The sequence below is a fragment of the Kitasatospora sp. NPDC059408 genome, from assembly GCF_042751525.1.
GTDB lineage: Bacteria > Actinomycetota > Actinomycetes > Streptomycetales > Streptomycetaceae > Kitasatospora.
In genome coordinates, this window is the sequence record NZ_JBHYWI010000020.1 from 1 (window position 1) to 112,987 (window position 112,987).

At 70.6% G+C, this 112,987-nt stretch carries 111 protein-coding genes, 3 tRNA genes, 1 other RNA gene and 1 pseudogene (1 of these 116 cut by a window edge); 36 read left to right on the forward strand and 80 right to left on the reverse strand.

Going from position 1 to position 112,987, the window contains the following annotated elements; translation table 11 throughout:
- Positions 1–73: 73 nt before the first annotated feature.
- A complete protein-coding gene (locus ACFXDE_RS15520) occupies positions 74–529 on the reverse strand; it encodes a GatB/YqeY domain-containing protein (RefSeq protein WP_380444187.1) in 456 nt (151 codons plus the stop codon).
- Positions 530–632: 103 nt separating this feature from the next.
- On the opposite strand from ACFXDE_RS15520, the gene ACFXDE_RS15525 reads away from it, so the two are divergent.
- From ACFXDE_RS15525 to ACFXDE_RS15535, 3 genes are all read left to right on the forward strand, one after another.
- Positions 633–1,262 carry a CGNR zinc finger domain-containing protein gene (locus ACFXDE_RS15525; protein WP_380494453.1) on the forward strand — a complete coding sequence of 210 codons (630 nt, stop codon included), beginning with the start codon at positions 633–635 and terminating at the stop codon, positions 1,260–1,262.
- A gap of 131 nt (positions 1,263–1,393) precedes the next feature.
- Complete coding sequence (locus ACFXDE_RS15530; protein WP_380494455.1) at positions 1,394–2,338, forward strand: metallophosphoesterase; 945 nt, start codon at positions 1,394–1,396, stop codon at positions 2,336–2,338.
- A gap of 99 nt (positions 2,339–2,437) precedes the next feature.
- A tRNA-Pro gene (locus tag ACFXDE_RS15535) sits at positions 2,438–2,511 on the forward strand.
- A 149-nt stretch (positions 2,512–2,660) separates the two neighbouring features.
- Here the strand turns inward: ACFXDE_RS15535 and ACFXDE_RS15540 are convergent.
- Both ACFXDE_RS15540 and ACFXDE_RS15545 read right to left on the reverse strand, forming a co-directional pair.
- Positions 2,661–5,090, reverse strand: coding sequence for a right-handed parallel beta-helix repeat-containing protein (locus ACFXDE_RS15540; RefSeq protein WP_380494457.1), 2,430 nt, complete (start codon positions 5,088–5,090; stop codon positions 2,661–2,663).
- Between the two features lie 189 nt (positions 5,091–5,279).
- Entirely contained in the window at positions 5,280–7,991 is a 2,712-nt protein-coding gene (locus tag ACFXDE_RS15545; protein ID WP_380494459.1) for an ATP-binding protein, read from the reverse strand.
- Positions 7,992–8,146: 155 nt separating this feature from the next.
- Here ACFXDE_RS15545 and ACFXDE_RS15550 point away from each other — a divergent pair, with 155 nt between their 5' ends.
- The 3 genes from ACFXDE_RS15550 (at position 8,147) to ACFXDE_RS15560 (ending at position 11,423) form a co-directional block, all read left to right on the forward strand.
- Entirely contained in the window at positions 8,147–8,524 is a 378-nt protein-coding gene (locus ACFXDE_RS15550; RefSeq protein ID WP_380444133.1) for a nuclear transport factor 2 family protein, read from the forward strand.
- A 324-nt stretch (positions 8,525–8,848) separates the two neighbouring features.
- Complete coding sequence (locus ACFXDE_RS15555) at positions 8,849–10,696, forward strand: S9 family peptidase (protein WP_380494461.1); 1,848 nt, start codon at positions 8,849–8,851, stop codon at positions 10,694–10,696.
- 505 nt (positions 10,697–11,201) lie between these two features.
- Positions 11,202–11,423, forward strand: coding sequence for a hypothetical protein (locus tag ACFXDE_RS15560; protein WP_380494464.1), 222 nt, complete (start codon positions 11,202–11,204; stop codon positions 11,421–11,423).
- A gap of 10 nt (positions 11,424–11,433) precedes the next feature.
- Here ACFXDE_RS15560 and ACFXDE_RS15565 read toward each other — a convergent pair whose 3' ends face one another.
- The 10 genes from ACFXDE_RS15565 to ffs all read right to left on the reverse strand — a co-directional run bounded on the left by ACFXDE_RS15565 (position 11,434) and on the right by ffs (position 21,750).
- The gene (locus ACFXDE_RS15565; protein ID WP_380494466.1) at positions 11,434–12,225 is read right to left on the reverse strand and encodes an SURF1 family protein; all 792 of its coding nucleotides are present in this window, start codon (positions 12,223–12,225) and stop codon (positions 11,434–11,436) included.
- 107 nt (positions 12,226–12,332) lie between these two features.
- Positions 12,333–13,715 (reverse strand): hypothetical protein, encoded by a 1,383-nt coding sequence (locus tag ACFXDE_RS15570; protein WP_380494469.1) that lies wholly within the window; start codon positions 13,713–13,715, stop codon positions 12,333–12,335.
- Positions 13,708–14,253, reverse strand: a complete 546-nt coding sequence (locus tag ACFXDE_RS15575) for a SigE family RNA polymerase sigma factor (protein ID WP_380494472.1) — start codon at positions 14,251–14,253, stop codon at positions 13,708–13,710. The genes ACFXDE_RS15570 and ACFXDE_RS15575 overlap by 8 nt, the downstream gene beginning before the upstream one ends.
- A gap of 406 nt (positions 14,254–14,659) precedes the next feature.
- A complete protein-coding gene (locus ACFXDE_RS15580; protein WP_380494474.1) occupies positions 14,660–15,730 on the reverse strand; it encodes an aspartate-semialdehyde dehydrogenase in 1,071 nt (356 codons plus the stop codon).
- 28 nt (positions 15,731–15,758) lie between these two features.
- Entirely contained in the window at positions 15,759–17,039 is a 1,281-nt protein-coding gene (locus tag ACFXDE_RS15585) for an aspartate kinase (RefSeq protein ID WP_363654588.1), read from the reverse strand.
- Positions 17,040–17,389: 350 nt separating this feature from the next.
- Positions 17,390–18,139 (reverse strand): DUF5063 domain-containing protein, encoded by a 750-nt coding sequence (locus ACFXDE_RS15590; protein ID WP_380494476.1) that lies wholly within the window; start codon positions 18,137–18,139, stop codon positions 17,390–17,392.
- A complete protein-coding gene (gene recR / locus ACFXDE_RS15595) occupies positions 18,132–18,731 on the reverse strand; it encodes a recombination mediator RecR (RefSeq protein ID WP_380446057.1) in 600 nt (199 codons plus the stop codon). Before recR ends, ACFXDE_RS15590 begins: the two co-directional genes overlap by 8 nt.
- Positions 18,732–18,918: 187 nt before the next feature.
- Positions 18,919–19,257 carry a YbaB/EbfC family nucleoid-associated protein gene (locus ACFXDE_RS15600; protein ID WP_359964018.1) on the reverse strand — a complete coding sequence of 113 codons (339 nt, stop codon included), beginning with the start codon at positions 19,255–19,257 and terminating at the stop codon, positions 18,919–18,921.
- A gap of 114 nt (positions 19,258–19,371) precedes the next feature.
- Entirely contained in the window at positions 19,372–21,576 is a 2,205-nt protein-coding gene (locus ACFXDE_RS15605) for a DNA polymerase III subunit gamma and tau (protein ID WP_380494479.1), read from the reverse strand.
- 83 nt (positions 21,577–21,659) lie between these two features.
- Positions 21,660–21,750: signal recognition particle sRNA small type (ffs, locus tag ACFXDE_RS15610), an RNA gene on the reverse strand.
- Positions 21,751–21,860: 110 nt separating this feature from the next.
- On the opposite strand from ffs, the gene ACFXDE_RS15615 reads away from it, so the two are divergent.
- Positions 21,861–21,945, forward strand: a tRNA-Ser gene (locus tag ACFXDE_RS15615).
- A gap of 100 nt (positions 21,946–22,045) precedes the next feature.
- Here the strand turns inward: ACFXDE_RS15615 and ACFXDE_RS15620 are convergent.
- From ACFXDE_RS15620 to ACFXDE_RS15630, 3 genes are all read right to left on the reverse strand, one after another.
- On the reverse strand, positions 22,046–23,290 hold the full coding sequence (locus ACFXDE_RS15620) for a tyrosine-type recombinase/integrase (protein ID WP_380390160.1): 1,245 nt from the start codon (positions 23,288–23,290) through the stop codon (positions 22,046–22,048).
- 13 nt (positions 23,291–23,303) lie between these two features.
- Positions 23,304–23,609, reverse strand: coding sequence for a helix-turn-helix domain-containing protein (locus ACFXDE_RS15625; RefSeq protein ID WP_380494481.1), 306 nt, complete (start codon positions 23,607–23,609; stop codon positions 23,304–23,306).
- 448 nt (positions 23,610–24,057) lie between these two features.
- A complete protein-coding gene (locus ACFXDE_RS15630; protein ID WP_380494483.1) occupies positions 24,058–24,567 on the reverse strand; it encodes a helix-turn-helix domain-containing protein in 510 nt (169 codons plus the stop codon).
- Between the two features lie 408 nt (positions 24,568–24,975).
- Between ACFXDE_RS15630 and ACFXDE_RS15635 the strand changes: the two genes are divergently transcribed.
- From ACFXDE_RS15635 to ACFXDE_RS15680, 10 genes are all read left to right on the forward strand, one after another.
- A complete protein-coding gene (locus ACFXDE_RS15635; RefSeq protein ID WP_380494484.1) occupies positions 24,976–26,298 on the forward strand; it encodes a DUF3631 domain-containing protein in 1,323 nt (440 codons plus the stop codon).
- Between the two features lie 468 nt (positions 26,299–26,766).
- Positions 26,767–27,555 (forward strand): DUF2637 domain-containing protein, encoded by a 789-nt coding sequence (locus ACFXDE_RS15640; protein WP_380390152.1) that lies wholly within the window; start codon positions 26,767–26,769, stop codon positions 27,553–27,555.
- A 250-nt stretch (positions 27,556–27,805) separates the two neighbouring features.
- Positions 27,806–28,696 carry a hypothetical protein gene (locus ACFXDE_RS15645; RefSeq protein ID WP_380494486.1) on the forward strand — a complete coding sequence of 297 codons (891 nt, stop codon included), beginning with the start codon at positions 27,806–27,808 and terminating at the stop codon, positions 28,694–28,696.
- Entirely contained in the window at positions 28,686–30,434 is a 1,749-nt protein-coding gene (locus ACFXDE_RS15650) for a relaxase/mobilization nuclease domain-containing protein (RefSeq protein WP_380494488.1), read from the forward strand. The genes ACFXDE_RS15645 and ACFXDE_RS15650 overlap by 11 nt, the downstream gene beginning before the upstream one ends.
- Positions 30,435–30,583: 149 nt before the next feature.
- The gene (locus tag ACFXDE_RS15655) at positions 30,584–30,901 is read left to right on the forward strand and encodes a hypothetical protein (protein ID WP_380390146.1); all 318 of its coding nucleotides are present in this window, start codon (positions 30,584–30,586) and stop codon (positions 30,899–30,901) included.
- A 120-nt stretch (positions 30,902–31,021) separates the two neighbouring features.
- Positions 31,022–32,401, forward strand: a complete 1,380-nt coding sequence (locus ACFXDE_RS15660) for a helix-turn-helix domain-containing protein (protein ID WP_380494490.1) — start codon at positions 31,022–31,024, stop codon at positions 32,399–32,401.
- A gap of 377 nt (positions 32,402–32,778) precedes the next feature.
- Positions 32,779–33,519 (forward strand): hypothetical protein, encoded by a 741-nt coding sequence (locus ACFXDE_RS15665; RefSeq protein WP_380390142.1) that lies wholly within the window; start codon positions 32,779–32,781, stop codon positions 33,517–33,519.
- Positions 33,520–33,521: 2 nt separating this feature from the next.
- Entirely contained in the window at positions 33,522–34,826 is a 1,305-nt protein-coding gene (locus tag ACFXDE_RS15670; protein ID WP_380440304.1) for a UDP-N-acetylglucosamine 1-carboxyvinyltransferase, read from the forward strand.
- Positions 34,827–34,828: 2 nt separating this feature from the next.
- The gene (locus ACFXDE_RS15675) at positions 34,829–35,872 is read left to right on the forward strand and encodes a serine hydrolase domain-containing protein (protein WP_380390140.1); all 1,044 of its coding nucleotides are present in this window, start codon (positions 34,829–34,831) and stop codon (positions 35,870–35,872) included.
- Positions 35,873–35,883: 11 nt separating this feature from the next.
- The gene (locus tag ACFXDE_RS15680; RefSeq protein WP_380390137.1) at positions 35,884–36,918 is read left to right on the forward strand and encodes a UDP-N-acetylmuramate dehydrogenase; all 1,035 of its coding nucleotides are present in this window, start codon (positions 35,884–35,886) and stop codon (positions 36,916–36,918) included.
- A gap of 123 nt (positions 36,919–37,041) precedes the next feature.
- On the opposite strand, the gene ACFXDE_RS15685 is transcribed toward ACFXDE_RS15680, so the two are convergent.
- The 5 genes from ACFXDE_RS15685 to ACFXDE_RS15705 all read right to left on the reverse strand — a co-directional run bounded on the left by ACFXDE_RS15685 (position 37,042) and on the right by ACFXDE_RS15705 (position 39,125).
- The gene (locus tag ACFXDE_RS15685) at positions 37,042–37,287 is read right to left on the reverse strand and encodes a DUF6296 family protein (protein WP_380494492.1); all 246 of its coding nucleotides are present in this window, start codon (positions 37,285–37,287) and stop codon (positions 37,042–37,044) included.
- A gap of 69 nt (positions 37,288–37,356) precedes the next feature.
- On the reverse strand, positions 37,357–37,755 hold the full coding sequence (locus ACFXDE_RS15690) for a DUF2267 domain-containing protein (RefSeq protein ID WP_380390135.1): 399 nt from the start codon (positions 37,753–37,755) through the stop codon (positions 37,357–37,359).
- A gap of 64 nt (positions 37,756–37,819) precedes the next feature.
- Positions 37,820–38,224 (reverse strand): DUF2267 domain-containing protein, encoded by a 405-nt coding sequence (locus tag ACFXDE_RS15695; RefSeq protein ID WP_380301031.1) that lies wholly within the window; start codon positions 38,222–38,224, stop codon positions 37,820–37,822.
- A 44-nt stretch (positions 38,225–38,268) separates the two neighbouring features.
- On the reverse strand, positions 38,269–38,562 hold the full coding sequence (locus ACFXDE_RS15700) for an STAS domain-containing protein (RefSeq protein ID WP_380301029.1): 294 nt from the start codon (positions 38,560–38,562) through the stop codon (positions 38,269–38,271).
- A gap of 128 nt (positions 38,563–38,690) precedes the next feature.
- The gene (locus ACFXDE_RS15705) at positions 38,691–39,125 is read right to left on the reverse strand and encodes an Hsp20/alpha crystallin family protein (protein ID WP_049649656.1); all 435 of its coding nucleotides are present in this window, start codon (positions 39,123–39,125) and stop codon (positions 38,691–38,693) included.
- Between the two features lie 113 nt (positions 39,126–39,238).
- On the opposite strand from ACFXDE_RS15705, the gene ACFXDE_RS15710 reads away from it, so the two are divergent.
- A complete protein-coding gene (locus ACFXDE_RS15710) occupies positions 39,239–39,925 on the forward strand; it encodes a hypothetical protein (RefSeq protein WP_380301027.1) in 687 nt (228 codons plus the stop codon).
- A complete protein-coding gene (locus tag ACFXDE_RS15715; protein ID WP_380301025.1) occupies positions 39,900–40,124 on the forward strand; it encodes a hypothetical protein in 225 nt (74 codons plus the stop codon). The genes ACFXDE_RS15710 and ACFXDE_RS15715 overlap by 26 nt, the downstream gene beginning before the upstream one ends.
- Before the next feature lie 382 nt (positions 40,125–40,506).
- On the opposite strand, the gene ACFXDE_RS15720 is transcribed toward ACFXDE_RS15715, so the two are convergent.
- Complete coding sequence (locus ACFXDE_RS15720; protein WP_380494494.1) at positions 40,507–41,706, reverse strand: FAD-dependent monooxygenase; 1,200 nt, start codon at positions 41,704–41,706, stop codon at positions 40,507–40,509.
- Positions 41,707–41,953: 247 nt separating this feature from the next.
- Between ACFXDE_RS15720 and ACFXDE_RS15725 the strand changes: the two genes are divergently transcribed.
- The gene (locus ACFXDE_RS15725) at positions 41,954–43,345 is read left to right on the forward strand and encodes a serine hydrolase domain-containing protein (RefSeq protein WP_380494496.1); all 1,392 of its coding nucleotides are present in this window, start codon (positions 41,954–41,956) and stop codon (positions 43,343–43,345) included.
- Between the two features lie 292 nt (positions 43,346–43,637).
- On the opposite strand, the gene ACFXDE_RS15730 is transcribed toward ACFXDE_RS15725, so the two are convergent.
- From ACFXDE_RS15730 to ACFXDE_RS15750, 5 genes are all read right to left on the reverse strand, one after another.
- Positions 43,638–44,489, reverse strand: coding sequence for an immunity 49 family protein (locus ACFXDE_RS15730; RefSeq protein WP_380494498.1), 852 nt, complete (start codon positions 44,487–44,489; stop codon positions 43,638–43,640).
- A gap of 11 nt (positions 44,490–44,500) precedes the next feature.
- Complete coding sequence (locus ACFXDE_RS15735) at positions 44,501–47,347, reverse strand: hypothetical protein (RefSeq protein WP_380494500.1); 2,847 nt, start codon at positions 47,345–47,347, stop codon at positions 44,501–44,503.
- Positions 47,344–47,712: a hypothetical protein gene (locus ACFXDE_RS15740; RefSeq protein ID WP_380494502.1), complete on the reverse strand. Its 369-nt coding sequence runs from the start codon at positions 47,710–47,712 to the stop codon at positions 47,344–47,346. Before ACFXDE_RS15740 ends, ACFXDE_RS15735 begins: the two co-directional genes overlap by 4 nt.
- Before the next feature lie 730 nt (positions 47,713–48,442).
- Positions 48,443–50,095 carry a hypothetical protein gene (locus ACFXDE_RS15745; protein WP_380494504.1) on the reverse strand — a complete coding sequence of 551 codons (1,653 nt, stop codon included), beginning with the start codon at positions 50,093–50,095 and terminating at the stop codon, positions 48,443–48,445.
- A 441-nt stretch (positions 50,096–50,536) separates the two neighbouring features.
- Complete coding sequence (locus ACFXDE_RS15750; RefSeq protein WP_380494506.1) at positions 50,537–50,965, reverse strand: CBS domain-containing protein; 429 nt, start codon at positions 50,963–50,965, stop codon at positions 50,537–50,539.
- A 264-nt stretch (positions 50,966–51,229) separates the two neighbouring features.
- Here ACFXDE_RS15750 and ACFXDE_RS15755 point away from each other — a divergent pair, with 264 nt between their 5' ends.
- The 4 genes from ACFXDE_RS15755 (at position 51,230) to ACFXDE_RS15770 (ending at position 55,375) form a co-directional block, all read left to right on the forward strand.
- Positions 51,230–51,679 carry a DUF5994 family protein gene (locus ACFXDE_RS15755; RefSeq protein ID WP_380494508.1) on the forward strand — a complete coding sequence of 150 codons (450 nt, stop codon included), beginning with the start codon at positions 51,230–51,232 and terminating at the stop codon, positions 51,677–51,679.
- A gap of 89 nt (positions 51,680–51,768) precedes the next feature.
- Positions 51,769–53,037 carry an ATP-binding protein gene (locus ACFXDE_RS15760; RefSeq protein ID WP_380494510.1) on the forward strand — a complete coding sequence of 423 codons (1,269 nt, stop codon included), beginning with the start codon at positions 51,769–51,771 and terminating at the stop codon, positions 53,035–53,037.
- Between the two features lie 205 nt (positions 53,038–53,242).
- Positions 53,243–53,827: a DUF5994 family protein gene (locus tag ACFXDE_RS15765; protein ID WP_380494512.1), complete on the forward strand. Its 585-nt coding sequence runs from the start codon at positions 53,243–53,245 to the stop codon at positions 53,825–53,827.
- A 423-nt stretch (positions 53,828–54,250) separates the two neighbouring features.
- Positions 54,251–55,375, forward strand: coding sequence for a metallophosphoesterase (locus ACFXDE_RS15770; protein ID WP_380494514.1), 1,125 nt, complete (start codon positions 54,251–54,253; stop codon positions 55,373–55,375).
- A gap of 119 nt (positions 55,376–55,494) precedes the next feature.
- Here the strand turns inward: ACFXDE_RS15770 and ACFXDE_RS15775 are convergent, their stop codons facing one another.
- Positions 55,495–56,226 carry a TetR/AcrR family transcriptional regulator gene (locus ACFXDE_RS15775; protein WP_380494517.1) on the reverse strand — a complete coding sequence of 244 codons (732 nt, stop codon included), beginning with the start codon at positions 56,224–56,226 and terminating at the stop codon, positions 55,495–55,497.
- A gap of 148 nt (positions 56,227–56,374) precedes the next feature.
- On the opposite strand from ACFXDE_RS15775, the gene ACFXDE_RS15780 reads away from it, so the two are divergent.
- Together ACFXDE_RS15780 and ACFXDE_RS15785 are read left to right on the forward strand one after the other, a co-directional pair.
- Complete coding sequence (locus ACFXDE_RS15780; protein WP_380494519.1) at positions 56,375–57,457, forward strand: alpha/beta fold hydrolase; 1,083 nt, start codon at positions 56,375–56,377, stop codon at positions 57,455–57,457.
- A gap of 95 nt (positions 57,458–57,552) precedes the next feature.
- Positions 57,553–58,035, forward strand: a complete 483-nt coding sequence (locus tag ACFXDE_RS15785; protein WP_380494521.1) for a VOC family protein — start codon at positions 57,553–57,555, stop codon at positions 58,033–58,035.
- On the opposite strand, the gene ACFXDE_RS15790 is transcribed toward ACFXDE_RS15785, so the two are convergent.
- Positions 58,032–58,733 carry a helix-turn-helix domain-containing protein gene (locus ACFXDE_RS15790; protein WP_380494523.1) on the reverse strand — a complete coding sequence of 234 codons (702 nt, stop codon included), beginning with the start codon at positions 58,731–58,733 and terminating at the stop codon, positions 58,032–58,034. The genes ACFXDE_RS15785 and ACFXDE_RS15790 overlap by 4 nt on opposite strands.
- A gap of 54 nt (positions 58,734–58,787) precedes the next feature.
- Complete coding sequence (locus ACFXDE_RS15795) at positions 58,788–60,287, reverse strand: alpha/beta hydrolase (RefSeq protein ID WP_380494525.1); 1,500 nt, start codon at positions 60,285–60,287, stop codon at positions 58,788–58,790.
- A gap of 189 nt (positions 60,288–60,476) precedes the next feature.
- Here ACFXDE_RS15795 and ACFXDE_RS15800 point away from each other — a divergent pair, with 189 nt between their 5' ends.
- Both ACFXDE_RS15800 and ACFXDE_RS15805 read left to right on the forward strand, forming a co-directional pair.
- Positions 60,477–61,430: a MerR family transcriptional regulator gene (locus ACFXDE_RS15800; RefSeq protein ID WP_380494527.1), complete on the forward strand. Its 954-nt coding sequence runs from the start codon at positions 60,477–60,479 to the stop codon at positions 61,428–61,430.
- Between the two features lie 59 nt (positions 61,431–61,489).
- On the forward strand, positions 61,490–62,212 hold the full coding sequence (locus ACFXDE_RS15805; RefSeq protein ID WP_380444545.1) for an ArsR/SmtB family transcription factor: 723 nt from the start codon (positions 61,490–61,492) through the stop codon (positions 62,210–62,212).
- On the opposite strand, the gene ACFXDE_RS15810 is transcribed toward ACFXDE_RS15805, so the two are convergent.
- From ACFXDE_RS15810 to ACFXDE_RS15825, 4 genes are all read right to left on the reverse strand, one after another.
- Positions 62,209–62,703 (reverse strand): DinB family protein, encoded by a 495-nt coding sequence (locus ACFXDE_RS15810; RefSeq protein ID WP_380494530.1) that lies wholly within the window; start codon positions 62,701–62,703, stop codon positions 62,209–62,211. The genes ACFXDE_RS15805 and ACFXDE_RS15810 overlap by 4 nt on opposite strands.
- Positions 62,703–63,509 (reverse strand): VOC family protein, encoded by an 807-nt coding sequence (locus tag ACFXDE_RS15815; RefSeq protein ID WP_380494532.1) that lies wholly within the window; start codon positions 63,507–63,509, stop codon positions 62,703–62,705. Before ACFXDE_RS15815 ends, ACFXDE_RS15810 begins: the two co-directional genes overlap by 1 nt.
- A 170-nt stretch (positions 63,510–63,679) precedes the next feature.
- Complete coding sequence (locus tag ACFXDE_RS15820; protein WP_380494534.1) at positions 63,680–66,040, reverse strand: germacradienol/geosmin synthase; 2,361 nt, start codon at positions 66,038–66,040, stop codon at positions 63,680–63,682.
- A 384-nt stretch (positions 66,041–66,424) separates the two neighbouring features.
- Positions 66,425–66,772 (reverse strand): DoxX family protein, encoded by a 348-nt coding sequence (locus tag ACFXDE_RS15825; protein ID WP_380444551.1) that lies wholly within the window; start codon positions 66,770–66,772, stop codon positions 66,425–66,427.
- A gap of 274 nt (positions 66,773–67,046) precedes the next feature.
- Between ACFXDE_RS15825 and ACFXDE_RS15830 the strand changes: the two genes are divergently transcribed.
- A complete protein-coding gene (locus tag ACFXDE_RS15830) occupies positions 67,047–67,646 on the forward strand; it encodes an HhH-GPD-type base excision DNA repair protein (protein ID WP_380494536.1) in 600 nt (199 codons plus the stop codon).
- Positions 67,647–67,672: 26 nt separating this feature from the next.
- Here the strand turns inward: ACFXDE_RS15830 and ACFXDE_RS15835 are convergent, their stop codons facing one another.
- Positions 67,673–68,074: a DUF4345 domain-containing protein gene (locus tag ACFXDE_RS15835; protein ID WP_380494538.1), complete on the reverse strand. Its 402-nt coding sequence runs from the start codon at positions 68,072–68,074 to the stop codon at positions 67,673–67,675.
- Positions 68,075–68,177: 103 nt separating this feature from the next.
- Between ACFXDE_RS15835 and ACFXDE_RS15840 the strand changes: the two genes are divergently transcribed.
- A complete protein-coding gene (locus ACFXDE_RS15840; protein WP_380444556.1) occupies positions 68,178–68,804 on the forward strand; it encodes a TetR/AcrR family transcriptional regulator in 627 nt (208 codons plus the stop codon).
- Here the strand turns inward: ACFXDE_RS15840 and ACFXDE_RS15845 are convergent.
- Positions 68,797–69,009 (reverse strand): KTSC domain-containing protein, encoded by a 213-nt coding sequence (locus tag ACFXDE_RS15845; protein ID WP_380444558.1) that lies wholly within the window; start codon positions 69,007–69,009, stop codon positions 68,797–68,799. The two genes, ACFXDE_RS15840 and ACFXDE_RS15845, sit on opposite strands and share 8 nt — an antisense overlap.
- Before the next feature lie 70 nt (positions 69,010–69,079).
- Positions 69,080–70,561 carry an MFS transporter gene (locus ACFXDE_RS15850; protein WP_380494540.1) on the reverse strand — a complete coding sequence of 494 codons (1,482 nt, stop codon included), beginning with the start codon at positions 70,559–70,561 and terminating at the stop codon, positions 69,080–69,082.
- A 96-nt stretch (positions 70,562–70,657) separates the two neighbouring features.
- Between ACFXDE_RS15850 and ACFXDE_RS15855 the strand changes: the two genes are divergently transcribed.
- Positions 70,658–71,632, forward strand: coding sequence for a helix-turn-helix transcriptional regulator (locus ACFXDE_RS15855; RefSeq protein WP_380444584.1), 975 nt, complete (start codon positions 70,658–70,660; stop codon positions 71,630–71,632).
- Between the two features lie 4 nt (positions 71,633–71,636).
- Here the strand turns inward: ACFXDE_RS15855 and ACFXDE_RS15860 are convergent, their stop codons facing one another.
- On the reverse strand, positions 71,637–72,155 hold the full coding sequence (locus tag ACFXDE_RS15860) for a YbhB/YbcL family Raf kinase inhibitor-like protein (protein ID WP_380444561.1): 519 nt from the start codon (positions 72,153–72,155) through the stop codon (positions 71,637–71,639).
- Positions 72,156–72,238: 83 nt separating this feature from the next.
- Between ACFXDE_RS15860 and ACFXDE_RS15865 the strand changes: the two genes are divergently transcribed.
- Together ACFXDE_RS15865 and ACFXDE_RS15870 are read left to right on the forward strand one after the other, a co-directional pair.
- Positions 72,239–72,898, forward strand: a complete 660-nt coding sequence (locus tag ACFXDE_RS15865; protein WP_380494542.1) for a rhomboid family intramembrane serine protease — start codon at positions 72,239–72,241, stop codon at positions 72,896–72,898.
- Positions 72,899–72,996: 98 nt separating this feature from the next.
- Positions 72,997–74,163, forward strand: coding sequence for a hypothetical protein (locus ACFXDE_RS15870; RefSeq protein ID WP_380494544.1), 1,167 nt, complete (start codon positions 72,997–72,999; stop codon positions 74,161–74,163).
- 28 nt (positions 74,164–74,191) lie between these two features.
- On the opposite strand, the pseudogene ACFXDE_RS15875 reads toward ACFXDE_RS15870, so the two are convergent.
- From ACFXDE_RS15875 to ACFXDE_RS15905, 7 genes and pseudogenes are all read right to left on the reverse strand, one after another.
- Positions 74,192–74,782, reverse strand: a pseudogene (locus ACFXDE_RS15875) (helicase HerA-like domain-containing protein); the annotation flags it as partial.
- A gap of 100 nt (positions 74,783–74,882) precedes the next feature.
- A complete protein-coding gene (locus tag ACFXDE_RS15880; protein ID WP_380494546.1) occupies positions 74,883–76,016 on the reverse strand; it encodes a 50S ribosomal protein L11 methyltransferase in 1,134 nt (377 codons plus the stop codon).
- Positions 76,017–76,030: 14 nt separating this feature from the next.
- A complete protein-coding gene (locus tag ACFXDE_RS15885) occupies positions 76,031–77,062 on the reverse strand; it encodes a radical SAM protein (RefSeq protein ID WP_380494549.1) in 1,032 nt (343 codons plus the stop codon).
- Between the two features lie 128 nt (positions 77,063–77,190).
- Positions 77,191–77,859, reverse strand: a complete 669-nt coding sequence (locus ACFXDE_RS15890) for a hypothetical protein (protein WP_380494552.1) — start codon at positions 77,857–77,859, stop codon at positions 77,191–77,193.
- Entirely contained in the window at positions 77,859–78,377 is a 519-nt protein-coding gene (locus ACFXDE_RS15895; RefSeq protein WP_380494554.1) for an NUDIX domain-containing protein, read from the reverse strand. The genes ACFXDE_RS15890 and ACFXDE_RS15895 overlap by 1 nt, the downstream gene beginning before the upstream one ends.
- A 355-nt stretch (positions 78,378–78,732) precedes the next feature.
- A complete protein-coding gene (locus ACFXDE_RS15900; protein ID WP_380494556.1) occupies positions 78,733–78,969 on the reverse strand; it encodes a hypothetical protein in 237 nt (78 codons plus the stop codon).
- Positions 78,966–79,379 (reverse strand): hypothetical protein, encoded by a 414-nt coding sequence (locus ACFXDE_RS15905; RefSeq protein ID WP_380494558.1) that lies wholly within the window; start codon positions 79,377–79,379, stop codon positions 78,966–78,968. Before ACFXDE_RS15905 ends, ACFXDE_RS15900 begins: the two co-directional genes overlap by 4 nt.
- Positions 79,380–79,504: 125 nt before the next feature.
- Between ACFXDE_RS15905 and ACFXDE_RS15910 the strand changes: the two genes are divergently transcribed.
- Complete coding sequence (locus ACFXDE_RS15910; protein WP_380494560.1) at positions 79,505–80,341, forward strand: helix-turn-helix domain-containing protein; 837 nt, start codon at positions 79,505–79,507, stop codon at positions 80,339–80,341.
- Positions 80,331–80,522 (forward strand): DUF397 domain-containing protein, encoded by a 192-nt coding sequence (locus ACFXDE_RS15915; protein ID WP_380494562.1) that lies wholly within the window; start codon positions 80,331–80,333, stop codon positions 80,520–80,522. The genes ACFXDE_RS15910 and ACFXDE_RS15915 overlap by 11 nt, the downstream gene beginning before the upstream one ends.
- Positions 80,523–80,585: 63 nt before the next feature.
- On the opposite strand, the gene ACFXDE_RS15920 is transcribed toward ACFXDE_RS15915, so the two are convergent.
- The 34 genes from ACFXDE_RS15920 to ACFXDE_RS16085 form a co-directional block, all read right to left on the reverse strand.
- Positions 80,586–81,056: a hypothetical protein gene (locus ACFXDE_RS15920; RefSeq protein WP_380494564.1), complete on the reverse strand. Its 471-nt coding sequence runs from the start codon at positions 81,054–81,056 to the stop codon at positions 80,586–80,588.
- Between the two features lie 428 nt (positions 81,057–81,484).
- Positions 81,485–82,276, reverse strand: a complete 792-nt coding sequence (locus tag ACFXDE_RS15925; protein WP_380494566.1) for a sigma-70 family RNA polymerase sigma factor — start codon at positions 82,274–82,276, stop codon at positions 81,485–81,487.
- Between the two features lie 378 nt (positions 82,277–82,654).
- Complete coding sequence (locus ACFXDE_RS15930) at positions 82,655–84,502, reverse strand: DNA polymerase (RefSeq protein WP_380494568.1); 1,848 nt, start codon at positions 84,500–84,502, stop codon at positions 82,655–82,657.
- A 69-nt stretch (positions 84,503–84,571) separates the two neighbouring features.
- On the reverse strand, positions 84,572–87,004 hold the full coding sequence (locus ACFXDE_RS15935; protein WP_380494570.1) for a phage/plasmid primase, P4 family: 2,433 nt from the start codon (positions 87,002–87,004) through the stop codon (positions 84,572–84,574).
- Positions 86,991–87,521 (reverse strand): hypothetical protein, encoded by a 531-nt coding sequence (locus tag ACFXDE_RS15940; RefSeq protein ID WP_380494572.1) that lies wholly within the window; start codon positions 87,519–87,521, stop codon positions 86,991–86,993. Before ACFXDE_RS15940 ends, ACFXDE_RS15935 begins: the two co-directional genes overlap by 14 nt.
- A 20-nt stretch (positions 87,522–87,541) precedes the next feature.
- Positions 87,542–87,745 carry a hypothetical protein gene (locus tag ACFXDE_RS15945; RefSeq protein ID WP_380494574.1) on the reverse strand — a complete coding sequence of 68 codons (204 nt, stop codon included), beginning with the start codon at positions 87,743–87,745 and terminating at the stop codon, positions 87,542–87,544.
- 101 nt (positions 87,746–87,846) lie between these two features.
- Positions 87,847–88,329: a DNA (cytosine-5-)-methyltransferase gene (locus tag ACFXDE_RS15950; RefSeq protein WP_380494575.1), complete on the reverse strand. Its 483-nt coding sequence runs from the start codon at positions 88,327–88,329 to the stop codon at positions 87,847–87,849.
- 28 nt (positions 88,330–88,357) lie between these two features.
- The gene (locus ACFXDE_RS15955) at positions 88,358–88,894 is read right to left on the reverse strand and encodes a DNA cytosine methyltransferase (protein ID WP_380494577.1); all 537 of its coding nucleotides are present in this window, start codon (positions 88,892–88,894) and stop codon (positions 88,358–88,360) included.
- A gap of 57 nt (positions 88,895–88,951) precedes the next feature.
- Positions 88,952–89,662 carry a hypothetical protein gene (locus ACFXDE_RS15960; RefSeq protein WP_380494579.1) on the reverse strand — a complete coding sequence of 237 codons (711 nt, stop codon included), beginning with the start codon at positions 89,660–89,662 and terminating at the stop codon, positions 88,952–88,954.
- 88 nt (positions 89,663–89,750) lie between these two features.
- Positions 89,751–90,581 carry a hypothetical protein gene (locus ACFXDE_RS15965; protein ID WP_380494582.1) on the reverse strand — a complete coding sequence of 277 codons (831 nt, stop codon included), beginning with the start codon at positions 90,579–90,581 and terminating at the stop codon, positions 89,751–89,753.
- 221 nt (positions 90,582–90,802) lie between these two features.
- Positions 90,803–92,572 carry a hypothetical protein gene (locus ACFXDE_RS15970; RefSeq protein WP_380494585.1) on the reverse strand — a complete coding sequence of 590 codons (1,770 nt, stop codon included), beginning with the start codon at positions 92,570–92,572 and terminating at the stop codon, positions 90,803–90,805.
- A 156-nt stretch (positions 92,573–92,728) separates the two neighbouring features.
- Positions 92,729–93,295: a hypothetical protein gene (locus tag ACFXDE_RS15975; RefSeq protein WP_380494587.1), complete on the reverse strand. Its 567-nt coding sequence runs from the start codon at positions 93,293–93,295 to the stop codon at positions 92,729–92,731.
- Positions 93,296–93,345: 50 nt separating this feature from the next.
- Entirely contained in the window at positions 93,346–93,591 is a 246-nt protein-coding gene (locus ACFXDE_RS15980) for a hypothetical protein (protein ID WP_380494589.1), read from the reverse strand.
- A gap of 27 nt (positions 93,592–93,618) precedes the next feature.
- Positions 93,619–94,383: a peptidoglycan-binding protein gene (locus ACFXDE_RS15985; protein WP_380494590.1), complete on the reverse strand. Its 765-nt coding sequence runs from the start codon at positions 94,381–94,383 to the stop codon at positions 93,619–93,621.
- A gap of 85 nt (positions 94,384–94,468) precedes the next feature.
- Positions 94,469–94,624 (reverse strand): hypothetical protein, encoded by a 156-nt coding sequence (locus ACFXDE_RS15990; protein WP_380494592.1) that lies wholly within the window; start codon positions 94,622–94,624, stop codon positions 94,469–94,471.
- A 79-nt stretch (positions 94,625–94,703) separates the two neighbouring features.
- Positions 94,704–94,982, reverse strand: coding sequence for a hypothetical protein (locus ACFXDE_RS15995; RefSeq protein WP_380494594.1), 279 nt, complete (start codon positions 94,980–94,982; stop codon positions 94,704–94,706).
- Between the two features lie 12 nt (positions 94,983–94,994).
- Entirely contained in the window at positions 94,995–95,405 is a 411-nt protein-coding gene (locus ACFXDE_RS16000) for a hypothetical protein (protein WP_380494596.1), read from the reverse strand.
- A gap of 85 nt (positions 95,406–95,490) precedes the next feature.
- Entirely contained in the window at positions 95,491–96,603 is a 1,113-nt protein-coding gene (locus ACFXDE_RS16005; protein ID WP_380494598.1) for a hypothetical protein, read from the reverse strand.
- A gap of 9 nt (positions 96,604–96,612) precedes the next feature.
- The gene (locus ACFXDE_RS16010) at positions 96,613–97,725 is read right to left on the reverse strand and encodes a hypothetical protein (protein ID WP_380494599.1); all 1,113 of its coding nucleotides are present in this window, start codon (positions 97,723–97,725) and stop codon (positions 96,613–96,615) included.
- A 9-nt stretch (positions 97,726–97,734) separates the two neighbouring features.
- Positions 97,735–98,595: a phage distal tail protein gene (locus tag ACFXDE_RS16015; protein ID WP_380494601.1), complete on the reverse strand. Its 861-nt coding sequence runs from the start codon at positions 98,593–98,595 to the stop codon at positions 97,735–97,737.
- Entirely contained in the window at positions 98,596–101,001 is a 2,406-nt protein-coding gene (locus tag ACFXDE_RS16020) for a phage tail tape measure protein (RefSeq protein ID WP_380494648.1), read from the reverse strand.
- Positions 101,002–101,385: 384 nt separating this feature from the next.
- The gene (locus tag ACFXDE_RS16025; RefSeq protein WP_380494603.1) at positions 101,386–101,697 is read right to left on the reverse strand and encodes a hypothetical protein; all 312 of its coding nucleotides are present in this window, start codon (positions 101,695–101,697) and stop codon (positions 101,386–101,388) included.
- Between the two features lie 81 nt (positions 101,698–101,778).
- Entirely contained in the window at positions 101,779–102,348 is a 570-nt protein-coding gene (locus ACFXDE_RS16030; protein WP_380494605.1) for a hypothetical protein, read from the reverse strand.
- Between the two features lie 415 nt (positions 102,349–102,763).
- Positions 102,764–103,027 carry a hypothetical protein gene (locus ACFXDE_RS16035; RefSeq protein WP_380494607.1) on the reverse strand — a complete coding sequence of 88 codons (264 nt, stop codon included), beginning with the start codon at positions 103,025–103,027 and terminating at the stop codon, positions 102,764–102,766.
- Positions 103,027–103,371, reverse strand: a complete 345-nt coding sequence (locus ACFXDE_RS16040; protein ID WP_380494610.1) for a hypothetical protein — start codon at positions 103,369–103,371, stop codon at positions 103,027–103,029. The genes ACFXDE_RS16035 and ACFXDE_RS16040 overlap by 1 nt, the downstream gene beginning before the upstream one ends.
- Positions 103,368–103,904: a hypothetical protein gene (locus tag ACFXDE_RS16045; RefSeq protein WP_380494612.1), complete on the reverse strand. Its 537-nt coding sequence runs from the start codon at positions 103,902–103,904 to the stop codon at positions 103,368–103,370. Before ACFXDE_RS16045 ends, ACFXDE_RS16040 begins: the two co-directional genes overlap by 4 nt.
- A 183-nt stretch (positions 103,905–104,087) precedes the next feature.
- Positions 104,088–105,029 carry a major capsid protein gene (locus ACFXDE_RS16050; protein WP_380494614.1) on the reverse strand — a complete coding sequence of 314 codons (942 nt, stop codon included), beginning with the start codon at positions 105,027–105,029 and terminating at the stop codon, positions 104,088–104,090.
- A 109-nt stretch (positions 105,030–105,138) separates the two neighbouring features.
- Positions 105,139–105,690: a hypothetical protein gene (locus ACFXDE_RS16055; RefSeq protein ID WP_380494616.1), complete on the reverse strand. Its 552-nt coding sequence runs from the start codon at positions 105,688–105,690 to the stop codon at positions 105,139–105,141.
- 11 nt (positions 105,691–105,701) lie between these two features.
- Positions 105,702–106,682, reverse strand: a complete 981-nt coding sequence (locus ACFXDE_RS16060) for a hypothetical protein (protein ID WP_380494618.1) — start codon at positions 106,680–106,682, stop codon at positions 105,702–105,704.
- Positions 106,682–108,091: a phage portal protein gene (locus ACFXDE_RS16065; RefSeq protein WP_380494620.1), complete on the reverse strand. Its 1,410-nt coding sequence runs from the start codon at positions 108,089–108,091 to the stop codon at positions 106,682–106,684. Before ACFXDE_RS16065 ends, ACFXDE_RS16060 begins: the two co-directional genes overlap by 1 nt.
- 83 nt (positions 108,092–108,174) lie before the next feature.
- Positions 108,175–109,827 (reverse strand): terminase large subunit, encoded by a 1,653-nt coding sequence (locus ACFXDE_RS16070; protein WP_380494622.1) that lies wholly within the window; start codon positions 109,825–109,827, stop codon positions 108,175–108,177.
- Between the two features lie 31 nt (positions 109,828–109,858).
- Positions 109,859–110,344 carry a P27 family phage terminase small subunit gene (locus ACFXDE_RS16075; protein ID WP_380494624.1) on the reverse strand — a complete coding sequence of 162 codons (486 nt, stop codon included), beginning with the start codon at positions 110,342–110,344 and terminating at the stop codon, positions 109,859–109,861.
- Positions 110,345–111,088: 744 nt separating this feature from the next.
- Entirely contained in the window at positions 111,089–111,364 is a 276-nt protein-coding gene (locus tag ACFXDE_RS16080) for an HNH endonuclease (RefSeq protein ID WP_380494626.1), read from the reverse strand.
- 48 nt (positions 111,365–111,412) lie between these two features.
- Positions 111,413–111,505, reverse strand: a tRNA-OTHER gene (locus ACFXDE_RS16085).
- Between the two features lie 501 nt (positions 111,506–112,006).
- On the opposite strand from ACFXDE_RS16085, the gene ACFXDE_RS16090 reads away from it, so the two are divergent.
- Complete coding sequence (locus ACFXDE_RS16090; RefSeq protein ID WP_380494629.1) at positions 112,007–112,330, forward strand: hypothetical protein; 324 nt, start codon at positions 112,007–112,009, stop codon at positions 112,328–112,330.
- A gap of 77 nt (positions 112,331–112,407) precedes the next feature.
- On the opposite strand, the gene ACFXDE_RS16095 is transcribed toward ACFXDE_RS16090, so the two are convergent.
- Positions 112,408–112,987 carry the 3' end of a recombinase family protein gene (locus ACFXDE_RS16095; protein ID WP_380494631.1) on the reverse strand. It continues 1,253 nt past the right edge of the window, so only the last 580 of its 1,833 coding nucleotides appear in the window; the start codon falls outside the window, past its right edge; it ends in the stop codon at positions 112,408–112,410.

A 112,987-nucleotide genomic window follows, 5' to 3' on the forward strand; every position in this document is an offset into this window, starting at 1 on the left:
TCCCGAGATCACTCGGGGGGCGCCCTCCGCGTTCGTTGCTGCGCGGCTCCTGCCGCGGTGCCCGGACCGGGGCTCAGCCGGCCAGCGCGGCCTTCACCGCGGCGGCGACGCGGCCGCCCTCGGCCAGACCGTCCACCTTCGGGCGCACCAGCTTCATCACGGCACCCATGCCCTGCGGACCGGTGGCCCCGCTCTCCGCGACCGCGGCGGCCACGATGGCGGTGAGCTCGTCGTCCGAGAGCTGCTTGGGCAGGTAGGAGGCGAGCAGTTCGCCCTCCTGCCGCTCCCGGGCGGCCTGGTCGGTCCGGCCCGCGGCGTCGAACGCCTCGGCGGCCTCGCGGCGCTTCTTCGCCTCGCGGGTGACCACCTTGAGCACCTCGGCGTCGGACAGCTCGCGCTTCGTCTTGCCCGCCACCTCCTCCGCGGTGACCGCGGAGAGCGTGAGCCGGATGGTGGACGAGCGCAGCTCGTCCCGGTCCTTGATGGCAGCCGTGAGGTCCTCCTGCAGCTGCGCCTTGAGCGTCGTCATGGCCCCGAGTCTCCCACCTGCGGCGTTCGGGTGCCCGGCATTAACGGTCACGGGCCACGGACAGGCCCTGCAGACCAGTCCGGTAACCCATTAGAGTGGTTACATGACCGAAGGTGCCGAGGCCCGGCCGACCGTCGTCCCCGGGCTGCTGCTGACCGCACCGAGCGGCACCGGCTTCCACTTCGACCCCGGCGCGCTCTGCCTCGAACTGCTCACCACCGGCGGCCCCGGCAGCCACGCCCGCTGGGAGGTCCTGCACCGACCCGACGACCTCGCCGCCTGGCTGCCCGCCTCGCGGCTGCGCCTGCCCGCGGACGCCGTCCGGATCACCGACGCCCAGCTCACCGCCGCCCGCACCCTGCGCGACACCCTCTGGCGGCTCACCGCGGCCAGGGCCCGAGGCGAGCGCGGCGCCGCCGCCGACTACGCCGTCCTCAACCGAGCCGCCGAACACCCCCCGCTCGTCCCCAGGATCACCCCCGACGGCACCGCGGCGGCCCCCCTGCCCGCCGACGGCGACCAGCTGGCCTCCACCGTCGCCCGGGACGCGATAGCCCTGCTCACGGGCCCGCACGCGGACCGCATCCGCGAGTGCGGCGCGCACAACTGCTACCTGATCTTCGTCGACACCTCCCGGCCGGGGCGGCGGCGCTGGTGCTCCATGGAACGCTGCGGCAACCGCAACAAGGTCCGGGCGCTGCGGGCCCGGCGGGAACCGGAGCAGCCGGAGTAGCCGGAGTGCCCGCGCCCCGGCCCGCTTCCCCGTCCGCCTCCCACCCCCTTCCCCATCCGCCCCCCCTACCCGCATCCCATCCGGGCGGACGGACGTTCACCAGCTGATCCGCCGTCTGAGAGCATGGAACGATGCGACCGCTGTACTCCGTCCCCCTCGGAATCGCCGCCACCGGCGCCGCCTGCCTCGCCTACTCCGCCGGGTACGAGGTCCGTTCCTTCCGGCTGCGCCGGGTCGAGGTCCCCGTCCTGCCCCGGGGCGCCCGCCCCCTCCGGGTACTGCAGGTCTCCGACATCCACATGGTGAGCGGCCAGGGCAAGAAGCAGCGGTGGCTGAAGAGCCTCGCGGGCCTGCGCCCCGACCTCGTCGTGAACACCGGCGACAACCTCTCCGACCCGCTCGGCGTCCCCGCCACCCTCGACGCGCTCGGGCCGCTGATGGAGTTCCCCGGCGTGTACGTCTTCGGCTCCAACGACTACTACGGCCCGGCCCGCAAGAACCCGGCCCGCTACCTCCAGGCGCTGCGCAGCGGCATCCACGGCATGAACAACCCCGACGGCACCGGCAACCGCGGCATCGTCGGCGCCGTCCACAACCCCTGGGAGAAGCTCCGCGACGGCTTCGACGCGGCCGGCTGGCTCGACCTGACCAACACCCGCGGCCGCCTCACCCTCGGCGGCCTCGACCTCGAGTTCACCGGCCTCGACGACCCGCACATCCGCCGCGACCGCTACAGCGAGGTCACGGGCGGCCCGTCCGCCGACGCCGACCTCTCCCTCGCCGTCGTCCACGCGCCCTACCTGCGCGTCCTGGACGCCTTCACGGCCGACCGCTACCCGCTGATCCTCGCCGGCCACACCCACGGCGGCCAGCTCTGCATCCCCTTCTACGGCGCCCTGGTCACCAACTGCGACCTCGACGCCAAGCGGGTCAAGGGCCTCTCCACCCACACCGCCGGCGGCCGCCGCTCCTACCTCCACGTCTCCGCCGGCTGCGGCACCAACCGCTACACCCCCGTCCGCTTCGCCTGCCCCCCCGAGGCCACCCTCCTCACCCTCACCCCGGCCGCCCGCTGACCCGCCCGGACGCCCGCCGGGAATCGGATTTCGTGTCTCGGCGAGCGTCCGGTAGAGTTCTACTCGTCGCGAAGGAGACGGAGCGACAAACAGAAGGACCGGGGTGTGGCGCAGCTTGGTAGCGCGCTTCGTTCGGGACGAAGAGGCCGTGGGTTCAAATCCCGCCACCCCGACCCAGTCCAGAGGGCCTATCGGAGAAATCCGGTAGGCCCTCTGGCGTTTCCGCGTGACGGCGGCTCAGGTCCGCCCGGGTGGAACGGCGCAGGCCCGGTGTCCCTGAGGGGAGACCGGGCCTGCGTGTGTACTCGGGGGGTATCGCGGGTCAGAACGTGGTGATGATGGCGAACACCGAGTCGGAGACACCCGCGTAGGCGTTGCTCAGGCTGAAGGTCGCCGCCTGCGGGCGGTAGATGCCGAAGGTGGTGCGGCCGCGGCCCTGCCAGTCGCCGGTCACCGGGAAGTCGCCCACCGCGCCGTAGGTGGCGGTGGTGATGGTGCCGTCGTCGTGGCGCAGGGCGAAGGTGTTGGTGCCGCCCCACTGCCGGTCGGGGCGGGCGATGCCGAGCTGGGCGTGGCCGACGCCGTCCCAGTCGCCGACGATCGGGAGGTCGCCCTGCTGGCCGAGGGTCGCCGTGCTGACGCTGCCGTCGTCGTGGCGGACCGCGAAGGTGTTGGTGCTGGGCCGGTAGACGGCCAGCTGGGCGTGGCCGTTGCCGTCCCAGAGCGCGGGGACCGGAACGTCACCCGGCGCGCCGAAGGACACCGTGGTGACGCTGGTGTCGTCGTGGCGCAGCGCGAAGACGCCGTCGCGGTAGATGCCGAGCTGGTCGTGCCCACCGTCCCAGGAGCCGGTCACCGGGACGTCGCCGGACTGGCCGAAGTACACGGTGTTGACCCGGCCGCTGTTGTCGTTGGTGGTGGCCAGCGACCACATGCCGCTGTAGAAGACGCCCACGTGGGTGCTCGCGCGGCCGTCCCAACGGCCCGTCACCGGGGTGCCCGAGCGGGTCCAACCATCGACCCGGACCTGCTGCGAGTAGGTCAGCGAGCGTCCGTGGTCGTCGACGAAGGTGGCGGTGGCGGTGTAGGTCCCGACGTGGGGGTACTCGTGCGGAATACCGTTGGCGCTCCCGTTGCGCACGACCGTGCCGCTGCCGTCCCCGAAGTCGACGGTGGTGCTGACCAGTGGCCAGGGGCTCGTGACGGTGGCGTAGAGCTCGACGTGCGTCGGGCCGTAGTTGCTGTTCTGGACCGCCGAGATCGACGGCGCGGACAGCGGGCCGACCGGGTCGACGGTGATGTTGGTGGTGGAGCTCTTGGTGTTGCCGAGGCCGTCGGTCGCGCTGAGCACGGCGCGGTAGGTGCCGGGGCCGGGGTAGGTGTGGACCACCTGCGAGGGGGTGAAGGGCTGGGGGCCGGTCCCGTCGCCGAAGTCGATCGTCGCGGTGGCCTTGGACCACGGCGAGTAGACGGTGCCGAGGAACGCCTTGTCCAGCGGGTGCCCGGCCGGGATCCGGTTGTTCCAGTCCCAGCTGAGGCCGACCGCGAACGGGTTCTGGCGCTCGATGGCGCCGCGGTCGTAGTACGTCGCCGTGCCGGTGCCGGTGTTGTCGACCAGCGGGTCGTCGACGCGCTGGTTGCCCAGCAGGTCGGTGGTCAGCTCGCCGGGTGCGCCGGCGTCGGCGGAGTCCAGCGCGTTGGTGTCGCGCTGCGGGGTGACGTCGTCGTTGGAGTTGCCGCCGAGGTTGAAGCCCGGGTCGGTGTCGACGTCGTGCGCGCCCTGGCCGGTGGCCGCGGTGAAGGCGGCGGGCGAGGTGTAGACGGTGCCGGCCCAGGAGTAGGCCTGGCTGCCCGCGTTGACACCGGTGCCGGGGTGGACGACGTTGTAGTCGGCCTTGGTGCCGGTGACCGAGCCGGCCGAGACGACGAACTCGACCGGGCCGGCCTGGGGGCAGCGGATGGTCGTCGGGCCGGTGGCGGTGATGATGTTGTTCTCGATCACCGCGCCGCTCGACGCGCCGGCCAGCGAGACGCCGGTGCCGCAGTTCTCCGCGACGGTGTTGCTCGTCACGACGGTGCCGGGGGCGTCGGTGACGACGATGCCGCCGCCGATGTTGCTGGTCAGGGCGTTGGTGGTGACGACCGTGCCGGTGACGCCCGGGTCGACGGCGATGCCCGCGCCGCCGCTGGCGCCGATGCGGTTGCGGCTGACGGTGCTCGCCGTGGTGGCGCCGGTGAGGCGGATGCCCGCGGCCTTGGCCGAGCCGGCTCCGAGCAGCGTGTTCCCGTCGACGACGATCCGGTCCGAGTCGGCGACGAGCACGGCCTCCTGGGCGGTGTTGAACGCCAGGCCCTGGATGGTGACGTCGTGGACCTTGGAGAGCGAGAAGCCGTGCCCCCCGACGACGCCGACCTGGGCGGTGGGGAGCTTGTCGGTGTCCGGCAGGCCCTGGAAGGTGATCGGGTGGCCGGGGGTGCCCGAGTGGGTGACGGTGACCTGCTCGGCGTAGGTGCCGGCGCCCTCGGCGATCTGGACGGTCTGGCCGGGCTGGGCGGCGTCGGCGGCGGCCTGCACGGTGCAGTACGGCTGGGCCTGGGCGCCCGTGCCGGCGTCCGAGCAGTGCGCGGTCGGGCTGTTGTTCACGTAGAGCGTGGTCGCGTCGGCGTGTGCGGCGCCCACCGACAGCGTGGTTCCGGCGATCGCGGAGCTCACCAGAGCCGCGGCGATGCCGATGTGACGTCTTATGGACATGTCCATCCCCCAGGGCGTTCCAGGACTTTCGGGTAACGCGAAACAGCGCCGGCGGGGTCCCGGTCCGGGACCGCGCGGAAGTGATCACAGACCGGCGCGCAGAGCAGTATCCACCCTGCTCGGCCGAGCGTTCCATCGGGATTCCCCCCTGAGCGCGGCAGGGCGGTCCGAACCGTGTCGGGCGGGGGGTCAGAGCAGGTCGGCGAGGGCGGTTCGGGAGGTGATGCCCAGTTTGGGGTAGGCCTTGTAGAGGTGGTGGCCGACCGTGCGGGGACTCAGGAAGAGTTGGGCGGCGATGTCGCGGTTGGTGAGGCCGCGGGCTGCCAGGCGGGCTATCTGGAGTTCCTGCGGGGTGAGGGCCGCCAGGGGGGAGTCGGGGGCCGTCGGGGTGGGGGCGGTGGTGCCGGTGGCGGTGAGTTCGGTGCGGGCGCGGGCGGCCCAGGGGTGGGCGGCGAGGCGTTCGAAGGTTTCGAGGGCGGCGCGCAGGTGGGGGCGGGCGTCGGTGCGGCGGCGGGCGCGGCGCAGCCACTCGCCGTAGAGGAGGGCGGTGCGGGCCTGTTCGAAGGGACGGTGGGTGCCCTCGTGCAGGTCGAGGGCGGCGCGGTAGGCCGATTCGGCGAGTTCGTCGGGGCCGAGGAGGGCCTGGCAGCGCAGGCGCAGGGCCTCGGTCCAGGGACGGCCGGCGGCGGCGCTCCAGCGGGCGAAGCGTTCGTACGGCTCGGCGGCGCGGTCGGGGGTGCCGAGGCGGACGGCGGCCTCGACGAGGTCGGGGACGGCGCGGGTGGCGCTGACGTGGTGCCGGTAGCGGCCGGTGGTGAGGGTGTGCAGGCGGTCGGCGGCGTCGCCGGCCCGGCCGTGGCCGAGGTCGTCGAGGGCGAGCGCCCAGTGGGCCCAGGGTTCGCCGGAGGCGGGGGCGGCGGTCTGCGGTCCGGTGGTGGCGAGGGCTTGGGCGGCGAGGCGGGTGCAGGTGTCGGTGGTGCCGGCGAGGGCGGCCAGGTAGGCGAGCAGGGCGGCGAGTTGGCTGACCCACTGGTGCTGGCCGGTGTCGCGGGCGAGGTCGAGGGCCTCGGTCGCGGTGACCTCGGCGTCGCGGTGGCGGCCGTGGAAGAGTTCGGCCTCGGCGAGGAAGAACCCCAGTGTGGGCAGCACGCCGACGGCGCCCTTGGCGCGGGCTTCGGCGACGAGTTCGGCGGCGAGTTCGGCGGTCTCGTCGTCCCGGCCGAGGACGAGGGTGGCGCCGCACAGCTGGACGAGGTCGGCCGGGGTGTCGGCGCCGGCCGCGCGGGCGGCGTCGGCGGTGGCGCGGGCGGTGGGCAGCGGCCCGGCGGGCCGGCCGAGGGCCGGGAGGACGGCGGCCGTCAGGTGGCGGGCGAGCGGGGTGAGCGGGTCGTCGTCGGCGAGCGGGAGGGCGGCGAGGCGGTCGAGGACGGCGGCCACCGGCTCCTCGCCCGCGTACCAGGCGGCGTGGAAGGCCTGGAGCAGCATCCGGGCGGCGTGCGGCGGTTCGACGGCGGTGCCGGCGGCGTCGAGCAGCAGGCGGTGGGCGGTCGGGTAGGAGCCGCGCCAGAAGTGCGCGGTGGCCCGGACGTGGTCGAGCAGCGCGTGCGCGAGGACGCTGTCGGTGCGGGCGGCCGCCTGGTCGGCGAGTGCCTCCGCGTGCTCCAGCCGGCCTTCCTCGGTGGCGGCTTCGGCGGCGAGGACGAGGCGGCGGGTGGCGGCGTCGCGGTCGGGGGTGAGCCGGGCGGCGCGTTCGTAGGCCGCGGCGGCGCCGCCGTGGGCGCCGCGGGTCCCGGCGCGGACGGCGGTGCGTTCGAGCGCGTCGGCGAGGTCGGCGTCGGGGGCGGTGGCGGCGAGGGCGAGGTGCCAGGTGCGGCGGTCGCCGTCGGGCAGTGCCGCGCCGACGGCCCGGTGCGCGGCCAGGCGCTGGAGGTGCGGCGCGCGTTGGAGGACGGCGGCGCGCAGGAGCGGGTGGCGGAACGCGAGCCGGCGGTCGGGGGCGACCGTCACCAGGCCCGACTCCTCGGCGGGGGCGAGGTGTTCGGCGCAGGCGCCGAGGGTCTCGGCGGCGGGCAGGACGACGTCGAGTTCGCCGCTCTCCTCGACGGCCGCGACGAGGAGCAGCGTCTGGGTGGCGGCGGGCAGGCCGGTGACCTGGCCGTGGAAGGCGATGAGCAGCCGGCTGGTGAGCGGGAGGCTGCCCGGTGCGGCCGTCTCCGGTCCGGTGACGGGGAGTTCGGTGAGGGCGAGGGGGTTTCCGGCGGCCTCGGCGAGCAGCCGGCGGCGGACGGGGGCGGGCAGGTCGGGGCCGGCGCGGTGGGTGAGCAGCCGGGTGGCGTCGTCCTCGGGGAGTGGCGCCAGCGTCACTTCGGGCAGGCCGAGTCGGGCCTCCGCGGTGCTGCCGTCCGACCGGGCGGCGAGCAGGAGCGCGACGCCTTCGGCCTGGAGGCGGCGGGCGGCGAGCAGCAGGGCGTCCCAGGAGGCGCGGTCCAGCCACTGGACGTCGTCGACGACGCACAGCAGCGGCCGGTCGGCGGCGAGTTCGGCGAGCAGCCCGAGCGTGGCGAGCCCGGTGAGCAGGCGGCCGGTGGAGCCCGGAGCGGCGGTGAGGCCGAACACCGTCTCCAGCGCGAGGCGTTGCGGTCCGGGCAGGGCGGACAGCCGGTCGAGGCCGGGCGCGAGCAGCAGGCTCAGCCCGGCGTAGGGCAGTTCGGCCTCGTGCTCGACACCGGCCGCCCGGATCACCCGGAAGCCGTCCCCGGCCGCCGCGACCGCGTGGTCCAGCAGGGCGGTCTTGCCGATCCCGGCCTCCCCGGCCAGCAGCAGCACGCCGCTGCGGCCCTCCCGCGCCCCGTCCAACAGCCCGTCCACGACGGCCTGCTCGCGTTCCCTCCCGTACAGCATGGCTCCGACCCTACCCACCCCCGCCGGACGGTGACCGGCGAACGCACGCACCCCCTTACCCATACGTGACGGATTCGCCCGCGCCCGCCCGTCCCTACCTTTGTGAGCAGCGGGAACGACCCGCCCAACACCCCACCGGGACACGGGAGAAGACGATGACCGAGATCACCACCGCCGCCCTGCAGCAGCTCGCCGAGCGCTACCTCGCGGTCTGGAACGAGACCGACCCGGCCGCCCGCCGCAAGCTGATCGACGAGGTGTGGGCCGAGGACGGCCGCTACACCGACCCGCTGGCCGCGGTGACCGGCCGGGACTCGATCGACGCGCTGATCGGCGCCGCCCAGGCCCAGTTCCCGGGGCTGGAGTTCACCCTCGGGCCGGTGGACGCGCACCACGACATCGCCCGGTTCACCTGGAACCTCGGCCCGGCCGGCGCCGAGCCGATCGTGATCGGCTTCGACGTGCTGACGGCCGGTCCGGACGGGCGGATCGCCTCGGTGGCCGGCTTCCTGGACCGCGTCCCGGGCGCCTGAGCCGCCGTGGCGGCTGCCGGTTCCGTGTCCCCCGCGCGACGTGGGGGACACGGAACCGGGCGTCAGTGCGAAAGGCGTGAGTACGGAACCGGGCGTCGGCACCGAAGGCGTGAGTACGGAACCGGGCGTCGGCACCGAAGGTGTGAGCACGGAACCGGGCGTCGGCACCGAAGGCGTGAGCACGAGAGCCGGAGCGCACGGAACCGGGCGTCGGAACGAGGACCGGCCCCGCGCACGCCCCCGGCGGGGGCGCGCCACCCCCCGGAGGGTCCGAAACCCACCCGCCCGTTCCGCTTCGTCCCCCCGATCGGGTTGGATGGTCGGATGAGCGAGGATAAGAGCGCCGTCCCGGCGTGGGAGCAGCGGTTCCGCGCGGCCCGGGTGTCCCTGCCGGACTGGGCCGAGGACGCCCCCGACCGGGCGCTGTACGTGTCCAACGCGACCGGCACCTACGAGGTCTACGCCTGGGACCGCGCCACCGGCACCCACCGTCGGGTCACCGACCGCCCGAACGGCACCACCGACGCCGAGCTGTCCCCCGACGGCGGTTCGGTGTGGTGGTTCGACGACCACGACGGCGACGAGTTCGGCGTCTGGCGCCGCCAGCCGTTCGCCGGCGGCCCCGACGAGGCGGCCGTGCCCGGCCTGGAGCCCTCCTACTCGGCCGGCCTGGCCCTCGGCCGCGACGGCACCGTGGTCGTCGGCCGCTCGACCGACGAGGACGGCACCACCCTGCACCTGCGCCGCCCCGGCGCCGCCGAGGCCGTCGAGATCTACCGGCACGAGGAGTACGGCGGCGTCGGCGACCTCAGCCACGACGGCACCCTGCTCGCGATCGACCACACCGAGCACGGCGACGCGATGCACTCGGCGATCCGGGTCGTGCGCCTGCTCCCCGGCGGCGCCGGGGGCGCGGACGTCGAGACCGTCGCCGAGCTCGACGAGGTGACCGGCCGGGACGAGCCGCGCGGCGTCGCCTGCCTCGGCTTCGCCCCGGTCGAGGGCGACACCCGGCTGCTCGTCGCCCACCAGCGCACCGGCCGCTGGGAGCCGATGATCTGGGACGTCGCCACCGGCGCCGAGACCGCCCTCCCGCTGCGCGACGAGCAGGGCCGCGAACTGCCCGGCGACGTCTCCGCGCAGTGGCGGCCCGGCGCCGAGGCGCTGCTCGTCGAGCACGAGTACGAGGCCCGCAGCGAGCTGTTCTCGTACGCGCTCGCCGACGGCCGGCTGACCCGCCTCGACACGCCGCGCGGCACCGTCGGCGGCGCCACCGCCCGCCCGGACGGCACCGTCGAGTACCTCTGGTCCTCCGCCGCCGAGCCGTCCGCCGTCCGCTCCACCACGGGGACGGTCGTCCTGCGGGCGCCCGGCCCGGTGCCGCCCGGCTCGATCCCGGTCGAGGACGTGTGGGTGGACGGCCCCGGCGGGCGCGTCCACGCACTCGTGCAGCGGCCCGCCGGGGCCGGCGAGGGCCCGTTCCCGACCGTGTTCGAGATCCACGGCGGCCCGACGCACCACGACAGCGACTCCTTCGCCGCCGGCCCGGCGGCCTGGCTCGACCACGGCTTCGCGGTGGTCCGGGTCAACTACCGCGGCTCCACCGGCTACGGCCAGGCCTGGACGGACGCCCTGCGCGAGCGCGTCGGCCTGATCGAGCTGGAGGACATCGCGGCCGTCCGGGAGTGGGCGGTCACCAGCGGTCTCGCCGACCCGGGGCGGCTGGTGCTCACCGGCGGCAGCTGGGGCGGGTACCTGACCCTGCTCGGCATCGGCGTGCAGCCGGAACTCTGGGCGCTCGGCGTCGCCGCCGTGCCGGTCGCGGACTACCACACCGCGTACGCCGACGAGATGGAGGCGCTCAAGTCGCTCGACCGCACGCTCTTCGGCGGCACGCCGGAGGAGGTCCCGGAGCGCTTCACCGCGTCCTCGCCGCTCACGTACGTCGAGCGGGTGCGGGTGCCGGTCTACATCAGCGCCGGGGTCAACGACCCGCGCTGCCCGATCCGGCAGATCGAGAACTACGTCGAGCGGCTGGCGGAGCTCGGCAAGCCGCACGAGGTCTACCGGTACGACGCCGGGCACGGGTCGCTCGTGGTGGAGGAGCGGATCAGGCAGCTGCGGCTGGAGATCGACTTCGTCCGGCGCCACCTGGGCGGGGGGTCGGTGTGAGGCGTCGGCTGACGCTGGCGGGGGTGGGGGTGGCCGGTGCGCTCGTGCTCACCGGCTGCTCCGGCGGGCACCGCGACCACGCGGGCTGCCCGCCCCCCGGAGGGCCGACCGGGCCCTCGGTCACCGCGACGGCCACGCCGATCGCGACGACCACACCGGTCGCCACGGCCACTCCGGTCGTTACGGGCACACGTGCCGTTACGGGCGCACCTGCCGTTACGGGCACAAAGGTCGTTACGGGAACACCCAAGGCCTCGGCCACCGCCGGGGCCACCCCGGCGAGCGCGCACGTCGGGGCCGCGGTGGTGCAGGCGGCCTATCCGACGACGTCGGGCAACGGGTCGAAGGGCTCCGCCGGGAGCGGGTCCAAGGGGTCCGGCGGCGGATCCGGCGGTGCGAGCGGGTCGAGCGGCTCGAAGGGGCCCAAGGCCCCCAAGGGCGGTCGGTCGGTGCACCACCACATCGACCACCACGAGTCGGAGGCCGTGTACGGCACTCACAGCCGGTGCCACAACGGCCCGACGCCGGCCCCGGCACCGTCCGGCACGTCGACCTTCGCCCCGCGGGCGACCCCGTGGGCGACCCCGTCCGAGGCGCCCTCCCTGCTGCCTCCCGCGCCCCCGGCGGCGCCGTCGCGACCGGTCGCGCCGCCCACCACGCCGCCCACAGCGCCGCCCACAGCGACACCCACCGCGGCGGGCAAGCCGTCGCGCTGACGGCCGCCTGAGGCGGAACCGTCAGTCGAGGACCGGGTCCAGTCCGAGGGCCCGGTCCTGCTCGGCCTCCGCCTCACGGCGCAGCAGGCGGTACCACATGAAGACCACGAAGCCCGCGAAGACGAACCACTCCAGGGTGTAGCCCAGGTTCTGGAACGCGCGGAGCGTCAGCCCGTCGCCGCCCTGCGGCTGGACCGTCGGCACCTCGGTCAGCCCGGCCGGGGCGGTGTCGGCGGCGACCCAGCCGTCGTACCAGCCGTCGTACGACAGCACGTTGAGCAGCGCCGCCCGGTTGATCGTGCCGAGCTGGCCGGCCGGCAGACCGCCCGCGACGGCGCCGTTGCTGCCGATCGCCTCGCCGGCCTGGAGCCGGCCGGTGACGGTCACCTCCCCGCCGGGCGGCGGTGCCGCCGCGGACGACGCGTCGGAGGGCGTCCCGGGGGCCCAGCCGCGCACGACGGCGACGGCGTGGCCGTCGGCGGTGCGGAGCGGGGTGAGCACGTAGTAGCCCTGCTTGCCGTCCACCGTGCGGTTGGGCACGAGGAGTTGGTGCGCGCTGTCGTAACTGCCGCTCACCGTGACGGGCTTGCCGACGGTGTCCGTGGTGACCTGCGGGCTGGCCGGGGTCAGCAGGGCGTCGATCGGCCTGGTCTCGCTCGTGGCGGCGAGCGCCTGGCCGGCCGCCTTGTGCGAGGAGAACCGGTCCTCGAACCGGCCGAGCTGCCAGGAGCCCAGCCAGAGGCACACCGCGATGGCCGCCAGGGCCAGCACGGTGCCGCCGAGCCAGCGCGGAGTGAGGAGGAACCGGTACACACCCCCCACGGTAACCACTCTTCACACGCCGTCCGACCACAGGGGGCCCGACACCGCTGCGGGACACCGGGCGCCGGACCGCTCCCGGCCCCGCTCCCGGTCTTCGGCTACCCGGCCGACGGCGTCCCCGACGGCTGCGACGCCGGCCCGCCCACCGCCTGCAGGCCGCCGCGGTACACCGTCCCCGCGCACGCCCCCGGCAGGAGGACGGCGGCGGCCGACGGGCTGCCCGGTGCCGGGGTGTGCGCGATGGTGGCGGACGGCGGGTTGGAGACGGTCGGGTTCGGGGTCGGGCTGCCCGTGGGAGTGGGCGCGGTGGTCGGGCCCGTGCTGGGCGACGGGCTCGCCTGCGGGTTCGACGAGGGCGCGGCCGACGCGCCGGACACGGGGGCGCCGGAGGCCGCGGGCGCCTGGGTGGTGAGCGAGATCGGGCCGGGACCGGTCGCGCCGGTCGGCGCCGCCGTGGCGCCGCCCTGGCCGGTCGTCGGGCAGACCGGGTCGGGGATCCAGGCGAACGGCACCCGGTAGCCGGCCTGCGGGGCGAGCAGCGGCGGGTCCGTGTCGGCGGGCGGCAGGCCGGTGGCCGGGTCGCCCGCGGTGTGGTCGGTCACCCGGATCCGGCTGCGGTCCGTCCCGGTGACCCCCGTCACGGAGACCGCGCCCGGCCCGCCGAGCCGGCAGGCGTGCCCGGAGACGTTGGTCACGGCGAACCACCCGTAGATCCGCCCGGCGGCGTCGGCGGGCCCGGCCTGGCCCGAGCCCTGGCCGAGGTCGCCGCGGGTGCAGAGCGGGACGATCGGGCCGTCGCCGCTGCTGGTGGCCGCGGCGGGGGCGGTCGTCCCGGCGTCGGCGCGGGTGCTGCTCGCACCGGGGCTGGGCGAACTGCTCGCAGTGCCGGACGGCTGTCCGACGGTGCCGGGGGCCGGGCCGGGGTGCGGGGACGCGCCGAACGGGCCGGAGCCGTCGGCCGTCGTCCCGGCGGGGACGCCGGTGGCGGGGCCGTCGGCGTGCGGCGAGCCGGGGCCGCCGGAGAGGCCGAGGTGGTCGGCGGTGTGCAGGGCGGGCAGGGCGATCGCGACGGCGGCGGCCAGCGCGAGGGCCCCGGTCAGGGCGCCGCGGCGGGCGGCCCGGCGGCGGGGCACGGCGGTGCGGATGCGGGGCAGGCCGCCGGGGCCGGGCTGGATGCCGGCGACCGCCCGGTGCATCAGGTCACGAACGGCCAGTTCGTCGGTCGTGAGGTCCGCGGTCGGGTCCGTCGAGAGATCGGCGGTGAGGTCCGCGGTCGGGTCCGTCGAGAGATCGGTCGTGAGGTCCGCGGTCGGGTCCGTCGAGAGATCGGTCGTGAGGTCCGCGGTCGGGTCCGTCGGGAGACCGGCGGTGAGGTCCGCGGTCGGGTCCGTCGGGAGACCGGGGGTGGGGTCCGACGCGACGTCCGCCGCGGGATCCGGAGTGAGCCCCCCGCCGTGGGCCTTTCCCGCGCCGTCACCCATGGCCGGCCTCCATCTGCGTGCGCAGGGCGGCGAGTCCGCGCGAGCCGTACGCCTTCACCGATCCGAGCGAGATGCCCAGGGTCTCGGCGACCTGCGCCTCCGTCATGTCCACGAAGTAACGCAGCACCAGAACCTCCCGCTGACGGCGTTGCAGGCCTCGGAGCGCGGCTTTCAACTGGTCACGCTCCAGCGCATCGTAGGCGCCTTCTTCTGCACTGGCCATGTCAGGCATCGGTTTCGGCAGCAGCCGCAGGCCGAGGATCCGGCGGCGCAGCGTGGAGCGGGACAGGTTGACGACCGTCTGCCGCAGGTAGGCCAGGGTCTTCTCGGGCTCGCGCACCCGGCGCCGGGCGGCGTGCACCCGGATGAACGCCTCCTGGACGACGTCCTCGCAGGTCGAGAGGTCGTCGAGGAGCAGCGCGGCGAGCCGCAGCAGGGAGCGGTAGTGGGCCTGGTAGGTCTCGGTGAGCAGGTCCTCGCTGGTACCGGCGGCGGCACCGGCGCCGGAGTCCGCCGTACCGGGTGCGACCGCGGTCATCTGGCTTTCTTCCGGCCTACTCGCAGGCCAATGGGCGCGCGGCGGGAAGGTCACCGCGGCACTCGCCGAGATGCCCGCCCCTGCCCCCACCATCACGTTCGCCACGCCCGTTGGACACTCGATCCCCTGTCATGGTTGCCCAGCCCGGGGGACATTCTTCCGCATCCGCGGAAGTGGCCTCCAGGGAATTCGAGAGGGTTTCCGGACAGATTGTGGGGAGGACGATCCCATATCGGACGGTCCCGCCTCACATCGGACACACGGATCGGGCACACGGATCGGGCCGGACCGGCCGTCAGGACGTCCGCTCCTGGGGCCGCAATCGCCCCCAGAGGGTCGTACCGGCCGGGTCGACCACGCAGGTCGGCCACGCAGGTCGGCAACGCGGGCCGACCACGCAGGTCGGCTACGCGGGCAGGAGCTCGCCCGCGACGAGCTCGGCGATCTGGAGCAGGTTGAGCGCCGCCCCCTTGCGCAGGTTGTCGCCGCACAGGAAGAGGTCCAGCGCGGCCGGCTGGTCGAGCGCGCGGCGCACCCGTCCGACCCACACCGGGTCCGTCCCGACCACGTCGTTCGGCGTCGGGAACTCCCCCGCCGCCGGGTCGTCGTAGAGGACGACGCCGGGCGCCCCGCGGAGGATCTCCTGCGCGTGCTCCTGCGTCACCTCCCGCTCGAACAGCGCGTGGACGGCGAGCGCGTGGGTCCGGACGACGGGGATGCGCACGCAGGTCGCGGAGACCCGCAGGGCGGGCAGGTTGAGGATCTTGCGCGACTCGTCGCGGATCCCGACCTCCTCGGAGGACCAGCCGCCGTCCCGCAGACTGCCCGTCCAGGGCACCGCGTTGAACGCGAGCGGCGCGGCGAACGGCCCGTGGTCGGCGATCACCGCGCGCAGGTCGCCGGTCTGCCGGCCGATCTCCTGGCGGCCGGCGTCGAGACCGCCGACGAGCGCGGTCTGCTCGCGCAGGGCGGCCTCGCCGTCGCGGCCCTCGCCGGAGGCGGCCTGGTAGGAGGCGACGACGAGTTCGACGAGCCCGTACTCGGCGTGCAGCGCCCCGATGGCCGCGATCATCGCGAGGGTGGTGCTGGCGGGGCTGGCGACGATGCCGCGCGGGCGGATCCGCAGCGCGGCGGCGTTCACCTCGGGGACGACCAGCGGGACCTCGTCGGCGGTGCGGAACGCGGCGGAGTCGTCGACCACGACGACGCCCTTGGCGGCGGCGATCGGCGCCCAGCGGGCGGATACCTCGTCGGGCACGGCGAACACCGCCACGTCGATCCCGTCGAAGGCCTCCTCCGTCAGCGCGACGACCTCGACGGACTCCCCGCGCACGACCGGCTTGCGGCCGGCCGAGCGCGGGGAGGCGACGAGTCGCACCTCGCCCCAGACGTCCTGACGGAGCGAGAGCAGGCCGAGCAGCACCTCGCCGACCGCGCCGGTGGCGCCGACAACGGCGAGGTTCGGCCGCCGGGTCATCGCCCGGTGCTCCCGCTCGGCTCCCGGCTCATCGCCCGGTGCCTCCGTAGACGACGGCCTCGTCCGTGTCGCTGTCCAGCCCGAAGGCGCTGTGCACGGCGCGGACGGCCTCCGGCACGTCGTCGGCGCGGGTCACGACCGAGATGCGGATCTCCGAGGTGGAGATCAGCTCGATGTTGACGCCGGCGGCGGACAGCGCCTCGAAGAACGTCGCGGTGACGCCCGGGTTGGAGCGCATGCCCGCGCCGACCAGGGAGATCTTGCCGATCGCGTCGTCGTAGCGCAGCGACTCGAAGCCGATGCCCTCCTTGACCCGGCCGAGCGCGTCGATGGCCTTCTGGCCCTCGGTCTTGGGCAGGGTGAAGGAGATGTCGGTCAGCCCGGTCGACGCGGCGGAGACGTTCTGCACCACCATGTCGATGTTGACCTCGGCGTCCGCGATGGCGCGGAAGATGCGCGCGGCCTCGCCTGGCTTGTCGGGCACGCCGACGACCGTGACCTTGGCCTCGGAAGTGTCGTGGGCGACTCCGGAGATGATGGCCTGCTCCATCTCGCCCCCTTCGGGCTTGTTCGGGTTGTCGTTGCTGACGATCGTCCCGGGGAGACCCGAGAAGGACGAGCGTACGTGAATCGGGATGTTGTAGCGCCGGGCGTACTCCACGCAGCGGTCGAGCAGCACCTTGGAACCGGACGAGGCCAGCTCCAGCATGTCCTCGTACGCGATCCAGTCGATCTTGCGGGCCTTCTTCACGACGCGCGGGTCGGCGGTGAACACGCCGTCCACGTCGGTGTAGATCTCGCAGACCTCGGCCTTGAGCGCGGCGGCGAGCGCGACCGCGGTGGTGTCCGAACCGCCCCGGCCCAGCGTGGTGATGTCCTTGCTGGACTGCGAAACGCCCTGGAAGCCGGCCACGATCGCGATGTTGCCCTCGTCGAGGGCGGTGCGGATGCGACCCGGCGTCACGTCGATGATGCGCGCCTTGTTGTGGACGGAGTCCGTGATGACACCGGCCTGGCTGCCCGTGAAGGACTGGGCCTCGTGCCCCAGGGATTTGATCGCCATGGCCAGCAGGGCCATGGAGATGCGCTCTCCAGCGGTCAGCAGCATGTCGAACTCGCGGCCGGCGGGGAGAGGTGACACCTGCTCCGCGAGTTCGATGAGCTCGTCCGTCGTGTCGCCCATCGCGGACACCACGACGACGACCTCATGGCCGGCCTTCTTGGCGTCAACGATTCGACGGGCCACGCGCTTGATGCCCTCGGCATCCGCAACGGATGAGCCGCCGTACTTCTGCACGACAAGGCCCACGTGCGCTCCTCGACTTGTGTCGTTTCCGGGGGCGGGTGGGCCCCCGCACCCCCGGGGAAGGGGGATCTGCGGTCCGCGCCAGTCTACCGAGCAGGGGTGCCGCGACCGGTGCCATCCATATGATGAGACGCACGTTTCAGCACGTGGGCAGCGGTGCGGGGCGGGCACCGGCAGGTCTGCGGGCCATCCGGCGCGGCCCCGAAGATTCGGCGGACGAACGGACGGCGGCACGGCCGGATTTCTTTCCGGGGCCGGGCGGTGAGGCCTTCGTCACACTCGCGGGGCCGATGCCGACCCCGGCCCCACCTGCCGCCCCGGAGCCGCTCCTGGCGCCGCTGCCAGCGCTGCTCCTAGCGCCCGAGGCCGAGCTCGGCCACCATGAGGTCGCCGGCCTGCTGCTCCAGCTGCTCGTCGGTGAGCCCGTCGTCGTCCGTGTCGGCGCCGTCCGGCACCGCACCGATCGGGCTGTCCAGCCGGACGTGGGCGATCAGCGACTGCAGCGCCCGCAGCACCGCCGAGCAGGTCGTGCCCCAGTTCGAGAGGTAGGAGAACTGCCACCACCACAGCGCCTCGCTGACCCGGCCCTCGCGGTAGTGCGTCAGCCCGTGCTGGAGCTCGCCGACCACGCCGGCCAGGTCGTCCGAGATCCGGAACGCGTTCGGCTTCTCCGGCGGACCGTACGGGTCGAAGACCTCGTGGTAGACGTCGATCGGCGCGAGCAGCGCCGCCAGCCGCTCGCGCAGCAGCTCGCCGTCCGGCTCCGGCCCCGCGTCCGGCTCGAAGCGGTCGTCCGGGACGACGTCCTCGATCGCGCCCAGCCGGCCGCCGGCCAGCAGCAGCTGCGAGACCTCCAGGAGGAGCAGGGAGACGGCACTGCCCGGCTCGTCGCCCTTGGCGACCTCGGTGACGGCGAGCACGAAGCTCTCCACCGAATCCGCGATCTGCACCGCGAAGTCGTCCGGCTCCGAACCGTGTCCGTGGGTGTGCGGGGTGTGGTTCCGCCGGTCCCCGTGCGGGTCGCCGTGCGGCTGCCCGTGCGCCTCGCCGTGGGACGGCTGGTGGGGGGCGTGGGGCTGCTGGTTGATCGTCCGGTCAGACATCGAGCAGTCGTCTCCCTTCGAAGGCGCGGCCGAGGGTGACCTCGTCCGCGTACTCCAGATCCCCGCCGACGGGCAGACCGCTCGCCAGACGGGTCACCTTCAGGCCCATCGGCTTGCACAGCCGGGCCAGGTAGGTGGCGGTCGCCTCCCCCTCCAGGTTGGGGTCGGTGGCCAGGATCAGCTCGGTGACCGTGCCGTCCGCGAGGCGCGACAGCAGCTCGCGGATCCGCAGGTCGTCCGGGCCGACGCCCTCGATGGGGCTGATCGCGCCGCCCAGCACGTGGTAGCGGCCGCGGAACTCGCGGGTGCGCTCGATGGCGACGACGTCCTTGGGCTCCTCCACCACGCAGATGACGGCCAAATCGCGGCGCGGGTCCAGGCAGACCCGGCACTGCTCGGCCTCCGCGACGTTCCCGCAGACCGCGCAGAAGCGGACCTTGTCCTTGACCTCCAGCAGCGCGTGCGCGAGGCGGCGGACGTCCACCGGGTCGGCCTGCAGGACGTGGAAGGCGATCCGCTGCGCGCTCTTGGGCCCGACGCCGGGCAGCCTGCCCAGTTCGTCGATCAGGTCCTGAACCACGCCCTCGTACAACGTCGCGCCTTCCCTCGGGTGGTCGGTGGTGCTCCGGCCGGTGGTCGGTCGGTGGTGCTCCGGTGCCATCATCCAACGAATCGGGCGCCGGACACACCGCCCGACGCCCGACTCCCACATAAATCACACGGACCTATCGGCCGGACTCCCACAGTGACCGGCCGGTCCGGAGCCCGCCCGGTACCGCCTAGAACGGCAGACCGGGCATGCCGCCGCCCAGGCCCTGGGTCAGCGGGCCCATGCGCTCGGCCTGCATCTTCTGCGCGGCCTGGTTCGCGTCCCGGACCGCCGCCAGGACCAGGTCGGCCAGGGTCTCGGTGTCCTCCGGGTCGACGGCCGCCGGGGCGATGGTCAGCGCCACCAGCTCACCGGCACCCGTCACCGTGGCCTCGACCAGACCGCCGCCGGCCGAACCGTTCACCTTCGCCTCGGCCAGCTCCTGCTGCGCCTTGGCGAGGTCCTGCTGCATCTTCTGCGCCTGCTTCAGCAGCTGCTGCATGTTGGGCTGGCCTCCACCGGGGAACACGGCTCACTCCTTGCTGTCGCACCTGTGCACGGGCTCGCGCGGCTCGTCCGCCGTCGTCCACGGCGTGGTCCTCGCTCGTCACCCGTCGTCGTCTCCGCCGAGCCTACGTGCTGCTCAGTTGCCGCGGTGGTGGATCTCCTCCAGGACCGTGGCACCCAGTTCGCGGATGATCAGGTCCTGGCCGGAGAAGGCCTCCTCGTTGAGGTCCGGGTCGTCCTCCTCCGGGATGTCGTCCTCCGGGGCCACGTGCGGCGCCGGGGGCCCGGCGGCGGGCGGCGGGCTGTGGACGGGCGCCGCCCGGACCGGCGCCGGGGCCGGAACCTGGGCCTGCGCCTGGGGCTGCGGCCGGACGGGCGCCGGCGCCGGGGCGGCGGGCTGCACCGGGGGCGCGGCCGCGGCCGGACGCGCCGGGGCGCCCCAGCCGCTGGTGGTGGCGCCCGGGGCGGGGGCCCCGCCGCCGAAGCCGCCACCGGTGCCGCCACCGGCTCCCCCGCCCGCTCCGCCGGACGGGTCGACGATGCACTCGATCCGCCAGTCCACGCCCAGCGCGTCGCCGAGCGCCTGGCGCAGGACGTCGTCGCTGTTGCTGCCGACGAAGCTGTCGCGGGCGCCCGCGTTGACGAACGACACCTGGAGCACGCTGCCGTCGAAACCGGCCACCTGGCCGTTCTGGCTGAGCAGGATCCAGGTGAAGCGGCGGCGGTTCTTCACCGCCTCCAGGATCTGCGGCCACAGCTGCCGGACCTGCGCGGCGCCCTGCTGGGCAGCGCCGGACGGCTGCGCGGCGGCCGGCGGCTGCGCGACGGGTGCGGGCGCGGGCATCGGGGCGGGCGGGGCCGCCTGGGGCTCGGGCTGCGCCGCCACGGGCGCGGCCGGGGCCGGCGCGGGGGCCGGGGCTGCGGGGGCGCCGCCGGCGGGCGGGAAGCTGCGCGGGATCGGCCACGCGCCCGGCGCGGGGGCTGCGGGCGCCGAAGGGGCTGCGGGGGCGGGGGCGGGGGCTGCGACCGGGGCCGCCTGGACAGGTGCAGGAGCCGGAGCCGGGACGTCCGCTGCGGGCGGCGCCACCACCGGTGCTGCCACCGCGGGGGCGGCCATCACGGGCGCCGCCATCACGGGCGCGGCCGTGCCCGGCACCGCCATCGGCGCGGCGAAACCGCCCGCCGCCGCCCGCCGCTCCAGCTTGTCGAGCCGTGCCTGGAGCGACAGCTCGTCGCTGTAGGCGCCGGGCAGCATCACGCGGGCGCAGATCAGCTCCAGCTGGAGCCGGGGGGCCGCGTTGCCGCGCATCTCGGTCAGCCCGGTGTTGACGATGTCGGCGGCCCGGCTGAGCTCGGCCGCCCCGAAGGCGTCCGCCTGGGCCTGCATCACGGCGACGCGGTCGGCCGGGGCGTCGATCAGCCCCTTCTCACCCGCCTCCGGCACGGTGGCGAGGATCACGAGGTCGCGCAGTCGCTCCAGCAGGTCCGTGACGAACCGGCGCGGGTCGTGCCCGCCCTCGACCACCCGGTCGATCACCTGGAACACCGTCGCGCCGTCCTGCGCGGCGAACGCGTCCACCACCTCGTCCAGCAGCGCCGAGTCCGTGTACCCGAGCAGCGCCGTGGCCATCTGGTACGTCACGCCGCCCTCGGTGGCGCCGGCCAGCAGCTGGTCCATGACCGACATCGAGTCGCGCACGGACCCGGCGCCGGCCCGGACGACGAGCGGGAACACCGCGTCCTCGACCTGGATGCCCTCCCGGCCGCAGACCTCGGCCAGGTAGTCGCGCAGCGTGCCGGGCGGGACCAGCCGGAACGGGTAGTGGTGCGTCCGGGACCGGATCGTCCCGATGACCTTCTCCGGCTCGGTGGTCGCGAAGATGAACTTGAGGTGCTCCGGCGGCTCCTCCACCACCTTGAGCAGCGCGTTGAACCCGGCCGAGGTCACCATGTGCGCCTCGTCCAGGATGAAGATCTTGTACCGGCTGTGCACCGGTGCGAAGAACGCCCGCTCGCGCAGCTCGCGCGCGTCGTCCACACCACCGTGCGACGCGGCGTCGATCTCGATCACGTCGATCGACCCGGGCCCGCCCGTGGCGAGGTCCCGGCAGGACTGGCACTCCCCGCAGGGCGTCGGCGTGGGCCCCTGCTCACAGTTCAGACAGCGGGCCAGGATGCGTGCGCTCGTCGTCTTCCCACAGCCGCGCGGCCCGCTGAACAGGTACGCGTGGTTGACCCTGTTGTTGCGCAGGGCCTGCTGGAGCGGAGCGGTCACGTGCTCCTGCCCGATGACCTCCGCGAAGGTCTCGGGGCGGTAGCGGCGGTACAGGGCTAGGGACACACCCCCGACGATATCGGGACGGACCGACAAACGCGGCACCCCTCGTCCCACCCGCAGCCCCGTGGAAGGCCCTCCGGGAACGCAAAGACCCCCCGTGCACCCGCCAGAGCCCTCCTACCCTTGCTGCCTTCCGGCCCTGGGGGGGTTCAGAGAGATAACGCCACACGAGGGGCTGCCCCCAACACTACCGGATCCCAGCCCCGACGATCCACAGGCCACCCCCACCTCCCCACCTCGGGATAGCTGGTCGCGAGCACCCCAAAACATGTACTAAGCTCTCCCACGGAGGATTCGCCTAGAGGCCTAGGGCGCACGCTTGGAAAGCGTGTTGGGGGCAACCCCTCACGAGTTCGAATCTCGTATCCTCCGCCTTTGCCTAGCAAGGCAGTTGAAGGCCCCGACCGGGTTTCCGGTCGGGGCCTTCTTCGTGTCGTGGTCTCAGTTTTGGTCTCAGTTGGGGTTCTGGGCCTCAGGCGGCGTCTTCGCCGGGGTCCTCTGGGCCAGATCCGACGTCGCCCCACAGAGCCGCGCCGATCTTCCTGCCGACGTCGTTCAGCATCGGCTCGGTGACGTGCTGGTAGCGCTGGGCCATCGAGGTCGAGGACCAGCCCATGATCGCCATTACGATCCGCTCCGGCACGCCGAGCAGGAGCAGGACGGTCGAGGCGGTGTGGCGGGCGTCGTGGAGGCGGCCGTCACGGATGCCGGCCTCGCGCAGGAGACGCTTCCAGTGGTGGTAGTCGGTGCTGGGGTTGAGCGGCTCGCCGGTCTCCGAGGTGAAGACGTAGCCCTTGTCCGTCCAGAGGTCGCGCGCGAGGGCCCGCTCGCGGTCCTGCTCCTCCTTGTGCTGCCGGAGGATCACGACGAGCGGCTCGGGCAGCGGCACCGCGCGTCGCCCGGCTCGGGACTTGGTGTCCTTGGTCTCGCGCCGGATCGGCTCCTTCTTCGGGCAGAAGCCGGGCTTGCGCCCGCAGCGGTCGCCGCAGCCGTGCCGGTACTTGGGCCGCAGTCGGCCGCGCTTGACCCAGGCGACGCCTCGGGTGAAGTCGATGTCCTTCCACTGGAGCCCGAGCACCTCGCCCTGACGCAGGCCGAGGGCGAGCGCGAAGATCCAGCGGGCGGAGTTGCGGCGCTTGCGCGCCGTGTCCATGAGCGCCTGGACCTCCTCGATCTCGAACGGCTCGACCTCCTCCTCTTCGAGCTTCGGGGCCTTGGCGATCGTGGCCACGTTGCGGGTGAGGTGGTCGCGCCGCAGAGCCTCGCCGAGGGCGACACGGATGGTGCGGTGGGCCTGGTGGGCGGTACCGGCGGCGCTGCCGGCGGCCTGCATCTTCTTGTAGAAGCGCTCCAGGTGCTCGGGCTCCAGCTTCTCCAGGCGGTGCGCGCCGAGGCCGGGGACGAGGTGCACGCGGACAGCGACCTCGTATCCGGCGTATGTGTTCTCGCTGACGGTGCCCGGCACGATCTCCTTGATCCAGTGGGTCAGCCACTTGCCGACCGTCCACTTCTGGCCAGCCTTGGGCACGGTGCCGTTGTCGCGCAGCTTCTCCAGCTTGCGGACCTTGGCCGTGACCTCGGGGCGGGTCTTGGCGCTGACGTGGCGGCGGTCGGGGGTGCCGTCGTCCTTGACCCCGACCGTGACGCGGCCGTGCCAGCGGCCATCGCTGCCCTGGTAGATCGAGGAGTCGCCGTTGGGCTTGCGGGTGTTCGCCATTCGGTTCCCCCGCTCAGGCCGCGAGCGCGACGGTCGAAGGGGCAGCCTGCGTACGGGCGGCCACGTACTCCTTGAGCGCCTCGGCGGGCACTCGGCGGAGACGGCCGATCGTCACGGACGGGACTTCGCCGGAGGCGACCAGGGCGTGCATGGTCGTCCGGCCGACGCCGAGACGACGGGCGGCTTCCTCCACGGTGAGGGCGACGAGCGTCGGGTCCGGCACCTCCGTGCCGCAGCTGGCGACGAGGGCGAGGAGCTGGTGCTCCGTGAGGCCGATTGCGCCGGCAAGGCGCGCGAGGGACAGGGGCGTTTCAGGCATAGGTGTTCCTCCCAGCGGCGCGGGGCAACGCGCCGCCGTGGCGACTGTTGGGATGGGCGGTGGGTTGATGGGCTGCCGGGCGGCCCTCGACGTTCGTAGCGCCGGGGGACGGGCAGCGGGGTAGGTGGTGGGCGGGGCGGGCACACTACGGCGGTCTCGGCTCGGGGCCTAAAACGATCTTGGACGCATGGGCCGGGTCGAGCGTTTTAGGTTGCGAGCCGGGTCGCGGCGATGATGCTCCGCGAGGCCGTCGATCCCGAGCTGGGGCGGCCCTCAGCGTTCGTAGCGCCGAGGGTCGGGCAGCGGGGTGGTGGGCGGGACGGGCACACTACGGCGGCCCCGGCCGGAAACGAAAAAAGATCTTGGGCGCGTGCGCCGGTCTGGCCTTTTTAGGATTCCGGCCGGGTCGCGGCGAGGATGCCCCAGGCGGCGAGCTGGGCGGGCTCGCTTACCGGTCGGCCGAGGGGCCCTTGCGGAGCGGGTCCCACTGGGAGCTGGGGGCCGGGTACCAGGTGGGCTCGGCGCCGGAGGGGCCGAGGTCGACGCCTTGGGCTTCGAGCCGTTCGGCGATCTCCTCGTAGGTGCGCAGGGCCTCGTCGTACCGGGCCTTGGCGGCCTGTTCGAGGTCGTGGGCGGTTCTCCACTCCTGCTCGGCCTTCTCGACGGCGAAGCCTGCTTCCTGCAGCTCGTAGTCCGGTTCGTCCGGGCCGGCCACGGCTTCGGTCATGAAGTTCGCCGGCGGGACACTGAGTGCCTTGGCCAGGCCGATCACCTCGTCGAAGCGGACCGGGCGGGTTCCGTTCTCGATCTTGGCGACCTGGGTCTGGTGGAACTTGAAGCCGAGCCGGGTCATGCGTTCGGCCACGTCCTCCTGGGAGAGGCGGGCGGCCTTGCGCAAGACCTTCAGGTTGTGGGCCACGAGGGCCTCGCCCTCCAGGGCCTTGTACCGATGCACCATGGGGTTGACCATATCAACCTCCTTCCGATTGCGAGCAGGCGCGGCGCGACGACAGGAGTGACTGTAGCAGCATGAAAAGCCCAACCGCCAAGCGGTTGACTGGACCTTCACGAAACCTTCACGAATCAGTCCAGCCAGCAGAAATGCCGAGAGAGGTTGAGATTGCCATGCGTGAATCGCTTGACTGGAGGCCGATATCCCGCTACGTTCGACCATGCCAGCATGAAACGACCAACCGAGAAGAGGTTAAGCCGGGTCGGGCGCCAGCCCGAATGCCCCCAGGAAAACGCGAAGCCCCCGGCGCTACGAACACCGGGGGCTGATCGAAAACCTCGCCACCGCCCATCCCAGGACAGTCGACCTACGGCGGACCGGGTTGCCCCCCGGAGCCGCCGAGTGAGGATCTCCATGACCGAGGTTACTGCCTCCCAGCCCCACGCCACACCCCTCCCAGCGGACAAGCCCACCGTCGCATGGCCGCCCGTGGCCAAGGCCGGCGAGCCCGGCACCTACCTGCCCGCCCAGCAGCCCGTCGTGTCCACAGCCTGTGGACACGACGCCGAGGCGGCGCCTGCCGAGCCCACCGTCCCGGACGGGACCGACCTGATGCCCGACACCGAGGTGACCGAGGGCGCCGACCTGCTCGCGCAGCTGAGGGCCCTGATCGCGAAGTTCGTGATTCTTCCCTCCGAGCAGGCCCTGGACGCCGCCACGCTGTGGGTCGCCGCGACCCACCTGCAGGGCTCGTGGCAGCACGCCCCGCGCCTGGCCGTGGTCGGCCCGGCAAAGCGCTGCGGCAAGTCGCGCCTGCTCGACCTGCTCGCCGAGACGGTCCACCAGGCGATGCTGACGGTGAACTCTTCTCCGGCCGCCATCTTCCGCTCGATCAGCGAGGAGCCGCCCACCCTGCTCGTGGACGAGGCGGACACGATCTTCGGCAGCCCGAAGGCGGCGGAGAAGAACGAGGAGATGCGTGGCCTGCTGAACGCCGGGCACCAGCGCGACCGGTACGTGCTGCGGGTGGTCGGCAACGACCACACCCCTCGCCAGTTCCCCACCTTCGCCATGGCGGCCATCGCCGGCATCGGCGACCTCCCCGACACGATCATGGACCGCTCGATCGTGATCCGCATGCGCCGCCGAGCCGAGGGCGAGCGCGTCGCGCCGTACCGCACCGCGCGAGACCGCCCCGCCCTGCACGCGATCCGCGACAAGATCGCCCGCTGGACCGCACCCCTCGCGGACCAGGCCCTCCACCTGGAGCCGAGCATGCCGGTCGAGGACCGCGCCGCCGACACCTGGGAACCCCTGGTGATCATCGCCGACCTCGCCGGAGGACCATGGCCCCGCCTGGCCCGCCAGGCGTGCAAGCGCATGGTCGACGCCGAGGTCCAGACCGAGGAGGACAACCCCGGCGGCGCGCGGATCCTCGCGGACATCCGGCGGATCTTCCACGCCGCCGGTGAGCCGGACAGCATCGCCACCGACCAACTGCTGTTCAACCTCAACGGCGACCCCGAGGCCCCCTGGGCCGAGACCAGCCGAGGCGGGCTGACCCCGCGCGGCCTCGGCGCGATGCTCCGCGAGTTCGGCATCTCCTCCGGCAACGTCCGCATGCCCGACGGAACCCAGCGCAAGGGCTACCTGCGCAACAAGTTCCTCGACGCCTGGCGGCGCTACTGCCCCGCAGTCCACCCCGTGAACGCCACCGCAGCGGGCAGCAGAGGCTGACCACCCTCCCCGAAATGCCGTCCCTGCCGTCCCTGCCGTAAAACCGCAGGTCACCGCACCTGCCGCCAAGACGGAACGGCACCCCAAGACGGCAACGGCATCCGCACCAAGACGGATCAGGCCCCATGCCAAGACGGCAGCCGTCCACTCCCGCCAGCGCCCGCCGCCGCCCCCGTCCGGGGCGTGAGCGGCGGGCCCGGTGGCGGGACGGGAAACACATCCGTCTTGTGCCGTCCCAGCCGTCCCTGCCGTAAAACCGCAGGTCAAAGGCCATGCCTCCGGGACGGATACAAGCCCCAAGACGGATACCGCACCGGCCTGAACCCGAGCTCCGCCGCGTCCAAGGCACCACCCGGGCAGCCGAATCCGCCCCAGCCCACAGACCGTCCCGCAGCACCAAGACGGCAAGACGGCAAAGACGGCAATCCCACAAACCACCACCGCCCGACCCGCGAGGACCACTTCCGCATGACCTCCACCACCCCACCGCGTCTGCCCCGCCCGGACGCCGTCCTCGTACAGGCCGCCATCGCAGGCGCCCTGTCCTTCGCCCACCTCCACGACATCGCCGAAGCCGCCGGACAACACGGCTGGAAAGCCTGGGCCTACCCCGTCTCGGTCGACCTGCTGCTCGTCGCCGCCTGGCACCGCATGCGAACCCTGCGCACCACCGGCCGCCCCGCCGGCACCGCCTGGACCTGGTTCGCCATCGCCCTGACCGCCTCCCTCGGCGCCAACGTCGCCACCGCCGGCCTCCTCGACCTCGCCCACGTCCCCGCCTGGCTACGGATCCTCGTCGCCGGATGGCCCGCCCTCGCCTTCTTCGGCGGCACCCTCCTCGCCCACAACACCACCGCCACCGACCCGAAGCGCGCCGATGGCGAACTCCCGCTCCGCGAAAACCCCGAGCCTGCACCGGCAACCGAGTCCGCACCGGTGACGGACGCGGAGCAGGGCGACCTGCCCGCCGACGAACCGGTGCTTGAGCCCGACGACGACGTCCGGCCCGACAGCCGGGAACCGGTGGTGGGCACCAAGCGCACCGGCCGCAAGCCCGCCGCCTCGATGGACGAGCTGGCCGAGATCGTCCGGCCTGCCGTCCAGGAGCACGGCCCCACCCAGGCCGTGATCAGGACAGTCCTGCGCGAGGCCGGCATACCCATCGCCAGCGACCGCCTCGGCAAGCTGACCCAGCGCTTCAAGGACGAAGAGGCCAGGCAGCAGGCCGCCGCGCAAGCCAGCGCCTCGGCGGCCTGAGGCCCGCGCCGCTCGCCCGAGCACCGGACCGCTTCCGGACCGGGCGAGCGGCCCCTCACCGAAGCTGACCGACGCTCACCGGAACTCCCCCAGGGTCCATCCGGAGACCCCGGAAGTCCTGAACCGGCGACGTCTACACCGGAACTCCGGCACCGCCAAACCCCTCTTCCGCCGGACCATCACCCCGCATCCGGCGAACGCCCCACCAGCCGACAACCACCTGCCCTCACAGAAGAACCGGAAGATCCCCGTGCCCGACCAGCAGCACCACCTCGCCCCTGCTTCCGCCACGCCCGAACAGGAAGCACAGCCCTGCGGAACCGGTAGCGACAAGCCCGGACGTGGTGGCATATTCGCCCGCGTCAAGCAGGCCCTGCCCTGGACCGGCCACGGTCACGACGACGACGGAGCAAGCTGGGGCAAAGTCCACAACGCCGTTGGCGCCGCGGACTTTGCGCTTGACCCCGCCCCAGGGGTGGCGGGGCAGGACCGGCGCGAGGGCGCGCCGGACCAGGAGGTCATGACCGAGGGCGGCCATGACCAGGACGAACTTCCCCCGTACGACACCGAGCCGCACAACGACATCGACGCCGAGCGTGCCGACGCCGACGACCGCGTCGTGCGTGAAGCGCCGACCGTGACCCCTGCCGAGTTCATCCACGAGCGCGTTCCGGTGCTCGACCGCCCCGCGCTTCCGGTGGACGACAACACCGCTCCGCTTGCCGAACGCATGTACCGGCCGCGTTCCGGAACCAAGCGCGACGACCAGATCACCTGCTCGGTCGAGCCGGCCGAGAAGGAACTGCTCGACTTCGTCGCCACGAAGCTCAAGCGCTCTCGATCCGCGTTCCTCGCGGATTCCGCCATGAGTGTCGCTCAGGCGTACATGCGGACCGGCCGCCTCAATGCGTTCGTCCCCATGCCCGACTACGAGGCCATCGCCCTCCTCACCGAAGCGATCGGCACCCACCAGCGGGCAATCGACCGGGCCGGCAACAACCTCAACCAGCTCATGGTCGAGGTCTACAGCGGCCCGATCCCCGAGCGCGCCATGGAAGTCCTGACCGAGCTGCACGCCTGCGCGACCCAGGCCCGTCACGCTTACCAGCGCGTCCTGCCGGGAGGCCGCCGTGGTGCCTGACATCTCCACCGGCTCGCGCACCCGCGGTCTGCTCTCCTACCTCTTCGGCCCCGGCCGACGCGACGAGCACACCGACCCGCACATCGTCGCCGCGTTCGCCATGCCCGGCCTGCCCGACCCCGGCCGAGCCCCCCTCGACCAGCACCATCAGCTCCTCGACCAACTGGCTGACTACCTTGACCAGCCCGTCCGCGCCCGCGAGAGGCGCCTGGGCGCGACCGTCCCGCAGCACGTGTGGCACTGCCCTGTGCGCACCGCCCCGGGCGACCGCTACCTCACCGACGCCGAGTGGGCCGAGGTCGCCCGCCGGATCGTCCACGCCACTGGCATCGCGCCCGATGGCGACGACAAGGGCTGCCGGTGGATCGCCGTACGCCACGCCGACGACCACATCCACATCATGGCCACCAGCGTCCGCGAGGACGGCCGCCGCCCCCGCAACAAGCGCGACGGCCAACGCGCCCAGGCCGAGTGTCGCAAGATCGAGAAGGAACTCGGCCTGCGCCAGCTCAACTCCGGCGACCACACCGCCGCCCCGATGCCCACCAGCGCCGAGCAGGCCAAGGCCCAGCGCACCGGCCACCAGCAGACCGCCAAGGAGTGGCTGCAGGAACAGGCCCAAGCCGTCGCCGCCGCCGTCCGCGACGAGCAGGAGTACTTCTCCACCCTCACCGCCCTCGGCATCCAGGTCCGCTACCGCATCGGACCCGAGAGCGGCGACGTCATCGGCTACAGCCTCGCCCGCCCTGGCGACGTCAACGCCCAAGGCGAACCCGTCTACTTCGGCGGCTCCAAGCTCTCCCCCGACCTGTCCATCAACCGCCTGCGCGAACGCCTCACCACCCAGCAGCCCACCACACCCGCACAGGGCACGATCGAACCGGACCGCTGGCGACAGGCCGAGACCACCCTGCGGGAGACCGCCCGCTTCGCCTACCAGGACCAACACCACCCCGACGTGCCCGGCATTGACGCGTTCGACAACGTCGTCCAGGCCCAGGCCGCCGCCTTCGGCGAACTCCTCCACACCGCCGCCCTCACCGCACCCGCCCACACCCGCGCCGAACTACGAGCCGCCGCAACCGCGTTCAACCGCGCCACCCGATCCAAGGTCCGTGCCGAACACCAGCAGGCCGCAGCCCTCCGCACCGCCGCCAAGCAACTCCTGCACACCGCCGGCTCCGGCGAGGACGGCGCCACCGCCGCCGCCCTGCTGTCCACCGCCGTCTTCGTCGTGATCGCCATTGCCCGCTGGCACCAGACCCAAGGCCACCAGCAGCAAGCCCACGCCGCCCAGCAGTCCCTCGTCCACCTGCGAACCGCCTACCGGCAGACGGCCGAGCCGGTCATCGCCGACCTCACCCGCCGCACCCCCACCCCCAAGACCACCGACCGCCTCGCCGCCCAGGTCCAGGCCGCCGTCCCCGACCACGCCCAGCGCATCCTCGCCGACCCTTCCTGGCCCGCCCTCGCCACCGCGCTCGCCCAGGCCGAATCCTCCGGCCAACCACCCCGCCGAGCCCTCGCCGAGGCCGTCCAGCAACGGGAACTCACCACCGCCGACCGACCGGCCGAAGTCCTCCTCTGGCGCCTGCGCAACGCCACCGCCGACCGCATCGACAAGCGCGCCCAGGCCGCCCGAGCCCACACCACCAGCACTACCGCGAAGGCCGCGCCCACCACGCCCGCCGTGCCGACCAGCCCCAAGGCCGCCAGCGATCCCACCCGCCGACGCTGATGCTCACGTGCCTGAACCGCGCCCCCAAGTCACACGAACGCCCGTGCCATAGATGTCGGTTCGATGTCTTCTCCGGTGGCCGGGAACCACCCCGGCCGCCGTGCGTCTTGTGTGCTTGCCAGCCGTCACCCGACACCGAAGGGCCCCACTTGACCAACCCCAGCACCGACCACGACGGCCACCACAGAGCCGTCATCCGCGCCGTCCCCCACCCCGGCGAACTCGACGCCCGCGGCATCCCCATCACCTGCCCCGACTGCCGCGCCCGCCGGGACTGGCTCCTCCTCAACGTCCGCCACCAGGTCTTCGTCCGCTGCCGCTGCGCGACCGAGTGGCACGAGCCCGACCTCACCCGCGCCTACTTCGACCTGCACTTCACCGCCCCCGAACACGAGTGGGACGACTACGGAACCGCCATGCGGGCACTTGCCTTCGACGGCCTGCTCGCCGGCACTACCTGGTCGTGACCCGCAGCCTGAGGCTCGCCTACACAGCGGGCCTCAGGCATTCCAGGGCCGGCCCACGAACCAGCAGCACCTTCCCGGACAACGCGGTCACTGCCAGCTCCGGTCCGAAAGCACTACACCGTGGCCCCCAGCATCGGTACGGTAGCGATCCGTAGTGGCTTCAACACGGCACCGGGGGCCAGCGTGGGGGGCAACGGCATCACGTTCGGCAAGTTCATCGCGCTCCGTCGCGCCGAGATGGAGTGGACCCAGCTCCGCCTCGCCACTGAGCTCGACCGCAGCGAGGTCTGGATGTCCCTGGTCGAACGGGACTTGCAGCAGGTGAAAGATCTGACCCTGCTCCGGCGCCTCGCGGAGGTACTGAGCTGCGAGCTCAACGAGCTGATGGCCTTACCGCAACCAGCCGCAGACCGGCCGAGGTCCCGCCCCCGCAAGTCCACCTCGGCTACGCTGACGAGCAGTTCCGCTGCCGAGGAGGACGATGTGCGACGCCGCCCGTTCCTGACCCTGGCGACTGCCGCCCTGTTCACCCCGGTTGCCGGCCAGCAGGCCGCGCACGCCGAGGCAGCCTCACCGCTGGCCGGCCTGGAGGACCTGCTGCTCTACGGGACAGGGCGGGTTCCGGCGCCCCGCAGCGAGCCCACCCACGAGACAGTCGCCGCCTCCCTCCTGACGTCCCGTCGCGAGTTCAAGGCAGCCAAGTACGACGCGCTCGCTGAGGCTCTGCCGAGCCGGATCGCTACCGCCCAGATGGTCGGCAGCACCGAGGAGCGGGCTCGCAACGTCGCCCGGCTCTACAACATCGCAGTTCGGCTGTGCATCAAGATCGGTGACAACAACCTGGTGGCCATCACCGCCGACCGCGCGCTCACCGCCGCCCGGGACGGCGGCGACCCGCTAGTGGTCGCCGAGGCACAGCGGATGGTCTCCAGCGCCTGGCGCCGCCAGGGCAGCCTGGCCCGAGCAACCGACATCGTGGTGGTCGCCGCCGAAGACCTCCTCGCCGACACCGCGGTCCCCGAGTCTGCCCGCCTGGCCGCCCGCGGCGACCTGTACGCCACTGCGGCCTATACCGCCGCGAAGACCGGCGACCGCACCTACGCGCACTCGCTGATCCGTGAGGCTGCCGACAGCGCCGCAGCTGCCGGCCGGGCTTCCGGCCTGGTCGACGGCATCCAGGGCGTCGCCCTGCACGAGTTGTCGGTGCATTACGAGCTTGGTGACGCCGGCCGAGCAATCGAGCTGGCCTCCACGATCGACCCCACCGCGCTGCCGACCGCCGAGCGGCAAGCCCGGTTCTTCACCGATGTGGCCCGTGCGTTCGACCAGTGGAACAAGCCCGAACAGTGCTACCGGGCTCTGCTGGCCGCCGAGGAGGCGGCCCCGCAGGAAATCCGCCGGGGTGCCGTCCGTGACCTTGTCACCCCCTTGCTTCGGCACGAGCGCAAGCTGCCCGGCGTACGGGACTTCGCCGCCCGAGCGGGCGTTCAGATCGTCTGACCCGTAGCCGGACTACGTGCCGTAGTCCGGCTACGGTTCCAGGCTTCCGCCCGGCAGTTCACTGGGGAACGTCCACTCCTCCCCCTGCTGCCGAAGGCCCTCCCATGCCAACGCCCAGCACCTCCCCGCCGCCCGACAACCGGCGGCACGCCGCCCCAACGGATCGTGACCGGCTCGGCGCCTTCCTCACCGCATCCTGGGCCGCCTTGCACCTGCCCGTGCTCGCCCTACTTGGCCTGGCTGTTCATAATCAGCCGGCTGAGGCCAGCCCCCAGGTTTCGGCGACCGCGCCCGATCTGCCTGCCTTCTGAGGCACCCGGAGGCCGTCGCAACGGCCCCTCCCCTTCTTCCTCGCTCGCCCGAGAGGAGATCCAGCCATGCACCGGCTGACCGACGCGCCTGCGCTGAACACTGAGCTGGAGCGCATCGACTACCGCACCACACCCGCGTACTACTTCGATACCGAGCACGTCACCGACCCGGTCGTGCTGCACCTGCTGAACTGCTGCCCGACCGTGTTCGGCCTCAAGAAGGCCATCACCGACCTGCTGGCCGGCAACCTGGACGTCTCGCTGCCGGAGGCGACCGGGACCATCGAGCCCGGCGCCACCGTTCGGGGCCACGTGATCGTGGCTCCCGGAGCCGTCATTGCGGAAGGCGCGTTCGTCACCGGCCCGGTGCTTGTCTGCACCGGCGCGGTGATCGAGGCCGGCGCACGGGTGCGCGACAACACCGTCGTCGGTCCCGGTTGCCAGATCGGCTTCGGCGCCGAGGTCACCCGCTCCCTGCTGACCGGCGGGGTCTTCATGAAGCACACCAGCTTTGTCGGGGACTCCGTGCTCGGCCTCGGCGTCAACATCGGCGCGTTCGTGTCCACCACTGGCCTGCGGGTCACCTCCGGGCCGGTCGTTGAACCGGCCACCGAAGAGGTCTGCGCCCACCTCGACGGCCGCCGCATCGCCACCGGCCAGACGAAGTTCGGCGCGGTGATCGGCGACGGCGTGATCGTTCCCGCCGGCACCGTGCTCCAGCCCGCCACCCTGATCGGCGCGCACACCCTGCTCTACCCGAAGACCCAGGTCGGGGGCTTCTTCCCGGCCGGAAGCCAGGGAAGGTGACCATGCCCACCACCGACACCACCACCATGACCGACCAGCGGGCCGTGCGGATCACCGGGGGCCGCCGCCTGGTCGGCACCGCCGCCGTCCAGGGCAGCAAGAACATCGCCCTGCACCTGTACGCCGCCGCGATCCTCGCCGACGACCCGCTCACCCTGGCCGGTGCACCCGAGATCCTGGACACCCTGGTCGTCGCCGACATCCTGCACCGCACCGGCACCCGCGCCACCGTGGCAGGCGACGAGTTCGCCACCCGACCGGCCGACTCCTACTTCCCGGTTATCCCGGACGACCTCGGACGGCGCATCCGCACCACCGCGGTGATGGGCGGCGCCCTACTGGCCCGCGCCGGCAAGGTCACCTTCCCCACCCCCGGCGGGGACGCCTTCTGCGCCCGCTACATCGACCGGCACCTGGCCGCGATGGAAGCCGCCGGGGCCGAGGTCGAGGTGAACCGGGGCCGGGTGCGGGCCCGCTTCACCGGCAAGCGGCTGCCGTTCATCACCGACGCCGAGACCCGCTCGTGGGGGCCGAGCCTGGGTGCGACGGTCACCGCGATGCTGCTGGCCGCCCGGACCCCGGGCACCTCCGCGATCCTCAACCCCAGTGTGGAACCCGAGGTCACCCACACCGCCGCCCTGCTCTCGCAGGCCGGCGTCGGCATCGAGTGGCGGGGCGGGACGGCTCTGAACGTCACCGGCACCGACCGCATCCGGGGCGGGGTGTTCACCGTGCCGCCGGACCGGCTGGAGGCCGCCACTCTCGCGCTGGCCGCCGCCATCACCGGCGGCACCGTCCACCTGGACGGCTTCCCGCCGGCCGCGTTCCCGGACGGGCTGGTGTCGGTGTTCGCCGACGCCGGAATCCAGCTCGACCCGCTGGACGGCGGAACGGCGGTCAGCACCCCGGCCGGGCCGCGGCCGGTACAGATGGCCACCGGCCCGCACCCCGGCTTCCCGACCGACGTGCAGCCACAGCTGACTGCCTTCCTCACCCAGGCCGAGGGCACCTCCCGCATCGACGAGCGGATCTACACCCAGCGCGACACCCACCTGCCCGCCCTGGCCGCGTTCGGCGCTGCCGTCAACGCGACCGGCTCGGCGATCACCGTCCGGGGCCGGTCCGCCCTCAACGGCGCCAGCGTGGCTGGGGAGGACATCCGGGCTGTGACCGCTCTCGTGATCGCCGCCCTGGCTGCCGAGGGCACCTCTACGATCCGAGGGATGTATCACCTGCGGCGCGGATACGGCAGCCTGCTGCCGAAGTTGGCCGCGCTCGGTGCCCACCTGACGATCGACCAGGAGTAGCCGTGACCAACGCCGTGCCGTGGAAGCCGAACGCGCTCGCCGACCTGCGTGATTGCCTGGACTTGATGACCGCAGACGGCACTGTGCCTGGCGGCGTCATCGCCCATGGCACCTTCGACACCGAGCCCGGCTACCTGGCCTCCGGCGTCGTCGCCCCCGAGTGCGGCGACGCCCGGCCGGGGCCGGACACGGTGTACGACGTGGCCTCACTGACCAAGGTCCTGGCCACCTGGCCGCTGGTCGGCACCTCCCTCATGGACGGCTTCACCCTGGACACCCCGATCCGCGACCTGCTGACCGGCATCCCGGCCGAAGCACCCGGCGGCGAGGTGACGGCCCGCCAGATCCTGGCCCACACCTCCGGCCTGCGGGCCGACACTCGCCTCGACCGATACCGGGGCCGCACCGAGCCGCTGGCCGAGCTGATCTGCGGCGAAGACCTGATCGCTGAGCCCGGAGCCGGTCACCGCTACATCAACCGCGGCTTCATCCTCCTCGGCCTGGCTCTGGCCCACTACCGCTGCCAGCGCCTGGACGAGCTGGCAGCAGAGCTCTGGCAGCACCTCGACCTGACCAGCACGACCTACGGACCGGTGCCCCGCTCCGCCCTGGTCGCCCCGACCGAGCAGCGGCTGGCGGGCGGGCCCCGGCTGTGGGGGATGCCGCACGACGACAACGCCGCCCTGCTCGGCGGAGTCGCAGGCCACGCCGGGGTGTTCACCACCCCGGCCGACCTCGCCGCCTTCGCCACCCACCTGCTGTCCTCGCACGCCACCGATGGGCCCCTGGGCCGCTGGCTCGCCCACAGCATGCAGCCACAGGCCGAGATCGAGGCGGGCCTCGACCGTGGCCTGGCCTGGATCCTCGCCGACGAGGGCAGGGTGGCCTACCACCACGGCTTCACCGGGACCAGCCTCTACCTCGCCCCGGCCACCGGCCGCTACCTGGCCATCTGCACCAACGCCGTCTACCACCACCAGGACAACCGCACCCGTCTCGCCCCGCTGCGGACCCTCGCCCTGAAGGCGATCACCGACGAACCCTAGGAGGGCCACCCGTGCCCAGCACCACGCTCGCGTCCCTCACCACCCTGCGGCTCGGCGGCCCGGCCAGCGACGTCCTGCAGGTCGCCGACCCCGACGACTGGTTCGAACTGGTCCGCACGATCGGCGACCGGCAGGAGGACGCGCCCCTCACCCTCGGCCACGGCAGCAATGTCATCGCCTCCGACACCGGCCACGAGGGCACCGTCGCCCTGATGAACACCCGGGGCATCACCGTGAAGCGGGTGGACGACGACACGGTGGCCGCGACCGTCCAGGCCGGCCACCCGCTCGCCGACCTCGTCCAGTGGGCCGCAGCCGAACACCTCGCCGGGATCGAGTGCCTGGCCGGCATACCCGGCACTGTCGGCGCCGCCCCCGTCCAGAACGCCGGAGCCTACGGCCAGCAGGTCTCCGACACCCTCGACCACCTCACCGCCTGGGACTGGGACATGGGCCGCCTGCGGACCCTACCCACCCAGGCATGCCGCCTCCGCCACCGCGACAGCCGCTTCAAGAACGACCCCGGCCGCTGGACCATCCTCACCGCGACGTTCCACCTCACCCGCTCGCCGGCTGCCCCGATCACCTACCAGCCGCTCGCCGACGAACTCGGCGTCCACGTCGGCGCCCGACCGCCCGTGGCCGAGGTGGCCACCGCCGTCCTCGCCAACCGCCACCGCCGCGGACTCCTCCTCGACCCCCACGGACCCGACGCCCGCCAGGCCGGATCGGTCTTCCTCAACCCACCCGTCACCGCCACCCAGGCCGCCCGCTGGTCGGATGCCGGCTGCCCGGTCCACAGCGACAGCGACGGGCAACTGCGGGCCAGCGCCGGCTGGCTGCTGGAGCACACCGGCTACCGCCCCGGCTACAAGATCGCAGACGGCATCCGCTGCTCGGAACACCGCACCCTCACCCTCACCGCCCACGACGGAGCGACCGCAACTGGCTTCGCCCAGGCCCTCACTGAACTCTCGGCGCAGGTCGAGATCGCAACCGGCATCAAGCTCCGGCCCGAGCCGACGTTGGTCGGCGCCTGGGCATAAGAAGCCTGGTGGGCACCAAGACCTCCATGCGCGGAAACATACCCCTCCGCGCCGCCATCAGCAGCCAAGACGACGGCGAACACTGGCACTTCACTCGGGGCACCGAGAACCGCGAGCATCCGGTCAGGGCAGTGGCACGGCGTGAAGGCAGGCATGGCAGCCGGGCCCCGGCAGCGCGGTGAGCGGCCGGGCCACCTCTCCTTCGATCGCCACCCGGAATGCGCCCGCCTCATCTGTGTACACCGGTTCCCCGGTAGCGGTGTACACGCCGATGAGGTGGACGACGACGACCTCGGGCGGCCCGTGCCGGCCGGGCGGGCCGGGTGACCGCGTAGCGCTGGGGTCTGTCCATCGGTCGCGTCGCCTCATTCGGTGTGCGGTTGGGTGCTTGCCAGGGCAGCGCGGAGCGCTCCCGCGAGGTGGGTCGGGCCCGCTGTTTCAGGCGACGGCGGCCAGGTCCGCGCGGCCGAACAGCAGGGCGTAGCCGCGGGGTAGGTGGGCGAGGAGGCAGTCGGTGAGGTTGTCGTCGGTGAGGGTGGTGAGGGCGGCCAGGACGGAGGAGGCGTCCCAGCGGGCGGCGGTGAGGCTGGTGCCCAGGGTGTGGGCGAGGCTTTCGACGAAAGCGGGGGCGGTGACGGGATGGGGCAGGGGGATCTGGGCGGCGAGGACGGCGCGGGCCCGTTCGGGCAGGGCTGCGGCGAGGTCGCAGCGTTCGTCGCCGGTGAGCTGGGAGCCGAGGAGGGCCAGGACGGCATCGAGGGCGCGTTCGGCTTCCTCGTCGGTGGGGTAGCGACCGAGGTTGCGGACCTGCTGGAGGAGGTGGCGGTAGCGGGTCATGACCGTGGAGCCTTCCAGGGGCTGGCCGCTGGGCGGGCCGGCGGCGTGTGAGGGGTGGTCAGGGTCAGGGTCGCGTCCCTGCGGTCGGGCGGCCGAACAGCAGGTCGTAGCCGGGTGGCAACTGGAGCAGGACCTGGTCCATGAGGTAGTCGCCGGCGGCGTCGGCCACTGTGGACAGGACGGCGCCGATGTCCCACAGGGCCGTGGCCTCGGTGGCGCCCTCGATCCAGGCCGCGGTCGCGCGCACGAACCGCTCGGGGTTGAGTGGCTCGGCGGCGTGCAGCGGGTTGAGCAGGATCAGGGCCATGGTCTCGGGCAGTCGGGCGGCCAGTTCGGCGCGCACGTCGCCGACCAGGTGGGCGCCGAGCAGGGCCAGGATTACCCGGGCGGCCCGCTCGGCCTCCTGCGGGCTGTCGTACTCACCGCGCTCCCGGACCTCTTCCAGGAACGTCTCCCATCGAAGCGTCATCGCGGTTCTTCCTCCGTACCGAGGCCCGGCGCGCCCGGGTGGCCTCAAGGCTCGACAGCCAGGCGCCGGTGCAGACCGGTCAGCTTGAGCAGCCGCATCACGCAGCGGCCGGCCCCGCGCAGGACCAGGCGGGCATCGCACCGGTCGGCCTGGCCCTGGGCCCGGACCAAGGCGCCCAGGCCCGCGCAGTCCATGAACGTCACCTCCGACAGATCCAGCACCACCTCCCGGTGCGACTCGAGCGCGGTGGCCAGAGCACGGTGCAGCGAGGGTGCGGCGTCGAGGTCGATCTCGCCGTGGGCTCGCACGATGAAGGGCTGGTTGCTCTGGCCGTTCATGGCGTTTCCGCGTCGCTGCTGGTAGGCCGGTCCAAGTAGGCCGGCCCGGCGGTCGAGGGATGTTCCGGCCGCCCCATTCGATCGAGGGGGAGAGATCAGGGGCGGCCGGAACGGCATCGGGGAACGGATCAGGCCTGGATCTGCTTGCGGCTTCCGCTGTGGCTGATCTCGATCTTGCGGGGCTTGGCCTTCTCGGCGACCGGGATCTTCAGGGTCAGCACGCCGGCGTCGTAGTCGGCGGTGATCCCGGCGGGGTCGAGGGTGTCGGAGAGCATGACCTGGCGGGAGAACACGCCGAGCGGGCGCTCGGACAGCTCCCACTTGATGCCCTCGCCTTCCTGGCGCGGGCGGCGCTCGGCCTTGACGGTCACCATGTTCCGCTCGACGTCGATGTCGATCGCCTCCGGGTCAACCCCCGGCAGGTCGAAGCAGATCACGTACTCGTCGCCGGCCCGGTAGGCGTCCAACGGCATCGGCGTCGGACGCGACCAGGTGCCGGTCGTGTTGAGGAACTGCTGGGTCAGCCGGTCCAGCTCACGGAACGGGTCAGTGCGCAGCAGCATTGCGAAACACCTCCAGGTGGTTGGGCTGTGGGAGCCAGTGCGCTTCACCTGACTCCTTTCTAGCGCGTCATCCATTCGATGACAAGTCGCCGCGTCGCCTATAGAGTGACTGCATGAGCGAGAAGTCCCGCAGAGCCGCCCCCAACGCCTGCCCGCCGGTCGAGCCCGTCTCGTTCCTGGCAGCCGCGGCGGCGCTGGCCGCCATCGACGACGCCGTCCGCACCGCCCAGAACCCCGCGTCCCGGCCCCCGACCGCCCCCGGTGAGCGGGAAGGCCCCGAGCAGGCCCTGGCCGCACTCGTCCTGCTGCGCGAACTACGCGGCCAGCTCGCCGGCTGGGAGGCCGGCCTGGTGGAGAGCGCCCGGGAAGCCGGCGCCACCTGGGCCGACCTCGCCCACCCGATGGGCGTCGCCAGCCGCCAGGCCGCCGAGAACCGCTACCTGCGCCTCAAGCCCGCCGCCGAAGTTTCGCGGTCCGGTACCGGCGCGGAACGGGTCAAGGCTGTCCGTGACCGGCGAGCCGCCGACCGATCGGTCACCGTCTGGGCCCGCGACAACGCCGCCGAGCTGCGGGTCCTCGCCGCCCAGATCACCACGGCCGCACTCGCTCCCGGCGCCCGTCCCGCCCAGGCCGCCCTGACCGCCGCCCTCGGCGCCACCGACCCCGCCGACCTGATAGAGCCCCTCGCCGCCGTCCGCCCCCACCTCGGAACCGGCCAGGGCCACCTCGCCACCCGCCTCGACGCCCTCACCCACCACACCACCCAGCTCCGCGATGACAGCGACCGACGCCGCGCCTGACCCTGCCACCGCCGCCGAAAGGCGCTGGCAGGACCTCCTGGACCGGATCCACGACCTCGAAGCACGAGTGGCCGCCACCACGAGCACCGTCAACGCCGCCCTCGACCACCACCTCGCCCGCCTCGACGCCCTGCGCCGCCACCTCGCCCACCCCAACTGGCCACTGCCCGCCCCCGATCCGGACAGTCCCCGTGCTTAGGAGCGGGCTCGCCTCATGGCGCGTAGAGGCAGGAGCCAGCTGACCAGAGGCGTCGTGAGCAGGGGCTGTCGGGCCTGGTGAGCGGAGCCAGCTGGTCTCAGTTTTGGTCTCATTCACCCCCGTCCAGCCGGGTTCAGCCGCCGCCCAGCGGTTCACTCCGGCGCAGGTCAGGACGGGTGTGAACCCCGGCGGACGGCGTTCGGGAGAATTGGAAAGCGTGTTGGGGGCAACCCCTCACGAGTTCGAATCTCGTATCCTCCGCCTCTGCCAGCCGTGGCAGCACGAAGGCCCGGACCGCATCACGCGGCCCGGGCCTTCGTCGTTTCCCGGGCTCCGGTCCCGGTCTCAGTTGTCCCGACCGCCGCCGCGGCGGCGGGGCCGCTCAGTACTCGCCGAGGGTGATGGCGGTGGCCGCCTTGTGGATGGGCTCGATGAGCTTGGCCATGATGCGCTCCTTGCCGGGCAGTCGCGCCATCAGCGAGAGCATCGCCATCGAGAACCGGACCTGGCCGCTGGTGCGCATGACCATCCGCTTGACGTTCGCCGGCCCGAGCTTCTGGTTCTGCTCGGCGAAGGGCCGCACCTGCCGTTCGTAGCCCGCGAAACCGGCCTCGTACTCGCCGCCGGCCGCGGCCAGTTCTCCCGCCAGGACGTAGGCGGCCACCAGGGCGAGACCGGTCCCCTGCCCCGACGCGGGGGAGGCGCAGCAGGCCGCGTCTCCGAGCAGGGCCACGCGCCCCTGGGACCAGCGGTCCATGTGGACCTGGCTGAGCGAGTCGAAGTAGAAGTCGGGGGCGCTCGCCATGCCTTCGAGCAGGCCGGGGACCTCCCAGCCCTCTCCGGCGTAGGCGCTCGCCAGCAGGCGCTGCTGCTCGGCGCGGTCGCGGTGGTCGTAGGTCAGCTGCTCGGAGGCGAAGAGGAACATCGCCTTGGCTCCGGTGTCCCGGGCGGTGCTGTAGGTCAGTACCGTGCGGCCGGCGCCGACGTAGGTGAGCTCCTCGCGGTCCAGGTCCAGCCGGTTGGGGACGCTGAAGATCGAGATGTAGTGGCCGAGGTCGCGGACGTACCGGCTCTCCGGGCCGAAGGCCAGGTCACGGGTCCGGGAGTGCAGCCCGTCGGCGCCGAGGACGAGGTCGAAGACCTGGGTGCGGCCGCTGTCGAAGGTGACCTTCACCCCGTCGGGGCCGTCGGTGAGCGAGGCGATGGAGTCGTCGAAGAGGTACTCGACGTCGTTCTCGGTCAGCTCGTACAGGATGCGGTTCAGGTCGCCGCGCAGGATCTCGGCATCTCCGTGGACGCGCCCTCCGAAGGTGTCGCCGTCCATGCTCGCCACCCGCTTGCCGGTGGCGTCGACCACGGACCCTTCTCGCACGTCGGTGCGCAACCGGCGGATCTCGTCCAGCACGCCCATCCGCCGGACCACCTCCAGCGCCGCACCACGGATGTCGACCTTGTAGCCGCCCTCGCGGATCCCGGAAGCCCGCTCCACCACCGTGGGCGTGAAGCCGTGGCGCCGCAGCCAGTAGGCAAGGGCCGTGCCCGCGATGCCGGCACCGGAGATCAGGACGTTCGTGTTCTTCATGGGAAGCCCCCCGAGTCAGGTCTGAACCGGCACTGACAGTACGGCAGTATTAGACGTTTGTGCAAGACACTTGTTCAAAACAGGTTCGGGCGGTAGCTTCGGCGAGCCGCCCGCGGCCCACCTGACGGGCCGGCGGCTTTCCTGACCGTGGACGTCGTGCTGTGGCGCGTACTTGATCACGGCTCAGTTCACAGTGGGGCGCCGCGGCCATCGGGGTGGCGTGCGCGAGGGAGAAGGGGGAAGTGCCATGTCGCAGTCGCAGGAGTCGCTGGCCGCGTTCGTCGAGGCGACGGCCGAGGAGTACGGTCTGCCCGGCGTCGCCGTCGGGGTATGGGCCGGCGGGAAGGAGATCTACGCCTGCCACGGCGTGACGAGCGTCGACAACCCGCTGCCCGTCGACGAGCGGACGCTGTTCGTCCTGGGCTCGGTCTCCAAGACGTTCACGGCGACCGTGCTGATGCGCCTGGTCGCCGAAGGGCGCGTCGAACTGGACGCGCCGGTACGCCGCTACGTCCCCGAGCTGGTGCTCCCGGACGAGCGGGCCGCGGCCGGGATCACCGTCCTCAACCTGCTCAACCACACCGCCGGGCTGGACTGGCGGATGAACGTCGACACCGGCGAGGGAGACGACGCCCTGGCCGCGTACGTGACGAGGATGTCCGAGTCGCAGCCGATCGCGCCGCCCGGCACCCGGGCCTCCTACAGCCAGATGGCGTTCAACCTGGCCGGGCGGATCATCGAGAAGGTCACCGGTCTGACCTACGAACAGGCCGTCTCCTCACTCCTGTTCGAGCCGCTCGGCCTGTCGCACACCTCCTTCGCGGTCAACGAGGTCATGACCCGGCGCTTCGCCGTCGGACACACCGTCGGCGAGGACGGCACACCCACCGTCGCGCGGAAGTGGAAGGACACCCGCGCCAACAACCCCGGCGGGGGCGGCGCGTCCTCGGTGGCGGACCTGCTCCGCTGGGCCCGCTTCCACCTCGGTGACGGCCGCGCCCAGGACGGCACCCCGGTCCTGCCCGCCGAAGCCCTGCGGCGCATGCGGCAGCAGACCGTCGAACTGCACGGCAGCACGCTCGGCGACGCCTTCGGCATCTGCTGGTTCCTGCGCGACGTGGACGGCGTGCGCACCGTGGGCCACGGCGGCTCCACCAACGGCCAGTTCGCCGAACTCCTCATCGTCCCCGAGCACGACTTCGCCGTCGCCGCGCTGTCCAACGCGGGGCCCGACGGCGGCCTCGCCTTCAACCGGGCCGCGCTCCGGTGGGCGCTCGAACACCACCTGGGGGTGGTCGAGCGGGATCCGGAGCCCCTCCCCTTCGACGAGGCCCGGGCCCAGGAGGCCGCCGGGACCTACGAGAACGACGTGATGGCGCTCACCATCGCCGTCGACGGCGCCGGGCTGACGATCTCCTGCGCCATCAAGCCGGAGATCCGCGCGGCCGCCGACACCGAACTGCCCGCGGACCTGCCCCCGGCCACCCTCGGCCTGCTGCCCGGCGACGGAGACGAGTACATCGTCACCAGCGGCGGCCTCACCGGACAGCGCGGCTTCTTCACCCGCGACGACGCCGGCACGATCACCGGAGCCGACCTCGCCGGCCGCCTCTTCACCAGGACCCCGGCGGACCGGTAGCCCGATCGAACGACGTCGTCCCGGCCTCACCGATCCTGCTCGCCAAGACGGCGTGGCCCCGGGTATTCAAAGCCCGGGGCCACGCCGTGAGCGTGGTGTCTCTGCTGTTGCGGCCCGGACTACCGGACGGGGTCTCAGGCGCTTGCGCCGCCGGGGACGGCGGTCCAGTTGTTCCAGGTGCCCGCGTTGTAGTCGGCATCGCGGGTGTACACCGCGCCGTCGGCGGCGACGACCGGCGTCGAGCCCCGCTTCACCACCTACAGCGGCACCGAGCACGTGGTGCCGGATATTCCTAGGTGGGAAACTCGCCGCACCAGTCGCGCTCAAGGAGTGCGATGGGCAGGTACTCGGACTGGACCTCGATGGGGGTGCCCGTGTCATGGGCCAGGCAAGCCATGGCCAGCGGGGCCAGGGCGACGAGGCCCGAGGCCCTAAGGGCCCGATCCCCCTGACTCCAGTACTGCTTGTGCCACTCGAGGGCTTCGGTGAGGGCCCGGTTGAAGCCGGCGTGATCCCTGCGGACGAAGCGGTGGAACAGCTCCATCGACGGGTAGACCAGGTGAGCCACCGTCTCCGGGTCGGAAACGGTGGCCGGGTCGGTGGCGTCGATCGCGACCGTCAGCTTGGCGAAAAGGTCAGAGCCTCCGAGCCAATAGGTCTGGAGCACATCGATCCAGGCGTAATCGAACTCGGCGGAGCGCGACCCGGATTCCCGCAACAGGGAGAGCGGCACCTGGCACAGGGCCGTGATCCTCTTCTTCTCCCGGCAGACCACTGCCAGGTACAGGGCGGTGAGCCAGGACTCCGGGCTCACGTAAGCACGCACACCGGTGGCCTGGAGGGTGCGGTCCTTGTCCGCGATACGGCACTGCACATGCTCGTCAGCCGTGGTCGCGGCGGCGAACACGGCGGAGCCGACCTGCATCGCGTTCACCCACGACTCCCACGTGGGCAGGTGCGATCCCTCCGGGTCCATCAGACAGCGCGACTTGGCCAAGGTGACGGTCAGGCGCAACGCATCGCCCAGGTCGGTGGAGTCCGCTTCCAGCCCGTCGATCAGCTGAAGCGCGTTCGTCTGGAGCATCGCGAGGCCCTCTTCCGCGTTTCCCATGGGGAAGGGATGACGGGAAATGATCGACACCACTGCGATTCTCCTTAACGGATCTTGAAGTATCTGAGCTCAGCTCCAGCATACGTACCGTCGTTCTCCAGGGCCTGGACGAGAACGTAGCGCAGGGTGCCGTCCTTGATCGCGGCCCGGATCTCCTGCGCATATTGGCCATCCTTGGGCATGGCCAGAGCCCGATCGTCCATCTCGGCCAGGACTGCGCGAACGTAATCCGACGGATCGTCCGTCCCGGCCAGGGTCTCGCGGAGACCTTCGGATAGATCATCCATGTTGGCCGTGGCTTCACGGAGTTCCTTGATGGCCCGCTCGTCCATGTCGGCCGAGATCGTCCTGGTGTACTCGAGGGTTCCCTGCTTGACCTTCGTCATCCGGTCCTCGGGACCGTTGCCCCGGCGCCATTCCAGTTCCGCCCTGGGGCCCTTGCACTCGACGATCACCAGGTTACCGTCGCTGTCCCGCCAGAGCTGGTCGAACCGCTTCGAGCCGTTGGCGGTCTCGGGAAGGTCGGTGATCTCCTTGGCGCCCCGGAACTCCGGCTGCTTGAGCATGTGTCGGCGGGCGGCCTCCTCGCCGAGCGCCTCGCCAAGCTTGGAGTTGTTCGGGACGCCCACACCGACCGTGTTGTCGAAGTGCTCCTGTGCATCGGCGAGCTTCTGGGCGAGCTCCTGGGTGAGCGACGCCGTCTTGTTCTCGTCGAGAGCCTTCTGGGCGGCGGTCAGCGCCATGCCGGCCCGACGCTTGGCCGAAACGTCGTCGAGGTGCGCGATGTCATCGGGGTGGACCGTATCCGCGCCTCTCGCCAGGTACTCGAGCTCGAACCTCTCCGAGGACGCGAGCGGCAGATCGTCGGCGTTCATCCAGCCGCCGCCTGGCCTGTCCGTGAGCTGCGGCAGAGTCTGGCCATCGACCAGCTTACGGGTGCGGTGACGGCGGCCGAGCTTGTTGTAGTTCTCCTCACGCCAGGCCGGATTCTCGTTGGCCAGGTGAACGTGCTCGCGGGCGATGGCGGCCTTTTCTTCGGGGGTTCGCTCGTCGGCCGGCTTCTCGCGGGCGGCTTCGTACTCCGCGCGCTGGGCCGCGCGCTCCGCCGCACTGAGGCTGTTGTGGCCGTTGTGGCCATCCGTGGAACCACCGTCATGACCCCCCGTCGAGCCTCCGTCGTGACCGCCCGTGGTCGGGTTGTCGTGCCCGCCGGCCGCCGAGGTGTCATCGCGGCCTCCGTGCGGGGCGTTGAGGTCGTTGCGCGGTCCGTCGGGGGCATGGCCGCCCGGGGTGTGGCCGGCGGGGGTGAGGTCGTGGCCCTTGCCGAGGAGGTCGTCGGGGACGTGGTTCGGGACGTGGGCCGGGTCGGATACGTCGGAGCCGAGCTTGATAGCGCCGGCCCTGCCGCCGACGCCCACCAACTCGGGGGTCTTGGCGTGGGCCGGGACCGGAGGTTTCGGCTTGGCGGGGTTGGGGTTTGCGCCGTCCATCGGGGCTTCGTCTCCGTGCTGACGGAGGTTGCCGGCCTCGTCGTAGACGTTGCCGTGCGGGTCCATGAACTCGGCCTTGCCTCCGTGCTCCAACTTGACGGTGCCGGGCGGGAGTTCGACGGTGCCCTTCGGCAGCTTGATCCCGCCGTCGGCGGTCCTGATCGCGCCCTCGGGGATGGCGGCGCCCTTCGGAAGGCGAATCGTTCCGTCAGGAAGCTTCACCGCGTCCTCGGGCAGGACGAACGCGCCGTCGAGGTTGATCGTCGGGATCTTGCCCTCGCTGATTCCCCTCAGCGCGGCCATCACGTCGCCGGCCTTGGAGATGCCGAAGCCCACGCCCTTGAAGACGTACGTCATCGGGTCGATGACCTTGCCGACCTTGCCCGCGATCGACAGCGCCTTTCCGGCGAAACCTGCCTTCCCCGCGCCCGACGCCGCTGCGCCGCCGCCGGTCATGGCGGTCAGCACGTTGAAGGTGACCGCGCCGCCCGCGCGGCTCGGGTTCGTCTTCCACTCGTCCCAGGCGACCAGCGCCTTGCCGGTCTCCTTCATCGCATTGCGTGAATCCCGCAGCCACGAGGGCAACTTGTCCTCCGGCATGGCCCAGTACGCCATGCCTACGAACGGCACCGCGGTGATGACGAGGCCAGTCGCCAACTTGGCGAGCCCCGTCCAGGACTGCTTGAAGGCGTCCCAGCCGTCGAAACCCACCAGTGTGCCGAGACCCTTGATGGTGCCCCAGACGCCGTCGACGAAGACGCCCTTGCCGAACTCGATCGCCTGGGCCGGCAGGTTCCACCAGGGGATGTCCCGGTCGACCGCGTCGCCCCAGGGCAGGGACTTCGACTCCTTCAGATCCTTGGCGTTGTAGCCGTACATGTCGTCGGCGCCGGAGCCGTCGTTGACACGCAGCGGCTTGCCGCCGACCAGGGCGACGATCTTGGCGTAGGCGTCCCGCTCGACGCCCTGGAACTGCGTCCAGACCTCGGCGATCTCGTCGCGCCGGCGGTTGTTCTCCTTGACCTTGCCCTCGTCCTGGCGCCAGTCGTGGTCGCCGGCGACCTTGGAGTGAAACGATTCTGCTTCGTGCTTGAGGTCGGCGAGCCGCTTGACCAGCGGATGCGCGTCCCGGCTGTAGGTGCCCAGCGCACCCGCGATGACGCACGCGTCGGAACTGAGCTTGGTGCCGAGGTCGTCGACCGGCTTGGTGGTCGCGAACAACTGCTCAGCCTCGGGCGCCTTGTAGTACGACTTCAGCCCGCCGAAACTCGTGTGCACGGCCCCCGCAGCCGAGGCGATCGCCGCCCCGCCCGTCGAGATCGACCTCACCCTGTTGTCCAGCGCGAACAGATCACCCGTAAAGACCGGCACCTCCGCCGGGTTCACCGGATCCTCGCTCACTTCGCGCCCTCCGGCCGGATGCCCAGCGCCTGAGGGTTCACGGCCTTCGCCGCATCCGGCGCAATCTTCGTCGCCGTCAGATCGCTCGCGAGGCGGGCGCGAGTTGCCGTCACCGCGTTAGCCAGGAAAGCCTCGATCCGCTCCGCCATGGATTTCAACTCGGCATGACGACCCTCCAGGCATGGCAACGGCGCCACCGCAGCTGGCCCCAGAGCACGCTGTGACAACACACTCGCTGACACCCGGCCCCGGGTCTGGACCCTTTTCTGCAATCCCGGCACCACAGGCCCCGCCGCTTGCATGACCCCAATCAGCCCGTTCAACACCCTCTTCAACTGCCCTTGCGCACCCTGCGGCTGGACCATCACATCGCGCCCCTCATCCACCACCCCGGCCGACCGAATTCGCCAAGCACAGCCCCACACACGCCGCGCGCCGCGGCCGGCACCGAGACAGCACCAGCGCCCCAGCCTCCGGCCACGTCCCGCGAACCAGCTCTCTTCGCCCCAACCCGAACAATCTTCGACACCGAACGATACTGAAGGCGCCACTCTGGGGCACCATCAAGTCACCGTTCCTGGTGCGACGGTCCCGCCCTGCACGCAAGATGGACGCCTGGATCCCCGTCGTCTTCTACGCGCTCCCCAACGGAACCCGGCACATCAACGTCGGCGTCCGAGCCAGCGCGAAGTCCGCCTGATCCCTCCGCGTCCCCGGACACAGTCAATCGGCCAGCCGGTCTCGGCTCTGGTCTCATTCACCCTCGTCCGGCCGGGTTCGGCAGCTGCCCAGTGATTCGCTCCGCCACCGTCAGAACGAGTACGAACCCCGACGAACGCGGTGCGGGAGAATTGGAGGCATGTTGGGGGTGTCGGCAACCCCTCACGAGTTCGAAGCTCGTATCCTCCGCGTCTGCCCAGCAGGGCAGTTGAAGGCCCCGACTGGTTCGCCGGTCGGGGCCTTCGATGTATCCCGTCTCGGTTTTCGCCTCAGTCGGCCTTTGCCGGGCCCCATGGGGCGCTGCGGTCGGGAGGCCCACGGCCAGCCACCGGGTGCCGCGCCGACGCGCGCCTGGCCACCCGGGAGGTCACGGAGTTACGGGGTGGATGGGCCTCCCGGGACGCTCGGGCACTCCCCCGACATGCTGGTCGCAGGAATCAAGGAAACGTCGTTGCCCGGCACCCGTGTCACCTGGGTCGTACGGGCATTCCAGAGCGCGACATGCGCGGCCCCTGAGTCGAAGGTGAGCATGGGGGTGCGGACAGGCAGCATAGCCCCGTGGACAGGCAAGGAGCCTCCGATCGAATAGACGCACACGACCTCCGGCGTGATTCCGTGATAGTCGCTGGGGAGGCGAAAGGCCGTAGCCTGCCGCAGCGCCTTCTCCCCCGCGTGTTTCCCGTCATCCAGGGCAGCGACGACCACGACCAGGCTGTACATCACCAGGAAGGGAACCAGGAATATCGACCCCACGTCGATATGGAATCGTTTCAACAGGCCAACGACTCCTGCTGTGATGAGGCAGGATCCGATTCCCACCAGAAGAGGCCTCGCTACGGGCTGCATCTGCGCAATGGCCGACAGGTTCACGTCGCTCGGCCCCATTTCGAACTGGTTCAGATAAGTCCAGTTTGACAATCCGCCGATCTGCTGCGCTAGCGGCGGGGCCAAAGAGATCAGGACAGGCGTGGCCCAGAGCAGGATCTTGGTGATAGAGCTGGCACGGACCAGGTGATAGAGGCCGTAGCCGACCATGACTACTCCGACCAGCACCAACGTGTCAATTGGGCCCGCTTGCCGCCGGAACAAACCCAATACCACACCCAGTAGCGCAGCCAGCGCTGATCCACCACATGCGCACCAAAAAGTCTTCCGGCGCGACGAGCTGGCAAAGACGCGGGCGGCGACCAACGTCGTGGGGATGCAGTAGAGGAGGGCGAAGAGTGCCAGTCCAACTACTCCCAGGACGTGGTGGCGCCACCACGGGGTCGCCGTGACTACACACATGACTTCAAATAAGGAGATGAATGTCATCCGAACAACGTCGGACTCGGACTTCCGGATCGAGTAGAGCATCTGGCGGGAATGGGGCAGCGTCTTCGAAGAGACTGCACTACGGCGCACTCCCCAATTCTCGGGCCGCTCAGGCCCGTTACACATAGTTGCTCGGCGACGCGCCTCGTGTTCGGCATGCTGGTCGGAGTAAGCTCGAATCACCTCTTTGGTGTCGCGCAGACCCACCCGGGTCTCCATGCCCGTGACCAGCTGCATCAATCGGGAGAGCCCGGCTGGCGGCTTCTCGTAGACCCGGTACTCAAAAGCACTGACGCCCTTCGGGCTCAACGTCCAGGCTCCACGAATGTCTACCAAGCGTCCCGACGACTTGGCAATCCGACCGACCTTCAACAGTGCATCCGTCTCCGCTCCCGCCCGAGAACCTGCGACGGGTACATCAACCGACCAGTGAGAATCCAGTACCCGTTCCGCCGGCCCCATCACATCGGGCCCGACCATAGTATCCGGCTCGCAGTGCCAACCTCGCTGCGTGAACGCCGTCCGCACCCAGGAGGCGTTCTCCTGATGCGTGGAGAGTGTCACCCGAACGATCAGGTCGAAGCGCTCCTTCGGAAGCGTGACCTCGACGACACCAGCGGCGCTCATCTCCGCACCAGCTGTTTGCCCCGGCGAACCATTCACAGTCCGCTGGGCGCCGAATCCCTGCCGAAGCATCGATCCGATACCAGCCATTCTCCGCTCCGCCCCGTTGCGCGATTATCTCCGTCCAGTGGCTATTGCCCGGAAGACCTGCAACTGACACCTCCAGCCATCCGCTGCTCAGCCCGCTCCGTAAGTTGTCGAGGCCACTGCGGCACGGCAGCGAAAGGTTCGCGTCCAGGGGTGACGGTGGCAGTTTTGGTTGCATCCACCTGCGGCCGACGCCGTCCGCCGCCCTTTCGGCAGGCATATCCGCCGCAGTTCAGGGCCCCCACGACCGCCACCGGACAGCCGGGCGAACATCTGGAAAGTGCGTTGGGGGAAACCGCCCACAAGTTCGAACCACGTATTCTCCGCATTTACCCGCAAGGGCAATTGAAGGCCCCGACCGGGGTTCCGGTCGGGGCCTTCTGCGGGTTGTGGTCTCGGTTGGTCCGGCCGATTCTCGCCGGACGGCGTGGGGCGCCCACGGGTTCAGGCGGCCGGGGCGACGGTCAGGAGGCCGGTGGCGCGGTCCGCGGTGAGCACGCCGAGGATGAAGCCGTCCTCGTCGACGACGGGCCAGACCTCCAGGTGCTTGATCCGCATCGCGATCGCGGCCAGGGCCAGCCCCATGGTCGGCCAGGCGAACGGGCCGCGCTGGTGCGCGGTGGCGCTGATCGCGGTTCGCTCGGTGTACCAGGAACCGGCCAGGAACGCGTGGAGTCCGGTCCGGGTGACCAGGCCCTCGCACCGGCCGTCGTGGTCGCGGACCAGCAGGTACTCGACGCCGGCACCGCGGAGGACGTCGTTGGCCTGGTCGACGGTGTCGTCGTCGGCTATCCGGTAGTCGCAGGGGTCCATGGCGTCGGCGACCGTGAGGCCGCGGTTGCGCCGTGCCGGCTGCGGAGAGTGCGTGGTCACGGTGCTCACCGTTCCCGTCTCCGGCTGCCCGCCGGGGGACTGCCGGGCTGTCCTTCGACCAGAACGAAGCCGGAACGGGTACCGGAATACGGGATGCCCTGGATGTCTACGACCCTACTCCGGTGGCGAGCGGCCCGGACCGGCTCGGAGCGCACCGCCGCGGAGTAGCGTGGGAGACAACCGAGGACATTCCGCACACCGGCATCAGCGCCGACGTCGCCCTGGGTCTGACGGGTCCCTCACGGACCGGACGGGCGGCTTCGCATGATGCCGATTCCATTCCCCGGCTCATCCTCTTCCGAGCCGTGGACGGTGCCCGGCTCCCCGCTGCTGCCGCGGCTGGAACTCGAACCGACGATGTCGCGGGAGGGTGTCTTCGACGGCGCCTGGTGGCCCCGCTCGAACCACGTCCTCGCCGAACTGCCCGACCTGATCACGGCGCTCGGCGCCCACTTCGGGCGCATCGTCCGGGTCGGCCTCGACACCTCGGCCTGGGACGGAGTGCCCCGGTCCGTCCCGGCGAACGGCCTCACCATCCGGATCAACTGGTTCACCGGCAGCGACGCGACGATCAGCGTCACCCGGGGCTTCCAGGACCACTTCCTGCTGCTGGTGGTACCGCCGGGCACCGCCTCGGCCACGGCCGCCTCGGCCATGGCCGGCGCCTCGGCGACCGGGAACCACACCCCGGCGGCGGAGCTCCTGCTCCGCTGAGCGGTCCGGGCAGGCGGCCGCAGCGGGGTCGGCCGATGATGGAAGCCAAGGAGAGCGCGACGTCCGGGAGTGACGTCCGAGAGCGGCGTATGGCTGTATGGCATGTCCGGGACTTCACGCCGGACGACCTCGAAGCGGTGGTCCGCCTCGACGCGGAGAGCACCACGACGGACCGCGCCGCCGTCTTCCGGCTCTCCGACGTGGTCGCCGCCTTGCAGGCGCGGAACCCGAGCGTCGTCGCGGTGGCCGACGGACACCTCGTGGGCGCGGCGGTGGGCCGGGTGGACGGGGACCGCGCCTGGGTGCTGCGCATCGCCCTGCACCCCGCCTGGCGGAACCTGGGCATGGGTTCCGCCCTGCTGTCGGCGTTGGAGCACCGTCTGCGGGACGCCGGCGCCAGGATCGTCGCGGCGCTGCTGCCCGACGAGGAGACCGGGGCCACCGCACTGGTCAACTCCGGATTCCACCCCCACCGGGGCCTCACGTACTTCGAGAAGTCGGAGGCCGTGGGCGCTCAGGGCGCGACGGTCCTGGCGGCGCTCGGCGCGGTCATGCCCGAGGCCGGCCTGTGGAAGCAGCTCACGGGCATGGCCGACGAGAAGCGGCTCATCGAACGGCGTCTGGTCCTGCCGCTGGCGAATCCCGGGCTGGCGGACGCCCACGGGGTGGAACCGCCCCGCGCGGTGGTGCTGTTCGGTCCGCCGGGCACGGGAAAGAGCACGTTCGCCAAGGCCGTGGCCGGCCGGCTCGGCTGGCCGTTCGTCGAGCTCTTCCCCTCCCGGCTCGCGTCCGAGGAGGGGCTGGCCACCGGACTCGGCCGCCGCTTCGAGGAGGTGGCGCAGCTCGACCACGTGCTGCTCTTCATCGACGAGGTCGAGGAGGTCGCCGGCACGCGCAGCCTCGCCGCCCCCGCGTCGGTCGGGGTGGTCAACGAACTCCTCAAGTCGATCGTGCGGTTCCGCGACCGCGACGGCCGGCTGCTCGTCTGCGCGACCAACTCGGTGACCGCCCTGGACCCGGCGTTCCTGCGGCACGGCCGGTTCGACTATGTCCTGCCGGTCGGGCCGCCCGACTCCGTGGCCCGCGACGTGCTGTGGGCCGGCTACACCGCGAAAACGGGTACCGCCGCCGACACCGCGGTCCTCGCCGGGGCCAGCGAGGGCTTCACCCCCGCCGACATCAGGCAGGTCGCCATGGCGGTCGCCCAGAGCGCGTTCGAGCGCACGCTCGACACCGGGGAGCGGACCCAGCCCAGCACCCAGGACTACCTGGACGCCATCCATCGCACCCGCCCCACCGTTTCCGAGGAGATGGCCCGGGAGTTCGCCGACCAGGCGGTCCGCTACGGGCGGGTCTGAGGACGCCCGCGGTTCCGGGGCCCGTCCGACGGCGCCGGGCTGAAACCCCGCCACCGCGACCATGCCCGGTCCGGGCCGGACCGGGAGTAACCTGGGTATCACCGAAGGCACTTCGCATGCCGGCACCGGATACTGGCGTCGTCTCCGGCGAACGGCAATGCCGGGCCCGACCCCGTGAGCCGGACCCGGAGACAGGCCCTCGGTCATGACCACGACACTCGATCGTGCGACGACGCCCGCCGCCCCGGATTCCACCGCACGGCTCTCCCTCGCGCTCGCGCCCCGTGGCGTGCGGCCGGGCCGGCTGGACGGGGCCTGGTGGCCCCGCTCGCGTGATCTCCTGCTCGAACTCCCCGCCCTGGCCGCCGAAATCGACGAGCGGTGGGGCCGGATCACCCGGATCACCGTGAACCCCGCGAAGTGGCCCGTCATCCCCCCGCGCATCCCGGTTGCCGGGCACACCGTCCACGCGGGCTGGTTCACCACCGAGCAGGACGAGCACACGATCGCGGTGTTCTCGTACGCCCCCCGCAGGCTGAACCTGCTGGTCGTCCCGCCGGAGACGGATGCCGTCGATGCCGCCCGGCTGATGGCCGAAGCCGCCCGTCCCGCGGACACCATGGACGCGAGCGCCCTGCTCGCCATGGTGACGGGCAGCGGAGTGCAGGCGCCGGGGCCGCGCTCCGACGTCCTGCCGTCGGCCGTCGCTCCCTCCGACGACGCCGCCGAGGCGGACGGGCGGGCGGACGTCGCCCGCGGCCGGGCCGCCGCCTGGCCGGTACCCGCGTAGCCGGCGGGACGGCCGTGGCGCCCGCCACGGCGGCGGGGCCACCGCTCCGGACGGACCACCGCCGAGGGTCTGTGGTTCGTCCGGAGCGGACCGCGCGTCAGTACTCGGCGCCGCTTCGCGGGTAGCTGCCCACGGCCTGGAGCCACGCCCCGATATCCCCACGACACTCAGCCCGCGGCACTCAGCCCGAGAACCGGCACTCCCGCTGGAGCGCTTCAGCGGAAGCGCCGGGTCTCGGCCGATGTTCGTCCGCCCCGAGGCCCTCCCGGCCGGCGGTGCGTGGCGGATGATGGGGACAGAGACGTGAGGGGCGGCGCAGTGGTCGAGAGTGGATCCATCGGGTCGGAGGCGGAGCCTCGGCTGGGCAGTGAGGAGTCCGGGGACACCCGGGACGGGAGGCGGCGGCGGGGTGTCGGGCGGCGGGTGGCCGTGCTCGTCGGCGTTCTCGTCGTCCTGTGCCTTCCGCCCTGGTGGACGTTGTTCGGTTCCGGGGCCGACTGGCCGTTCCCGGTCTTCCTGGCCGGCACCGCCGTCTTCGCGGCCTGGCTGGTCTCCTTCCCCTTCCTGATGGTCGCGGGCCACGGGTCGCGGCGGGCCGACCGGGCCGCCCGGGTCGCGGACACCAGCCTCGGCGTCGTCTGGGTGCTGTGGACCTGGTCGGTGCTGGGTGGTCTGGTGAACCTCGTGCTGGGCGGGCTCGACGTCGGCGGGGCCGGGCGGGCCAGGACCGTGGCCCTGGCCGTGGCCGTGGTGTCGGCCGGGCTGCTGGGCTGGGGGCACTACGAGGCGATGCGCGTACCCCGGGTGAAGCGGCTGGACGTCCACGTCCCGCGGCTCGGCGGGGGTCTGGACGGGACCCGGGTCGTGGTGCTGGCGGACACCCACTACGGGCCGATCGACCGGGCGGGCTGGTCGGCGCGGGTGGCCGGGGTGGTCAACGCGCTCGACGCGGACGTCGTGGTCCACGCCGGCGACATCGCCGACGGCACCCCGGCCCAGCGCCGGGAGCAGTCCGCGCCGCTCGGGACGATCCGGTCGAGGCTGGCCAGGGTCTACGTCACGGGCAACCACGAGTACGGCGGGGAGGCGCAGGGCTGGCTGGACCGCATGGCGGACCTGGGCTGGGAGCCGCTGCACAACCGGCACGTCGTGGTGGAGCGCGGCGGGGACGCCCTCGTGCTCGCCGGCGTGGACGACGTGACCGCGGAGTCCTCCGGCCTGGCCGGGCACCGCGCGAACCTGACCGGCGCGCTGGAGGGGGCGGACCCCGCCCTGCCGGTGCTGCTCGTCGCCCACCAGCCCAAGTACGTCCCGCAGGCCGCAGCCGCCGGCATCGACCTGCAGGTCTCCGGGCACACCCACGGGGGCCAGATCTGGCCGTTCAACTTCCTCGTCCGGATCGACCAGCCGGTGGTCCACGGCCTGAGCCGGCACGGGGAGCGCACCCAGCTCTACACCAGCCGGGGCACCGGCTTCTGGGGACCGCCCTTCCGGGTCTTCGCCCCCAGCGAGATCACCGTGCTCACGCTGCGCTCGGGCGCCGCGTAAGCGAACTCCGAGGCAGGCTAAGGGCTCGGACCGCACGTCGCGGTCCGAGCCCTTCGTCGTCGGTCAGGCCCGGTCGATCAGGTGCAGCCGATCAGGCGCCATCGGTCAGGCGCGGTCGATCAGGTGCGGTCGATCAGGACCTGGACGCCGTCGAGGATCCGGTCCAGGCCGAACCGAAGGGTGTCCGTCGGCGCGGCGGCGTCGCCGGGGGCGAAGGCACCGGCGGCGAGGGCGGCGGTCAGGGCGGGGAAGCGGTCGGGCTGCCGGGTGAGCAGTTCGCCGGTGAGGTGGGCCCATTCGCGGCTGTGGGCCTCGTCGAAGTCGAGCTGCTGTTGCGCGTGGGTGCGCACGTATCCGGCGACGAGGACGAAGACGCGGTGCTGCTGCGCGGCGGTCAGGCCGGTGGGGGCCAGGGCGGTGAGGGCGGCGTCGAGCCAGCCGAGCTGGTTGGGGCCCATGAGCTGGTGGCGCATCGCGGTGGCGGCCAGTAGCCAGGGGTGGCTGCGGTGGACCTGCTCGGACGCGCGCGCCCAGGCGACGATCCGCGGGCGCCAGTCGGGGCCGGCCGCGGTGAGGTCGGGGGCGTCGGCCAGGACGGACTCGACCATCAGCTCGACGAGTTCGGCCTTGCCGGGCACGTAGCGGTAGAGCGCCATCGCGGACATCCCGAACCCGGCGGCGACCTTGTTCATGGAGACGGCCTCCAGGCCCTCGGCGTCCGCCAGCCCGACCGCGGCCTCGGCGATCCGGCCCGGGGTGAGGCTCGGTTTGGGACCCCGGGTGGGCCGGTCCTGCTCGCCCCACAGCAGCGCGACGCCCGCGCGCAGGTCGCGCACCTTCTCCTTGGCCATGCGGCCCTCCTTCTCGTGTCGGTTCCCGTGCCTCGTGTCGGGTCCGGTTCCCGTGCCCGGTCCGGCCGGGCCGTTGACACCCGACAGGAACTGTATATACCTTAAACACATCGAACTGCTGATGCCATAAACAGTTGGGGGAACCACCATGCTCGCCACCGTCATCGCCGCCTCCGCCGCCACCGCGCTCGCCGCCCCCGTCGCCGGGCTCCTCGGCTACCGGGGGCTCAAGCGCCACGCCGCTGCCGAGCGGATGCGCATCACGTCGCCGAAGGGCATCGACGAGTCCGGGTTCGTCCGCATCGGGGGCGTCGACCAGTGGGTCTCCGTGCGCGGCGAGAGCCTCGACAACCCGGTGGTGCTGGAGATCCACGGCGGCCCCGGCGCTTCCAACCTGCCGTTCGTCCCCCGCACCCGGGCCTGGGAGCGGCACTTCACGATCGTCCGCTGGGACATGCGGGGCGGCGGCAAGACCTTCGGCCACGGGGGCCCGGAAGGGCAGGGCGAGATGAGCCTCGACCGGCTGTACCGGGACGCGCTGGAGGTCACCGAGTACGTCCGCGCCCGGCTCGGCGTGCCGAAGGTGCTGCTGGTCGCCAACTCGATCGGCACCGTGCTCGGCCTGCGCCTGGCCCGCAACCACCCCGAGCTGTACTCGGCCTACGTCGGCACCGACCAGAACGTCCTCGCCGGCGGCCGCCCGCACCCCGCGTACGACGCCCTGGTCGAGCGGCTCCGGGCGGGCGGCAAGCGCAAGGAGCTGGCCGCCGTCACCGCGATGGGCCCGGACGCCACGGCGTGGAGCACCCACCAGTGGTCGGAGTTCAACAAGCTGGTCGTCACCACCGACCCGCTGACCTTCGACACCATGAAGACCGTCGTGGTCCGCTCGCTCTGGTTCTCGCCGCTGCACACGCTGCGCGAGCTGCGGACGTACCTGAAGGGCATGACCTTCGCCGAGCAGCTGGGCCCGCAGGCGATGGCGGTCGACGAGTACGCCGAGGGCACCGACTTCGCGCTCCCGTTCTTCGTCTTCCAGGGCGACAGCGACGTCCTCACCCCGCCCGCGCCGGCCCGCCGCCTCTTCGACGCCGTCAGCGCGCCGGTCAAGGACTTCGCCCTGATCCGGAACGCCAGCCACTTCGCGTCCTTCCGCGAGCCGGAGCAGTTCCTGGAGCTCATGCTCACCAAGGTCCGGCCGGTCGTCACGGGCGAACTCGCCGCCCGCTGAGGCCGCCGGCGCCGACGCCGGCGCCAACGCCAACGCCGGGAGAGTGTCCGTTTCCTTCAAGACGGGCGCCCGCACCGCCGCCTAGCGTGACCGGCATGGACAGCGAGAACAGCACGATCAGCACGAGCAGTACGAGCAGTACGAGCAGCACCGGCAGCACGAAAAGCACCACGCCGGCACCGAGGTTCGCGTTCGTCGGCATCGCCGTCTCCGACATGGCCGCCTCGGTCGCCTTCTACCGGCGGCTCGGGCTCCTGTTCCCCGACGGGGCCGAGCACGAGCCGCACGTCGAGGCGGAGCTGCCGGGCGGACTGCTCCTGGTGCTCGACGCCGAGTCGACCATCCGTTCCTTCCACCCGGACTGGCGGCCCCCGACCGACGGCGGCCGGACCGGGCTCGCGTTCCGCTGCGAGGGCCCCGCGCACGTGGACGCGGTGTACGAGGACCTCGTCGGAGCCGGGTACCACGGGGAGTTGAAGCCGTTCGACGCGTTCTGGGGCCAGCGGTACGCCTCGGTGCACGACCCCGACGGCAACGGCGTCGACCTGCTGGCCGTCCTCACCGAGGACACCCCCTAGCCTCGGACCAGGTCGGTCAGCGGCAGCCCGGTCAACTCCCGCACGTCGCGCGCCAGATGGGCCTGGTCGGCGAAGCCCGTCCGGGCCGCGGTGTCCGCGAAGGGGACGCCGGAGCGGGCCAGGGCGAGGGCGCGCTGCAGGCGGAGGATGCGGGCGAGGGTCTTCGGGCCGTAGCCGAAGGCGCTCAACGAGCGGCGGTGCAGCTGGCGTTCGCCGAGGGCGACGCGCTCGGCGGTCGCCGTGACGGACCGGCCCGCCGCGAGGGACGCGACGACGGCGCGCAGCAGCGGGTCGGCGGGCCCGGCGTCGGACGCGAGGCGCAGGGCGAGGTCCTCCAGGGCGGCGGCCGGGTCGGGGGCCGCGTCGATGCGGCCGGTGAGGCGGCGCACCTCGGCGGCGGGGCGCAGGTCGGCCAGGTCGACGCGTCGGTCGCGCAGCTCGTGGGCGGGGACGCCGAGCAGCGCGGGGGCCGTACCGGGGTAGAAGCGGACGCCCGCCCAGGGGCCGGCGAGCCCGGGCCCGGGGCGGAAGGCGTGGGTGTCCGGGCCCGCGACGAGCAGCCGGCCCGCCGTCCACAGCAGGTCCATGCAGCCGTCGGGCAGGACCGGCGCGGCGGAGGGAGCGGGCAGCACCGCAGCGCGCGTCCACACCACCGCACCGGGGAGGCGGGACGCACGCTCGGCGTACTCGGGGGCCACGCCTCGAAGGCTACGCCCGGAAGCGCGGACGGCCACGCCCGGAAGCCCCGAGGGCTACGCCCGCAGGTGCCGCAGGACGGAGGCGGCGGCGCGGGCGACGGCGTCCCGCACCTCGTCGGTGTGGTCGGCGAGCTCGAAGCCGTGGTGCCCGTTCGGGACGTCGATCACCTCCAGCGCCGCCTCGTGCTCCCCCGCCGCCGCGACGAACCCGGCGACCGTCGCCGCGATCGCGTCCGCCTCCAGCCCGGCCCGGGTGAGCACGATCGGCAGCCGGCCCGCCCCCGCCACCGCCTCCGCCGGGCGGAAGCGCCGGTCGACGGCCTCCCAGCCGGGCAGCGGCGCGAGGACGGGGTAGTTCGCGGCGAGGCAGCGCAGCCAGGACGGCGGCTCGGCGAGCCAGTCGGTGGTCAGCAGGCCACCACCGGAGAAGAACCAGAGCGCGATCCGGTCGCCGTCCACGCGCGGGTGGGCGCGCAGCGCCTCGACGGCCGCGGCGATCTCGTCGGCGGCCCGCGGGTACCCGTAGAGCTCGTCCAGGCCGTGCTCGACCGTCGCGCCGACGACGCCGAGGCTCGCCGCGTACCGGCCGTAGCCGACGTACACCGGCCAGTCGCGCGGGGTGGGCCGGGTGCCGGCGGGGACGGGGCCGCCGTGGACGAACAGCACGGCGGGCAACGGGCCTTCGGCTTCCGGCAGGTAGACGTCGAGGTTCCCGGCCCGCTCGTGCGCGCAGTCCGGCAGCGGGTGCTCCGGGGTGTCCAGGACGTGCGGGCGCGAGAACACCGGCGCCTCGGCGGCGGGCGGCGGGGCGATCCGGTGGCCCTCGCCGGCGGCGGCCCTGAGCAGGAGGTCGGCGAGCTCCTCCGGGCGGGAGAGCATCGGCCAGTGGCCGGTGTCGAGGTCGAAGAAGCCCACCCGGGGGTCGGCCAGGAACCGGAACTGCGGCATGCCCGTGCGCACCATGGCCTCGACGCTCGCGATGGTGACGCCGCCCGAGGTGCAGAGGATCCCGGTGGTCGGCACCGAGGCGACGGCGCCGGACAGCCGCAGCGGCTCGGTGAGGCTGGCGACGGGCTGCGCGGTGGCCAGCGCGGTGAGCCGGTCCAGCGCCTCGGCGGTGAGGCCGTCGGTGCTCCCCCAGCGGTGCCACTCGCCCCGGCCGGGCGCCGGGAGGAGGCCGTCCGCGGGCCGGCGGGCCGGGTCGGTCAGCACTTCGCGGGCGAGCTGGTCGGGGACGAGCTGGACGGCCCGGTCGCCGTCCACCGGCAGGCCGGCGTCCAGGTAGACGATGCGGGTGAGGCGGTCCGCCCGCCGGTCGGCGGCGCCGAGCACCGGGTGGATGCCGTACTCGTGGCCAACCAGGACGACTTCGGGGTCGGCGGCGGCGTCGATCAGGCGCAGGACGTCCTCGACGTGGGCCTCCAGGCCGGCACCGCCCCCGCCGGCGAGCGTCGCCTCGTGCACCTCGGCGCCGGCCGCGCGGAGCCGGGCGCTCACCTCCCGCCAGATCCAGCCCCCGGTGAAGTGGCCCGGTACCAGCACGAATGCGGTCATGTCGCATCTCCTCCTCGTCGTTCGTCGTCACCCGGCGTCACCCGGCGTCGCAGGCAGTCGCAGGCAGTCGCAGGCAGTCGCAGGCAGTCGCAGGCAGTCGCCCGACAACGCCGGTGGTCACCCGGCCGACCCCCGTCCGGCCGGGCGATGCGGGTACCGTAGGAACTCCCCCTGAGGGAGGTTCAAGCCTTGCCACCGTCCGTCCTGTGGAGCATCGGTGAGCTCGCGGAGCACGCGGGCGTCACCGTCAAGACCGTCCGCTTCTACTCCGACCGCGGCCTGCTGCCCGAAGCCGGGCGCAGTTCCGGCGGCCACCGGCGGTACGGGCCGGAGGCGCTGGAGCGGCTGCGGCTGATCCGCTCGCTGCGCACGCTCGACCTGCCCGTCCCGGAGGTCGGCCGGCTGCTGGAGCAGGACGGGGGGCTGAGCGACGCCCTGGAGGACGCGGTGGCCCGGCAGTTGCGCGAGCTCGGCTCCCAACTCACCGCCCTGCGCTGGCGGGAGGCCGCCCTGCGGCTGCTGCACGAGTGCCCGCCCGAGGAGCGCGCCGACCGCCTGACGCTCATCGGCGGGCTGACCACCCCGCCGGACACCACCCCGCTGGCCCGCTTCTGGCGGCGCGCGCTGCCGCTGCGGATGCCCGCCCGGCTGACCGCCGCGATCGTCGACGCGGCCGTCCCGCAGCCCCCGGCGGACCCGGCGCCCGGCCAGGTGCTGGCGTTCGCCCGGCTGAACGCGCTCGTCTCCCAGGGCTGTTCGGGCCCGAGCCACTCCGCCACCGGCAAGGGCGGCTGCCCGAACGAACTCGCCCGCACGGACCACGAGTACCGGCCCGCCGTGCTCTACGAGGGGCTCGGCGAGGCCTACGACCTGGCCTCGGCGGAGCTGCGCGCCGGCCGGGTCCCGTACGACGGCGGGGCGCTCGACAACTTCGTCGCCGCCCACGCCGCCTCCCGCTCCGTCCGGGACACGCCGGACTTCCGGCGCCGGCTGCGGGTCATGCTCGACGTCACCGACGACCCGGTGATCGCGCGCTACTGGGAGCTCGCCGGCGAACTGACCACACCCGACGAGCCCACCCTCGGCCGGGCGCACGCCTGGCTGCGGGCGGCACTGGCGGGGCAGCTGGCGGCAGCCGCCTGAAGAGGCCTGCCCGCACCGTTTCGGCCCCGGCCGAAACGACTCCGCGCGACCATGGAGGCATGTCGCTCGCCCAGCTGGCCGCCCTGCTCGCCGACCCCACCCGCGCCGCGTTCTGCGGCGCGCTGCTCGACGGCCGCGCCTGGACGGCCGGCGAGCTGGCCCGGCACGCGGGCGTCGCGCCGTCCACGGCGAGCGAGCACCTGTCGCGCCTGATCGCGGGCGGCCTGCTCGCCGAGGAGCGGCAGGGGCGGCACCGGTACGTCCGGCTGGCCGGGCCCGCCGTCGCCACGCTGATCGAGGACCTCACGGTCTTCGCCGAGACGGCGGCGGGGGACGCCACCGGGGGTAGCGGGCCGGCCCCGGGCACCCTCCGCGAGGCCACCCGCCGCAGCGCCGAGGCCCGCGCCCGCACCTGCTACGACCACCTGGCCGGGCGCCTCGGCGTGGCCGTCGCCGACGCCATGCTCGACCGCGGCCTGGTCAGCGACGACGCCGGGCTCGCCCTCACCGGGGACGGCCTCGGCTGGCTCGCCGAGCAGGCCATCGACCTGCCGCCCCGGGCGGGCGGCAGGGGTGCCCGCCCGGTGGTCCGCACCTGCCTGGACTGGACGGAACGCCGCACCCACCTCGGCGGAGCGCTGGGCGCGGCGCTCTGCCGGACGGCGCTGGAGCGCGGGTGGGTGCAGCGGATCGGCTCCGGCCGGGCCCTGCGCGTCACGCCCGACGGGGACCGCGCGCTGCGCGAACTCCTCGGTCTGCGACTGGAGCCGGAAGCCGGCTAACCCATCGTCTTCGCGCCGTCCAAGGACTCCCGCAGGATGTCCGCGTGCCCCGCGTGCTGCGCCGTCTCGGCGAGGACGTGCAGCAGGACGCGCCGCACCGACCACGTCGCCCCCGGCTCGAACCACGGCGCCTTCGGCAGCTCGTGCGCGAGGTCGAGGTCCGGCAGCGTCCGGACCAGCTCGTCCGTCTCCCGGGCCACCTCCTCGTAGCGGGCGAGCAGCCCGGCGAGCGTCTCGCCGTCGAGCATCCGGAACATCGCGGCCCAGTCGTCCGGCGAGCCGCCGCCGCGCCGCATCTCCTCGGCGCCGCCGACCGCGAACCGCATCCAGCGCGCCTCCACCGCGGCGACGTGCTTGATCAGGCCGCCCAGGCACAGTTCACTGGCCGTGGTGCGCCGGGCGGCCTGCTCGTCGGTGAGGTCGCGGACGGTGTACCGCAGGAAGCCGCGGTGCTTGCCGAGCGTCGCGACGAGGTCCTCGCGCTCGCCCATCAGGCGTCCGCCAGGGTGGGCAGGTCGCCGGCGGTCGTCCCCGTGTCGATGATCCCGAAGGCGGCGCCCTGCGGGTCGCCGACCACCGCGAACCGGCCGAACGGGCTGTCCATCGGCTCCATGTGCACGGCGCCGCCGCCCGCGCGCAGCCGGACGAGCGCCGCGTCGACGTCGGCCACCGCGAAGTACACGCTCACGTACGAGGGCACCTCGGGCGGCAGGTCGGCCGGACCCATCGCCATCCGGCCCAGCACCGGCTGCTCGCCGAGCCGGAAGATCTTGTAGTCGACCTGCTCGCTGTCCATCTTCTGCACGCCGTAGGGGAAGACCGCGGGGAAGAACCCGTCCGCCCCGGCCGGGTCGCGGGTCACCACCTCGGCCCAGCAGTACGCGCCGGGCTCGCCCTGCTTCTCGAAGCCCTCGTGGGTGCCGGCCTGCCAGACGCCGAACACGACGCCGCCCGGGTCCTTCGCGATCACCATCGTGCCGAACTCGCCGACCTGCATCGGGCCCATCAGCACCTCGCCGCCGTTGCCGCGGATCTTCTCGGCGGTGGCGGCGGCGTCGGGCGAGGCGAGGTACAGGCACCAGGCGGACGGGGCCTGGGTACCGTCCGGGCCTGACATCGGCGGCACGACGGCGGCGACGGCCTTGCCGTCCGAGTAGGCCTGCGTGTAGTTGCCGAACTCCGACGAACTCTCGCCGAAGGTCCAGCCCAGGACGTCGCCGTAGAAGGTCTTGGCGCCCTCCAGGTCAGTGAACATCGCGTCGGCCCAGCAGGGTGTGCCTTCAGGTAGCGCGGCCATCTGTCTGCCCTCTCGTACGGCTCTCGCGTGGCATTTACGCCCGGTTCGCCCCCATTCCGTCACCCTAGCCAGTCCCCTCGCCGCCCGCGCGCCCGCACACGGCGCGGCCGGTCGGAGCCCGTCCCGACCGGCCGCACCACGCCCCGCACCGGGGCCCTCGCCCGCGCCGGCTACCCGACCAGCGCCGACGCCACACGGGCCGCCGACGTGCCCAGCCCCGTCGGCCCGCCGGGCACCATGCCCAGCCGCGGCACCTCCGCCCGCGCCACGTCGTGTCCCTCGCGCCCGAAGTGCCGCTTCAGGTCGTCCTCGGTGTACCGGCGGCACCCCCGGTGCCAGTTCAGGATCCCCGCGATCCAGTTCTCCAGTTCCCCGACGTACCCGCCGAGCAGCTCGCGCGCCGCGTCGTCGAGCCCGAGGTCGTCGTACAGGACCGGGAGCTCCTTGGCCGCGACGTGCTGGAACTGGGCGAGCCGCGAGTGCATCAGGTCGTCGACGATCCGGACGGCCGACGGGTAGTCGCAGCCGAAGAAGTTCTGGACCACCAGGACGACGTTGTGCACCTCGCCCTCGTACTCGATCTCCTTCTGGTACGAGAACAGGTCGTTGATCATGCAGGCGTAGTCGGCCGCCGAGTTCTCCAGCGAGCGCATCACGCCGTGCTCGTACACCTCGGGCGGCACGGTCTGCCCGTGGCCGATCCGGCTGAGGCTCATCGTGAGGTCGGAGCCGAAGGTGGCCCGGCGCATCTCCAGGTAGTCGACCGGGTCCGGGATGCGGTGCTGCACCTGGTTGGAGATCTCCCAGATCCAGCTGTGGAGCATGTCCTCGATGCTGCTGCGGAGCGTCCGCCGGGCATCGGCGGTCATCGGCCCCGCCGTCCGCTCCCAGATGTCGGCCAGGCCCCGCTCCAGGGCGGTGGCCGGCTCCGCCGCCGGACCGCCGTCGTCGACCGGCATGAACAGCGGCAGCCGCTCGACGGCGAGCTTGGCACCGGCCAGGTCGCGGGTGCGCCCGTAGACCCGGGGGAAGTAGTCGTCCGCCCAGGTGCCCCAGAGCAACCAGGCCGAGCCGATGTCGAGTTGAGCGGCTGTGGCGTCCGGGTGCATGCCCGCCATGCAGAGCGGGAGGTCGTAGTCGCGGGTGGACTCGGCCGTCCAGAGCGCGGACCCGGGGACGCCCGGCAGGTCGTCCAACAGGCCCATCCGCCGGGCCCATTCGACGGCCCGGTCGCGCGCGCCCGCCAGGTCAGGGTTCAGGGTCAGGGGGAACGGCACCTTGAACTCCGGCAGCCGGGACGGCCCGACGCGCTGGAACGGCACGTGGCCGTGCGAACGCGCCCGCCGCACCGCGGGATCCACCGCGCCCGGCCCGACGGGCGCCGCCGGCGCCGCCGGCGCGGGCCCGCCGCCGCGCACCAGGTCCAGCGCCGACGTGCCGATCCCGCCGATCGCGAACGGGTCCCACCCGGCCCGGGCGTCAAGGGACTCGACCGACTCCGCCGCCGCGGCCCCGCCGTTCATGCCCCCGCCGTTCATGCCCCTGCCGTTCATGTAGCGGCTCGACCGCATGTGCCACTCGTGCCCGCCCGACTGCCAGTCCTGCAGCCCCTTGACGTACGTCAGCACCTTGGCGCGGCCGATCGGTTCGAGCCCGGTCTCGGCGAACAGCACGGGCAGTTCGGTGAACACGGTGTTCTCGAACTGCTGGAGCCGCGAGGTGAGCAGGTCGTTGACCGCCTCGGCGGCCTCCTGGGTGGAGCACTCCAGGAACCGCTCCAGCACCAGGATGCCGTTGCTCAGCTCGCCCTCGTCCTCCACCTCCCGCTGGTAGGAGAAGATGTCGTTGCGCAGGTGCACGGCGTCGGCGAAGGCGTCCATCAGCACCCGCAGCGCGCGCGAGCCCGAGACCTCCTTCGGCACCTCGGCCCCGGCGGCCACCTCGACCAGCTGCGCGGACCACGGCGCGCCGCCGACCTTGCGGCGCATCTCGATGTACTCGACCGGGTTGGCGATCCGGCCGGCGTTGATGTTGGAGAGCTCCCACAGCGACTCGTCGAGCAGGTTCCGGGTGCTCTCGGCGAAGCGGACCCGCCAGTCCTCGCCCATCGCCGGCACGGTCCGCCGCCAGAGGTCGGCCAGGCCCGCCTCGACCGGGTTCTCCGGTTCGGGGACCGGGGCGGCCGGGTCGGCCGGCATGAACAGCGGCAGCCGGTCGAGGTGCGCCTTGCCGCCCTCGCGGTCGTTGGTCCGCTTGTACATGTCGAGGAAGTGGTCGTCGAAGAAGAAGACCCACACGTACCAGTCGGTGACCAGCGACAGCGCCTCGGCGGAGGCGTCGGGGTGGGTGTAGGCGCAGAGCAGGCCGTAGTCGTGGGCGTCGAGGTCCTCCTGGTCCCAGATCCCGGACCCCTCCAGCATGCCCATCTCCCGCGCCCAGTCGGAGGAGTGGGCCCGGGCCCCGTCGAGATGGGGGTTGAGACGTGCCGGGTGCGGCACGTAGAAGGACGGCAGTTCGAACGGCTGGGTCACGGCGGGCGAGCCTTTCTGGACGCGTCGACTTGGACCAAGGATGACGCGCGCCCCCGGCCCGGCACCGGCACAACAAGAACAGTCATATGAGATGACCCACGTGCTCGAACCCCCGGTCGAACTTCCGCCCGAGCGACCGGCCAACGGTGGCTCACCCGTGCGGGATCGGGAGCCCCACCCGCACCATCCGCCACAACCACCCACCCAGCGGAGCGCACACCCACCGGGCACACGCCACCGGCGCCACGTCCTCACCACGCACGCACCACCCACGAGCCCCCACCACCCCGAACGGCCGGAAGGACGGGCCGAGTTCGGCCCGTCCTTCCCGGGAGGCGCACCGCGGCACCGGCCGCGCACCACGGCACCGGCCGCTCAGGCCGCTCAGGCCGCCAGACCGAGGACCAGCGAAGCCGCCACCGGCGCGAGGTAGACCAGCGGGAACGGGACGTGCGCGTAGTGGCGGGCGCGGACGACGGTGAGCGCGGCGCCGACGAAGTAGAGGATCAGGCCGACGGCGGCGAGGCGGCCGACCCCCGGGACGAGGAGGCCCACCAGGAGGCCGGCCGCGCCCGCGGCCTTGGCGATCCCGAGCCAGACCCACCAGCTGCGCGGGACGCCGTACTGGGCGAGCGGCTCGACGACGTACTTGGCTCCGGCGAAGACCGAGCCGGCCGAGAATCCGGCCATGACGGCGCCGAGGACGGTGACGATGACGTAGGCCACGGACATTGAAGTGCTCCCCACTCGGTGGCTGGTTGGTCCGACACTCCTTCGACCCGCCGGAAGCGGAGAGTGTGACCGCCACGGGGAAAAAATGTTCCGTCCAGCGGTGGGGTGTTGGCTCCGGACTCCCCCAACAACCGCTACGCCAACGAACAAACCAGGTCCGCCATGGCCTCGATCCCCAAGACTTCCCCTCCTACGGGCGTGTTGACCACCACCCCTCCCACCCCGTCGACCAGACTGGGCGCCTACCCGACCGATTCACTCCGAGGAGGGCCCCATGGACGTCACCGTTCGGCTCGCACAGCAGCCCGAGGCCGATGAACTGCTCGGACGCAGCGCGCTCGCCGCGCTCGTCGGCATGCTGCTGGACCAACAGGTGCCCATGGAGTGGGCGTTCACCGGCCCGCTGACCATCGCCCAGCGGCTCGGACGGAACGACCTGGACGCCCACGAGATCGCCACGTACAACCCCGAGGAGTTCGTGGCCCTGCTCTCCGCGAAGCCGGCCGTGCACCGCTACCCGGCCGCGATGGCCAAGCGGGTGCAGCAGCTCTGCCAGTTCCTCGTGGCGCAGTACGACGGCGACGCCGCCGTGCTGTGGAAGGACGCCAGGACGGGCAAGGAGCTGCTGAGCCGGCTCAACGCGCTCCCCGGCTTCGGCAAGCAGAAGTCCCAGATCTTCCTGGCACTGCTCGGCAAGCAGTACGGCGTGCGGCCGGACGGCTGGCGCGAGGCGGCCGGCGCGTACGGCGACGAGGGCGCGCACCGCTCGGTCGCCGACATCACCGGGCCCGAATCGCTCGTCCTGGTACGGGAGTTCAAGCAGGAGGCGAAGCGCGCCGCGAAGGAGGCCAAGGCCACCGCCAAGGCGCGCTGAGCCGCCCGACCGCCCACCGGACCGGCTCAGGCCACCGCCGGACCGGCCGCGGTCCGGCGCTCGTCGGCGTCCGCCAGCCAGAAGTACACCGGCGGCAGCCCGAGTTCGAGCGCGGCCAGCACGGCCTGGAACGCGCCCGGCCAGCCCGTCGCCGCGAGCGACAGCACCCGCCCGGCGCCACCGAGCAGGAACACGCCGGCGAGCCACCGGACGGTGCGCGCCGGGATCGTCGCCTGCCGGGCGAGCCGGATCCAGGCGGCGCCGTACCCGGCGAAGATCGCGCCCATGAAGCGGCCCCAGCTGTCGATCGTCGCCCCGGCGTGCTCCTCGCCGGGGAGCACGGCGTTGCCCACCAGCACGTGTCCGAGGCCGATCGCCACGCACGCGATCCCCATCGTCCACACGAGCGCCCGCAGTGCCTTGGCCATGACGCACCCACCCCATGCCTCGGTTGACGCGTGCCGCTTGGTTGACACGTGTCTACTTCCATGAGGCACCCGTTAGTAGACACGTGTCAAGTAGTCTTCACCCGTGCCACCACGCCAGCGCCTCTCCCCCGCCGACCGCCGCGCCCAGCTCCTCTCCGTCGGAGCCCGGCTCTTCGCCGCCCGGCCCTACGAGGAGGTGCTGATGGAGGAGGTCGCCGCGCAGGCGGGCGTCTCCCGCGCCCTGCTCTACCGGCACTTCCCGGGCAAGCGGGACCTCTTCGCCGCCGTCTACCAGCAGGCCGCCGACCAGCTGCTGGGCAAGTCCCGCTTCGACCCGGCCGACACGCTCGTCGAGCAACTGGTCGAGGGCATGGACGCGCACCTCGACTACTTCGTCGCCAACCGGCACGCCGTCCTCGCCGCGAACCGCGTGCTGGCCGGCGACCCGGTGATCCAGACGATCATGACCGACGAGCTCGACGCCCTGCGCGCCCGCCTCCTCGGCGTGCTCCCCCTCGCCGACGACGGCACCCGCGCGGCGGTGTCCCAAGTCCTGCGCAGCTGGCTGGTGTTCGTCCAGGTCCTGGTCGTCGATTGGCTCACCGAGGAGACCTGCACCCGCACCGAGCTCCGCGACGCGTGCATCGGCGGCTGCATCGGCGCCCTCCGCCCGCTGCTGCCCGTCGACCCGGCCCCCGACTGGCCGCGCACCGCCGGGGACGTCAGCTGAGCCGCCGATAGGCGTAGCGCCCCCGGATCCGCCGGACGAAGAACCGGCCGTGGCTGTCCGCCGCCATCAACTCGCGGTGCACCCGGGCCGGCACGGCCGCGTACTCGTACACGCGCCCGCCGAGGAACTCCAGCTCCAGCCGCCGCGCCGGGCGGTCGTACCCGACCGAGCGCAGCACCGAGGACTCCACCGCCGTACGGTCCATGACCCGTCCAGTGTGCGCACGAGGGCCCCGGCCGCGCATCGCGACCGGGGCCCTCGTGCGCACGGAACCGTCAGACCAGCTCGGGCTCCCGGGCCCCGACGGCCGGGTCCGACTCCGCACCCGCGGCGACGGCCTTCCGGCGCGGCAGCGCGAACATCAGCAGGAACACCACCACCAGCACCGCCGCGACCCACCACATCGCGTGGACGAAGGCCCCGCTGAACGCGTCCCCCACCGCCGTCGGCGCGACGACGTCGTCCATGGCCCCGAAGAAGGCCACCGACACCAGGCCGAGCCCGAGCGCGTTGCCCACCTGCTGCACGGTGTTGATCAGGCCCGACGCCGACCCGGCGTGCTCGCGCGGCACCTCCGCCAGGATCGCGTCGGTGATCGGCGCGACGATCAGCCCCATCCCGAGGCCCATCACGACCAGCGGCAGCGCCATCTGCCAGGGCGCGATCGCCGTCCCGTAGCGGTGCGCCTCCCAGATGTAGGCGAGCACGCCCGCCGCCATCACCAGCGCGCCGGTCTGCAGCACCCGGCGCCCGAACCGCGGCACCAGCTTCTGCACGGACAGCCCGGCGGCCGTCGAGACCGCGAGCGAGAACGGGATGCCGGTCGAGCCGGCCTTCAGCGGGCTCCAGCCGAGGCCCATCTGCATGTAGAGGGTCCACACCAGGAAGAAGATCCCGCAGACCACGCCGAAGGTGAGCTGCACGCCGATCCCGGCCGCGAAGGACTTCACCCGGAACAGCGAGAGCTCCACCAGGGGCGAGCCGTCCCGCCGGGCCTTGGCCTTCTCGTACACCACGAACAGCGCGAACACCACGAGGCTGCCGGCCATCGACAGGTAGCCCCAGAGCGGCCAGCCGGCCTCCCGCCCGTGCGTCAGCGGGTAGATCAGCATCAGCAGGCCGACGCTCGCGAGGGCCACGCCCACCAGGTCGAGCTTGAGCGCCTTCTCGGCCTTCGACTCGCTGATGAAGCGGCGCCCGGCCAGCAGGCCGGCCAGGCCCACCGGCAGGTTGATCAGGAAGATCGGCCGCCAGGCCAGGCCGAGGAGGTCCCACTCGGTGAGCAGCGCGCCGATCAGCGGCCCGGAGACGGCGCCCAGGCCGACCACCGCGCCGAACATGCCGAACACCTTGCCGCGCTCCTCCGCCGGGAAGGTCGCGTGGATGATCGAGAGCACCTGCGGCACCATGAGGGCCGCCGTGCCGCCCTGGAGCACCCGCATCGCGACCAGCATGTCCGGCCCGGTGGCCAGGCCGCACAGCGCGGACGCGAGCGTGAAGCCGCCGATGCCGATCAGGAACAGCCGCTTGCGGCCGTGGATGTCGCCGAGGCGCCCGCCGGTGATCAGGCCGATCGCGAAGGCCAGCGCGTAGCCGCCGGTCACCCACTGGATGGCGCTGAAGGAGGCGCCGGTGTCCTCCTGGATGCTGGGGACGGCGATGTTGACGATCGTCACGTCCACCAGGTCCATGAAGGAGGCGACCATCACGATCGCCAGCGCGATCCACCTCCGCCGGTCGGTGTCCACTGTGCTCATCACACGCTCCTCGTTCGTCTCGCTCGTCGGCACGTGGACGACGGTAGGGGGCATGTAGGCCAGATCCTGTCCCAGTTCTCCGGCATCCTGGACGGCATGACCGACACCCCGGCCCGTCTGCTGAACCTGCTCTCCCTGCTGCAGACCCCGCGCGAGTGGCCCGGCAGCGAGCTCGCCGAGCGGCTCGGCGTCAGCGCCCGGACGATCCGGCGCGACATCGACCGGCTGCGCGACCTCGGCTACCCGGTGCAGGCGACGATGGGCGCGATCGGCGGCTACCGGCTGGTCGCGGGGACGGCGATGCCGCCGCTGCTTCTGGACGACGAGGAGGCGGTCGCCATCGCGGTCGGGCTGCGGGCCGCGGCCGGGCACGCGGTGGTGGGCATCGAGGAGGCGTCCGTCCGGGCCCTGGGCAAGCTGCTCCAGGTGCTGCCCGGACGGCTCCGGCACCGGGTGGGCGCGCTCAACACGGCCACCGTGCCGCTGATGACCGGCGACGGCCCGACCGTCGACCCGGACGACCTCACCCTGCTCGCCGGCGCCGTCGCCAACCACGAGCGCCTGCGCTTCGCCTACCGGGCCCGCGACGGCGCCGAGACCCGCCGCAACGTCGAGCCCGAGCGCCTGGTCTCCACCGGCCGCCGCTGGTACCTGGTCGGCTTCGACCTGGACCGGGACGACTGGCGGCTCTTCCGGGTCGACCGGCTCCGCGAGCCCTTCGCCACCGGCGCGCGCTTCACCCCGCGCCCGCTGCCCGCCGAGGACGCCGCCGCGTTCGTGGCCGACAAGCTGCGTCGCCGGAACACGGCGTACCGCATGGTCGCCACCGTGCACCGCCCCGCCGACGAGGTCGACCGCTGGATGCCGTGGACCGGGGAGTACCGGATCGAGCCGATCGACGACCGCACCTGCCGGCTGCACTCCCGGGGCGACTCGCTCAAGTGGCTCGCGTCCGGACTGCTGCTGCTCGACTGCGAGTTCGAGGTGCACGAGCCCCCGGAGCTGATCGCCCACCTGCGCACCCTGGCCGGCCGCGCCACCCGCGCGGCCGACCTGGCCGGTCCTCCCTGAGCCGTCAGACCCCGAACTCGGCGGTGAGCAGCGCCCGGCCGAGGGTGTGGAAGGTGAGGTGGAAGCCGACCTGGGCCGGCGGGGTGTCGGCCGAGACGTCCAGCTTCTCGACGTCGAGCGCGTGCACCGCGAAGACGTAGCGGTGCGGGGCGCCGGGCGGCGGGGCGGCGCCGTCGTACCGGTTGCCCGGGAAGTCGTTGCGCCCGTGGAAGGAGGCCGCGCCCGGCAGGGCGTCGTCCGAGGAGCCCGCGCCGCGCGGCAGTTCGGTGGTGCCGGCGGGCAGGTTCAGCGCGAGCCAGTGCCACCAGCCGGAGCCGGTCGGCGCGTCCGGGTCGTAGCAGGTGACGGCGATGCCGCGGGTGCCCTCCGGCAGGCCCGACCAGGACAGCTGCGGCGAGAGGTTGCCGCCGGCGTGGATGAACTCCCGTGCCAGCGTGCCGCCTTCGGTGAGGTCCGCGCTGGTCAGCGGGAAGGACGGCACCTGCGGCAGGAACTCGTACGGAAGCGGCGGACGGACACTCATGGCGTGCACCTCTCACGGTCGGGATGACACCGGTCACTGTAACGGGGTGCACGTCCGATCCGGTCGCCCCTAAAGTCGACACCATGGCTTCGAAATTCGCCCGGTTGCTCTCGGACTCCCGCCGCGCGCTGTTCACCATGCTCGGGATCCAGGCCGTCATCTGGTCCGTGCAGGTGCTGAACTGGCTGGACGACTACGACCTGTCCCGGGAGTTCGGTCTGCGCCCGGAACGGGTCGGCGACCTGCCCGAGATGTTCACCATGCCGTTCCTGCACTTCAGTTGGGACCACATCGTCTCCAACTCCTGGCCGCTGTTCGTGCTCGGCTTCCTGGCCGCCTACCGGGGCATGCGCAAGTTCCTGCTGGCCAGCCTGGTGATCGTGGTCTCCGGCGGGCTCACGGTCTGGCTGCTGGAGAGCCCGAACACCGTGACGGCCGGGGCGAGCGGCATGGTCTACGGCTACCTCGGCTACGTGGTGCTGCGCGGGGTCCTCGACCGCAACGTGCTGGACGCGGTGGTCGGCCTCGGCGTCGCCGCGGTCTACTGGACCATCCTGATCGGCGTGCTGCCGGTCGCCCACGGCGTCAGCTGGCTGGGCCACCTCGGCGGGCTGGCCGGCGGGCTGGCCGCCGCCGTCCTGCTCCGCGACCAGGCGGCACCGAAGCCGAAGCCAGCGCCCGCGCCCGCACCCGCCGACTCCCGCTCCGCCCTGCTCAAGGAGCTGGACGACCTGGGCCTCTAGCCCGTCCGGCGCAGCGCCCGACCGGCCAGGTATAGACCAATCCGAACCCCTGCGGCTAGCGTGGACGGCGCCCCCGCCCCCTGCTCCGGAGCCGCACCGTGGAGTCGTCCGTCCTCGCCTTCGCCACCGACCTGCTGGACGAGGGCCCCGACACCTTCTTCGGCAACCTCGCCGACCGTGCCGGGGTCGGCGGCGTCACCCTCGCCTCGGTCTACCACGAGGCCCGGGACGTCTTCCCGCACAACCCGCGCCGGGTGGTCCGCTACCTGGAACCGGGCGCCGCCTACTTCCGCCCCGACCCGGCCCGCTGGCGGGGCCGCCGCCTCGCGCCCGTCCCGTCCACCGCCATCGGCGAGCGCGACCCGTTCTCCGAGGCCGCCGCCGAGGCCCGCCGCCGCGGCCTCGGGCTGCACGCCTGGACGGTGTTCTGCCACAACGACCGGCTCGGCTTCGCCCACCCCGACTGCGCCCCGGCCAACGCCTTCGGCGACCGCCACCTCACCGAGCTGTGCCCGGCGAACCCGGAGGTCCGCGAGTACGCGCACACCCTCGTCGCCGACCTGGCGCGCTACGGCGTGGACGCGGTCCGGGCCGAGTCGCTGCACTTCCACGGCCTGCGCCACGGCTACCACCACGAACGCTATTTCGAGGAGCTCGGTCCCGTCGCCGAGGCGCTGCTCGGCGTCTGCTTCTGCCCGCACTGCCGCACGGCCGCCGCCGGCGCGGGCGTCCCGGCCGACGAGGTCGCCGAGGCCGTGCGCACCGAGCTGCGCCGCCGCCTCGCCGACGAGGGGGCCGCCGCCGAGCCCGGTGCGCTGGACGAGCTCGCGGACGGCGCGTTCGCCGCCTACGTGGACGCCTCCGCCGCGACGGTCACCTCGCTGGCCGCCGAGCTGTCCGCGCAGGCCCGTCGCCACGGCATGCGGCTGAGCTTCATGGACGGCGGCGGCCCCGGCAAGGGCTGGCTGTCCGGCATCGACCTGCCCGCGCTCGCCGGGGCCGCGGACCAGATCGAGACGCTCGGCTACGCGAGGACCCCCGAGGCCGTCCGGGAGAAGATCGCCGCCTTCGCCCTGCACGGCGTCCGCCCGCAGGACATGGCGGTGATCCTGCGCCCGATGTCCTCGGACTGCGACGGCCCGGAGAACCTCGCCGCCAAGCTCGCCGTCCTGCGCGAACTCGGCGTCCCCGAGGTCGAGTTCTACAACTACGGCCTGATGCGCCTGTCCTCGCTCGACCGGATCGGCGCCGCGCTCCGCGCGTAGGCCGCACCGGCGGCCCCCACCGGCGGCCCTACCGCCGCCGCTTGGACGTCCCGAACAGGCTGCGCGAGATCTCCTGCCCGAGCTGCTTCCCGGCCGAGCGCGCGAGCGACTTCACCGTCGGGTTGTTCAGCAGCGAGCCGAGCAGCCCGCCCGCCCCGGCCTGCGCGCCGGCCCGCCCCGCCTCCCGCGCCGCGTCGCGCGACGGCTCGGGGACGGGCGCCGGCGCGGGCTCGGCGCGCGCCGCCCGGGCCGCGAGCTTCTCGTACGCCGACTCGCGGTCGATCGCGTCCCGGTAGCGCGCCGTCAGCGGCGAGGCGTCCACGAGCGCCCGGAGCGCGCCCTCGTCGACCGGCCCCATCAGCGACTGCGGCGCCCGCAGCCGGGTCGCGGCGACGGGCGTCGGCGCGCCCTTCTCCGACAGGACGGTCACCACGGCCTCCCCGGTGCCGAGCGAGGTCAGCACCTCGCTCAGGTCGTACGACGACCGGGGGAAGGTGGAGACCGTCGCCTTGAGCGCCTTGGCGTCGTCCGGGGTGAACGCGCGCAGCGCGTGCTGCACCCGGTTGCCGAGCTGGGCGAGGACGTCGGCGGGCACGTCCTTCGGGGTCTGGGTGACGAACGTTGCTGTCAATATACCCACTTGTATCCTGACCTGCGGAAACGAAGAAACCCCGCCCGGGAACTGGCCCGGACGGGGCTCTGACAGGCTCTCCAGCGGCTCAGCGGAGGGTGGCCGACCACTGCCCCCGGGACAGGTGGATCACGCCGTCAGGGTCGACCTTGGCGTTGCAGCCGAACAGCGGAAGACCGCCTTCGACCTCACGCCAGTTCCGAATCCGCTCCAGGTCGTCCCAGAGCCGGCGCGGCCCACTCTGGTGAACGGTCGGCGGCTCGTACCGCTCCGCCTCCGCTCGTGCCCACGACCCATCCGGGTGGACGAGATAGGCCGTGCGCTTCCCCGGACGCGCTTCGAAGTCGATTTCCACGCCGGGTGTGGTGATCGTGAGCATCGACCAGATTTCCCAGTTGTCACGGATATCCGCGACCGGGTACCGGTACGACTTGACCTCTTCGCCTTCGCCTTCACGGGCAGCCCGGAACAGGTGCTCCAGGCCGGGCGGGTAGGTCGGCCCGGTGCGGGTCGTCATGAAGCCCGCCCAGTCCCTTTCGATCACGCCGCTTGCCCCGCCGTCCGGGTCCTTCCAGACGGTCAGGATCAGCGCCGTGTCCGCAATCGTGGTGACGAGCCGTCCACCCGGGCGGAGAGCCTGGAGCCACGACTCCGGAATGGGTCGTGCCGCCACCGTGGCAACGGCACGGTCGTACTGTCCGGGAATGGGTCCGGTGGCGTCCAGGGTATGGAAGTTCGCCTTCAACCCCATGCCGTTCAGACGGTCCTTCGCGGCTTCGGTCAGGTACTTGTCCACGTCCACGCTGGTGACGTGCCAACTGCCGAGCCTCAGCGCGGCAATAGCGGTGAGCCCGCCGGCTCCGGTGCCGAGATCCAACAGGTCTTGCCCGTCGTGAATCCGCGCGTGCCGAAGCATCTTCACGACCAGCGTCGTGAGGGTGGCGGAACTCGTGGTGCGGCCGGTCGGAATGTCGTCCGGCTTCGCGTGATCGGCATGGAGACCGCCCACGCTGGTGACGACGGAGTTGTTGCCGAAGGCCCGTCGCACCCAGAGATCGGGGTCACTCTCTCCGACCTGGAGCCGCCAGCCTCCGCCTTCGGCAGGCTCCCACCAGCGGGGCACCAACAGGTGTCGGGGCACCCTGGAAACCGGGTCGCGCCAGCGGGAATCCGGGTCGGTCGTGCGGGCGGCCAGTTCTGCCGCGTGCCTCTGCCAGTCCATGGGCTTTTCCTACCTCAGTACTTCGGGCCGCACGCTTCGGTGCTCGCCGGGGAACAGTCGTTGCTGTCGTCCGGCGGGCAGGCAGCCGTGTCCACCGGAGCGTAGTAACTCGGGCCGCACGCTTCGGTGCTCGCCGGCGAACAGTCGTTGCTGTCGTTCGGCGGGCATCCAAGCATGGTGATCGGGACGTACTCCAACGGCGCGCATCCGGTCGGCGCGCACGACGAACCGTCCTTCGGGGCACACGCGTCACGCTGCTTCGGCTTCGGGATGCTCGCGGCCACCGCCGCCCACTCCGGGCTGAGCAGCACCTTCCGGAGGCTGGTCTCCCGGATGTTGAAGGGCTGCATCCACCGGCCGATGACGCACGGGGAAACGGCGCCGTCGGGGAGGATGGCCAGCTTGCCCCGGGCGCAGTTGCCGCACAGCACGTCGACCGTGGGTGTCTCGCCGTTGCCGGCCCGGCCGACTCCCCGGGCGTCGTCCAGGGTGATCCGCTGGACTCCGAGCGCTTGCAGCTCCTGGACGGCCAGCCGCTCAAGCTGTCCGTCGTGGCAGCGGACGACTCCGGCCCGGACCGGGATGCCGAGACCCAGCGCCTTGACGATGTTGGCCCGGGTCCTCTCGTGGCTCCCGGCAACCTTGGTCACCTTGTCGTGCTCCCCGGCGTTGACCGAGTAGTACGAGGTGCCGAGTCGGACGCCGGGCTTGGAGAGGGTCGTCCACCCCTTGTCGGTGATGTGGAAGAGGTTGGAGAAGACCTCAACGAGCAAGCCCTTGCTCAGCGCGTGGTCCACGAGGTCCCGCCAGCCCGGGAACGTGGTGGGCTCCCCGCCGATCAACTGGACTCCCTTGACGCCGAGTTCGGCGCACTCGGTGATCACCCGCGTCCAGTCGTCCAGGGCCATCACGTCGTGCGGCACGGTCGGCCCGGACTCGTTGAAGCAGTGCCCGCACTCCTGCTGACACTTGTTGGTCAGCTCCAGCTCCACCCACTCAGGCGCGGTGAGCACCACGGCGGAGGGCAGTTCAATGGTGACGGTCACGAGGAATCCCCTCTGTTGAGGTTGTACAGACAGGGCCCCACCCCGGCCACTCGACCTGTCCAGGGTTCCGGGGAACCGGGGTGGGGGTTGTGCGCCCGGCTCACAAAGCCGGGAGTCAAGGGGAAGAACTAGGTACGCTTCGCCGACCCGCCGCGTCCCCGAATCGGCACGCTGGCGGCTACAAGTACCCGGCGGATCTTCGCCGGACGGACGCCGTAGATCTGCGCCAACGTCGTTTGCGGGACCTTCGCCAAGTACTTCGTGACGATCTCCGCTTCGACCACCGGCGAGAGGATCACCGAAGGCTTGCGCTTGGCGAGTTCACGCCGCTCTTGCGCACCGCGCAGGTCGACACCCCACGTGGTCAGCAGCCGCTTCAAGCGCTTCGGAGAGATCTTGATTTCCTCCTGGAGCGCTTCCAGGGTGGTGCCGGCCTCGTACCGCTCAACGGTCCTGTCCGGGTCGGGAACGAACGGCGCCCCGGGGCCGTGGTAAGTCACGATCACGTCGTACCGGGGCATGTGCCTCGGAAGTACGGCCCACGTGCCGAACCGCTTGCACTCCCGTTCCATGTCGGTGAGGAGGCGCACGCCGAAGGCGCGAACGTTGGCTTCCCGCTCCCACCCGCCGGGACGCCCCAGCTCCTCCGCCAGCGCTGCGCGGGAGATCAGGACGGCAGCCAGCTCCTCCGCGCTTCCGGCACCGATGTTGCCGGAGACCGTACGCGCCGGCTCCACTCCCCCGCTGAAAATGTGCCGGGCACGCCACGGGAAGCGCTCCACCGCGAAGTGGTCCACTAGCGGCCCACCGGCTCACCGTCGACCATGAACGGCACCAGGAGACCCGCCTCAACACAGTCCAACGCCGTGGTCACCCGGTTGGCCTGCTTCTTGGAGCAGACGTTCCGCAGCTCGTCCCGGTCGATCCAGTGGTGCCCGCGAAGGTTGCTCTCCTGAACGGGCGGGACCTTGACCTTGTCGGCCCGCCGGCGGTCCAGGCGGCCACCCCAGAAGACGAAGTTGATACCCGCCGGGATCACGTCTCGACGGCTCCAGTCCGGCACCACAAGTTGGTGGAAGTCCTGGACAAGACCGGTCTCGGCGTAGAAGTGCCGGGACGCGGCCTCGTTCGGGTCCTCGTCCTCTTCCATGCTGCCGCCGGGAAGGATCAGCCCGTCCTTGTACACCGGATCGACCATGAGCACCCGCTTGTGCTCGTCCAGGGCCAGCACGACACAGCCGACGCGAACGGGATTCGGGTCGGTCAGGATCGCGGGACGCGGCGGCGCCTCCGGGTCAGCGAGGAACAGGTTCAACGGTCGTCTCCTCTACAGGGGTTGTTAGGTGCCCGCTCCGGCCGTGGGGAGGGAAACGGAGCGGGCCGTCAGTGGGTGAGTTGGGCACGGGCGTGGTGAACGCCACGACGCCAGCGGCGAAGCGTGGCCCGGATGCGTTCGGCCTTCTCGCCGGGGGCGTTCCAGGTCTCACGGTGGTGGGCGGCAAGCGCCTCGTGACACCAGCGGCAAGCAGAGATAGCGATCTCCTGCCCGCCATTCACGGTCATCTCGCCGACGGCGGAAACGTCGCGGTGATGACCACACATGAAGCACCGACCCGGAGCCCAGACGACACCCGGGAGGGGACACGGCGGCCACCCGGGTTCCAGGTCGATCACGTCTCGTCCCGCCGCCGGGCTCTTCGCTCGTCCAGGTGACTGATGATGGACGCGGACGCGGACACCCCGCACGAAGCCACCAGCGCGGCCACGAGCAAGAAGACCAACGTCTTCGTCCCCGTCAGATCGTCGGAGACAGCCAGCGTGGCCAGCTCGCCCAGTCCACCAGCGACCAACCCGACGATGACGGTTGCAATCACCGTGTCCAGCGCTCCGGAGGTCAGAGCCTTCACGACGCGTCCTTGAAGCGGTGTTCGGAGAGCGCCGAGCGCTTGTTGCGGGCGGCCAGCTCCGCGCTGAGGCCGGACTTCGCCGGCGGCTTCTCCAGGTAACGGCTGTCGGTCTCCCACTCGTAGCCGTTGGCGCCCCGGACCCACACGACCTTGCCCGCGCCCCGGGCCGTGAGGGTGCCGACCCGGCCGTTGAGCACGTCCAGGACGAGCGCGCCGACCGTGGCCTTGTAGGGGTCGCTAAGCGGCTTGATGTGGGTCGTGTTCGGGTCCTGCTCCGAGTGCATCGGCCCCATGGAGACGCCGTAGTCCGAACATCCCGGCTTGCCGCACGAGCACGGCGGGAAGTCGCGGTGTTGGTACGACCACCCGGGGTCTCGGGTGTCGGGCTGCTCGTTCTCACGCGTCGTCATGATCATTACTCCGTGGGGGCGTTCAATCTCCGCTTCACTGTGTGTGGTTCAAGCGTCGCGCTTTGGCGCTAGCCTTAGAAGCGTGGCCATGTGTCACATCCCAAAGGACACATGGAGGGGCACTCATGGTGTTCACCCCAAACAAGCTGGACCCGGGCAGGTCCGCACGTGATCAGTTCGGCTGGGAGATGCGAGAGCATCGAAGGCGCGCCGGGAGGATGTCTCTGGACCGGCTGGCAGAGATCGTGCACATCTCCAAGGGGCACCTTGCCCGGGTCGAACGTGCCGAGTCGATGCCGCCGCCTGAGCTTCCCCCTCAGCTGGATGCAGCGTTCAACACTGATGGTCGGTTCGGCCGGATCTACCAGCTTGCCCGGAACGAAAAGTTCCCCGGCCGCTACCGCAAGGCCATTGAGCTGGAGAGTGCAGCAGCCGTCATTGAGGAGTACGCGTGTGCGAACGTGCCCGGCCTACTCCAGACTTCGAGCTTCGCAAGGTGCGCGCTGCGGGCGGGTCACCCCCACGCCACCGAACGAGAGATAGACGATCTCCTAGCCGCTCGACTAGGCCGCCAGGCTAGGTTTGGCTCTGCCTCTCCCCCGCGCTGCTGGTTCGTACTTGACGAAGCCGTCCTTCGCCGGCCCGTGGGACCAGCCCGGGTGATGCGCCAACAGCTAGCCGCACTGGCCTCCGAGCGTCGATCGTTCATCACCATTCAAGTGCTTCCGTTCAGCGCGGGTCCGCACCAGGAGATGGGCGGTTCGCTGACTCTCTACACCGATGCGGAGGGAGAGCTCACAGCTTGGGCGGAGGGCTCCAAGGATGGTGTGATCATCGATGAACCTGGGCGTGTTGCCGCCCGTCGGGAGTCCTACGATTACCTCAGGGCTCTTGCCCGGTCGCCCGAGGAATCACAGGCGATGATCAGACGCATCATGAAGGAGTACAGCCGTGGCGGCTGAGCAGTGGCGCAAGAGCTCATACAGCAACAACGACGGCGGAACATGCATCGAACACGACGACGCCCACCCGGGTCGCGTCCGGGACTCGAAGGACCCTGAGGGGCCCCGCCTTCGGTTTGCTCCTGACGCGTGGGCGGCCTTCGTGCGTGCCGCCGCCAACGGGGAGTTCGGCGAAGTCTGAGCCCGTCCAGTTCGGAGACCCCACTACCCGCCGCCGAGTAGTGGGGTCTCGTCGTACCTGGACCTACGCCGCCTCAACCTGCGTTGGCCCGTCCTCCGCCGTCAGGCTGGCTAGCAGTGTGGGCAACCACCCGTGCTCTCCCCACTCGCAGCCCGTGAACACATCCCACTGCCGGTACTGGCCTAGCTCCCGACACCACGTCCACTCAGCCAGGCCGACCAGCCGCCCGCTGACCGTCTCCCGTGCTTCCAGGCGGAAGGCAGCGTGGCCGCGTGCCAGCCGGCGCATCGTCTGAGCCACGCTCATTCCCTCCGCTCTGAGTACGCCGTGCAGTTCCTCGCACGACGTGACTTCGTGTCCCCCGACAGGTGCACCGATCTCTGTCCACGGCTCCCACGTGGTCAGATTCCGCTGCATGAAGTTGGGCACGCTGACCACAATTTTCGCCACATAGGGCATCGGGTGCGTCACCATGCGTAGAGAATAGGTCAAACGTTCTACATCCGGAAGAGGATATTCCGTGATCATGGTCATTGACCAACAAACACACCGTCAAGTGCGCTCCAAGCAAGGCCGTACACATATACAGACGCCTGACCAGCACAAAGGTTGCACCCCAATTTTCCGGCATGGCCATGACTGCATTCTGTGTTGACAAAGTCAAGGCAAAGAAAAAAGGCCACCCACCATCACATAGAGTGACAGTGAGTGGCCGAAAATCGCCTCTGGCATCGTCACGTGACGATGCTCAGCGAGACCCGAGCAGCAACAGGCGCGCTGCCTCGTAGTCCCCTTGGGCTAGGGCGTTCATCATGGGTCGTGCGGGTCCGTAGGAGTCGGCGCGCAGAAGGAACGAAGCCTCCGCCGTGCCGTCCGAGTCGAGTAGTTGAACGTCTGCGATCGACGCCCTGAGGTCGACCACGACCGTCCGGCCTTCGGAGGCGGGGAACGTCTGTCGCATCTCAAGCCCCGATCACGTACATGTCGGCGAAAGCATTCCGGGCCTTCGCGCGGGTCTGCCGGATCTGCGAGTACTCCATGCCGATATCTGCGGCAAGGTCCTTGTCGTTCTCCGTGCCGTAGAAGGGCACCGGGGCTATCCCGAAAGTTGCCTTGAGGACCCTGCGCTGACGGGCACCCATCATGCCCAGCACGGTGTGCACGCGCTGACGGATGAACTTCCGCCGGGCGTCGTCCAGGTCCCGGGGCTCCACGAGGTCCGCCGGCACGTCCAGTTCCGCCGCGAGACGGTCCCCGAGCGTTTCCCCCTCCGCGCCCGGAAGAGGCGCGTCCAGGTAGTCCACGCCCATCCATGCCAGCCGTGCGGCGTTGGCCTGTTCCCGGGAAAGCTTCCGGCCGTTGGGGAGTCCGACCGTGCACACCCGCTCAGCAAGGTACGGGTCTCCGCCGGCCACGCGAAGGGCGGCCTCAAAATCTTTCGCTGCCTGCCCGCTGGCTCCCTTGCGGGTCTCTGCCCGGCGGTGGTCGGAGAGCACCCCCTTGATGGTGGTGTCCACGAAGGTGAAGAACTGGGCGACGCTCTCCCCTTCGAAGCGGCGGAGGGCCAGCCAGACGGCTTCCCGTGCTTCCTGTGCCATGTCTTCGGCAAGGTCGTGGTTCAGCTCGTAACTGATGGTGGCGTAGTGGTTGGCCAACTGGAGCACGCGCTCTTCCGTGGCTTCGATGACGGCGGTGACCGCCTCAAGCTTGTTGTTCTTCGCGTCCTGAATCTGGGCAGGGGTCAGCGAAATCAAGGTGCCGCTCCGGGGTGCTAGGTGATCTGCACCCCGCCTGGAGTGCAGCGGTCACCCGGAGCGGGCTTTTGGGCATGCCGAAGCTCGTTCGGGCATGCGTCATGGATTCGCGGCGAAGTGGCCTTGCGTACCCCGTTCCGGGCTAGCAGGACTGGGGCTTGCGCATGGCCTTCGTCGTTGCGTGGGGGTCGAACTTACGGAGGCAGTCCGACACCCTCAACGCTGTTTCTACCGGGCAAACACCCACGAATCGGGGCATCAACACCGGTCGTCTATAGGACCGTTAGCGGGCTCATCCTTGAAGCGGATAGGGATGAGCCCGCCGTGATTCGGGCGTGATCAGGGGGTCAGCATCGTCACGTGACGATGGTCAGCGGGTCAGAAATCGGCGCCGTAGAGGCTCCCCCACGATCGCTTCCCGATCTCTGCCGTGGCGACGATCGGCACCCCGTAGAGGTCGAAGGTCATGCACTTCTCAATCTCCCGCGCCACCTCTTCGGCTTCCTTCGCGGGAACCGACGCAAGAAGCTCGTCATGAATCGGCAAGCGCAACAGGGGCAGGAGGCCGGCCTCTTCGGCGTTCAGCATGGCCTGACCCAGGCAATCCCTAGCCGCCGACTGGCAGGCGTAGTTGACGACGGCATAGGCCCTGTCCCGGTCCAGCGGCAGCCGCCGGCCGGTGGCGGAGATGAACACCATTCGGCGGGCTCGGGCCTCCCGCTGCCACCGGTTCGACGCGCGCCGGATCTCCGGATACAGCCGGTCGTACTCGGCGAAGGCCCGGGACATGGCCTCTTCGGTGGCACCGGTCTGCCGCGCTGCCGTGGCGACTCCGCCCCCGTACACCTTCGAGAAACCCGCACCCTTGAAGACCTTCCGGTCCTTCTCGGTGGCGGCCTCCCCCTTGATGATCCGGGCCGTGAACCAGTGAATGTCTTCGCCAGCGAGGAAGCCGGCGGTCATCCTCTTGACCCCCGCCAGCGCGGCCAGAACACGCATCTCCACGGCGGAGAAGTCCGTACTCACCATCACGTGCCCCTCGTCCGCCAACAGACAACGCCGGATCATCTGATCCGAAGAGGGGAGAGTCTGTAGCGCCGGACGCTGAACACTCATCCTTCCCGTGCGGGCGGCCAACGTGTTGATCCCGCTGTGCACCCTCCCGGCGTCGTCCACGGAGTCCAGGAAGGTTTGGGTGTAAGTCGTCCCCCACTTGCCCGCCCTCTTCGAGCGAAGTACGGCCTCCGCCAACGGGTTTGGCGTACGCGCGCCTATTCGCTTCCACTGGAGATCCAAGTCCGCCAACCGGAGAAGAACGGCCTTGTCCACCTTGAGAGCCCCGGAGGCCGTACGCTCCGTCAGCGTCTCGCCCATGCCCATGAGGGCTTCCGCGATTTGCTTCGTGGCGTTGACGGAGGTCACCCCGTACCGGGCGGCCTTCTCCGCGAACTCCGCTGCCTCCGCCGACAGTTGGGCCGCGAGACGGCGGGTATAGGGCACGTCCAGGACAAGCCCGGTCCGCTCCATGACCATGCACATCCGGGCAAGGTCGTGCTCGTAGTCCACGAGGGCTTCCCGCACTTCCAGCCGGCGAAGCTCCGCCCGGAGGACCGGCTCCAGACGAGCCGTCAGGATGCAGTCCAGCCCCCCGTAGAGGTTGAAAGTCGGGTGGTCCAGGTCGATCCGGGCGAACCCGGTGGACTTCGTCAGCCCCAGAGACCGGAAGACGCTCGTCAAGTCCCCTTGCGTATCAGGAGCCGACGGGTCCACCCAGAAGGCAGACAGGGGCTTGAGAGCCGTCCCGATGCCGCCTTCCATGGGCTGGCGCGGGTCGATCAGCGTTGCGAGGATGCGCGTGTCCGTGACCCGGTCCACGAGGTCTTCCAGCGGGATGCCGGCGTGCCGGTCGATCACCAACAGGTCGTACGACGCGTTGTGGATCAGCATGTCCCGGGTGCGGGTCAGCGCGTCCCGTGCGTACTCCTGGAACCAGCCGCCGCGCTCCCAGTGGATCACCCACGCGTCGGAGCGGTCTCCGAACTGCACAGTCCTGAGGCGGAAGTCCCGAGCGAAGAGCGCTAGTCCCGTGGTCTCGGTGTCGATTGCGACCGGGCCACGGTTGCTGGCGCGTCGCCACCACTTCCGGAACTCGTCCAGGTCGTCCACGGTTTCCGGCACGTGGACCCGGACGGTCTCCCCGGCAATCTCGTGCGTGTAGGTCCGCACCCTGCCCCCCTTCGGGCAGCAAAAAGGGGACCACCGTCACGTGACGATGCTCCCCTTCTGCTACCGCTCTTAGTTGAAGATCCCCGGGGCCCCCTTGTCGGGCTGATCGGTCAGCCGAACCCCGAAGAAGGTGATGCCCTGATTGGTCTTGCGCTTGTTCGCTCCCCGCTCTTCCATGGCCCGGTAGAACGTGGTGCGCCGCCACCTTTCGGCGGGCGGCAGGTTCTCCGCCTCACACCACGTCAGGTACTCCGAGAAGAGTTCGTTGCCTAGGAACCGGTCGGAGTCCGTCCCGGTAATCTCGACTACGCCGGGGGTGAACCCCTGTAGCTCGTCGGAGACTTCGCGGTACTCCCGCGTTGCGTTGCGCACGGGGCCCGGGTCGTCCAGCCCGCCGGCGTACCACTCGACGGCCCCCTTGACCGCCCACGTGACGATGCCCTGAGCCTCCGCGAGTAGGGCGCCAGAAAGCCCGTAGTCGCGCTCTTCCGGAGCGAAGTACCGGTTGAACGGCAGCATCTTGACCCTTCGCCACAACCCTTCGTCGGCCCCCTTGAAGCGAGGCTTGTGGTTGGTGGCCAAGAGAATGAGGAAGGTCGGGGTGTAAGTGAAGAACTCTTGCCTCAAGAACCTTGCCGTCACCTTGTCCTTGCCGGTCAGGTTCTTGAGGACGCTCTCCGACATGGCCTTGCCGCTCTCACCCTCAGAGGCCATGACGAGCCGTGAACCCCGAAGCGCTGCAAGGTCGTTGGGGATTCCTCCGGATCGGCGCTCTTCGAAGGTGGCGAAGGGAGTGGTCGTCACGAACGGCCCGAAGATCTCGGCGAGCGTGTCCGTGAAGACGCTCTTCCCGTTCGCACCGGACCCGTGGAGTACGCAGAAACACTGTTCGCTCACGTGCCCGGTGATGCCGTAGCCCACGAGCCGGCGGAGGTACCCCGGCATGCTTGGCATGCCCGGCATGATCTCTGAGAGGAACGCCTCCCACCGGGGAGCCTTCGCGTCCGGGTCGTACTCCAGCGGCAGCGACACCGTGAGCATGTCGCGCTTGTCGTGCGGGCGGAGCCGTCCCGTGCGGAGGTCGACCACCCCGTTGGAAAAGCTGAGCAAGTCGGGGCGCGCGTCGAAGGCGTCCGCCTTGACGTAGACCTCCGGGACGCTGCGAAGCTCCGTGAGGATGGCGTCAATGCCGGTCGTGTTGAGAAACCCCTTCGCGGCCGTGGTCTCTCCGGCCAGCGCCAGTGCGGCGCCCATGCGGTGAATCTCCTGACGGACCCGAACTTCCGACCGGTCCCAGCGCTTGCCGCTCCAGACATAGAAGCCCAAGCCGGGGGCGAACTTGATCCGCCCGTCCGTCCAGGCCACGAGGCCGTACGCGTTCATGGCGTTGGTGGCTCCGAACTTCTTCACGAGCTGGCCCAACAGCCTTGCTGCTTCAAGCCCCTGCTCCCGGTCCACGAAGTCCGCGCCGGTCCGCTCCGCCAACTCCGCGCTATCGGCAGCATCCTGAGCGTCCACGGTGGCCACGAGGGGACGAGCAGACTTCACGGCGGAGTGGAGAGCCAGCGGGAAGGCCACCGGGTTCCGTTCGCGCCAGTCGGTGAGGTCGTCGCCCTCGTTGTGGACGTTGAGGACGAGTACGTTCAACCCACGCGCTTCGAGACCTTCGGCCAGCTTGCGCATGAAGCCCCGGCCGGCGGTGTCGTTGTCCCCGCAGATGATCACCTGAGAGCCCCGGAGGCCGGCGGCCAACTCGTCTAGAAGCTCAGGTGAGTTGGCGAGCGACGCGCCCCGGATGGCCACACTGTCGTACCCGACGGCCACGGCCGTGAGGGCGTCCCCTGGACCTTCGGTGACGATCGTCGTCCCGTACCCGCCCTGACCCTTGAAGACGCCGTAGGCCGTCCACCTCTCCCCTTCGGGGTTGATCAGGGAGTACCAGCGTCCCGGGCACTGCCCGGTGAGGTCCCGGCCTTGAGCGCCACGGGCCACCCCGTCGAAGCCCCGGAGCGGCACCACGAGACGCGGGAAGTCCCGCCACGAGGTCGACCGGAAGGAGAACCCCGGGCTCTCCGCCCCGTGGTCGGCGCCTAGCTCCAGGTCGTGAGCCAGCTCGTCCCCGACTCCGAAGCGCTCAAGGGCGTAGTCGAGAGCCCGGGAGCCGGCGGGGCTGTCGGAGCGGTGCAGCCAGGCAATCGCCCGGTCCAGGTACGAGGCCAGCGCGGCAACTCGTCCAGTTCCTACGAGGGTTGGCCGTTCGGCCGGAACGGTGGCGCCGTCGCCTTCGACGTTGAAGAGGTCCGCCCATTCGAGCCCGGCCTTGCCGATCACGTCCCCGGTGAGGCAGCCGGCACGGCAGGTGAAGCGGACCTTGAGGTTGGTTCCACGCCAGATCCGAAGAGACGGCCTGGAGTCACCGTGCGCCGGGCAGACAGCGAGATAGCCGCCGTCGGCTTCCTCGGTCACCTCCCGAAAGCGGGACAGGATCTCAGCGAACTGCACTGATCACCCCCGGGCCGTAGGCGGAACGCACGTCTTCGACCAGAGCCGGAAAGGCGTCCAGGTCACAACTCAGATACCAACGGCCGGTGTTGAGACCGCGAATCGTGGCCGTGAAGCCGTACAGCTTGAACATGGAGTCCGTATCCATGCCGAGCGTCTGCCGTACACGGGTCCAGGTGCTCACCGTGAAGTGGACCTTGCCCCGGCCAACGGCAGCGCCACGGGTCTTGACGACGGCCACCCCGAACGGGAAGCCAGCGTTGACGGCTTCGGCCTCCGCCTGTCGCAGGAACCCCGGGACTGACGGAGACTTCACGTCCTTGCACTCCAGGATGAAGGGCACGAGATGCACGTCCCCAACGTCCTTGGCGCCTTCCTGCGCCGGCCGCCGAGCGTTCCCCCAGAAGAACGGGTCTCGGACCTTGCCATCCTCTCCGAGAAGGCCAAGCTCCCGGTTGTTGTGGTCCCGCACGGCGGACTCCCATGCCGTGCCCTTCTGCTTGTTCGGGTTGGCCATCAAGTCCCCCTTTGTTGTTGCTAGTTGCAGTAATCGCGGTCTTCGTCCGGCTCCACCGGGCCCGGACTGATCAGCCGCACGTGTTCCGCCCCGACCCAGACAGCGCGAAGGCTCCGCCGCTTGCGGAAGCCGGATTCAGCGCCGGTCGGCTTGAGCTTGAGCATGGGGCGGAGCCTGCCGCCAACCGTGACCGTCACCACCGTGTCCACCACGGCGTCAGCCACGCGCACCCGGTTCCCCTGCCGTGCCGCGTAGCACACGAGGTCACCGGGGTACATCTCGTCGGCGGCGTAGTCCGTGACAACTCCTCGTTCCCCCATGGGAGTTACCTCTCCTCTTTGTGGTTCATCAGGTGGAGATAGGCGGAGAACGCCTGTTGTGACATGGCGCCGTTGCCCACGGCCCGGAGCTGGGCAGCGCGGTTGAGGCCCGGAACCCGGGTGATCCACCCGCCCGGCAACCCCATGAGCCATTCGCCGAAGACGGAGGCCAGCCGTCGGCCACCACGAGGCCCGAACTCCACTGGCACCGGGGCGGGTTGGCCGATCAGGGTTTCCCATCGATGCACGGCGGCGCCGAACTCTCCCCACCACTCCGCCGGACTGTGGAACGCCCCCGGCTCCAGCTCGTCCCGCTCCGGGTCGACCGGCAACAGAAACGAGACTTCGTCGTCCAAGTTGGGACCATGACCGCCGGCCTTGCGCTTGTCCGGGTGTTGGGGCGCTCCGTTCCCCGCAAGGTTGGCCGTGGGGGTCTTGAAGAGGCGGTGCGCCGTCGGCTTGTCGAAGAGCCTTGCGACGGCGGTCACGAGGTCGTCCCCGCCGGCTCCCTCCCGGTCAGCCTTCGCGAAGTCCGGCCCCCTCGTGGCGTCCGATGCGGTCGGGGTGGGCAGAAGGGGAAGCGACGCAAAACCACCGGTCACGGTGGTGGGGGGCTCCAATGCCGGACGCTCGAAAGCTAGTCCATCTCGCGTCATACCCGATTTCGGCCAGATCCCCGAGAACAACTTGAAGCCCTCGTCGCCTGATTGCGGCAACGTTCTCCAGGAACACGTAATCCGGTCGAAGAACGCGAACGGCCTCCGCAACGTGTCGCCAGAGGCTTGACCTTTCGCCATGAATCCCCGCCCTCTTCCCCGCGTTCGAAATGTCTTGGCAGGGGAATCCGGCGGTGATGATGTTCACGCGCCCAGCGATGCGTGACCAGTCGAACTCTCGGATATCCCCGATGTTCGGGGCTTCCGGGTAGCGGGCACTCAGGATGAGAGCCGCGTTGGGATCGACCTCCGCCACGTACCGCACCCGTTCCCCCGTGAGCGCTTCGACGGCGCGCCCCAGTCCCCCGTAGCCGGCGCACAGCTCAAGAATCGGCATGCGCCAACCCCCAGATGAGAAAGGGCGGAGCCCCCGGAAGGACTCCGCCCAGTGAACTCACGACTCGTGCGGGTCGTCCGCGATGGCCTCGTTGTACGCCTTGATCACCTTGATGACCGGCTTCCGGAAGGACACGGCCTGACCGGATGCAGCGGTGAACTCGACGTGCTCCAGGCTCAGGCTGCACAGCGCCTCACCGCCGACGGCATCAAGCGCGTCGTCAATCTCGTGCAGCACCTTGACCAGCTCCCACGAGGTAGAGGTGAGCTGGCCCTTGCCAAGGTCGTAGTCCTCAGCCAGGCGGAAGGTGATCTTCGTCTGAGGCGCCGGGCCACGGCCCGAACGGGACTGGGCCTTGCGGTCCGCCAGCAGCGCCGGGCAACCGCACGGGGTACCCGCGTCCTCCTCCGGGCTCAGGAAGTTGACGCCGTCGCACTCGTGGATCGGCCCGCCGGAGCGGCCCCAGAGGACGAAGCGGCTGTCAATGTCCTTGACGCCGTTGATGACGATCTGGACGGAATCGGAGGTGGTCAGCACCTCAAGGAAGTCTTCCTTGCTGGTCTCCCACTCCTCCGGCTTGCCGCCCATGAGCTGAGCGACAGCGTCGGCAACCTCCGGGTCGCCAGTGGTCACGCGCCAGTGCGCAAGCGACACGGGCCGGTCGTTGACCGTGCGGCCGGCGCGGAACCGGAACGCCACGTCGTCGGAGAAAAGCTGACGCGGCTTCGGCTTGGCGTCCGGGTCGGTGTCCCAAATCTTCGGTCGCAAGTGCGCCCCCCTGTTGTGTGGGCGGCATCGTCACGTGACGATGGTCCCGCCGTGGTGTCTGCCAGTACTGGAGTGCCGGAGATTCCGGCTAGCGGGAGCGGCGCTGAGTGCCCGTCACGAGCTTCTTGGAGCTGGACGCGATGGCACGCCCGAGCACGGTCTTGCTGATCGACTTGTCCCAGTCGAAGACCCGGCGGAGAGTAAGGAAGATCTCGAACACCTCCGCATCGATCCGGACCGGGATGAACTCCCAACCCTCCGGGGTGATGTGGAGAACGCACGCGCCGTCGAACTCCGGCATGGGCTCCCGGGTGCCGTCCGGCGAGACGATCCAGTCAGCGTGCGCGTACGCGGCCATCTGGAGAGCCACCTCCGGGTACGTGCTGGCGGAGGTCTTCCAGTCCGTCATCACGAGGTGCGGACGGCCGTCCGGGTCGGGCTTGCCGTCGTCGCCCAGACGGAGACGAAGGATCGCATCGAACGATCCGGCGTAGTTGTGGGTCGTGCTCCAGGCCACGTCTTCGGCCCGAACGAGCTGAGGGCCGACGGCCTCAAGGAAGTCCGCGAAGTGCTGGCGGTAGGGCTCCAGATCGGGGTGCACCCGGCGGACCACCTCACCGCGAATCATGCGCTCGAAGAGGTCGTGCGCGTCGGAGCCCACCTGAGCGCGGAGCTTGGTGTACCGGGAGTGCGCGTTCTTGAGGTAGTCAATCGCGCCGGCCTCGTCCCGCTCAGCGATGCTGGCGACGGCGGAGAGGTTCTGTACGGCGGTCTCGGCGGTGAGCCGTGCGGCCCAGTAGGTCAGGAACGGCTTCGGGAGCATACTGATTACGCTCGTGACCCCGGGTACCTTCTCGGCGGTCTCAGAGTCGACGTAGAAGCGGCTACCCGACCGCTGAATAGTGCGGACCTTGCCCATGCGTGCCCCCTTCGGGCTCGTGATCGTCTGTCACGAGTCAGGGAGTGCATGGGATTCGCGGGTGATGGGTGACGCGCTGGACGAGCCGCCCGGTATCCCTTAGGAGACCGCTAGGAGATATGTGGAGTGGGATGGAAAACACCACTCATCACTAGAAGAGGACATGACGAAGCCCCCGGCTCCGCTGAGGGAACCGGGGGCTCTTCGGGGTCCGCTGAGGGCTACACCTTGGCGCGGTCGGCGGCCAGATCGGCAATCAGGGAGTCGTACGCGGCCCGGACGCGCTGGCGTGCCTCGTTCGACAGCTTGTCGACTCCGGCGGAGACGAGCGAAGAGTTCTTCCGGGCGCGCTCGATCCGCTCCAGGGCTTCCTGTTCCTCCGTCTTCGGAGCCCTGTCTCCGCCCAGCTCTTCGGCCTCTTCGGCGGTCAGCTCGCCGGCGGCAACGCGCTCCGCAAGCTCCTTCTTCCGGAGTCGGTCCAGGCGCGCACGCTCCTTCCGGGTGTGGCGGGGCAGCCCCTTGCCGGGGAGCTGTTCGAAGTACTTCCACACCGCCTCAGACGCGGTGAGTCCCTGGTTCTCCTCCGCCTCCGGGTCGAAGTGCTCGCGGATCACCTTGTAACCATCGGTGTCGAACTCCGCCGCGTTCTCGTCATCCAGCGAAGCAACGAACTCCGCGACCACGTCCACGTTACGGTTCTGGTAGGCCGTAAGCATGGTGTCGTAAGCGTCCTGGTTGTTCGGGTCATCCGGGTTGGCCTCCGCAAGGGCCCCCTTGATGATCTTCGCCATGAGCTCCTTACCGGCCTTCGAGTCAAGCCGGAGGTCCACGACGCCCCACTTGTTCCGGGCTCCGCGCCGGACCTTGAGGCCGATTTCCGACAGCACGCGCGCCCGGTCCGCAACTTCGGCGGCTGCCTTGATGGACGCCGAGAAGACCTCGATGCCCTCTGTGATCAGCTCCTGAGAGTTCGGAATGTCGTCAATGCTGGTCGTCTCCAGCGAAGCCGGAGCGGCAGCACGCGGCGCGGGCACGACGGGCGCCGGCTTGACCTTCGTCTTCTCCGCCTGAGTGACAGCCCTCCGGAGCTTCGCCCGGTGCTTCACGGGGAGGCGGTCGATCAGGCGACGCGCCTTCGCTGCCGCGTGAATCGCCTTCGGCTCCCCCTCGTTCCTCTCGGTGGCGTTGGCACGGAGGTCGACAACCGACTTCGTCAACTCCTCAACCCAGACGAGAAGGCCAGCTTCCTTGAGCTTGAGGTCTTCGCCCGACTTGCTGTCGTCGATCAACTGCGCGATGCGGGAGAAGCCCTCTTCGTCCGGGTCTCCGAACTCATCGAACTTGATACCCGCGACCCGACCGATCTCCTCAAGTTCCGCCCGATTGAAGGAGCCGTCAGTCTCCGTACCGTTCCACTGGCGGGTAATGGATTCGGTCCCGACGTGCAGCGCCGTAGCCGAAGGGGCCTCAGTGCCGGGCTCCGGCGTCTCCGGCGTCTCCGGCGTCTCCGGCGTCTCCGGCGTCTCCGGGGTCACGGTGTCCTTCTTCTTACGAGGGGGCATGTTCCCGTCCTCTGTGCGCTTGATCGTCACCGGCACATCGGGGCCGACTGCCGGGCCTTCCAGGTGGCCGCGCACCATGACGCAATCTCCGCACGGCCTACAGATCTCTGACGTGACGTCAGTGACGAGCGTGGCGAGTTTACCGCAGAAGGTCAGCCCGGTCTCACGATCGGCAATGATGTGAAAAGTAGACCCCGCGCCAATCTTGGCCCACGGTACCGACCAGTGATCGGCCCACTCCTGAGCGGCCTCAAGACTGGTGAAGCTCTTGATCGTCTCGGGCGTGCCGTCGGCCACGAGGTGCCAGTCCTTGCCGGGCTCGTACCACTCCGGAGCGCTCTGCGCCTCAAAGGCCCAGTTGCTCAGGTTGAACGCCCCCGCCGGCACGTCGACCCCATACCGACCATGCTTGATCGGAGTCCACTTCACGCTGATCCCTCCCCAGCTCTTCCCGGTTCACGCCGGGCTCGTGGCGATGAAAGTACAGACCCGCACTGACACCCGCAACCAATCATCGTCACGTGACGATGCTCTCCGGGCATGCCGAAGCCCCCTACCGCCGGTGTGGCAGAAGGGGGCAAAACCTCACTTGACCAGCGCCTCAGCCTGAGCGTGGAGCGCGTCCAGGGTGGACAGGTTGAAGACTGTGCGATCGGCAAAAATTTCTTCCTGGACCGTCTCGCTCTCGTGTGTCGGAGCCGCCGGGGAGACGCCGGCCAGCCCCCCACGGATGACCCGGACGAGCCGGAATCCTGCCCGCCGGAGAGCGTCGGCCTCGTTGGGGTACCTCACGTCAGCCACCACGACCGGAAGCCCCCACCGATCGGCCGTCCGAACCTTGTCCATGAGCATCTGGAGCCAGAACTCCGGCTCATGGTCCCGAAGCGTCTGGCCGAAGTGCTGGAGCAGACGACGCGCCTCCGGGTGCTGATCTTTGGCCGCTTCCCAACCCTTCGTATCGACCACCTCCGAGAGCCTGACGGCCCCCAGTCCGAAGCGATCCATGACGAGCGGGTCAACGCGCAAGAGCATGTCCTTGAGCGGGTCCGCGAAGGCAAGGCGCGTGTACTGGAATCGATGCACGAGCGTTTCCGCGATTGTGTCTTTTCCGGCCCGCGCCTTGCCGATCAGCGCGATATTCGGGTGTCCCACCGGGGCTCTCCTTATATAGGGGTGTGCCCTAGCTGGAGAGCCCCGGATTCTCAGATGGCCTCCGGCTCGTCCTGGTGCTCATCGAAGTAGCCGACGGCCTCAGCCGGCGCCGGGCCGGTGGCCTCGTTGGTCTTCGCGTTCTCAACACGCTGGACGGCCTCACCGGTACCGAGAACGGCAGCGGCAACCGCCAGGATCAGCGCGCCCGGAAGATCCGGGAAGTAGTGCGCGACCAGCGCCAGCACGGACACCAGCACGGCGTAGATACGGGCGGGGTGGTTCTTGATGAAGTTCATTCTCGAATTCCTCTCTCGGGTTTTCTGTCAGACGTTGGGCACGTTGAGACGAGCCCACGAGGTCGACCCCGGCCAGCCGTCCGCGTCCGCGCCGGAGTACCCCAACTTGCGCTGCCACTTCGCGTAGCTCTGCCGGTCGGCATCGGTCCACTGAGGGCCCGGTCCCTCCGAGTAGGCCGAACAGCCCTCAGCCACGAGACGCCGGCCCATGGCGGTGATCAGCGGGCTTCGGGGCTGACCCTTGAACCAGTCCGCGCCCGGGAACGGGGCCGTGCCGGACGGCTTCGAGCCGCCGCCGTTGATCTGCTGAGCCCGGCGGACGATCTCCGGGAGCTGAGCCCGCACGGCGTTACCCGGGCACGAGGTGTGGCCGCCCCACGCGCTGCCGCCCATGCCATGCCAGCCGAGACCGCGCCCGTTCGGGTCGTTGGTGACCTGGAGCGGGACGCCGTAGGTCCGTGCGGCCCACGCCAGCACCTCAGCGCACCGGTTGATCTGGGCGTCGGTCAGGGCGTCCCCGCCATTGCCCTCGTTCTCGATGGACAGCCACCGACGGTTGCCGCCGGCCTGAGCCCACGCCCGGTCCCCGGTGTCCACCCACTGATAGAGAGCACCACCCTTGCCGGTGCCGAAGTGGGACGAAGCCGATGCGGATGGGTTGCGGAACCAGGAATCGGTGCCGCTGAGGCTGCCGTCCATGATGTGGATGACCACGCCGTTGACGGCATCCTGGCCACCCTTGGTGAAGTTGACCGGGATCGGACGCCACTGGGCGCCACTGAAACGAGCCATCTGTTCCCCCTGTTTTGGGCATGAAGAAACCCCGCCCGGTGAGCCCGGACGGGGCAGAGACCATCGTCACGTGACGATGGTGGGATTACGCCTTCCCTATGGCCTTGGCCACGGTGGCGGTAGCGGCCACCACTCCGGAGACAGCGGCCACGGGGAGCGTGTACTTCCAGCGCTCCAGGTCTCGAAGACGGCCTTCGTGGTCCGCCAGCTCTTCCCGGACCGACTCCCCTTGCTGAGTCATGGAGCGCATTTCCTCGCGGAGGCCGACCACTTCGTTGTAGATCTCCCGGGCGCCGATAGACACGACCCCCAGCGCGTCATCAGGTTGGGTCTCCGGTCCGTGTGAGCGGGATGGGGGCATTCGGGTCCACCTCCTCACGGCGGATCGTGACGCTGGCGGAGATCGGGCGGAAGTCGGCACAACGGCGGAGGAGTGCGACGATTGCGGCTTCGGCGGTCTTGCGGACCTCTTCGCCGGCCAGTCGGTATGCCTCCGGAGTCGGAGGGCCCGGGTCCTGTCCGGTGGCGTACGCGACCACGGCCCGTACGTCGTCCACCGGGAGAACAATGGTCATGTCGTAGGCGTTGGCATCAGCCATCCGATCCCCCTTCTAGTAGCCCGCCGGAGCGGAGACCTTCGTCCATGTGCCCACGTTGGTGGCAGCCGGCGCCGTGGTGCTGGAGACCCCGGAGGCCAGCCCCAGACCGACGGTCAACGAGGGTGTCCCGGTGCTCACCCGGGCTTGCAGCAGGACCCGGCGCCAGCCTCCGGCGGTCGGAGGGTCGGCAAGGCCGTGCAGCCACTCACAGGTGATCCACTGGCCGTTACCCGGGCTCAGCGTGAGCGTGCTCGGTGTCGCCCGTCCGCTGTCCACGTCGAAGAGCCGGAACTCCAGGGCGCCGGTCCCGCCGACGTTCGCCCGGAAGTCCAGCTTGAGGACGGCCCGGGTCAGCGGTCCGGTACCGATCTGGGCTACCGCCTTGAAGTTGGCCGTTGCCGCCCATCCCTCGTACGGGGTCATGGCCAGAGGCACGTCACGGCCGGTCCGGAACCCACGCTCCATGGCGTCCAGCCGTTGCCGAAGACCCGTCAACTCCGTTGTCAGGCTAGGAGATAGAAGCACTGCCGACATTGGCGAACACCTCCCCCGGGGCCAGTGCTAGGCGGGTCTCCGCCGCTCCGGTGTCGGACACCTTGTGACTGATCTCGGTGACCTTGAACCTTCCGGAGTGACCGGGCCAGTCCCCGACCTTCGCCCGCACGCTGGCCAGTTGACCCACCTGGAGATCCCCGACGCTCGGGAAGGCGTGCGGGTGGAGCTGGACGGCGGGGATGACGATCGGGACGGAGCCCTCCGCGATTGCCTGTTGCGCGTACGCGGTGAGCGTGGCCGGGACTGTCACGTCCACGCGGGATTGCACGGAGGTGAGTCGAGGGATTCGCCGGCTGCCGTCGGTCTCGTGGAGTAAGTCGTACCACGAGCTGACGAGTTGGTCCGCTCCGTCTCCGGCTCCGGTGACGACGGCTTCCGTGGTGATGGCCGTCCCGTCCGCACTGATCCCGGAGACCGTACAGTTGGCTCCGTGCTCCAGCACGAAATCCGTTGGGTCACCGGTCGGCGGGCCGAAGACGAACCGGTTCACGATCCGGCCGTTCTGCCAGAAGTGGTCAAGGCGGAAGTCGAAGCCGTCCTTGAGCTGAGCAAGGTCTTCGACCATCTGACCCACGCCCTTCCACTCGTACCGCCAGTACGAGCGGTCACGGACGACGCCGGTCAGGTAGGTGTCATCGAAGGTGAGAGCCTTCGGTCCACTGGAGCGCACGAGATTCCCCGTGCCGTCCCCGAAGTCCCGGATGAGATCCCGCGCTATGAGTGCCTGATCCCGTGCGAGGAACACCCGGTCTTCGGTGATGAACCGTCGGCGGTAGTAGGCCCAGAGCCCTTGGGCGTTGAGGGTCATGGTCTCGGACGAGAGATCCGCCGCGTAGGAGACCAACGGGCCTCCCCAGAGGATCTGTTGACCGCGCTGGACGTAGACGAGTACCCGCCACGGCTGGAGCGCCTGCCACGGCAGCCCCCGGACAGCCGGCCCCGTGAGCGGCACCTTGACGGAGGCTTCACCCGGCGCGTTGAGGACCCGGGAGAAGTTGACCTCAAGGGCCGGAAGCTCCCCCCAGACATCCCCGCTCACGAACTCCACGAAGAGAATCCGGTACATGGCCGCCCATCACTCCGCCGGAAGGATGGTCATCTGGGAATAGCTCTGCCACTCGTCAAAGTAGGCGAAGCCCAGTTGCGCGTAGAGCGCGTGCCAGACCTTGAGCGGCCGGTTCTTCGGGATCAGGACGTGCGCGGTTCCCCAGTGCGGGGTAAGCCCGTTGTTCGTCTTCTCGTACCGACGAAGGGACTCCCAGTAGCTCAGCGTGTCGGACCACGTGATGATGGAGTGCCAGCCCTCACGGTCTGCCGGCCCCGAGACGCGAACCTGATAGTTGATGATGCCGATTCGGTCGTACGGAGCCGCTGCTCCGTCGAACCGCAGGACCATGCCGCTCATGTTGGCGTCCGGGGCGTTGACCCCCCACCACCCGGATGAGCCACGCCCGGTCTGGGCCATCATGACGGCCCGGTTGACCACCGGCTTCGCATCGGCCGCCCCCTTGTAGTAAAGGCGGTCTTCGTCGGTGCTGTAGATGAGCCCGCCTTGCGCCTGAGCCCCGGCGACGGAGGCCACCGACTGACCCGGGGCCGTCCTCAGCGGGGCAAGCGCCGTGGTGTCTCCCTGCCCGGTGGTGGTGAAGCGGAGGTCTTCCACGTCGGCGGCCTGGAGACTGGTTGCGCCCTTGCGGACCTTGACCCGGGCCAGCACTAGGTAGCTCTCGAAGGTGACCGCCGGGGTTCCTCCGCCGTCGGTGCCCCTCACAACGTCGATCGTCCAGCCCGCCGACAACAGGCCCGGGGCGAAGGTGGCAAGGGTGACTTCCGCATACGGCGTCACGTCGTTGTCGTCGGTCACCCGGGCAACGATCAGGTCGAACCTGTCCGCCGTGGCGCTGGCCGTCGCCAAGTTGAAGGCCACGCCGGGGACGGGCAGGTCCACATAGTGCGCCTGTCGGGCGTCTCGAACTCCCGCCTTCGTGAGGGGAATCCAGGCGCGTCCGCCGGCTACGGAGACACGGGCCGAAGAGCCGGCCACCGCCGTGACCTTGAGGCCGTCGCCGTTGGTGCCGGGAATGACCCCGACGTTGGAGCCTCGTAGGTCGGAGAGCGACGTACGGAAGTCGGCACTGTCGTACTCACCCTTGTGGACGTACAGCGGTGCTCGGATACCACCTGCCATGTTTCCCCCTCAGAGCCAAGCGGAGCGCCAACGCACGTCCGCGAAGCGGTTCTTGTTGCCTTGTAGGTCGTCGAACTCCAGCCCGTTGCCGCCGGGCCTCAGCGCGAACCACGTGGAGTCGGCACTCAGCGCGCCGTAGCGGCTGGCGCCGTTGAGCGTCACCGACCGGGCCCGTGTGTCGATCACCAGCACTTCGCTTGTGGGCACGCTGAGTTGGACGGTCAACCTCTCGCCGGTCCGGCGGTTGAGGACGGTCGGGTTGGTGACGGGGCCCGTGATCGTGAAGACCGGCCACGTCGGCGAGTTGCCCCGTACGGCCAGCTCCGCCGGCTGTGCGACGAAGACGGCTCCGGCCTTCATGAAGCCGAACGGGAGCTTCATGGGGAAGATGGCCACGGACCCGCGCGGAGCCGTCGGCAACAGCTTCGCCGTGGTCTCCCCGTCGTCGTAGAGAAGCGGGTCAGCGGCGAACAGCTCCACGTCGAACGAGGCCGCTCCCCGCGCGTAGGTGGGGCCAACCGGTATGGAGCGCTTCCGCACCCGGGCCATGATCCGGCCCCGGTCCCCGGCGACACCGGGCACGGAGAACCTGAACGGCTTGTCCCCGGTGGCCGGCTGGAAGACGGCCAAGAGGTCGGCCAGCGTGCCGGGGCTGTCCAGCACGGTGAGCGACAGGTGAATGACCCTGCCGCCCAGATAGTCCGTCCCGGGGACAACCCCGTGTCGTTGCAGAAGCGTTTGATCGGACACCCGCACATCCGGCGTGTCCAGTAGGCCGGTCACGTCCTGGACGACCACGGGGGACGAGCCGCCCAGCAGCATGCCGCCGTACTCCAGCGTCCAGGGCTCTCCGGTGTAGAGATCCGCCAACTACCGTCCCCCCGTCCTGAGTTCCCAAGCCAGCGCCTTACCGATCTCGTAAGGGCTGGCATCTGTATGCGCGTTGACCGTGATCGAAGCCCCGGCTCCGGACCCGACCGGCATCACCGGAGCGGGTACGACCGGGCGCGGAAGGCTGAGCCGAGGGACCGTCACCAGGGTTCGGAGCTTCGCGGTCAACGCCGGTTCGGCCTCGTCCACGCCCTCACCGATACCGGCCGGAATCCACCGACCAACCCGGGCCGCCATGACGCGGGACGGGCTCTTGATGCCGAGTGCGTCAGCGATCGGACCGGGGATCGCGTTTTTGGCCCAGCCAACGAGCTTGTCCTTGAGCCAGCCGCCCATGCCGGACAGGCCGTCCCAGATGCCGCGTACGAGGTCCCGCCCCTTCTCCACGAGCAGGCTCTTGAAGTCGCCAGCGGCCTCCGCCACCTTGCCGGGGAGCCCCTTGCACCAGTCGATGAACTCCGAGAACTTGTCCTTGGCGGTGCTGGCGAAGTCGCCGACGGACCGGCCGGCTTCGAGCAGCTTCTTGCCGATGGCACCGACCCACCCGATCAGGTCCCCCAGCCAGCCGATCGCGGTTCCGATCGCCGAGAACAGCCCGGAGAACACTGGCCCGGCCAGTCGGATGATCACAGGTACGACCGTGCCGAGAATCCCGGCCGCTAGCTGGCCTAGCCAGCTCAGGACCGACGAGACGACTTCGATCACCGGGCGCGCCTTCTCGACCAGCTCCGAGAGCTTGCCGCCGATCATCTGGACGGCCGGAACTACCCGATCTTGGACGAAGTTTGACAGTGCCTCAAAGATCGGTTTCAGGTTCTCGGAGACCGACTGATAGACCCGCATGACCGCTGGCCAGACGACCTCAGTCAGGATCGACGCCAGCCCGGAGACGATCGGCACCACCGCGCCGACCACCGCGCCAGCGAACGAAGTCACGGTGGGGATCACGTAGTTGGCGAAGATGTCCCAGAGGTTGCGGGCAACGAGTCCCGCCCGCTCCAGCACACCCGTGAAGCCCGAAGAGGTCACCTCTGTGCCTCCGGCGACGAAGGCAGCCCCGAAGGCGCGCACTCCGCCGGCCAGTCCGTCCAGGACGCCCCGGACCCGGGAAGCCGCGTCGATCACCGGGTTGGCCCACGGGAGATCCACCTCAGCGCCGGAGCCGGTCAGCGCTCCGAAGAAGAGCTTCGCTGTGTCCGTCGCTGCCTGGAATGGTGGTCCGAGCACCGTGCCGACCACGGAGCCCGCCCGCTCCAGCGCGGGGATCACCTTGTCCCCTAGGAAGTCGGTAACCCCGACTTCGAAGGCGCGCTTGAAGCCTTCGAGCTTCGTCTTCGCGTTGTCGTGGAGAGCGGTGCCCATCTTCTCTGCGGCGCCGGCTGTCTCCCCGAGCGCGGACACTGCCGACCGGGGGTCCATGGCCAGAAGCGCGCCGCCCAAGTCTTCGGCCTTCGTCCCGAAGAGCCCGACGGCTGCCGCTGTTCGGTCGGCAGGGTCCTTGATGCCCTTGATGCCGTCTAGGACTTGCTGGAGACCTTCCTTGGCGGCTGGCCCACCGGCAGCGATCTTCTTGGTCATGGCCTCCGCGTTGAGACCGATGGCCTCGTAAGCGGTCTTGCTGGCCGCGCTTCCGTCCGTGGCTCTGATCTGAAACTCTTTCAGGGCATCGGCCATGGTGTCCGTGTCACGAGCACCGGCGGCCATGCCCTGAGCCATGAGGCCCATGGCGTCCGCTCCAGAAAGTCCCAAGTCCCGGAACTTCGTGGAGTATTCGTTCATGGTGTCGCTGAGGTCGTCAGCGCGTGGCCCCATCCGTTGCATGGCAACGGTCATGAGGTCCATGGCTTCCGTGCCGTCCTTGGCGAGACCGGTCTTGAGCATCTGACCCGTGGCGTTCGCCGTCTGCGCAAGGTCCAACTCGAAGGTCTTGCTGAGGTCGGAGACCTTGCCTGTGATGCTCTCGATCTGCGCGTTGGTCGCATCGGGCGGCAGGATGCCGGAGCGCATCACCGACGAGATGGCCTGAGCGCCTTCTTCGACGCTGTCGGAGATCCCGTTCGCGTAGAGCTGTCCAGCGGCCTTGCCGTACCGCGAAGCGGTCTCCGGCGTCGTGCCTAGGCTGGCCTGGAGCTTGCCGTTGATCTCCCCCCGGTCCAGCACGTCCATGAAGCCTTTTGCCAGGACTCCGGCGGCCAGTGCGCCGACGGCAACGAGCCCGCCCTTGAGGAACCCCCCGAGCTTGCTTGTGAAGCCTTCGCCGGCAGCCTCACCGCCGCTGTCTCCGGCCTTCTGGGCCGGTCCGGTGACCTTGCCTTGTAGTTCTTCGGCGAAGCCCTGGACTTCGGGGACGATGGACACGTACCCCATGCCGACTTCAACGGCCATCTTCACCCCCCGGTGATGGCTGGAACTGCGCGAGGTAGCGCGCGACTTCGAGTGGATCGCGGGTGGTCCCACCGATCCGGTTGGGCTTCACTCCGGGGCGGGGAATGGGCTCCGGCCGCCTGGACGGGGAGCGGGAACCCGCATTGCCCCGCTGCCAGTTCGCCTCATTCAGGCGGTCATGAACGGCTGCCAGAAGTTGCGTCTCCAGCGTCCAGCCCGCGTCTTCACCGGCCAGTGCACGGCCTAGCGCGGAGTCCGGCGGCAGATTCACCACGAGAGCGCGGAGACGGCGCCACGTGAAGCCGGAGCCGGGACGGAAGAGGTCCCGGAGATCCACCCCGTAGAAGCGTTGAAGGTCCGCTTCGATAGCCTCCCCGTGCTCCCTCAGGAGTCCGAAGAGGCCGCCGATTCCCCCAGCGGAATGCCCTCGTGGCGCTGCCAGCGGCGGAACAGCTCACCGATACCAGCGATCGGCAACGGGAGCGCGTCGAACGCCGGCCACTGGTTGGCGAGACCTTCCTTGAGCAGCGCCAGCACGTCAGTTGCCGACGGCTCGTCCAGGTTGACGCTGGCAAGGACGCCCTTGTCCAGGTCTCCGGCCGCCGGAAGTTCGAAGTCACGCCCGCCCGCCTGGAACTCGAAGGGCGTACGCCGGGCCTCGTTGGCCCACGCGTCAAGGTTGAACGACTCAGTCATGGGTGCCCCTTCTGGAAAGAGAGAACCCCGCCCGGTGAGCCCGGACGGGGCAGAGACCATCGTCACGTGACGATGGTGGAACTACGAGGCGGGCGGAGCCGGGGTGTTCCACGCCGGGTCGTCGCTGTACTTGTACGCAACCGTTCCGTCGGTGCCCGGGTACGCGGTAATCGTCAGCTCATAGGCAATCGCCTCCGCCGACTTGTAGGTGATATCGCCTACCTCCGTCACCTCACCGTCCGGCACGACGATTCGGAGGTGACTGTTCCCGTCGACCACGTCGAAGCCGAACATGCGCCGGTCGCTCCCGGGTGCCTTGATGGCAAGCACCGACTTGCCGGAGGTCGTGACGACCTTCGACCCCTTGTGGTACAGCTCCAGCACGGCCCGGCTGGTCTCAATGCACGTGAACTTGAAGCTCATCTCAGAGCCGCTGACGACCTTGCGCACGGTCGCGCCGTGCTGCCATGCCTTGATTTCCGCCGTGTCGGCGGAGTTGGATTCGGTGACTCCGTCGTCCGAGATCCAGCCCAGATCGACGGCGGCAGCCGGCCATGTCGACGTTGCGTCGGTCGGTGGAGTGGTCCCCTTCGGAGCCGAGTAGGCAGCGCCGGTCAGCGCCACCCGGACGGCATCGGCGTTCAGCGCCATGTGTCCCCCTGTAGTTGGTTAGAGAGCCCGTCCGCGCATGTCCGCCTCAACGGCGAAGGCGAAGCGGGGAGTTGATGTCTGTTCGTCGGGCATCCACACCGGTCCGCCCACCTCTGCGACCTGATAGACAGTCACGCCGTCTCGGACGCCGGGAAGGCCGTCCAGCAACGCCCGTACGAGCGCGGCAAGGTCGTGGGCGGCGGCCTCCGTCGGAGCCCAGCAGTGAACGTCAAGCCGGGCCCGGTCCGATACCGGAGTTGCCCGAAGTCCTCCGACCCGTTCCACGCGCACGAAGGCGGGCGGGCGGGTGGTGGGAACGCGGGAGACGACCGGGACAGCGGTACCCCGCGCCGCAAGAGCCGGCCGGAGGTAGGAGACGACCACGGCGACGGCATCAGGCATGACTACGAGCGGCTTACTCATGGGCGCCGTCCAGGCCCCGGAGAAGGTCCCGCCGGGAGCCGGCCAGACCGCCGGAGTTCGGGAAGTCATAGTTTCCGATGACCGCCGCACGGTGCCTTCGACGGCCTAGCGCTGAGTCGACCTTGAAGAGCCCTTCGCCCGATCCGGCGGCCTCAGCGATGCTCTGGGCAACGCGCCTGACCTCCGCCCCGGTCTCCGGGTTCTTCATGAAGCTGTTGATTCCCGACTTGTTCGGCTTGAACTTGCGGAACGCCACTAGCCGATCACCTCTACAAGTCGTGCTTCGGCATGGTGAGTTCGGCCCCCTACGACCCACCGCGCAACGAGGCCGTCCGTCTCCAGTAGCCGGCCGTCGTACTCCACGCGGTCACCGGGGATCAGGTCCAGGTCGGTGCCCCGGCGGGTGATGACGCGCCACCCGGTGACGACGGACGGACGGTCTCCGTCGGCCTCCGTGGAGCTGTCGGGTTGAACCGAGAGCCCGTGCACGGGGCGGCGGGTGGCCCGGTCCCAGTCCCGGGCGGTGGTCTCGTTGCCGTAGCGGTCCACGAGGAACGGAGCCCTCAGGATCACGACGGACTGTGAGAAGTGCGCGCTCATGCCGTGTCCACCACGGCTACGCGACGGCGGTAGCGCGCGAGTAGGTCCCGGTCGGCGGGTGCCAGACTGGCGCCGATGGTCTCCGCCGCGTAGGTGACGCTGACTCCGCCGACGGTCTCCTGTCGGAGGTCGGAGGGGTTGTTGAGGACCCGGGCGGCTGCCGTCAGGACAACAGCCTTCACGTCCCCCGGGGTCTCGTTGTAGCCGTGGGTGTAGGTGACCCGCACGAGGCCCGTACCGGGCGGCAGGTGGAGCCGGTCCCGGAACAGGTGCCAGGTTCGTTCGTCCAGGGTGACGGAGCCGGACCGGACGGCAACGATCTGGATCACCGGCCGCTGAGGCAGCGTCACGAAACCGTCGCGCTGGAGTAGTTCGACGGTCGTTGTCCGGCGGGTGAAACCCTGCCGGGCCTCCGCCCGGACGATCGCCGAGACCGTGTCCAGGACGAGTGGAGCGGAGGCCGGGAGAGCGTCGGGGGTTAGCTGCATCCAGGCAGCCAGTTCGCCGGCTGACGCCAGCGCGGGGAGTGCCATGCCAACCCCCTTGTCTAGGTGACTGTTTGGGCGCCGCACTCCAGGCAGCGCACGACGGTCCGGGTCTCCCCGTCCGGGCAGAGAACCGCGAAGGTCTCCACCCGGTCCGGGGAGCATCCGTCTTCGTGCGGCAGGGAGGGGGCGGCGGTTGCTCGCTTGCGCGGCGGCATGCCGGACCCCCGATCAGGCGTTCTGGACGCCAGTGAGGCGCGCGGCAGCCTTGCCACCGAAGAGGGCAAGACCGGTGTAGAACTCCACGAAGGTGCGGTACACGGGCTGAGTGGGCAGAAGGCCCAGATCCTCAACGTGGACGCCGCCGTTGGTGAGGCCGGTCACCGCCCGGTCGTCCTCCGACTGGCCGAAGCGCACGGCGTACACGTCGCTCGTGATCGTGGTGGTACCGGTCAGCGGGACGATGTCCGTGCCCGCCGCGTTCTGGCCGGCGTCCAGCAGCGGAATGCCGTTCCAGGTGAGCACCCGCTTGCCGGTCAGATCCTCACGGACGCTCTCGACACCGCCGAGTCGACGGCCGGCGCTCCGGATCTTCGCCATGAGAGCGCGGTTGGTGTAGAGCGCGCCGTTCTGGCCGTTCAGCCCGGGGACCTGAGCAACGAGGTTGTCCAGGGCATCGAAGAAGGCGTGCGCGTCGGAGCCGCCGTTGCCGACGATGGGCGCGTTGTTCGCGCTGATCACCTGAGCACCGGTGAGCCGCTTCTTGAGGCCGTCAAAGCCCTTCGGGTCCGTCGCGGTGTCGCCGTTGAAGAAGCTGTCCTGAAACTTGTAGGACGCCGCCTTGACCTTGGCGCGGGTCTGCACGGCCCGCTGGTCGTTGAGGTTGCCCCGGGTCTGGACGATGAACCGGTCGACGTCCGCGTAGCCGCCGAGAATGACCAGGGACTCAGACTTCTGGTTCACGGTACCCGTGGACTCGGTGTAGGTCTCGTTCACCGACCGGAAGGCCACGCCCGGGAGCGTCGCCTCCTCGTTGTAGGCGTACGAGTTGCCGTTGATCGTGAGGAACGGAATCCGGTCCAGAACCGAACTCTCCTGCACGAAGGTCTCGATAACCCCGGCCTGGAGATCGGTGGTGCTGAGCTTCGCAGCCTCGGGAAGGGTGAGTGCCAATGTATCCCCCGAAAGGACTTGCCCCGCCCGACAGTTGGCGCCGAACGGGGCAGATGGGGGAGACCATCGTCACGTGACGATGTTCTCCGATTTCGGGGGTACTGGAGTGCTACGGATTCCCGAAGGCGTTCCGCAGACGCTCCAGCGGAGTAGACGGCTCCGGCTTCGCGGCCTTGCGCTGGCCGGCGCCCACGTCGCCCCACGCCGGATCGGCCTTCGGGGCAAGGTAGGGCTTCGCGGTCAGAAGCTCGTCAAGGGCGGCCTTGATGGCTGCCGCGTCCGGCTCTCCCTTCTCGGGAGTCAGCTTCTCCAGGTCAAGCAGCGCCAGAGCGTCCGCCGGATCAGCCAGACGGCCCGAAGCGGCGGCGCGGACCTCCGCACGGACGAGCTGGCCGACGAACTCCGCCCGCATCTCAGAACGGATCTCGTCCAGGTCGGTGCCCTTCGTGGCGGCATTGGCACGGCGGAGCCGGGCGTTCTCCGCCTTGAGGTCGGCAGCCTCCTTCTCGGCAGCCGCACGGGCGTCCTTCTCCGCCTTGAGCGTGTCGGCGGTGTCGTCGGGCTTCTCCTCCGGCTTCGTCTCCGGGGTCTCCGCCGGCTTCTGGTCCGGCGCGGCCTCCGGGGTAGCGGTCGGGTTGGTGGTCGGGTCGTTCTCAGGCACGAGGGCTCTCCCTACTTGATGTATCCGTGCTTCCGAAGAAGCTCTAGCTGTCGCTCACGGTTGTCTCCCGCAAGCTTCAAAATCTGTTCCGGCATGAGTCGGGGGGTGTCGGCACGCCAGTACCGGGAGCGGTCACTCCGGCTGAACGTGGTGTCTGCCGCCCGCTCCCCCATCCCGCGCCGGGTGGTTCCCTCCCGGGTCACCTTCACGGCCTTGCCGTCGACCGTGGCCGTCTCTATGCCACGGCGGGCGTTGACGACCTTCGACAGGTCCGCCCCGTTCTCAATGGCGTCCGCTCCGGCAGCACCGAAGGCGCGCTTCTTCTCCGCCGGGGTCATGTCCTGGAAGAGCGCGGACGGGTCCTTTGGCTGGCGGTCAGCGTCAGCACTCAGCGGCTCCATGCCGCAATCACACTTCGGGTGACGGGCGAAACCCTTACTCCGTGAGTACTTCCGACCGGCCAGCACGATGCAGCGGGAGCACGCGGGCAGGCGGACCACCCGCACGTAGTGCGTGACGGACGGGTGCGCGGTCATGGCGACGGAGGTAGCGGCACGGGCCGTGTCGGCTAGCTGAGTCGAGACCATGAGGGCCATCTGATTGAGGCCGGCGATAGAGGCAGCCTCCGGGCTCATGCCCAGTGCAAGCCCGCGCGCCGTCGTGATGGCCGGCTGGTAGAGAAGGGTCGTCAGCGGACGTGCGTCGGAGGCGATACCCACGAGGGCAGAGGAGTCCAGCGCTGCCAGCGGTGCGGCTGCCGCTCCCTGCGCCACCATGACGGAGCTGACGAACGCTTCGGCCCCCTCCGCTGCCGTGAGCTGGCCGGCGGTGACCGCCCGGAGGATGGCCGCGCCGGACTCCTGTTGCATCGCGCTGAGGATGCGGTCCGGTGCCACGTCGCGCCAAACGGCCTGGACAGACTCCAGCACGCTCCGGGTGACGCCCTGGACCTCCGCGTACCGTGCCCGTGCCAGCGTCTCCGAGTCCAGCACTAGGCACCCCCCGCCCCGGGCTCAGGAACCGGCTCCGGCTCCGGCTTGGGGCCGTAGAGGCTGGCCAGATCCCCGCCGACAATGGCGGCTGCCTGATCGGTCCTCATGCGCTTCCAACGGTCGATCTCGTCCGGGGTGACACCAGGGATGCGCTCCCAGACGGCTTCATCCGGGAGATTGAGGCTCTTCAACTTCACCAACGCATCGGCGTACTGAGCGTCACTTCGGAACTGGGGGTCACGCCAGACCACGTCTCCCAGCCTGAGGGCGTCGGCCCGTGCCGGTTCGCCGGCTGCCAGCGCCTCAAGGCGCATAACTTCCCGGAGGGAACTCCCGAAGTACTTGTGACGCTCCCTGACTTTCGAGACAAGGGAGGAATCGTCTACTTCCAGGGTGTCCGCCGCGATGTTCGCCAGCCGTCCGAGATACCGGGGCGGGGTGCGGGTCTGGGCCGCGATGTGCTCGACCAGCTCCCGGATCACCTCAAGGAACGGCCCCGGGTCGACGGCGGAGAACTCAGCGATCCGCGCCGTGTCCGACTCCAGCCAGAGGAGACGGTCCGACCGGAAGCGGCCGATCGGCAGATCCTCCTCACCAATGACTTCGCCGGTGTCGTCCAGGATCTCCCGCACTGGCCGATCCATGCCCAGAACAGCCCGGGTCGGAAGCGCCCGGTCGTCCGTGGCAAGGAACATCTTCGCCCACTGGGAGTTGATGGCGTTCTGGAGCGGGATCACGTCGCAGATCTCCGACACCGGAGACCCCGCCAGCCGCGTACGGTTCGGGATCTCAACGAGCGGAACCAGCCCGATCGGATTCGGGAAGTGCGCGCCCTCAGAAGGACGGAGGCCAATCACGCGCTCGATCCACTCGCCGCCCGACATGTTCCGCTGCCAGCGGTAGACCATGTTCGGCAGGAAGAGCGTTGCCAGCTCATACCCTCCGTCACGCCACACCTTGATGCCCGCAGCACGAACGCGCCGGCGCCCGGGAACGTACTCGACAAGCGCTTGCCCCTCCGGCTCAAACGTGATCTCGGTATGCACCCCGTCGGGCTTCCAGACCAGCGCATAGCACCGCCCGGTGACCAGCGCGTCAAGCATCGTCAGGCCGATCTCAACATCACACTCGGACGCCTTCCAGGCGCGCTGAGCGGCCTTGTCCAGGGAGCCATCCTCAAGGCGGAAGCCAAGAGGGCTCATGCGCTCGATCATGGCCGTGGGAACGGTCCGGCACCAGTTATCCGAGAAGCCGTCGAAGAGGTCCCCGGTCTGAGCCCGGAACTCCGGCGACGCGAAGAGAAGAGGGTGCTTGCCCTCGTAGTACTCCCCCCAGAGCCTTGACCGCACCTTCCGGGACTCCAGCTTGCGGCGGAGCCGGATGGTCATCTCAAGTGGCGTCTCCGCCATACAACCCCCCTCAGGGCACGAAGAAACCCCGCCCGGTGAGCCCGGACGGGGCAGAGACCATCGTCACGTGACGATGGTGGACGCTAGGCACTGGCAGCGCGGGCGCGCTTGATGGGGCGGCGAACATAGCCGTCCAGCGCCATGACGGCGGCGGCTATCCCGTCGATCCGCGCGGAGGACTTCCCCCGGTCGGGCTTGACGGGCCTCAAGTTGTCGTTGCCGTCGCGGTAGACCTCAACGCACGACGCGTTCCACCTGAGGACGGGGTGCCCACCGTGCTTGATCCGCCCCTCACGGAGAAGGCGCTCCAGTTCCTTGGAGCCGGGCGACATACCTAGGTAGGTCTGTGCCACCGGAACCACGTCCGTGCCGCGCGTCTTGGCCTCAACTCGCTGGACGAGCTGACCGGCGAACATGCGGTCGTACGAGATCCGTTGCACGTCCAGCCGGCGGCAGTCCGCGATGATCTGGCGCTCAATGGCGTCATAGTCGATCGCGTCTCCCTCCGTCAGGGTCAACAGGCCGTCGCGCGCCCACTGGCGTAGCGGCACCTGGAGTTGTTGCTCCAACTCGTCCACGCGCTCTTCCGGTAGCCAGAACCGAGAGATCAGCTCCAGCTCCACGCCCGGCGTCCGGGACTCCACCGCCAGCACCCACGCGGACAGGTCGCTGACGGCGGACAGGTCGACACCTCCCCACGCCCGGCGGTGCCGGAAGCGGGCTTCGTCCACGGTGCCGGCGTTCGCGTCCCAGAGGGAGAGCGGCAGCCACCTCGTTGCCGCGCGCATCCTTCGATTGAGGCTGAGGCGACAGAAGGTCGGGAAGTAGGAAGGCGTCGATCGGGCCTTGTTGGCCTCACGGCGCATGTACGCCAGCGACGGAGAAGCGCCTAGACCAGGATTGGCCTTGCGCCAAGTCTCCTCCGCGAAGGGGTCGTCCGACTCCTCCGCCGCCCAGATGACGCCATAGTGCCCGGGGTCCTCAACTACGTTGTCAGCACAGCGAGTTGTGTACGTGTGCTTCTCGTCATAGATGGACCCTTCAACACCCTCGTCCGCCGTCGTGATGTAAACGATCAACGGTTGATCGCGCGCGCCCGTGCCGGTCTCGATCGCGTCGATCAAGTCTCGCCTTTTGTGAACGTGGACCTCGTCCACGATCGCGCCGGAGACGTTCAAGCCGTGCGCGGTCTCGGCTACCTTGCTCAGCGCACGGAAAACTCCACCGGTCCGGGGAACCCTGATGAGACCCCGCAACACCTCAACTCGCCCACGCACAGCGCGACTTGTGAGAGCCATTCTCTTGGCGTCGTCAAAGACCCGCTCAGCCTGAGGCAGCGAGCCGGCTGCCGCGTAGACCTCCGCCCCGATCTCCCGATCGGCCAGCAGCAGCACGAGGCCGATGCCGGATGAGAGCGTGGACTTGCCGTTCTTGCGCGGGATCTCCACCCACGCACTTCGGATGACGCGCACGGCACGGCCTAGCTCCGGGTCATGAGCCAGCCACCCGAACAGCGGCGCAATGACCCAAACCACCTGCCACGGGCTCAACTTGAGGCGGGAGTTCCCCCACCGGCCCTTCGTGTGCTTGAAGCTCTCGATAGCGGCAACGGCACGGCGTGCGGCGGCAACGTCGAAGTAGGCGCCCGGAGCTTTCGAAGCCTGAGCAGCGACCACGAGGGGACGAGACCGCAGCGCGGCGGCCACGTCGTCTTCGGAGAGCCCCAGCTCCAGCAAGGCCGCGTACGGAACGGGCAGTGCCTCAAGATCAGTCGAAGATATCCCCATCATCGGCCCCCGGGTCCGGTGGAGTGATCCGGGTAGCGGCAGCCGGCGAAAGGCCCAGCTCGCCGACCAGCGACCGGAAGTGACTCCGGTACTGGTGAGCAATGGTCACCCACGGATTTTTGACGTTGCCCCTTTCGGTCTCCACCACGAGGCCGCTCCGGGAAAGCTCCCGCTCCGCCTGCCAGAGCCGGGCCACGGTCACGCAATACTCAATGGCGGTCTCCCGCTGAGGGTCCGTGAGGCCGGCGGACATGACCAGCGCGGGCACGGTACGAGCCCAGACCTCAGCAGCCTTCTCCCGGACGGCGGCAATGTCGCCAGCACGGCCCGGCATGATCTCCAGCCAGTCCGGCTCAACCGGGTCCGTCGGGGCGAACGAGGCACCCTCAGAGTCACGGTCCGGGCGAAAGGTCCCTTCCCGGATGGCCTGGAGATGGGGCTTCGGCTTCTGGCCACGAACAGCCACGGTCGGTCACCTCCCACAGAAACGGCCCAATGAGCCACGCTAGTTTTTTCCCTCCCTGCCGCGCCGGGAGCCCGGGGGTAGGGGGTCACCCCCCTGGTAAACCCGCAGGTCAGAAGGGTGGAGCTTCCGAGCGACGCTCAGCGGCCCATCCGCCAGGCTGGAGCCGTGCGGTCTCCTTGTTGTGACACAGAGTGCACAGCGGCCTGAGGTGCTTCGGTGCGTCGGGGTTGGCTTCCCCTTGCTCCACGAGCTGTCGCCGGCTCAGTGGCCAGTGGTCGGCCACGGTCGCAGTGCGGGAGCACAGCACGCACCACGGGTTCGCGTAGAGGTAAGCCGTCCGGATGCCGGGCCAGCGTGGACCGTACGCGCTGCCACCTGGAGTGAAGCGCTGACGGTTGGCCTGACGCTCGTGCACCCGACACCTGCCGCCCGTGGTCAGCTCAGGACACCCGGGGATCGGGCAGGGGACACGGGGTTTGCGTGGCACGTGTCAACTCCCTTGGCACAGTAGACTGTTAGGCGCGTAGTCCGCAGCAATGGAGCCGACAGAAGGGAACCGTCATGCCAGTTGAGGCGGCGACAAGCAACACCGAAAGCCCCTGCCCCGGAGTGCGCTTCGCCGGAGAGCGGGAGCGAACCCCGTGCGGAATGCCCGTGAACACATTCCTTCCGTACGGACTCTGCGATGAGCACTCTGAACTGCACGAGTACGCTCACCCGCCGTACGAGGGAATCCAGTAGCCCCTAGAACGGTGGCTTCTTGAAGTCGAAGTCCCGGCGGGTCTTGAGCTTGTGGCACGGTCGGCAGAGCGCCTGAACGTTGCCGTCAACATCCTGCCCGCCGTGGGCTATCGGCTTGATGTGGTCCACGTCGACAGCCGACCCAAGGAACCGGAGGCCGCACGCCGCACAGTGAGCGTGACCAGCCTTGCGAATGGCCTTGCGCATCCTGGCAGCCGCGCCGGTCCCGGCAGCAATGACCGCGCGACGCGCACGGACTGACCTCGTGTTCCGAACCATGCCCACCCCCGAGCAACGCGAAGACCATCGTCACGTGACGATGGTGAGTGCCCACCCCCGGACTCGAACCGGGAACTCTGCGGCCTTCCTCCCGCGCGCCGGCGGGTAACCGCGCACCTCTACCAGTTGGGTCAGGTGGGCTTGTCTCGTGGGGGACTGAGCGCGCTTGCAACCCCTTTCGGCAGCCGTGAGGCTGGTTACTCATGGGCGGCTCAGTCCCCCGCTCCGCCGCACGACTCCGGCGGCCACCCCGGTAACGCGGGGCACGTGGTGCACGGGCGGATGCTGAGAGAGTGCGGGCCCTCTGACCGCCGATCCGGCTAGGGGGTGCGCGGGAGTCCCGCTCTCTCTGGGGGAACTGGAGCGCACGGGTCACCTGGAGCCGCCGGGCCGTACCGGTGATGGGTGACGGGCGAAACGGTCGGTCCGGTATCTCTATAGGACTCTCTTAGGAGATGCTGGAAGTGACGCAAAAACCATCACCCATCACCACTGGGGTCGACCTTCGCCGTCGACCCTGCCCGCCGACATGGCATGTGACATGTGACATTTCATAAGGTGCCAAATAAAAGAGGGGCACGCGCCCCCACGCGCCCCCCGAAAGCGCTCCCACGCTGCCCGCCGTGTCGTTACCGTCGGATCATGACTGCTGACGATCCCACTCCCGACGCTCCGCCGCCGGCGCCGCTCGTGGCCCCCGGCATGGACCCGCTGGGAGACCTCGTGCTCGCCGTGCGGGGAAGCGGACCCCCTTACCCCGACTACGAGTTGCCCCTTACGGTCAGCCTGGACGATGCATGCATGATGCTGGGCATTTACCCCTCTGACGGGTTGGTGGCCGCAAAGGCGGGCACGTTCCCGATCGATGTGATCAAGCTGGGGACGCGCTTCCGCGTCAGCACCGCCGTGCTCATTCGCAAGCTCGGCCTTGAGGGTGTCCGGGACGCTATTCGCCTTGAGGACTAGACCCCACAGACGCCGGAAGCCCCCGGCGGTCACATGGACCAACCAGGGGCTCCCGGTGAGGCGTTGGGGCTAAGCGGTCACTCCGTCTCCTCCTCCGCCTCGTCTTCATCGTCCTTGAGGCTCCGGAAGGTTACTGTCACGCGCTTGCTGGCGTCGTACTCCTCCCACTTGTTGCCCCGCGTCGTGGCCTTCGTGACCTCAACCCGCTTGACGAAGAGCTTCACGAAGGCGCGTCGCTCATGCACACCTGCCTTCGCCCACCACGATCCCTCACCGGTCGGGGGGCCGTCGGGGTCGTCCTTCTCCAGCCACGTGAACACCGGAAGCTCTGGTTGCTCCAGGGTCGCAAGCTCTGACACCCGCGATTCGATCGCTTCAAGCTCCGCTTCGAGCTTCGCCTTGCGCTCCCGGAACCGACGCTTCCCGATCGGGCCGTCGTAGTCGCCCGCTTCCTTGTCGTCGTACAGCTCGTTCAAGGCGGCTTGCTTGTCCGCCTTCTCCGCTGTCAACGCGCCGGCCTCCGCCCCGACTTCGGGTTTGGCCATGGTGGTCATGTACCGGCGGGTTGCGGCAAGCATCATGTCAAGCGCGATGGGATCTCCGTCCTGCGCCTCAGCCATTTTGGTGAGGATGCACAGCGCAACGAAGTCGTTCGCG

Bases quoted from the DNA above. Each gene is read 5' to 3' on its own strand.
- ACFXDE_RS15590 (WP_380494476.1), bottom strand. From the start codon at position 18,139: ATGTCTGACCGGACGATCAACCAGCAGCCCCACGCCCCCCACCAGCCG.
- ACFXDE_RS15940 (WP_380494572.1), bottom strand. From the start codon at position 87,521: ATGGCCAACCCGAACAAGCAGAAGGGCACGGCATGGGAGTCCGCCGTG.
- ACFXDE_RS15835 (WP_380494538.1), bottom strand. From the start codon at position 68,074: ATGGCCAAGGCACTGCGGGCGCTCGTGTGGACGATGGGGATCGCGTGC.
- ACFXDE_RS15545 (WP_380494459.1), bottom strand. From the start codon at position 7,991: ATGCTGTACGGGAGGGAACGCGAGCAGGCCGTCGTGGACGGGCTGTTG.
- ACFXDE_RS15955 (WP_380494577.1), bottom strand. From the start codon at position 88,894: ATGCCGATTCTTGAGCTGTGCGCCGGCTACGGGGGACTGGGGCGCGCC.
- ACFXDE_RS15575 (WP_380494472.1), bottom strand. From the start codon at position 14,253: ATGACCGCGGTCGCACCCGGTACGGCGGACTCCGGCGCCGGTGCCGCC.
- ACFXDE_RS15670 (WP_380440304.1), top strand. From the start codon at position 33,522: ATGCCCACCACCGACACCACCACCATGACCGACCAGCGGGCCGTGCGG.
- ACFXDE_RS16025 (WP_380494603.1), bottom strand. From the start codon at position 101,697: ATGACTGAGTCGTTCAACCTTGACGCGTGGGCCAACGAGGCCCGGCGT.
- ACFXDE_RS15580 (WP_380494474.1), bottom strand. From the start codon at position 15,730: ATGACCCGGCGGCCGAACCTCGCCGTTGTCGGCGCCACCGGCGCGGTC.
- ACFXDE_RS15690 (WP_380390135.1), bottom strand. From the start codon at position 37,755: ATGACCCGCTACCGCCACCTCCTCCAGCAGGTCCGCAACCTCGGTCGC.
- ACFXDE_RS15550 (WP_380444133.1), top strand. From the start codon at position 8,147: ATGACCGAGATCACCACCGCCGCCCTGCAGCAGCTCGCCGAGCGCTAC.
- ACFXDE_RS15805 (WP_380444545.1), top strand. From the start codon at position 61,490: ATGTCGCTCGCCCAGCTGGCCGCCCTGCTCGCCGACCCCACCCGCGCC.
- ACFXDE_RS15665 (WP_380390142.1), top strand. From the start codon at position 32,779: ATGCACCGGCTGACCGACGCGCCTGCGCTGAACACTGAGCTGGAGCGC.
- ACFXDE_RS15570 (WP_380494469.1), bottom strand. From the start codon at position 13,715: ATGGGTGACGGCGCGGGAAAGGCCCACGGCGGGGGGCTCACTCCGGAT.
- ACFXDE_RS15850 (WP_380494540.1), bottom strand. From the start codon at position 70,561: ATGAGCACAGTGGACACCGACCGGCGGAGGTGGATCGCGCTGGCGATC.
- ACFXDE_RS15990 (WP_380494592.1), bottom strand. From the start codon at position 94,624: ATGACTCAGCAAGGGGAGTCGGTCCGGGAAGAGCTGGCGGACCACGAA.
- ACFXDE_RS15780 (WP_380494519.1), top strand. From the start codon at position 56,375: ATGCTCGCCACCGTCATCGCCGCCTCCGCCGCCACCGCGCTCGCCGCC.
- ACFXDE_RS15985 (WP_380494590.1), bottom strand. From the start codon at position 94,383: ATGGCTCGTTTCAGTGGCGCCCAGTGGCGTCCGATCCCGGTCAACTTC.
- ACFXDE_RS16045 (WP_380494612.1), bottom strand. From the start codon at position 103,904: ATGGCACTCCCCGCGCTGGCGTCAGCCGGCGAACTGGCTGCCTGGATG.
- ACFXDE_RS15705 (WP_049649656.1), bottom strand. From the start codon at position 39,125: ATGCTGCTGCGCACTGACCCGTTCCGTGAGCTGGACCGGCTGACCCAG.
- ACFXDE_RS15965 (WP_380494582.1), bottom strand. From the start codon at position 90,581: ATGGGCAAGGTCCGCACTATTCAGCGGTCGGGTAGCCGCTTCTACGTC.
- ACFXDE_RS15785 (WP_380494521.1), top strand. From the start codon at position 57,553: ATGGACAGCGAGAACAGCACGATCAGCACGAGCAGTACGAGCAGTACG.
- ACFXDE_RS16065 (WP_380494620.1), bottom strand. From the start codon at position 108,091: ATGGCGGAGACGCCACTTGAGATGACCATCCGGCTCCGCCGCAAGCTG.
- ACFXDE_RS15530 (WP_380494455.1), top strand. From the start codon at position 1,394: ATGCGACCGCTGTACTCCGTCCCCCTCGGAATCGCCGCCACCGGCGCC.
- ACFXDE_RS15845 (WP_380444558.1), bottom strand. From the start codon at position 69,009: ATGGACCGTACGGCGGTGGAGTCCTCGGTGCTGCGCTCGGTCGGGTAC.
- ACFXDE_RS16005 (WP_380494598.1), bottom strand. From the start codon at position 96,603: ATGTACCGGATTCTCTTCGTGGAGTTCGTGAGCGGGGATGTCTGGGGG.
- ACFXDE_RS15995 (WP_380494594.1), bottom strand. From the start codon at position 94,982: ATGGCTGATGCCAACGCCTACGACATGACCATTGTTCTCCCGGTGGAC.
- ACFXDE_RS15640 (WP_380390152.1), top strand. From the start codon at position 26,767: ATGACCTCCACCACCCCACCGCGTCTGCCCCGCCCGGACGCCGTCCTC.
- ACFXDE_RS15725 (WP_380494496.1), top strand. From the start codon at position 41,954: ATGTCGCAGTCGCAGGAGTCGCTGGCCGCGTTCGTCGAGGCGACGGCC.
- ACFXDE_RS15555 (WP_380494461.1), top strand. From the start codon at position 8,849: ATGAGCGAGGATAAGAGCGCCGTCCCGGCGTGGGAGCAGCGGTTCCGC.
- ACFXDE_RS16010 (WP_380494599.1), bottom strand. From the start codon at position 97,725: ATGGCAGGTGGTATCCGAGCACCGCTGTACGTCCACAAGGGTGAGTAC.
- ACFXDE_RS15825 (WP_380444551.1), bottom strand. From the start codon at position 66,772: ATGTCCGTGGCCTACGTCATCGTCACCGTCCTCGGCGCCGTCATGGCC.
- ACFXDE_RS15865 (WP_380494542.1), top strand. From the start codon at position 72,239: ATGGCTTCGAAATTCGCCCGGTTGCTCTCGGACTCCCGCCGCGCGCTG.
- ACFXDE_RS15540 (WP_380494457.1), bottom strand. From the start codon at position 5,090: ATGTCCATAAGACGTCACATCGGCATCGCCGCGGCTCTGGTGAGCTCC.
- ACFXDE_RS16020 (WP_380494648.1), bottom strand. From the start codon at position 101,001: ATGGCCGTTGAAGTCGGCATGGGGTACGTGTCCATCGTCCCCGAAGTC.
- ACFXDE_RS15920 (WP_380494564.1), bottom strand. From the start codon at position 81,056: ATGACCATGATCACGGAATATCCTCTTCCGGATGTAGAACGTTTGACC.
- ACFXDE_RS15525 (WP_380494453.1), top strand. From the start codon at position 633: ATGACCGAAGGTGCCGAGGCCCGGCCGACCGTCGTCCCCGGGCTGCTG.
- ACFXDE_RS16040 (WP_380494610.1), bottom strand. From the start codon at position 103,371: ATGAGCGCGCACTTCTCACAGTCCGTCGTGATCCTGAGGGCTCCGTTC.
- ACFXDE_RS15745 (WP_380494504.1), bottom strand. From the start codon at position 50,095: ATGGCTGGTATCGGATCGATGCTTCGGCAGGGATTCGGCGCCCAGCGG.
- ACFXDE_RS15625 (WP_380494481.1), bottom strand. From the start codon at position 23,609: ATGCCTGAAACGCCCCTGTCCCTCGCGCGCCTTGCCGGCGCAATCGGC.
- ACFXDE_RS15860 (WP_380444561.1), bottom strand. From the start codon at position 72,155: ATGAGTGTCCGTCCGCCGCTTCCGTACGAGTTCCTGCCGCAGGTGCCG.
- ACFXDE_RS16090 (WP_380494629.1), top strand. From the start codon at position 112,007: ATGACTGCTGACGATCCCACTCCCGACGCTCCGCCGCCGGCGCCGCTC.
- ACFXDE_RS15710 (WP_380301027.1), top strand. From the start codon at position 39,239: ATGAGCGAGAAGTCCCGCAGAGCCGCCCCCAACGCCTGCCCGCCGGTC.
- ACFXDE_RS15695 (WP_380301031.1), bottom strand. From the start codon at position 38,224: ATGACGCTTCGATGGGAGACGTTCCTGGAAGAGGTCCGGGAGCGCGGT.
- ACFXDE_RS15620 (WP_380390160.1), bottom strand. From the start codon at position 23,290: ATGGCGAACACCCGCAAGCCCAACGGCGACTCCTCGATCTACCAGGGC.
- ACFXDE_RS15830 (WP_380494536.1), top strand. From the start codon at position 67,047: ATGGACGTCACCGTTCGGCTCGCACAGCAGCCCGAGGCCGATGAACTG.
- ACFXDE_RS15775 (WP_380494517.1), bottom strand. From the start codon at position 56,226: ATGGCCAAGGAGAAGGTGCGCGACCTGCGCGCGGGCGTCGCGCTGCTG.
- ACFXDE_RS16000 (WP_380494596.1), bottom strand. From the start codon at position 95,405: ATGACCCCGTACGAGGGATGGGCGGCAACGGCCAACTTCAAGGCGGTA.
- ACFXDE_RS15810 (WP_380494530.1), bottom strand. From the start codon at position 62,703: ATGGGCGAGCGCGAGGACCTCGTCGCGACGCTCGGCAAGCACCGCGGC.
- ACFXDE_RS16080 (WP_380494626.1), bottom strand. From the start codon at position 111,364: ATGGTTCGGAACACGAGGTCAGTCCGTGCGCGTCGCGCGGTCATTGCT.
- ACFXDE_RS15815 (WP_380494532.1), bottom strand. From the start codon at position 63,509: ATGGCCGCGCTACCTGAAGGCACACCCTGCTGGGCCGACGCGATGTTC.
- ACFXDE_RS15720 (WP_380494494.1), bottom strand. From the start codon at position 41,706: ATGAAGAACACGAACGTCCTGATCTCCGGTGCCGGCATCGCGGGCACG.
- ACFXDE_RS15700 (WP_380301029.1), bottom strand. From the start codon at position 38,562: ATGAACGGCCAGAGCAACCAGCCCTTCATCGTGCGAGCCCACGGCGAG.
- ACFXDE_RS15795 (WP_380494525.1), bottom strand. From the start codon at position 60,287: ATGACCGCATTCGTGCTGGTACCGGGCCACTTCACCGGGGGCTGGATC.
- ACFXDE_RS15630 (WP_380494483.1), bottom strand. From the start codon at position 24,567: ATGGTGCATCGGTACAAGGCCCTGGAGGGCGAGGCCCTCGTGGCCCAC.
- ACFXDE_RS15520 (WP_380444187.1), bottom strand. From the start codon at position 529: ATGACGACGCTCAAGGCGCAGCTGCAGGAGGACCTCACGGCTGCCATC.
- ACFXDE_RS16030 (WP_380494605.1), bottom strand. From the start codon at position 102,348: ATGGCGCTGAACGCCGATGCCGTCCGGGTGGCGCTGACCGGCGCTGCC.
- ACFXDE_RS15635 (WP_380494484.1), top strand. From the start codon at position 24,976: ATGACCGAGGTTACTGCCTCCCAGCCCCACGCCACACCCCTCCCAGCG.
- ACFXDE_RS15755 (WP_380494508.1), top strand. From the start codon at position 51,230: ATGATGCCGATTCCATTCCCCGGCTCATCCTCTTCCGAGCCGTGGACG.
- ACFXDE_RS15855 (WP_380444584.1), top strand. From the start codon at position 70,658: ATGACCGACACCCCGGCCCGTCTGCTGAACCTGCTCTCCCTGCTGCAG.
- ACFXDE_RS15905 (WP_380494558.1), bottom strand. From the start codon at position 79,379: ATGACGACGCGTGAGAACGAGCAGCCCGACACCCGAGACCCCGGGTGG.
- ACFXDE_RS15910 (WP_380494560.1), top strand. From the start codon at position 79,505: ATGGTGTTCACCCCAAACAAGCTGGACCCGGGCAGGTCCGCACGTGAT.
- ACFXDE_RS15880 (WP_380494546.1), bottom strand. From the start codon at position 76,016: ATGGACTGGCAGAGGCACGCGGCAGAACTGGCCGCCCGCACGACCGAC.
- ACFXDE_RS15760 (WP_380494510.1), top strand. From the start codon at position 51,769: ATGGCTGTATGGCATGTCCGGGACTTCACGCCGGACGACCTCGAAGCG.
- ACFXDE_RS15740 (WP_380494502.1), bottom strand. From the start codon at position 47,712: ATGGTCCAGCCGCAGGGTGCGCAAGGGCAGTTGAAGAGGGTGTTGAAC.
- ACFXDE_RS15715 (WP_380301025.1), top strand. From the start codon at position 39,900: ATGACAGCGACCGACGCCGCGCCTGACCCTGCCACCGCCGCCGAAAGG.
- ACFXDE_RS15765 (WP_380494512.1), top strand. From the start codon at position 53,243: ATGACCACGACACTCGATCGTGCGACGACGCCCGCCGCCCCGGATTCC.
- ACFXDE_RS15980 (WP_380494589.1), bottom strand. From the start codon at position 93,591: ATGAACTTCATCAAGAACCACCCCGCCCGTATCTACGCCGTGCTGGTG.
- ACFXDE_RS15685 (WP_380494492.1), bottom strand. From the start codon at position 37,287: ATGAGGCGACGCGACCGATGGACAGACCCCAGCGCTACGCGGTCACCC.